This is a genomic window from Acinetobacter sp. AND/436 (assembly GCF_049546925.1).
Lineage (GTDB): Bacteria > Pseudomonadota > Gammaproteobacteria > Pseudomonadales > Moraxellaceae > Acinetobacter > Acinetobacter indicus.
This window is the reverse complement of the sequence record NZ_JBMXBO010000007.1, coordinates 57,672-148,614: the sequence shown is the minus strand read 5'-3', so window position 1 is coordinate 148,614 and position 90,943 is coordinate 57,672. Positions and strand designations below refer to the sequence as shown.

Sequence of the window (90,943 nt, the reverse complement as noted above, 5' to 3'; positions counted from 1 at the left end):
TCCTCATTCTTGTTGTGTCGACTGCGTATTCAGCAGGGCCGCCTGAATCTGAATTTGCTGTGGAATCAGCTTTTGCTGATAAAAGGCATCAGCTACATATTGCTGTTCTTTGGCCACGTCACTAGAGATGGCCTGTACGCCAAAGCCCATACGGGAAATTGAAGTTTTTAAGACCTCGACATCCAGGCCGGTCGGTTTTTGCAGCAGTTGAGCCGCTTCATCCTGATGCTGGGCCACCCATTGCGTGGTGCTGTTCAAGCTTTGCACCACGGTGTCTAGAACCTGCGGATGCTGTTCGGCAAACTGACGATCCGCCAGATAGAACTGATGGTTGCTGACCAGATTTTCGCCGGTGGCAATGACCCGTGCGCCAATCTGGTGTTCGGCTGCGGCAAAGAACGGATCCCAGATCACCCAGGCATCCACCGAACCACGTTCAAAGGCTGCGCGGGCATCGGATGGGGGTAAATACACCACTTGAATATCGTGCAGGCTAAGCTGGTTGGCTGCTAACAGCTTCAGCAGCAGATAATGCACATTGGAGCCTTTGTTCAGAGCAATGCGTTTGCCTTTTAGATCCTGCACTGACTGAATGGCCGAATCTTTAGGCACAATTAAGGCCTCAGCTAGCGGCGCTTTAGGCTGGTTGGCCACATAGACCAGTTTGGAATTGGCTGCCTGCGCAAAAATGGGCGGTGCTTCGCCGGCTTCACCAAAGGCCACACTGCCGACATTTAAACCTTCCAATAATTGCGGACCGGCTGGAAATTCTACCCATTTCACCTGTACACCCTGGGCTTTTAGGGCCTGCTCCAGTTCACCGCGCTCTTTGACAATCGGTAAAATGCCGTATTTCTGGAAGCCGATATTCAGGGTAATGTTGTCGGCGTCTTTGGGGCTGCTACAGGCAGTCATGAACATGGCACCCGCCACCACGGCAGATAAAATAGCACTTTGAGTTGAAAAAATACGGCGTAGGCTGCTCATGAAAATACCTGCTCTCGGAAATTAAAAAAATTCAAAAGTGGAGAATGAGAGCTACCTTAAAGATTTTTCTTTTTCGAAAAAAATAACAAATCAGGAATTTCTAATCAGGAAAAAAGATAAATAAAGATGTGCAAATCTTATACATAAATCTGATTTATAAAATGGATAATCTATTAAAAGTTAAAATATTAAGTAGTTGTATTTAAAATATTTTTATTAAATTGAAGGCGCAGGAATAAGCTTATACTAATTCCTGCTAATACCAGATGCAGCACAATTGGGCCAGCTGCAGATAAGCATATGCCAAATTGAGCTAAAGCCGGCCTTGAACAGACTAGGTGAGTGACTTTTTACAGACCAGTGAATTACGCTGGTAGTTGTATAAGGCTTGGCGGGCATTGGGTAAGTCATCGACACTGGCCGGCTCAAAGCCCTGTTCCAGAAACCAGTGCGCAGTACGGGTGGTCAGAATAAACAGCTGCTGAATACCAAGGCTACGGGCTTTATCTTCCAGATAATGCAGAATCTGGCTGCCACGATTGGATTTACGATAGGCCGGATGTACCGCCACGCAGGCAATTTCCGCCGAGCGCAGTTCATTGTCGCTGACCGGTAGCGGATACAGCGCCGCACAGGCCAGAATGGTGCCATCACGTTCAATCACCGCAAACTGTTCAATTTCATTTTCCAGCCGTTCCCGCGAACGGTAGACCAGCACACCTTCTTCTTCCAGCGGGCGCAGCAGGCTGATGAGACCGCCGACATCCTGAATATTGGCGGTGCGCACTTCTTCATAATGGGCATCGGTAATCATGGTACCGGCACCATCGCGGGTAAACAGCTCTTCCAGTAGTGCGCCATCAGAGGCATAGGAAATCAGATGCACCCGGTTCACGCCCTGAGTGGCAGCATCCTGTGCGCCGCGTAAATGCAGGGCCATTTCCGGCTGGCTGGCCTGATACAGACCAATATAATGACTGAGCTGGGATGGGCGGATTTCACGTTGCAGCTGACCCTGTTCATTCAGTAAACCCTGCTGTTTGCCCAAGAAAATCAGCTTGTCGGCTTGCAGGCGAATTGCGGTTTTGGTGGCGACTTCTTCAGCCAGTAAATTAAACACTTCGCCTGTTGTGGAATAGCCGGTCGGGCCGAGCACGACAATATTATGATTGTCCAGATGACGCTGAATGGCATCGGTATCGACACTGCGCACTTCGCCGGTCAGCTGGAAATCGACTCCATCGCGAATACCATAGGGTTTGGCGGTAATAAAATTACCCGAGACCACATCAATGCGGGCGCCGTACATCGGCGAGTTGGCCAGTCCCATCGACAGCAGGGCTTCAATCTGCAGGCGAATTGAACCGACCGCATTCATGACACAGCTTAACGATTCGCGGGTGGTAATGCGGCGCTGCTGATGAAACGGGGTGTCGATCTGGCTGGCCTGTAAATTCTGGTTAATCTGCGGGCGGGCACCATGCACCAGCACCAGCCGGATACCCAGTGAATGCAGCAGGGCAATATCGTGAATAATATGCTGGAAATTGTCATGCAGGACCGCTTCACCATCAAACATCAGCACAAAGGTTTTATTGCGATGGGCATTGATATAAGGCGCAGAATGTCGAAACCAGTGCACATATTGCAAAGTTGTGCTGTGTGATGTTTCGGTAGAATTCAGGTGCATGCCGGTCTCAATCAAGCAAAAGTCTTATAGCGGATTCTAATCAAAAAATACCGGGGCGTAAGCTGAAAAAATAAAAAAACACCTGAACGGGGTGGTTCAGGTGTAAAGAGGGAAGGGAAAATGAGACGAAACCCTTAGCCCATAATGCGAATAATCCGGTTGGTACGTTCGTTGATCATCACGTAATCGCCATTAATTTTGTACCACTGCTGATAACGGCCGGTGTTTGGTAAACGACGCGCTTCGCGGTCACTGACTTTATAACGGGACTGGTCATAGGCACGCGGTAAGGTCTGGCCCACACGCCAGTCACGGCTCGGATTTACGCGCACAACCGGACGTTTATGATCACGGTCCCAACGGCTGTCCTGATGTTTGTAGTGGGTTGCCGCACGACGGTCATGATCACGATGATCAGGCGCAGCCATGGCTGTAGTAGCCATAAACGCACTTAAAGACAGGGCAATGGTGGTTAATACTTTTTTCATGACGCTCACCTTTGAGTCAAACTGTATATCTCTGGAATACGTCCAAATTAACCAGAAAGTTGAGATAAAGGATGAGAGCAATTGAGATGAATTGTGAAAATCATGAAGAAAAAGCGGAGAGCCTGAAAGCCGGCTAGCATCTGCCCTACAGCGAAAATAGCAGCTTGAAGAATTGCTGATATAAAAAAGCCCAAACCGATGTTTGGGCAACCGAGGAGTGGGACTGAAACGGTTGGAGTGCAGCTTAGAAAGACAGGATTTTAAGAATACTGTGGGTATCGGCATTGACCAGAATATAGTCATTATTGACCTTATACCATTGCTGCTTACGGTCCGGTTTAGGCAGGTTATGCTCTTTATATTCGACCTTGTAGCCATTGCCACGATAATGCTGCGGCATCACATAACCGGTTTGCCATTTATGCTGCTGTAAACGCTGATAGCCCCGTTCTTCACGCTGGCGGCGTTTTTCATAAACCTCTTTCGATTCACGATATTCACGATGTTTTTTGCCCTGACCGTGCTGACGTGACTGTTCATAGCCGCGTCCCGGATTGTCAAATTGAGGTGCAGCCGCAGTGATCCCGCTGGCCAGCAACGCACTGAAAGAGATCGCCATAACTGTCACTATCTTTTTCATGTGAAAAAACCTCGTTTATCGTCTTTTATTTCACTGTGTCTTACTGTACGAAAAAAATGCAGAGAAACTGTGAAGAAAGATCGTTAATTCTTTATCGAAAGCAGAGATATTTTGGATATTATGCTGGAAAAGTAACAGATGATGAAAGACTTATCTGTTGTCACGTGAACTGGTTATACAACATTGGGCGCAAAAAGCCTAGCCCGTATTGCCGGGATTCTGCCCGCAGTCAGTTCCATTGCTGGCTTAAGTCCTGCAAGGAGTCGATGGCATGGGCCAGACATTCGGCCTGCTGGCCATCTTCAAGTACAGCCAATAAGCTGGCGGGCAGTTGTAAGTGTTCAATGGAACGGATAATGTCATTTTTACGTTGCTGGTCGGCCATGTGCTGCTCCTTTCATTGATTCATTGCGGTTGAGTAGCAGTATAGGCCGGATGTTTCAATTTGAAAAACCGAATAATTTTATAAAAATGATTTAAAAATGCGATTTATGGTCTGGTAGTGTATAAAATTTAGCAGCGCATAAAAAGGACCCGCAGGTCCTGGATTCAAGCATGTGCTTAGTAGGCATATTTCAGGTCGGTATAGTCGGTCAGTGACTTCTGGATATGCGCCTGAATAAATTCGCGTACATCTTCGGCGCTCATTGGCTGGCCCTGTTTGGTAATCACATGCTCGACCGGGGCTTGGCCATCGACCAGAATCCGGTAGACAAAGTTTTTATAGACGGCATAGTCCTCGGCCTGTTTATAAATACCGGTGATATAGCTGTAGTGATGTTCAAAGTTCAGATCGGTATGCGAAAAGATAAACTGGTCAAACAGTTTCAGGTTTTGCCCGGTCTCGAGTGCCTGTAGTTCATCGAGAATACTGGCTTCAAATTTCATGCCGTATTTTTCAGAAATGGCTTGACCATTAATCAATAAAGACACCATGCCATCTTCATGGGTCGTTACTGTGATATTGCTAAAGTCAGACATGGGCATCTCGGGATAATCAGAAACAGGGCTTTAGTATCGGCAAATTTTGCTGAAATTCAAGCCGACTTAAGCCCAAACCGGTATATTTACGCAAAGTGGGAGCAATTACAGCTTTATGGATGGGCATAAAAAAGGAAGCACAGGGCTTCCTTCATGGATACAGCAAGGGCATTAATCCTGCGCATCAATACTCTGGCCGTTCATGTGCAGACTGTCATCGCCCATTAAATATAAATAGGCTGGCATGATTGATTCCGGTGTCGGCAAGGTTTTCGGGTCTTCATCCGGATAGGCCTTGGCGCGCATGGCGGTGCGGGTCGCGCCCGGATTAATGCAGTTATAACGGATATTCGGATGTACATTTTCCTGGGCAAACAGTTTGCTGACCGCTTCAATGGCAATTTTAGACACCGAATAGGCGCCCCAACGCTCACGTACTTCACGACCGACGCCCGAACTGGCAAATACCACCGAAGCATGTGCCGATTTTTCCAGTAAAGGCAGCAGTTCCTGGGTCATAACAAAGGGTGCACGCAGGTTGACGGCCATCACATCATCCCAGACATCAGCCGGATAATGCACCAGTTCGGTCCGTTCACCCAGAATGCCGGCATTGTGCAAAATGCCATCCAGACGGCCAAACTGCTTGTCGAGCGTATCGACCAGCAATTCATAATCACGCGATGACGCACTGGACAGCTGGAGCGGAAGAATGGCTGGCTGCGGCGCGCCTAAACCTTCAATTTCATCATAGATGACTTCCAGTTTATTCAGGGTGCGACCATGCAGGACAACGGTTGCGCCGTGCAGTGCAAAGCTGATCGCGGCTGCACGTCCAATACCGTCGCCCGCACCTGTAATCAGGATCACGCGATCTTTGAGCAGATCAGGGCGAGGTTGATATTCTGAATATTTCATGATCGACCTCCGTTTTTTGCTGTAATTATGAAGTGATTGAATGTTGTTGTTGCTGTGACAGCATCTGGTGCAAGACCTGATGTAATTCTGTGACATTATTCACTATACAGTCTGCCTGCCAGGCTGTTAAGTCATCTTTGTGTTGTAAGGGTAAATAGCCATAAGCCGCCAGAATGGTGTACATGCTGGCATTGCGTCCGGCATCAATATCACGTGGATGATCGCCGACATAAATACACTGCTGCGGTTCCAGTCCCAGCTGTGCTGCGGCCAGATACATCGGTTCCGGATCGGGTTTGGTCTTGCTGACATCTTCCGGGCAGACCAGTACCGCACAGCGTTCGGTCAGGTTCAGGGCTTTTAACAGCGCTTCACTGAGCCAGCGTGGCTTGTTGGTGACAATACCCCAGGGAATTTGCTGCTGTTCCAGCTGCTCTAGCAGTGGATACATGCCTTCAAACAGGTCGGTTTCTACCGCAATATCGGCGCCGTAAAGGTCCAAAAAGCGCTGGCGATGGCCTAAAAAGACCGGGTCTTCCACTTCCAGCTCCGGATATACTAGCTTGACCATGGCGCGTGCGCCTTCAGAGACCTGGGTGCGAATCTGCTCGGCGGCGACAATGTCACAGCCTTTATCGCGGCACATGTCTTGAATAATACGGATAAAGTCGGCCGCGGTATCAATTAAGGTGCCGTCGAGGTCAAATAAAACCGCTTTCATTGGCCACCTTCATTCAGGGTATGCACCATATAGTTGACATCAACATTGGGCGCCAGCCAGTAGCGTTTGGTCAGTGGGTTATAGTGCAAACCGGTCATATCTTTCAGTTTCAGGCCGGCATTGCGAATATCGTGTGCCAGTTCGGACGGCTTGATAAATTTATGATAATCATGCGTGCCTTTGGCCAGCATACGCAGCACATATTCCGCGCCAATAATCGCAAATAAATAGGCTTTCGGATTACGGTTAATGGTCGAGAAGAACACATGGCCGCCCGGTTTGACCAGCTTCTGGCAGGCCTGAATAATTGAGGCTGGATCGGGTACATGCTCCAGCATTTCCATACAGGTCACCACATCGTACTGGCCAGCCTGTTCTTCTGCCAGTTGCTCGACCGGAATCTGGCGATATTGAATATTTTCGACGCCTTCCTGCTGGGCATGTAAACGTGCCACATTCAGCGGCGCCTCGCCCATATCAATCCCGAGTACATCGGCACCACGGCGCGCCATGCTTTCCGAAAGAATGCCGCCGCCACAACCGACATCCAGCACTTTTTTGCCAGCCAGTCCGCCTGAATGTTCATCAATCCAGTTTAAACGGAGCGGGTTAATTTGATGCAAAGGGCGGAACTCAGAATGCTGATCCCACCATATAGCTGCGAATGCTTCAAATTTGGCAATTTCTTGCGGATCAACATTCAGTTGCGACATTGGTGTCACCTCAATCAAGTTATTATGATTTCAAAAAGTCTATGCTGTTTAGTGTAGCGTTTATTCTGGAAAAAGCGATAAAAGCCGTAAAAAAGTTCACAGAAGCAAAACGAAAACGGCATAATTGATTTATAGTGTTCGCATAAGCTAATCATAACGATTTATGAGGACAATAAGTTCAATGAAAAAGTTTCTTTTGGGTAGCCTTGCAACCGCAATGTTTGCAATTTCAGGTGGCGCATGGGCGGCCAATTTTGTTGAAGGCCAAGACTATCGCGTACTGGCCAATCCGGGCAAAGTCGATGTGCCGGGTAAAATTGAAGTCCGTGAATTCTTCTGGTATGGCTGTGGCCACTGCTTTACCTTGGAGCCGCATATGCAAGCCTGGCTGCGTAAGCTGCCAAAAGATGTGAACTTCGTGCGTACTCCGGCTGCCATGAACCAGGTCTGGGAAATGAATGCGCGCGGCTATTATGTGTCGGAAGCACTGGGCGTCCGTAAACGTACCCACTTGCCGTTATTCCATGCCATTCATGACAAAGGCCAGCAGATTTTTGACCAGAAATCCCAGGCCAAATTCTTTGTCAAATACGGTATTCCTGAAGCCAAGTTCAACAGCATGTTTAACTCTTTTGCGATTACCTCTAAAGTGGCACAGGCCAATAAACTGGCGCGCCAATACCAGTTGACCGGTGTGCCGGCAGTGGTGGTCAATGGTAAATATGTGGTGTCGGGCGATAACGGCAAAGTGATTCAGGTGGTGAACTACCTGGTCGATAAAGAACGTAAAGCCAAATAAAAGCCCAACATGATGTTAAAAACCCGCTGTTTAAAGCGGGTTTTTTAGTGCTGCGGTTTCATGCATTGTGATGTTTGGTCGCTCCCAATGGCTGATACCACGAAACAGCAATTGCACCTGGATAATGGTCTGCTCGGTAAACTGTTGCTGCTGCTGGCTTAGGGCCTCACCTTCAAACTGGCGACTGAGGCCAATCCAGCTCATGGCCCAGTTAAAGGACAGGTTAATTAAAATATTGGCCAGTACTTTAAAATCTTCCGGGTGTTCAAAATGCTGTACGCTTTCGACCCGTTTCAGGTCGTTGGCAAAATCATCAATTAAAAACTCGATTTCCCGGGCAATGGCCTGACGTACCGTGGCCGAGCCGCCCCAACGTTCGGCAATTAGAAAAAGCCATTGCTGCGGATGCTGATCGACTGCCTGAAAAAACAGTTCAACGCTGGTGCGGGTTTTGGCATTGGGCAGATATAAATAGGCCTGACCCAGCTGATGCAGAATGCTTTTTAAATGCAGCGCCACCTGATCGACCAGTTCTGCACCGAGTTCATCCATATCCTGAAAATGCCGGTAGAACGCCGTTGGCACCAGCCCGACATGGCGGGAAATCTCCCTTAAGCTGATGCTGCTAAAAGAGCGCTCGGCAGTACTTAAGGTCAGGGCCGCATCTAAAATGGCCTGACGACTTTGCTGCTTACGTTCTTCCCGAATCGACATGTCACATCCCTGATACTGTTTAAAAATTCATCTCTGTGGCTATTATAGAGCAGAATCGGCCCGGGCAGCAGCCATGCTGTTGCATTGGCTGTGTAGGGCCCGCTTTTCTGTGGCGAGATTGTGTAAAAGCCGACCCGGGGACAAAACCTGTGCGCTTGCATCTGCTATACTGGCCGACAATTTATTTGAGTCAAAATAAGGACAACTTATGCGTATCGACCAACGTACCCTAGATCAATTGCGTGATGTCAAAATTACCCGTAATTACACACGTTATGCGGAAGGTTCTGTCTTGGTTGAATTTGGTCATACCAAAGTGCTGTGTACTGCCAGTATTGATAACTCGGTACCGCGCTTTTTAAAAGGCAAAGGCCAGGGCTGGGTAACTGCAGAATATGGCATGTTGCCACGTTCTACCCATACGCGTAGTGACCGTGAAGCGGCACGGGGTAAACAGAGCGGCCGGACCCAGGAAATCCAGCGCTTAATTGGCCGCAGTCTGCGTGCCATGGTCGATCTGAAAAAACTCGGTGAAAATACCATTACCATTGACTGTGATGTAATTCAGGCCGATGGCGGTACCCGTACTGCCGCAATTACCGGTGCAGCGGTGGCGCTGGTCGATGCCATGAATGTGCTGCTGGAAAGCAAAAAAATTAAACAGGACCCGTTAAAAGGTCTGGTCGCTGCTATTTCTGTCGGTATGTATCAGGACGAAGTATTGCTGGACCTGTGCTATGAAGAAGATTCAAACTGCCAGACTGACCTGAACGTGGTCATGACCCAAGCCGGTGAATTTATTGAAATTCAGGGCACTGCTGAAGATAAACCGTTTACCCGTCTGCAATGTAATGCCATGCTGGAAATGGCCGAGCAGGGCATTCAGGAACTGATCAAAAAGCAGCAACAGGCCTTAGGCTGGTAAACACTGCAAGATCAGAACAATATATTTATAAAACGCATCTCCGGATGCGTTTTTTTGTGATTGAAGCCAACGTAACCAGCGGCTGTGCGCAGATTCATCTTCATAACAAAAACCAACATGCTGAAACCGAGCTTCATGGCTTACTAAAACTCGCAGTGATTTTTTTAAAACAGCAAAAAAGAGGGATGTACCATGAAATACTTGATGATCTTACTGGCGATGGGCGCCTTTGGTTTAAGCGCGTGTGATACGGCCAATGACCGTGATGGTGATGGCACCATGCTGAATCAGGACCGTGATGGCGACGGCCGTGCAGATGATTAAAGTCTTGCGGCCATCGACTCACCCTAAATGAATAAAAAAGGTGCCTCATGAGGCACCTTTTTTCGTTATCGACAAATATCGAATTGCGATTAAGCATTAAAACGCATGGATAAATCGACCGCTTTGACATCTTTGGTCAGAGCGCCCATAGAAATATAATCGACACCAGTGCTGGCCACTTCACGCAGGTTGGCAATGGTGATATTGCCCGATGCTTCCAGTTTGCAGCGACCGGCCACATGCTTGACTGCATCAATCATCTGTTGCTGGCTAAAGTTATCCAGCATCACGATATCGGCCTGAGCGTCCAGAGCCTGATTCAGCTCATCCCAGGTTTCAACTTCTACTTCCACCGGTTTGCCCGGTGCAATTTGATGGGCTTTGGCAATGGCCTGGGCAATACCGCCAGCGGCCATAATATGGTTTTCTTTAATCAGGAAGGCATCAAACAGCCCCAGACGATGGTTTTGACCGCCGCCTACAGTGACCGCATATTTTTGTGCAATCCGCAGACCCGGCAAGGTTTTACGGGTATCCAGCAGTTTGGTGTGCAGGCCCTCGAGCTGTTTCACATATTCGGCGGTTTTGGTGGCCACGGCCGATAGGGTCTGGACAAAGTTAAGGGCAGGGCGCTCCACGGTCAATAAACTGCGCGCAGAACCGGCCAGCTTTAAAAAGGCTTCATTGGCCGCCACGCGATCACCATCCTGTTTCAGCCATTCAATCTGAACGCTTGGATCGTACTGCTGGATTAAGGCATTCACCCAAGGCTGACCGGCCAGCACCATGTCTTCACGGCTGATAATGGTGGCGGTGGCCTGTTCATCTTCCGGGGTAAGTAAAGCGGTAATATCTGCCTCGCCAATATCTTCCTGCAGGGCCTGCTGAATATTGATCTGGATAGATTGCTCCAATAAAGATTGTGGTATGCTCATTGCCTGTCCTTATCTCTTTACCCATGAAAATTGCGCGATATATTAGCACTGTTCGGCTGGCCCGATGCGCTTTTTCGCGGCTTTTTTGTCTGATTTGAGATTTTCAGCTGAAAGTTTTAGGATGGGCTAAATTTTTATACTGAAAAAAATATCAGGATCATTCTATGCAGCAGGCGGCTTCTTTTCAGGTCATCCAGGGACAGTTAAAAGGTGCGCGGCAGGTGCCTTCACCGAATTTTAACCAGCGTCCGCAGCAGACCGAAATTCAGCTGGTGGTGATTCACAATATCAGTTTGCCGCCATCACAGTTTGGCGGCGGTTATATCGAACAGTTTTTTCAAAACCGGCTGGACTGGTCGGCGCATCCTTACTTTCAGACCATTGAAGGGATGCAGGTCTCGGCGCATCTGCTGATTTTGCGTAGCGGCGAAGTGCTGCAATGTGTCAATTTCAATGACCGCGCCTGGCATGCCGGACGTTCCAGTTATCTGGCCAAGCCGGAATGTAATGATTATTCCATTGGTATTGAACTGGAAGGCAGTGATGATCTGCCCTTTGAAGCGATCCAGTATCAGGTACTGGCGGAAGTGGTGTCGGCCTTGCAGCAGGCCTATCCGAAAATCCAGCGTCATCTGGCTGGACATTCCGATATTGCCCCGGGGCGCAAGACCGATCCGGGACCTTATTTTGACTGGAGCCGGTTCCGGTCTTTACTGCGTGACTGCAACAGCAGGATAGAAGCAGCATCTTCATCAATTCATAACGAAACTTGTGCTTAGGTTTCTTTACAATAGCGGCTAAATTTTTATTTGGGTGGTTCCGATGGCGCTTTGGCGATCGACCTTTATTGTCAGTGCGATGACCATGCTGTCCCGGGTGTTGGGACTGGTGCGGGATATTGTGTTATTAAATGTGTTTGGTGCGGGAAAGGATTTCGATACCTTTGTGGTGGCCTTTCGTATCCCGAACTTTTTCAGGCGACTGTTTGCTGAAGGGGCATTTTCCCAGGCCTTTATTCCGGTTCTGACCGAATATAAAACCAGCCGCACCCATGCCGAAGTGCAGATTCTGATTAGCCGGGTGTTTGGCTGTCTGGCCTCGGTGATGAGCCTGCTGACACTGGCTGCTATGGTGGCGGCGCCGGCGGTGATGTACGTTTATGCGCCGGGCTTCCATAGTGATCCGGAAAAATTTGCGCTGGCCACGGACATGTTCCGCCTGACCATTCCCTATTTGCTGTTTATGTCGCTGACCGCTTTTGCCAGCAGCATCTTAAACAGTTATGGCTCCTTTACCACGCCGGCCTTTGCACCGGTGTTGCTGAATCTGGCCATGATTGCCGGAGCCCTGTGGCTAACGCCGTATATGGCCGAGCCGATTATGGCCTTGGGCTGGGCGGTGATTATTGCCGGAGCCTTGCAGCTGGCGATCCAGATTCCGGAATTGTGGCGTAAAAAGCTGCTGATTCCGCCAAAAATCGACTTCAAGCATGAAGGCGTTGAGCGCATCATGAAGCTGATGCTGCCGGCCCTGTTTGGGGTATCGGTGACCCAGATTAACCTGTTGCTGAACACCATCTGGGCGTCATTTATGCAGGATGGTTCGGTATCGTGGCTGTACAGTGCCGAACGGATGACCGAGTTGCCGCTGGGCCTGATTGGGGTGGCAATTGGTACGGTGATTTTACCATCCTTGTCGGCGCGCCATGCCGAGCAGAATCAGGAAAAATTCCGTGGCATGATGGACTGGGCGGCGAAAATTATTGTGCTGGCTGGTGTGCCTGCCAGTATTGCACTGTTTATGCTGTCGACCCCAATTATTCAGGCCCTGTTCCAGCGCGGCCAGTTCACCTGGGAAGATACCCAGATGACGGCCTTGGCCCTGCAATGTATGAGTGCCGGGGTCATTGCCTTTATGCTGATTAAAGTTTTTGCTCCGGGCTTTTATGCCCAGCAGGATACCCGCACCCCGGTTCGGGTCGGTTTAATGGCGGTGGCAGCCAATGCCATTTTAAACGTGGTGTTTATTGGGCTGTTTAAACTGATTGACTGGGAAGCCGAGCACATGGCGCTGGCACTGGCATCTTCAGGTTCCGCGCTGGTCAATGCCGGTATGCTGTATTTCTATTTGCATAAACGCGATATTTTCCGTTTTGGCGGGCACTGGAAAAAACTGCTGTTCCAGTTTGGCACGGCCAATGCGGTGATGGTGGCTGCCTTGTGGTACGCTTTGAGCTGGTATAACGGTGATGTATCGCAGTGGATGCGCGTGCTGGAAGTTTTGCTGCTGTGTGTGGTGGGTGTGGCAGCGTATGCTCTTGGTCTGCTGGCCACCGGTTTCAGACCGCGTCATTTAAAACCTTAATCCGGTAGAGCTGAACACGAAAGATGTTCAGCTCCTATGAAAAAACCCTTTGAGACTCAACAGCTCAAAGGGTTTTTTTTATAGGCTTTTATTGCACGATGCTGCTGCACGAGCAGCGCAAGCGTCTTTATTTATTGATCACTTCCAGCAGTTCGACATCAAAAATCAGGGTGCTGTTCGGTTCAATCGCATCGCCAGAACCAATCTGGCCATAGCCCAGATTCGCTGGAATAAAGAAGCGGTATTTGGCTCCTTCACGCATCAGTTGCAGCCCTTCGGTCCAGCCCTGAATGACTTGTGTGACCTGAAATTCAGCCGGTTGCTGACGCGCCATCGAGCTGTCAAATACGGTGCCATCAATCAGGCGGCCTTCATAATGCACGCGTACTTTGGAGCTGGCCTTCGGTTTTTTCCCGGAACCGGATTGCAAGACCAGATATTGCAGCCCCGATGAAGTGACTTTCACCCCATCCTTACGCGAGTTTTCTGCCAGAAAGGCCTTGCCAATCATGTCATTGGCTTCAGCGCGCTGTTTCAGCTCAATCAGCTGTTTGGCTTCGGCCTGCTTTTTGAACTGGGTCAGAATACGGGCCATGTCTTCATCGCTCAGGCTGGCTTGCTGGCCCAGTGAGGCGGCTTTTAAACCCGCCACAAAGGCATCCAGATCCATACCTTTTAAGGTGTCGACATTGCTGCGCCCCATTAAATAACCAAAGCTGTAGCCCACCTGCTGTTCAGTGGAGCTTTTGGTGGTCACCGGTTGAGCCAGTGTGGCCGCGCTACACAGGGCGAGGCCGAGCAGGGTGATCGTTTTTTTCATATTATGGGTCCCTAAACAACGAAGGAGAGCCAGGCTCTCCTTGTTTTTATTTTACTTCAATCAGCTCAACATCAAAGATCAGGGTGCTGTTTGGTGGAATCATGCCCGGCACGCCCTGTTCGCCATAACCCAGTTGTGACGGGATATACAGCGTGGCTTTCGAGCCTTCTTTCATCAGTTGCAGACCTTCGGTCCAGCCTGGAATCACCTGGTTTAACGGGAACTCGATTGGTTCACCACGCTCAACCGAGCTGTCAAATACTTTGCCATCGACCAGTTTACCGGTGTAGTGTACTTTTACCACAGAGCTGGCCGTTGGCTGTTTGCCATTGCCTTGCTGGGTAATTTTATATTGCAGACCTGACGCGGTGGTTTGTACCCCTGCCTGTTTGGCATTTTCAGTCAGGAAGGCATCGCTGGCCGTTTGTGCCTGCTGGGCCTGATCAGCCTGTTTTTGTTGCAGTTCCTGCTGGAACTGTTCATAGGCCTTTTGTAATTCTTCTTCAGTATAAGCTGGCTGCTGACGCGCATGACCTTCACGGACACCAGTCACAAAGCTGTTAATGTCCAGCTCTGGTGGAGTTTGATGGGCAACTTCATAGCCTAATGCATAGCTGATTTTTTCAACCGCAGACGCATTTGCAGATGCTTTTGAGGATACAGTGGCAGGGTGTTGAGTTGCATAATAAACAGGAACAAGTGCAGCACCGCCTAAAATTACAGCAACAGCAATGGGTAAGGCTTTACTCATAGGTTTTCTCAAATCATTTTATCGTGTCAAAGCTGCTTTCATGTTAGCAGACTTTTTGAATCAAACCGCTGACATCAATCATTCGGTTTGGCTAATTAATATATGCGCATCGTTAAGCATATGCCATAACAGACTGAATATCTAACACATTTTTTATACAATAGGGGCCAGCCGCAGAGGCGGCCCAATTTATTCGTGAGTAATTGTATCTATTATAGATTTGGCTTCAAAGCAGATTAAAAATCTGCTTTCAGCACCACCCGGTAACGCGCCCGGCCCGCATGTAAATGTTCAATTGCCTCGTTAATCTGCGACATCGGGAACACTTCAACCTGCGGCGCCAGCTGTTTGCGGGCGGCAAATTTCAGTAACTGGCGCAAGGTCGATGGTGAACCGGTCGATGAACCTGTCACCGCTTTGCCACCACCAATTAACGCACCAGCCGAGACCTGTAACGGCTCTAAGGTCAGGCCCAGCATATGCAGCGTACCATTTGGTGCCAGGGCAGACAGATATACCGGCCAGTCCAGGCTGACATTCACCGTACTTAAAATCAGGTCAAACTTGCCGCGCTGGGCTTTCAGGGCAGCGCTGTCACGGCTATTCACCACATGATCGGCGCCCATGGCTTTTAACTCTGCGGTTTTCTCCAGGTTGGAACTGAAGGCCGTAATTTCACAGCCCCAGGCTTTGAGCAGTTTAATGGCAATATGCCCAAGGCCGCCAATTCCAATCACCCCGACATGATGCACCGCCTGAATCTGGTGCTTAATGATCGGATCAAATACGGTAATACCGCCACAGAGCAGCGGGCCGGCACTTTCCGCATCCAGATCATCCGGTAAGGGAATGACCCATTGCCAGCCGGCGCGGACCTTATCGGCAAAACCGCCGGCATGTCCGACAATGGTGGCGACACTATCGCCGGTACATTGCACCTGCCGGCCGGACAGGCACGGATCACAGTGCTGGCAGCTTTCTGCCGTCCAGCCAATGCCAACGCGCTGGCCCACAGATAATCCTTTGGCTTCACTTCCTAACTGGACAATGGTACCAATAATTTCATGCCCGGCCACTACCGGATAGACCGAAGAACGCCAGTCATTGTTAATCACCGATAAATCGGAATGGCACAGGCCACAATATTCCACCTGAACTTCGACCTGATGCGGCAACAGTTCGCCAGCATCAAACTGATATGGCACCAGCGCTTCGCCGGGTTGCATGGCGGCATAGGCACGAATGGTAGTGTTGCTCATGATGAGTGCTCCTCGGCTAAAGGGGGAAGAGATTTAAAGGCGCAGTGATCTTCATGGTCGTTGACCATGCCGACGGCCTGCATAAAGGCATAACAGATGGTGGGGCCAACAAATTGAAAGCCCTGCTTTTTTAAAGCTTTAGACAGTGCCACACTGGCTGCAGTATAGGTCGGGGCGCTGCGATAATCGGGCACGGTATGCTGCTCGGGCTGATGATCGACAAATTGCCACAGCCAGTCGACCAGATTGATACCTTGCTGCTGCAGCTGGAGCCAGGCCTGAGCATTGGTGCGGATGGCTGCGAGTTTGGCCGGATGCCGGATTAATCCGCGATCCTGTAATTTGTCCTGCAAGGCCTGATCAGACAACGCGGCAATATCGGCAATGGAATATTGAAAAAAATGCTGACGGTAACATTCGCGTTTTTTGAGCACGGTAATCCAGGCCAGACCGGCCTGCTGGCCTTCCAGACATAGCATTTCAAACAGCTGCGCTTCATCGTGAAGCGGGCGGCCCCATTCCTGGTCGTGGTAGGCGATATAGAGCGGATCTTCGGAGCACCAGCCGCAGCGTGTTCGATCCATAGATGATGCTCCTGTACGGGTTTAAAGCTGGAAATGAACCCATTGATCCTGACGGTTATCCCAGTAAGACAATTCCGCCTGAGGCAGATCGGCAAAGGCAATCCAGACATCCTTGCCGGATTTATCGGCATAGCCGGTGCTGATCAGAAGTGCATCTTCAGTAATTTCCATGATCCAGCCCTGATGACTCTGGCCGTTCAACATAATTTTCTGTTGATTCCCGGATTCGGCAAATTCGACCAGTCGATTGATCAATGCTTCTGACATGTACACTTCCTAAAGCAAACTAACGTAAATAGGGATAGGGATTGACTGCACCGCGACCTTTGCCATTTAAATACAGGCCATAATGCAGATGCGGCGCGGTATGGCGGGCGTTGCCGCTATTGCCGACATAGCCAATGAGATCGCCTTTCTTGACATAATCTCCGACCTTCAGGCCACGTTTATGCCGGTCCAGATGGGCATAATAATGCCAGCTGCCGCCCGGTCCCAGAATCCATACCACTTTACCACCCAAATTGTTATTGCGTAAGTCGGCAATGAGGCCTTCGGTGGCGCTGTACACCTTGCTGCCGCGTGGCGCTAGAATATCAATGCCTTCATGCAGGCGACCGCGACTGCGTGACGCGCCCCAGGTATCTTGCAAGTGCTGACGTTTGACGCCCTGTACCGGCACTGGCAAGCGGGTTTTAAGTGGCATGTGCTGCAGTTTTTTGACCATGGCCGGCGGTAGGGGCGCCGCAGGTTTTTTCGGTGCCGAGGTACAGGCTGCTAGCAGAATCAGACTGAAGAAAACACAGCAGAGTGAAATCGAGCGAAGCACAGCATCTCCCTGATGATTATTATGTCGATGGTATTCGAATTCCAGTCTTTGACTATGTCATAAATCGGCGGCCGAGATCAATTTTTTCATGGCGGTCGGCAGTCCACGTGCAGTAGCCTGTGCCGGCGTCATCCATTCGGCGTCCAGCTCAATCGCCAGATGTTCCTGCTGGTCCGGCTCGACCGGAATTACACTGGCATCCAGCAGCCAGGTAAAGTGGGTAAAGCTGTGTGAAATCTGCAGCTGCTGTTGTCGCTGTTTCAGACCCAGACGCTGACAGAGCGCCTGAAACTGCGCTGGATCATCAATAATCGGCAGGCACCATAATCCGCCCCAGAGGCCGCTATTCGGCCGCTGCTGCCACAGCCACTGGCCATCACTGTGTAAGAGCAACACCTGGGCCTGTCTTACGGGTACGGCTTTTTTCGGTTTTTTAAATGGTAATTCGGCTTCTAGGCCCTGCTGGTGGGCCTTGCAGTGCTGCTGCATCGGGCAGTACAGACATAAGGGTTTTTTCGGGGTACAGATGGTGGCACCGAGGTCCATAATCGCCTGGGTGTAGTCATGATTGCGCTCGGTCGGACACAGCTGTTCTGCCAGCTGCCACAAGGCCCGTTCATGTACCGGTTTGGACAGATCATCTTCAATGGCAAAAAAGCGCGCCAGCACCCGTTTGACGTTGCCATCCATAATTACGCCGTATTGTCTGAGACCCAAAGACATCAGTGCGCCTGCGGTCGAGCGGCCAATGCCAGGCAGGGCCATCCATTGTTCCAGATTTTCTGGGAAATGTCCTTGCTGGGCCACTATGCCAGCTGCTTTATGCAGATTGCGTGCCCGCGCATAGTAACCGAGTCCGGCCCAGTATGGTGCCACTTCATCCCAAGAGGCACGGCCTAAGCTTTCTACATCGGGAAAACGCTGAATAAAACGCTCGAAATATTGCAGCACGGTTTTGACCTGGGTCTGCTGCAGCATGATTTCCGATACCCAGACTTTATACGGGTCATCGGCCACCTGCCAAGGCAGGTCATGGCGACCGTGTACATCAAACCAGGAAAGCAGGGCGTGGGAAAAAGAAAAGGCAGACATGAGAACCGGAACTGTTAAGCAGGCGCCTAGTATACCCAAATCTTGCCGATGCAGCAGGCAATAAAAAAGGTGATGCAATAGCATCACCTTCTGTTTTGGTCGCGGCAAGGCTTAGATGCTGCCGCTCATACCCCAGCGTTGGTCCAGCTTGAGGATTTGACCTTCATAGCGCGGAATAATGTGGATATGCAAATGCTGCGATGGGCTGCCAAACACATCGCCATCGTTAAAGCCGACATGAAAGCCCGCCGGTTGATGGCGCAGCTGTAATTCATTCCGCGCCAGTTCCAGCAGCGACATCAGGCTTTTACGTTCTTTGTCGGTAACATCAAAAAAAGAACTGACATGACGTAGAGGGATAATGACACAGTGGCCTTTAGACAATGCGTTCGGTTCGGGTAGAATCACGCCATAATCATTTTTGGCAATGACATCATATTCATCAAAGTTGCAATATGGGCAGTCTTGTTCGGTCATTCTTCTATCCTCTATTCAAATTCATTATATATGGCCTCATGCCAGAATCAGGCCAAACGGCGTTGTAATAATTGGTACATGGCATCCAGGCTTTGCTGTTCTGCTACCGGGCTATAGCCGAGGTCGACGCCATTGGCTTTGGCACGTTCATCGGCTAGCGGGTTACTAAAGCCGTGCTTGGCATCTTCAAATACAATCACTTCATGTTCTACCTGGGCAGCGTGCATTTCTTCACGGAAGCTGGCCACATCATCCAGCGTTACCATGCTGTCCAGTTCACCATGCAGCACCAGAATTTCTGCCTGTACCTTGCCTTCCTGCGCCGGTTCTCTGGCCGCCAGAATGGCATGGAAAGTCGCAACAGCTTGTAGGTTGGCGCCTGAACGGGCCAAATCCAGCACCACTTTGCCGCCATAACAGAAGCCAATGGCTGCCAGTTTAGCCTGATTTACTTCCGGTTGGGCAGCTAAAGTGTCCAAAGCCGCAGACGCACGAGTCACAATGGTATTCGGGTCTTCAAAGGTCTGGCTCATCCACGCATTGGCCTGGGCAGCCGTGGTGGTATTTTTCTTGTCGCCATACATATCAATGGCCAAGGCGGCATAACCGTGTTCTGCCAGTTCGCGGGTACGCTGTTCAATATATTCATTTCGGCCCCACCATTCCGGTGCCACAATCACACCCGCGACTGGTGCATCGGTTTCGGGTGCAGCAAAATAACCAACCAACTGGCTACCATCTGCCGCCGTATACTGAATTTCGCGAGTTTTGATTGCTAAAGTCATGCGTCCAATCCTTGTGTTTTTTGAAATAATTCGATTAAAACATAAAAATGAGACAGCGGTTTGAAAAACATTTCAATGGGCCTAAACAAATGTGAGAAAATATTTTTAAGTTATTTTTCAAAGAATAATCTGTCTGTATCTGCTGTCGGTCTAAACACAGGCATAAAAAAAGAAGGATTTGCATCCTTCTTTTTTGTGAGGGTCAGGATATAAGAAACTATACCTTGCCGCGGGACAGGAAGCCGACAATTGCCAGAATAACAGCAATAACCAGCAGAATGACCGCGAAATCTTTAGATAAACCAGCGACACCACCGAAACCGAGTAGACTGGCAATAAGTGCGATTACAGCGAAGATAATGGCCCAACGAAACATAATTTTTCTCCATGTGTTTTTATACTTCTTGATCAAGTATAGGGGCAAGTCGCTGATTTGATTGTTTTGCTTTTGTTTATTAAGTGTTCAACTATTTATTTAAGTCTATGATTCTATTGTATCTATGACATAGCACATGCTTTTGTAGAAGACTGTTATAATAGACCGGTTATTTTGTAGTGTTGTGCATCATGTCTGATCAGCTTCGTCCCCAATTCTGGAAAAACTATCCGTTAACAGCCTTAACCCAGGCAGAATGGGAAGCGCTGTGTGATGGCTGCGGTTTATGCTGCCTGGTCAAGCTGGAAGATGAAGACAGTCATGAAGTGGCTTATACCAAAGTGGCCTGCAAGCTGCTGGATTGTACGACCGCCCGCTGTTCGGACTATCCGAACCGGCAGCAACAGGTACCGGACTGTATCCAGTTAACGCCGGAAAAGCTGGACAGTATTCACTGGCTACCGCCAAGCTGTGCCTATCGCCGTTTAAAAGAAGGTAAAAACCTGCCGTCCTGGCATTATTTAAATACCGGTTCACGTCAGAGCGTGATTCGCGCCAAAAAATCGGCCGCTGGCCGCTGTATTTCTGAAACGGAAGTCAATGAAGAAGAAATTGAAGACTATATTGTGCGCTGGGTACGTTAAATTTTTAGGCCGTCTGTATCTTTAAGAGCAAAATTGGCGATTTAAACCTGATAAAAACAACTGCCGACACTCAGGCTGAGTTTCCCGCAGCAAGCGCTAAAAAATCGGCTATTGAAATACTTCATTTTGCCATAACATAGTACACTCAGCCGCAGCTTTGTACAGAAAACCTTCTATGTCAGACAGCCATATTCCACTTCCTGAACGTTTGCGCCCGCGCGATCTGTCGCAGATTATCGGTCAAGATCATCTTCTGGGGGAGCAGGCCCCGTTACGCCAAATGATTGATCAGGGCCATTTGCCCTCGATTATTTTCTGGGGGCCACCTGGCGTTGGAAAAACCACCATTGCCTTGTTGCTGGCGCAGGCGGTTGATCGTCCTTTTGTCAGTCTGTCTGCGCTCAATACCGGGGTTAAGGAATTACGTGAAGTGATTGCCGATGGCGGCGATTTACTAACGCCGGTGGTGTTTATTGACGAGATTCACCGCTTTAATAAATCCCAGCAGGATGCCTTATTAAATGCGGTTGAGAAGGGCAAAATTACCCTGATTGGTGCCACCACGGAAAACCCGTCTTTTGAGGTGAACAGTGCCTTGCTGTCGCGCTGCCAGGTCTATACCTTAAATGCACTGAGTGCCGAGGCCATCCAGCAGCTGCTGACCCAGGCCGTCCAGAATGATAGCTTCTTAAAAGAACGTTATATCCAGATTGAAGAGTTTGAAGCACTGGTGCAGTTTGCGGCGGGTGATGCACGTAAGGCGCTGAATTTACTCGAGCTGATTGCCGGCACCTTTGAGCCGGACACAGAAAACAGTATTAACAATGCCCTGGTCGTGAAAGTGGCGCAGCAGAATATTGCCCGTTACGACAAATCTGGCGAGCAGCATTATGATCTGGTCTCGGCCTTTATTAAGTCGATTCGCGGCAGTGACCCGGATGCGACTCTGTACTGGATGGCGCGCATGCTCAAGGGTGGAGAAGACCCGCTGTTTATTGCGCGGCGTATGCTAATTGCTGCCTCGGAAGATATTGGCAATTCCAACCCAAATGCCTTGTTGCTGGCCGGTGAATGTTTCCGCGCAGTGCAGGTGATTGGTATGCCGGAAGCGCGGATTATTCTGGGCCAATGTGCAGTCTATCTGGCCACCAGTGCCAAAAGTAACAGTACCTATCTGGCCATTAACAAGGCGCTGGACTTGGCGGAAAAAACCGCCAATTTGCCGGTACCGTTACATTTGCGTAATGCGCCGACCAAGCTGATGAAAGAGCAGGGCTACGGGGTGGATTATCTGTATCCGCACAATTATCCGGAGCATTTTGTATTGCAGGATTATTTGCCGCCAGAATTAAAAGGCACCAAGCTGTATGAATCGGCGCGCAATAAACGCGAAGTTGAAGCCGAGCGTTTACAGCAGCGGCGCTGGATGCAGCAGCAACAGTAGCAATAAAAAAAAGCCCAATTCAGAGGGATGAATTGGGCCAAACTGGATGTTAGATTGGGAGAGAACATCCGCGAGGATTAACGAAACTGATCGGCAGTCACTGTAAAATTTACCGTGTCTTGCCTATGTGCTTAAGCATAGGTCAAAACTAAAAATATGTAAAAACGATCATTTTTATAAGTTGAATTTGTTTTTTCGATTGAGAGTGAGAAAACTCAGCCAATAAAAAACCGGATCAGCTGATCCGGTTTTTTTATCGTTCATCTTGGAGATGATCAGATATTGTCGAGGTTGATGCCTAAACGTGCCGCAACTTCTTCATAGGCTTCAACCACGCCGCCTAAACCTTGACGGAAACGGTCTTTGTCGAGTTTTTTCTTGGTGTCTTTGTCCCATAGACGGCAGCCGTCTGGAGAGAATTCATCACCCAGCACGATACGGTCGTGGAACACACCAAATTCAAGTTTGAAATCGACCAGAATCATGTTGCCGGCATCAAACAGGGCTTTTAGTACATCGTTAACTTTGTAAGTCAGTTCTTTCATTTGTGCCAGCTGCTCAGCAGTCGCCCAACCCAGCGCAATCGCTTGAGATTCGTTGACCATTGGATCGCCTAAGGCATCATCTTTAAAGAACAGTTCAAATGTTGGCGGGGTCAGTTCCTTGCCTTCTTCGACACCGAGGCGACGGCACAGAGAACCAGCTGCATAGTTACGGATTACGCATTCAACCGGAATCATGCTCAGCTTTTTCACCAGCACTTCATTTGGGGTCAGCAGTTTTTCAAAATGCGTTTCGATACCGGCTTCAGCCAGTTTTTCCATAATAAAGGCGTTAAAACGGTTGTTCACCTTACCTTTACGATCTAGTTGTTCGATCTTTTCGCCATTGAACGCAGAGGCATCGTCACGAAAGACTAAAATCAGGTGGTCTTCACTATCTGTGGTATAAACAGATTTCGCTTTACCAGTATAGAGCAAGGTTTGTTTTAACATGAGGGAACCTTTTTCAGAAAAAAATGCCTAGTAATGTCTAGGCTGGCCAATTTTGGTAAATCTGGGCCAACAGGTCTGCAGCTTTTTCTTTGTCTGCAAAACTGTTGTCGGCGTTGAACACAGCCAGGTTGTTACTTGTACCGACAGAGGTGAGTCTTAAGACGTAGGTCTGTTGATCGACCGAGATGGTGACTTCGTAACGGTTTTTGCTCTGACCAATAATGCTATGGTTCAGGCTGCTGAGTGTGGCAAGCGTATACTGCCAAATTGTAGCAGAATTTCCATCTATTTTGAGCAGTGGATTTTGATTTCCATCTACAACCGGTTGTGGACGACCTGGCGCGGTGTTGTCCTGTACAGCAGCGGCCTGAGTCGGCTCTACGGCTGGAGGACGAGGAAGTGCGAAACGGTTGCCACGGCTGTTTTCCAGCTTCGGTGCATGTTCAATGGCCAGTGGGTCAACCGTTGGTGCAGGATACAATGGCGTTGCTGGTCGGGCCACAGCACCTTCAGGATATTGTAAGGGCGCAAGGGTGGTGGTGTCTTTATAATCCAGAGAGCCATTGCTGATGGCTAAAGAACTACAACCTGCCAAACTTACCACTGAAAGTGCAGTGATTAAACCAAAACGTAATTGCATAATATTGTGCTCTTATTAAATGACACCTGAAGCCTGTAAAGCTTCACGTAACGGTGCGCGATATTGTTCTGCAAGTGGCGTTAATGGCAGGCGGATGCCGGTACCAATTAAGCCCATTTCATGAAGTGCCCATTTCACCGGAATTGGGTTTGATTCACAAAATAGAATATTGTGTAAATTTGCAACTGTATTGTTACGTGCTTCAGCGCTGTCATTGTCGCCGGCAATGGCTGCGGCACAAACTTCGCTCATGACTTTTGGTGCCACATTGGCCGTAACCGAGATATTGCCTTTGGCACCAGCCAGCATTAACTGATAGGCAGTGGCATCATCACCTGAATAGACAGTCATGTCTTTACCCGCCAGACCGGCCAGTAATTCACGGCCACGTGGTACATCGCCAGTGGCATCTTTAATGCCCACAATTTGTGGAATGTCGGCCAGACGAATCACTGTTTCGTTGGACATGTCGACGCCAGTACGGCCCGGAACGTTATACAGGATTTGTGGCAGATCCACTGCTTCGGCAATAGTCTTATAATGCTGATATAACCCTTCCTGGGTTGGCTTGTTATAATATGGCGTGACGAGAAGTGCGGCATCGGCGCCGAGTTCTTTGGCTTCTCTGGTCAGTTCGATCGCTTCATGCGTTGAGTTTGCACCAGTACCAGCAATCACCGGGATACGTTTGTTGGCCACGCGAATGATTTCTTTAATCACACGTGTATGTTCAGCCATGCTTAATGTAGAGGCTTCACCTGTCGTGCCCACGGCCACAATACTGTTCGTGCCTTGTTCTATGTGCCACTCAACCAGCTTCTCGAGACCTTTCCAATCTACGCTGCCATCTTCTAACATTGGGGTGACGATTGCGACAATTGAGCCTTGAATGGTCTGTGCTTGCTGAGTCATTTTGAAAAAATATCCTATTTTTCCATCCACAAAAGTTCGTAGAAACAGAAAACGTGGATGGTTGCAGTATTTTGATTTGAGTCAGAATTCAATAAGTCATGATTGAATAATGCTTATGCAAATTATGACTGATTCAGTGTGTCAGAACAATATGCGTAAGTCAAAGCCAATATCAACTTTATCCGCTGCTCAAAACAGTCCGGTATAAGGCATAAGTTGGTGCTTTTACAGCAGTTCAGGTTCATCTTCGACTTTAGAATGAACTGGCGAGTAAGCATAGGTCTATAGAAGCTGTCCGGACAGCAATTTTGCCTGGAAAATGCAGTAAAAAGCCACGAAAACCAGGTAAAAGGGTCGGAATTAAGATAAAAAAACACTTAAACTAGACCTGAAAATTATTTGAACAGGCTTTTTTTAATGCCATTTCCTGCTTAAAACTTTACTGAATGATTTTTTTCAGATCTAAATGAAAATAATAATTTTGACTGTTTGTTTATTTGTAACCGTTGATATTTATATGGATTTTACTGTTTTTTTAAATTGATATGCCTCAATTAAGTCTTTCTAAAACTATATGTTTGCGTGTCTTAAAATAAGAAATGTCTATTAATTTTTTGCCAGACCAGCGCTTTATTCCACTTATTGATAGTTAATTCAAAGGACATCCTCATAGATGATGGCGGCCTTAACCTTTTATAAACACTGATTGAAACAAGGATTCTCCAATGGAAAGATCAGATAATCGACATGCGATTGTGACAGTAGCCATCTGTTTCTTGATTGCGGTCATTGAAGGCTTGGATATCCAGGCAGCAGGTATTGCCGCAGCTGGTATCCGTGAGCATTTTGGCCTCGATAGCTCGCAATTGGGGGTGTTTTTTAGTGCAGGGATTCTGGGCTTATTGCCTGGTGCACTGGTTGGTGGACGCGTGGCAGACCGTATTGGCCGTAAACAGGTGCTAATCTGGTCGACTGCCGTGTTTGCGGTCTTTACTTTATGTACCGTATGGGTCAACAGCTTTAACTCATTGCTGGCGGTACGTTTCCTGGCCGGTGCCGGTCTGGGTGCAGCCATGCCAATTCTGATTACGCTGGCCTCTGAAGCGGTATCACCACAAAACCGTGGCCGTGCCGTAGGTCTGATGTACTGTGGTATGCCAGTCGGTGCTGCGATTTTATCGTTAATTGCCAGTACCGATTTCGGTTCTAACTGGAAAAACATTTTCTACCTAGGCGGTTTATTACCTATTATCGTCATTCCTGTGATGATGTGGTTATTGCCAGAATCGAAGGAATATTTAAAAGCCAAAGATCAGGCTGCGAATACGACAGCAGAAGCTACGCCACAAGGTTCGTTTAAAGATCTGTTTAACTCGAACAACCTGCTACGTACCATGTTCATCTGGGTCAGCTATTTCTTCACCCTGATGGTAGTGTACATCATGCTGAGCTGGTTACCGTCGCTGTTCCAGGAACTGGGCTTCTCGCGTAAAGAAGGCGCAACTGCACAGTTCTACTTTATGGTCAGCGCGACGATTGGTACCGTTATTTTGGGTATGCTGACCGATCGCTGGAAAAAAGCCTATGTCATTCTGTTGATGTACGGCGGTATTCTGGCCGGTCTGCTGGCACTGAACGCTGCAGGTTCATTAACTCAAATGTATCTGGCCTCTGCGCTGGTGGGTGCATTCGTCATTGGCTGTCAGGGTGTACTGTATGCCTTCGGTGGTATTGTGTATCCAACTGAAGTGCGTGGTACCGGTATTGGTGTGGCGTCTGCCGTGGGCCGTGTCGGTGCGATGCTCGGGCCTGCGATTGCCGGTTCACTGTTAACGGCTGGCTTTGGTGCAGCAGGGGTGATCTCTGCCGCGATTCCATGTATCGTGATCTCTGCCATCTTTATGTTACTGCTGGTGCGTCGTATTCAAAACTAAACACGCATTGTAACGACCCCTTCAGACAGCCCGCATATGCGGGCTGTTTTGTTTTCACCGTACAGTCCAATGATTCCGCTGCAACAAAACCATCCATTTGGTATATGCTAGGACGCTGACAATAAGCGAAACATGGATAGGTGTTATGCAAGCGCAGACGGCATTGATCGTAGTAGATGTACAAAATGGATTTACACCGGGCGGTAATTTGGCCGTCGCTGATGCCGATCAGATTATTCCGATCATTAACCAGCTGGGGCAGGTCTTCGACAATATTGTCCTGACCCAGGACTGGCATCCGCAGAATCATATTTCTTTTGCCGACAATCATCCGGGCAAACAGCCGTATGAGGTGGTGACGCTGGAATATGGCGAGCAGGTGCTGTGGCCGGCACATTGCGTCCAGGGTACCGCCGATGCCGAACTGCATCCGGCGCTGGACTTGCCCCAGGCGCAGCTGATTATCCGCAAAGGGTTTCATGCGCAAATTGACAGCTATTCGGCCTTTATGGAAGCAGATCAGAAAACCACCACCGGCCTGGCCGGCTATTTAAAAGCGCGTGGCATCGACACGGTGTTTATTACCGGCATTGCCACCGATTTTTGCGTGGCCTGGACCGCCATAGATGCCTGCAAGCTGGGCTTTAATACCTTTGTCATTGCCGATGCCAGCAAAGGCATAGACCTGAAAGGTTCATTGCAACATGCCTGGCAGGAGATGCTAGCGCATGGGGTAAAACGGGTCTATAGCAAAGATGTGTTGGGCCTGTTACAGCCTGCTGCACAGCCAAGCCTGGCCTGATTGGCCCGAATCATTCATTCAGAACGTGCCGAGGTCTATGGTGTTAGGTTTTAGCCAGTTTGTACAGAAAACTTTTGCCCTGTGGGTGCTGCTGTTTGCCGTGATTGCCATGTATCAGCCAGAGGCTTTTGTCTGGTTAAAAGCCTATATCACCTGGATGCTTGGTATCATCATGTTTGGTATGGGCATGACCATGTCGCTGCAGGATTTTAAAGGCGTGCTGCAAAGCCCCAAAGCAGTCGCGATTGGCGTGGCCGCGCAGTTTATGGTGATGCCGCTGTTGGCCTATCTGTTATGTGCCTTATTCCGGTTACCGGCTGAAATTGCCATTGGGGTGATTCTGGTTGGCTGCTGTCCGGGTGGTACGGCTTCGAATGTGATTACCTATATGGCCAAAGGCAATACAGCCTTATCGGTGGCCTGTACTTCGGTGTCGACCTTGCTGGCGCCGCTGCTGACCCCAGCAATTTTCTTTGTGCTGGCCAGCCAGTGGATTAAAATTGATGCCTGGTCCATGCTGAGCTCGATTTTACAGGTGGTACTGTTCCCGATTGTACTGGGCCTGCTGCTGCGCGCGCTGTTTAAAACCCAGGTGGAGCGTTCCATTACCCTGATGCCGCTGGTTTCGGTGGTGGCGATTGTTGCCATTGTCGTGGCAATTATCGCCGGCAGCCGGGCACAGATTCTGGAAAGCGGCTTGCTGATTTTAGCGGTGGTGATGCTGCACAATGGCCTGGGCTATTTACTCGGTTTCTGGGCAGCGCGTTTATTTAAATTGCCCTATGCCGACAGTAAAGCGGTGTCGATTGAAGTCGGAATGCAGAATTCTGGCTTGGGCGTGGCCTTGGCGGCGGTGCATTTTGCCGCGTCTCCGGTGACCGCCGTACCGAGCGCCATCTTCAGTTTATGGCACAATATTTCTGGACCGGCACTGGCCACCTATTGGGCCAGCCGGCAGCGCCAATAAAGGACAGCTGTCATCCGGCTGTCATCAAGGCAAGGATGCCTTAGTATATTGAATATGCTGTCTTTTTACTTAGATAAAAAACAAAAAAATGATAAAAAACAGATTTTTATTTTGAACAAATTTGGGCTAATTTTCATCATTTGGTCATTTTTGTAACACAACTGTCATATTCAATTTCTAAGATGCCCTCACAGAGGCGGCACAAACAGACTGTTGTAAGACAGCATAGAGTGAGATATGAGCGATTTTCAGCATTCATCCATGACCTATTTCAATCGGGAACTGGCATTATTCGAGTTCCATCAACGGGTATTGGCCCAAGCGCTGGATGAGCGTCTGCCGCTGCTGGAACGCTTAAACTTTCTGATTATTTTTTCCCGAAATCTGGATGAGTTTTTTGAAATCCGCGTGGCGGGTTTAATGAAACAGCTGGATTTAAATGCCCTGACCCGCACTCCGGATGCAATTCCGACCGAACTGGTGCTGGCACAGTTATCTGAAGAAATTCATGCGGCGGTCGAGCTGCAATATCGCACCTTAAATCAGGACATTCTGCCGCAGTTGCAGCAGGCCGGGATTCGTTTTATTCAATATCCGCAAATTCAGGACAAGCATAAACCCTGGATTGCCCAGTATTTTGCCAAACAGGTCCAGCCGGTACTGACCCCAATCAGTCTGGACCCATCACATCCGTTTCCGCGACTGGTCAATAAAAGCCTGAACTTTATTGTCAGTCTGGAAGGTAAGGATGCCTTTGGCCGTGAAATTGAAATGGCGATTGTGCCAGCCCCACGTTCCTTGCCGCGCTTAATTGCCTTGCCGCCTGAAGTGGCCGGGGAAGGGGAGGAACAGATTTTCCTGACGGCAATTATCCAGCAGCATATCAATGACCTGTTCCCGGGCATGAAAGCCACCGGCTGCTATGCTTTTCGTGTGACCCGAAATGCCGACCTGATTCTGTCGGAAGATGTCGATGATCTGGCGGTGGCCTTAAAAGATGAGCTGTCATCACGCCGTTTCGGCCGTGCGGTGCGTCTGGAAATTGAAGATGACTGCCCGCAGAGTATTATTGACTACTTGCTAGATGAGTTTGATCTGGATCAGCAGCAGCTGTATCAGACCAGTGGCCCGATTAACCTGTCGCGTCTCACCACCAGTTTTGACCGTCCGGAACTGAAATATCCGATTTTTAGCCCGGTGATTCCGCCGGTGTTTCGCAAGCAGAAACCGATTTTTGAGGTGCTGAAGAAGCAGGACGTACTGCTGCATCATCCGTTTGATTCTTTTCAGCCGGTGATCAGCCTACTCAAAGAAGCGGCCAAAGATCCGCATGTGCTGGCAATTAAACAGACCCTGTATCGCAGTGGTCCGGACTCGGAAATTGTGCAGGTACTGGCTGAAGCGGCGCGTAATGGCAAGGAAGTCACTGCGGTCATTGAACTGCGTGCCCGCTTCGACGAAGAATCCAATATCATGGTTGCCAACGTGCTGCAGGAAGCCGGTGCGGTAGTGGTGTATGGCATTGTCGGCTATAAAACCCATGCCAAAATGATTCTGGTGGTACGCCGCGAGCAGGACCAGCTGGTGCGTTATGTGCACTTGGGCACCGGTAACTACCATGCCGGCAATGCGCGCATGTACACCGACTACGGCCTGATGACCACCCAGCCGGATATCTGTGAAGATGTGCACCGCATGTTCCAGGAACTGACCGGCATGGGCAAAATGGCCAAACTGAAAAACCTGTTGCATGCGCCGTTCACCCTGCACACTGAACTGCTGAAACTGATTGAACAGGAAATTGAATTTGCCCAGGCCGGCAAAGCCGCGCAGATCATGATTAAAGTCAATGCCCTGACCGAGCCACAACTGATTGCGGCGCTATACCGTGCCTCGCAGGCCGGGGTGCAGGTTGATCTGATTATCCGTTCGATTTGCTGCCTGATTCCCCAAGTGCCGGGCATGTCAGACAATATCCGGGTGCGTTCGATTGTCGGTCGTTTCCTGGAACATACCCGCGTCTATTATTTTGAACATGGCGGCGAGAAAAAACTGTTCTGTGCCAGCGCTGACTGGATGGGACGTAACCTGTTCTCACGGGTTGAAACCTGTTTCCCGATTCTGGACAGCAAGATCAAGAAATGTATTGTCGAAGATGGTTTACGCAGCTATTTAAATGACAACCAGAATGCCTGGGAATTGCAGTCCGATGGCCACTGGCAGAAAGTGCAGCCGGAACCGGAACAGCCCCTGCACAGTGCACAGGCCTATTTACTGCAAAAAAAGCTCCTCAAACTCTAAGCCTCTATCAAAAAATCCTGACACGGGTCAGGATTTTGATCAGACGACAGCGGCTGCTGCGTCTTAAGACGCTTTAGAGTGCTTGCCACGTAAAATTTCAGTTCTTAACTGCTGGGCCAGTTCGGCCGCTTCACTGTCCATGCCATTGACCATATAGGCATGCCGGGTCAGCACATTGGTCGGGTTTGGCATACTGACCAGTTCATAATGATCGGACAGGGTTTTCAGTAATTCATGCGGTAAATGCACCGCATTTTCCTTAGCTGATAGCTGGCTGACCAAGCGTTCTGCCGCCTGCACCGAAGACAGCTGCATGGCATCGACCGGGCTGGACAGTGCACTGCGGGTTTGCAGCACAAAGCGTTTTTCTTCACGGTAGCGTTTATACAGCACTTCAGACAGCAGCTGGAACACGGTGCCAATCATCGCCAGACACGGTGCCGCATTCGGTTTATCGGCCGACATGCTTAAGGTGGCGCCATCTTCATGGAATGGTTGTACCGTGGTGATATCCTGCTGGCTAAGTTTATAGTGCTGCACACACAGCTCGATGCTCTTGTTCAGGAAAATCTGGCATAGATTAAAATACGGCACCGAAACGGTTTTGTTGACCGTATCCATCAACTGTTTCGGATCATAGAACTGGATGTTTAACGAAATTGTATGCTGATCAATCGGGGCCGGTTTGTTTTCTTTCAGTTTTGGTGCGGCTTTGGCCTGTTGCTGCGCCTGTGCAATCGCCAATGCGGTATTGTGTTTTTCCTGCTCCAGTGCCTGGGTCAGATTCTGGATTTCGTGTTTCAGACGCGATTCATTGTTGATACGCGCCAGATATTCTGAACGGCTTGGACGGGCAATCGCACGATAGGCCAGCCACAGCAGGGCATGAATAAACAGCGAACTGAGAATCGCCATCCACTGGGTGCGCAGAATTTCGCCAATACTTGGTTTGACCAGGGTCACCTCAATGGTGCCGACTTTCTTTTCGTTTTGCAGCGCATCGCGCACAAAGACTTCACCCTGACGGGTTTTGGCCAGGCCACCGGTGGCCAGCACCTGATTGTTGGTATTCAGAATGCGAATTGAGGCAATACTCGGGTTGGTGGCATAACGATCGGCCAGAAGCGCCAGTGAAACGGTATTGGCCGGTTCCAGCTCGGACAGGCTGTCTGTGACCAGCTGGCTGGTGATCAGCTGGCCTTGACTGGCCCGATTTTCATTGAGCTGGTGAGTCGTTGCCAGTACCAGTAAAAAGGTATGCAAGGCAAAACTTATGGTCAGTAGGCTAGCAAATAGCCCTTGTCTAGGCGCATTCAACGTAAACTTCCAAAGTAATTCTACTTAATTTCGATTATGATTCTAACAATAGTTGTAGCTCAGACCCGAGTCAATTCATGCGAGAAATCATTCTTATATCATTTTTAGGACCTGACCAACCGAATCAGTTTACTCGATTAATGCAGGTTCTGTCCGCTCATTCCTTACAAATCTTAGATGTCGGTCAGGCGGTCATTCATAACCAGTTGACTTTAGGTATTGTCGTCTCATCAGATGACCAGACGGCTACCGCATTAGCCATGAAAGAGATCCTGATTTTAGCACATGATATTGGCTTAACTGTGCGCTTTAAACCGATCTCTGCAACAGAGTATGAACAATGGGTCAATGAAGGTGGCCGTACTCGTTACATCGTGACGGCTTTGGCGCCAGAACTCAATGCCTCTCATCTGCAGGCAGTAACACAAATTGTATCCAGCCAGGGTTTCAATATTGAGACCGTGACCCGTCTGTCTGGCCGTCCGGCAGCAGATGGTTCCAGCCAGGGGCCAAAACGTGCCTGTGTGCAGTTTGGTTTAAGCGGTCAGATGCTCGATGCCGCAGCCATGCGTGCCGCCTGTTTAAGCCTGTCCAACGCGCTAAGCGTCGATGTCGCGGTACAGGAAGACAATGCTTATCGCCGTAACCGTCGTTTGGTCTGCTTTGACATGGACTCAACCTTAATTGAGCAGGAAGTGATTGACGAACTGGCGATTGAAGCCGGTGTCGGTGCACAAGTGGCTGAAATTACCGAGCGTGCCATGCAGGGCGAGCTGGATTTCCAGCAAAGTTTCCGTGCCCGTGTGGCCTTGCTAAAAGGTCTGGATGCGTCGGTTCTGCCAAAAATCGCCGAGCGTTTAACCGTGACTGAAGGCGCCGAGCGTCTGATTTCGACCTTAAAAGCCCTGGGCTATCGCACTGCGATTCTATCGGGCGGATTCCAGTACTTTGCCGAATATCTGCAGGACAAGCTGGGGATTGATGAAGTACATGCCAATATTCTGGATGTCGAGCATGGCGTGGTAACCGGGGAAGTGAAAGGCCATATTGTGGATGGTGCGCGTAAAGCCCTGTTGCTGCGTGAACTGGCCGAGAAAATGGGTATTTCTCTGGAGCAGGCCATTGCGGTAGGTGATGGTGCCAATGACCTGCCAATGCTATCCATTGCCGGTCTGGGGGTTGCTTTCCGTGCCAAACCGCTGGTACGTGAAAATGCCAATCAGGCGATTTCCAGCGTTGGCTTGGATGGTGTTTTGTATCTATTAGGTGTCCATGATAAAGACCTGAACCGGGCTTAAGCACATCACAGGTTGAATCAAGCGCAGCATAAGGGCTGCGCTTTTTTTATGCAAAATCAGTGAACAAGGGCAAATGTTCATTTTTTGACTGAATCGAAATCTGCTTTAAAAACATCGAAAAAAATATTTTTCAGGACAGTTTTGCAGGTTGTTTTTTTGTAATGACACGCGAAAGAAGGAGTAGCCTTATCTTCAGAAATCTTTAAAATTAAAAAAGTGTAATGACAATATAATATTGCGACAATGTGTGTCGCGTGGTCAAAATTTAAGTCTTTTTTTATCCAGAAAACTACTCATAATGCTTCCATAGATTTGAAATTGGCCTTGCCATTCATTTACAAGTATTGAAGATGGCATGGGGACTCGACAAGATCCACATCCATTTTTGGACGGAGGTTTTTATGTTAACAGCGAATTTAGCAACTATAGTCGGCTTGAGCTTGGTAGCGGCTGCTTTGATTGCTGTTTTCTTTTCGCCTTATCGTCGTTGGTTAAGCTTCATGTTGGCCGGTATGGCATTCTGGGGTATTTTGGAAACGGTCCGTTTTAGCGTACAAACTGTTTTTGAACTGCCTGTGACCTACAGCTATCTGTCTGCATTAACCCTGGCGATGATTGTTGTGACATTGCTTTTGCTACGCGAAGACCGTCGTGCAGAGCGTGCATTGGCCAAAAGACGTTATATCGAACATACCCCAGTGTATGAAGATGACCAGCAGCAGTATTCCAGCCGTTAAGTCTATACAGATAAAACGTCCAAAAAATGTACAGTCATGTACATTTTTTTTTACTTTCGATAATGATTGTTATACAAAGCCTTGCTGAAAAATCAGCTGTTTATGGTAGGATGAAAAGCAATCTAACCCAACAATTACAATAGGCCCGGACGTCATGAAACTTTCCTCAATTCCTGTCGTGAAACTCCCTCTGGTTGATGTCAGCACGGATCCGCTTGATTTACTCGTGACAGGTTTGGCTTTGCGTATGAAGCAGCTTGCCCGTACCAGCCCTAAATTTATTGAGTTGGTTCATGAGCGTCAGTTCCGCATCCAAATTGGTACCGATACCGGTTTTGCCCGTCAGATTATTGTCAATAATGGCGACATTGATACCGTGTCGGGTGATGCTGAAAAAGCCGATTTTATTTTGCAGTTTGCCGATAGCGAGCAGGGCGTGAAAACCCTAATGAAAGGCGATCCGACTGCCTTTATGACCGGCATGCAAAATGGCACCATTAAAATGGAAGGTGATTTTGGTCTGCTGGTCTGGTTTAACCAGGTGGCGAAACTGGTACCACCAAAGCTGCCGAAACCGGTCAAAGAAAAAATTAAAATAGCGCGTCAGTTTATTAAACAGAAAACTGGCAAATCAATCTGATTGCTGCGTCGAAACGCCCAAGAAAAAGGTCTTCCAGTGGAAGACCTTTCTTTATGCACCCGGTAGAGACTTATTCAATTTCCAGCTGAAAGGTCACCGGCCCGTCATTGACCAGATGCACTTTCATATCGGCGGCAAAAATACCGGTTTCTACCTGTGCAAACTGGCTTTTGGCATAGTCCACCAGCTGATCATACAGTTCTTTGGCTTGCGCGGGGGGCATCGCCGGGCCAAAGTCAGGGCGTAAACCTTTCTGGGTCTGGGCCATCAGGGTAAACTGCGATACCAGTAAAATACCGCCGCCGGCCTGGCTGACATTCCAGCCCATCTTGCCCTGTTCATCATCAAAAAAGCGATATTTCAGGATTTTATCAATCAGCTTTTTGCCTTTGTCCAGATTATCGTCTTTGCCCAAACCTAAAAAAACCAGAATACCGTGCTGGATCTGGCCGGTGACTTCTCCCTCTACCACCACTTTGGCTTCAAGAACCCGTTGTAATAATGCGCGCATACGAATGAACTGTCTGACTGTGTTGATGGGGAGAGATTGTAGCAAATTGTGATCCAAAACAGAGAACGTCGGCTTTTTGTTGATTTAATCTCTTAAAACCAATATGGGATTGATGTTTTATCTAATAAAACGATTCTGGTTATAAAAATATTCCGTTTTCACAATTTTGTCATGATTGCTATTTTTTGCCTGCAGGAAAGGGAAAGCATAAACAAGAGGTGATGGAATGGTGAAACATTCATTATGGGTTGCGATGCTGGCAACCATGACATTGAGCACACAAGCAGCAGTACTCACCAAAGACAATGGCGCAGCCGTAGGCGATAACCAGAACTCGATCACTGCCGGTGAAAACGGTGCCGTGTTACTGCAAGATGTACAACTGGTGCAGAAACTGCAGCGTTTTGGGCGGGAGCGTATTCCTGAGCGGGTGGTACATGCCCGTGGCACGGGCGCTTATGGCGAATTTGTGGCGACCAAAGATTTATCTGACTTAACCGTGGCCTCACTGTTTAAAGCCGGTACCAAAACACCGGTGTTTCTGCGTTTTTCTACGGTCATTCATCCCAAAGGTTCGCCGGAAACCCTGCGTGATCCGCATGGTTTTGGTCTGAAATTTTATACGGAGCAAGGCAACTGGGATTTGGTCGGCAACAATCTGCCGGTGTTCTTTATTCGTGATGCGATGAAGTTTCCAGATTTCATTCACGCCATGAAGCCAAGTCCGGTGACCAATGTACAGGACCCGAACCGGATTTTTGACTTTTTACAAAGCCAGCCGTGGTCGGTAAATATGTTGACTTATGTCTATTCCAACCTGGGAACACCGCTGAGTTACCGGCATTTAGATGGTTTTGGGGTACATGCCTTCAAGCTGTATAACGCCAAAGGCGAATATAAATATGTGAAGTTTAACTTCCGTACCCAGCAGGGCGTAAAGGGCATGAATCTGGAGCAGACCCGTGACATGCAGGGCAAGGACTTTAACCACCTGACCAATGATCTGTATAACAATATTTATGCCGGCAACTATCCGAAATGGGATTTATATATTCAGGTCCTTGATCCGAAAGACCTGAACAATTTTGACTTTAACCCGCTGGATGCCACCAAAATCTGGCCAAACGAGTTAATTCCGGAAACCAAAGTCGGCACATTAACTTTAAACCGGATGCCGAAAAACTTCTTTAATGAAACCGAGCAGTCGGCCTTTGCACCGGGCAACCTGATTCCGGGAATTGAGCCCTCCGAAGACCGTTTGCTGCAAGGCCGTATTTTCTCCTATTCAGATACACAGCTGTACCGTTTAGGGGTCAATCATCAGCAGATTCCGGTCAATCGTCCGCGGGTGCAGGTCAATAACAATAATCAGGAAGGCTTTATGAACATCTCAGAGCGGGATTCTGAGGTGAATTATGAACCAAGCCTGAAACAGCCAAAACCGGCCGCAGCAGTGGCACGTGCGGTGGCCACGCCACTTGCAGGCACAGTGCTACAGCAGGCCATTCAGAAACAGCAGCCGTTTAAACAGGCCGGTGATTTATACCGTTCTTATTCTGCTGTAGAGAAAAAAGACCTGATCCGTAACCTGGCGGTAGATTTGGGCGCGGTAAAAGATGCTGAAACCAAGCACATCATGCTGTCTTATTTCTACAAGGCCGATGCCGATTACGGCACCCGCCTCACCGCGGCGGTCAAAGGCAATCTGGCCACAGTCAAAGCCAAGGCGGCCAAGTTGCAGGATTAAACTTTTTTCTAGCGCTGTTATAGAAGGAGCTGCACAGCGTTAGACCGTACTGGTGACGGGTGCGCTCGACGTCACCTCTTGAAAGTCCTGTAAAACTCGCATCCCTTTCCTGCACCCTGGGGGAGTTTTACAGGCACCTCTTTATTTTTGCCGATTCAGACAGGAGCAGCAAGATGCGTATTTTCACCATGCTCTGTGCCGGACTGTTCAGCCTGGGAGTAGGCACAGCACCGGCCTGGGCACAAGCAGATTCATCCTCGGCCACAAGCCAAACCGTAGCACCATCTGCCGCACAAGAGCTGATTGATCTGTTTTTTGCGGCCGCCCGCAGTGGCCAGCATGACGTGATTCAGGAATTTTTACAGCACGGTTTTCCGGTCGATGTCCGTAATCCGGCCGGTTTTACGCCATTAATGATGGCGACGTATTATGGTCATCAGCCGATTGTCAGCACCTTATTGACCTATGGCGCCGACCGCTGTGCACGTGATCAGAAAGGTCATACCGCGCTAATGGCAGCCATTGTAAAAGCCGAGTGGGGCATTGCCCGGCAGTTACGTCAGGTCGATTGTGATGCTCACGCGGCCCAGACCGGCCAGCTGACTGCCGAAGAATTTGCCCGGGTATTTGGTCAACAGCAGCAATTTCAGAAGCTGAGTGAGGACTAGCCGAGCGCCAGGTTCTTACCCAATGGTCGATACAAAAGGTTAAATATCGCTGTAAAAATTATGCTTTAATGCAAGGAGTACAGCAAAAACGAACTCTTATGGCACCAATCATCCACTCTTTGCTTGATACCGACTTGTACAAATTTACCATGCTACAGGTGGTCTTACATAAATTCCCGCAAACCCACAGTGTCTATCATTTCCGCTGCCGTAATCTGGAAGATACGGTCTATCCACTGGCGGATATTCTGGATGATTTAAATGCACAGCTGGATCATTTGTGCCGCCTGAAATTTAGCGAAGATGAACTGCAGTATTTGCGCAGTTTACGCTTTATCAAAAGCGACTTTGTCGATTATCTGGAACTGTTCCAGCTCAAGCGCCGTTTTATTCGTGCCGGCATCGACAGTGAAGGGCGTCTGGATATTGTGGTAGAAGGCCCGATGGTTCAGGCCATGATGTTCGAGATTTTTGTGCTGGCCATTGTCAATGAGCTGTATTTCAGCCGTATTCGCAGTGACGAGGTGCTGGCCGAAGGTGAACGCCGTCTACAGGCCAAAGTGGCCTTGGTGCAGCAATATGCCGCCGAGCAGAATCCGGAAGATCCGCCATTTCTGGTTTCGGATTTTGGTACACGCCGCCGTTACAGCTTTGCCTGGCAAAAGCATGTGGTGCAGCAGATTAATGCCGCCGCGCCGGGTGTATTCCGCGGCACCAGCAATGTGCTGCTGGCCAAACAGCTTGGCATTACTCCAATTGGCACCATGGCGCATGAATTTTTACAGGCCTTTCAGGCGCTGGATGTGCGTTTACGCGACTTCCAGAAAGCGGCACTGGAAACCTGGGTACAGGAATATCGGGGTGACTTGGGGATTGCCCTGACCGATGTGGTCGGGATGGATGCCTTTCTGCGTGATTTTGACCTGTATTTTGCCAAACTGTTTGATGGCCTGCGCCATGACAGTGGCGATCCGTATAGCTGGGGCGACAAAGCCTATGCCCATTATAAAAAGCTGAAAATTGACAGTAAAACCAAGATGCTGACCTTTAGTGATGGCCTGACCCTGGAAAAAGCCTGGGCGCTGCACAACTACTTTAAAGACCGCTTCCAGGTTAGTTTCGGGATTGGCACCAACCTGACCAATGATATGGGACAAACCCCGCTGAATATTGTGTTAAAGCTGGTGGAATGTAACCGTCAGTCAGTGGCCAAAATTTCCGACAGTCCGGGCAAAACCATGACCGACAACGACACCTTCCTCGCTTATTTGCGTCAGGTGTTTGATATTCAGGAATAAGCAAAAATACAGGCCAGGTCCAGTGCAAAGGCTGGACCTCGTCCTCTCCCTGGTGGCGGGTTGACCTCTATCCATGTTTCTGCGCAAGGAATGCAGAAATTCAGGATAATCCTAAAAATGACTTGTGCTAACATCAGGGACAAGGATAGTGATAAAACATACAACCACGATGAATGATGCCACGATCAATTTCGGTCTGTTGATTGAAGCCGAAGACCTGGTGCCCTATTTAGGCAGTGAAAAATTACGTATTGTCGATTTAAGCCGCAACTCGGTCTATGAACAGCTGCATATTCCACATGCGCTACATGTAAAGCCAAAACTATTGCTGCGTCAGGAAGAGTATGCTTCGGGTTTATTGCCGGAGCAGGACGGCCTGGAAGAACTGATCCGCTATTTAAATATTTCCCCTGAGCATCATGTGGTGGCCTATGACGATGAAGGCGGAGCCTGGGCCGGGCGTTTGCTGTGGAATTTACATTGTTTAGGTTTTGAAAACACTAGCCTGCTCAATGGCGGGATTCATGCCTGGCTGGCGGCCGGTCTGCCGACCTCGTCGGAGCTGCCGAGCTTTGCGCCGGTTGAGCATTTGGTGCCGGTACAGCTGAATGATCAGTATCAAATTCAATATGATGCGTTATTAGAGCAGGTACAAAGTGCTGAACTGCAACTCTGGGATTGCCGCACTGCAGAAGAATATAGCGGACAGCGACTGGCGGCGCGACGCGGCGGTCACATTCCGGGCGCCCGACATTTCGAGTGGAGTACTGCCCTTGACCGCGAAAATCATTTAAAATTGCATCCGCTAGAACGCACGCAGCAACGTCTGGAACAACTTGGCTTTGATTTAAGCCAACCGGTGGTGGTGTACTGCCAGTCTCATCATCGTTCCGGTCTGGCCTATATTCTGGGCCGTTTACTGGGTTGGCCAATCCGGGCGTATGCAGGTGCGTGGAGTGAATGGGGCAATCGCCTCGACAGTCCTATCATTACCGGAGAGTTGCCGTCTTGAGCCTCACATCTCGTTTAAAAAAACAATTATTTATTCAGGCCCAGCGCGTGGTACCCCAGCACCAGTTGTCTCGTGTGGTGGGTAAAATTGCTGCCAGTGAACACCCGATGGTGAAAAACGCAGTAATTCAGGCATTTAAAATGCAGTACGGAATTGATATGTCGATTGCCGAGCAAGGCAATGCCCTGAAATTCAAATCCTTTAATGAATTCTTTACCCGTGCCTTAAAAGATGGGGTGCGTGTGGTCGATGCCGATCCGAACAGCATTGTTTCTCCGGCTGATGGCGCGATTTCCCAGCTGGGTAAAATTGAAGATGGTGCAATTTTTCAGGCCAAAGGCCAGAACTTTACGGTTGAAAACCTGATTGCCGATCCACAGCTGGCCGAGCCGTTTAAAAATGGCCAGTTTGCCACTGTGTATTTATCACCGCGGGATTATCACCGGGTGCATATGCCATTTGCCGGTACCTTAACTGAAACTCTGTATGTACCGGGCGAGCTGTTTTCAGTGAACCAGACCACGGCAGAACATATTCCGGGACTGTTTGCCCGTAATGAACGCATGGTCTGCCTGTTTGATACCGAGATGGGCCGGATGGCGGTGGTGCTGGTGGGTGCCATGATTGTGGCCGGTATTGAAACGGTTGCCACCGGCAAGGTCAAACCATCGGGCCGTTTGGAGCTGAACCAGCATGACCTGTTCCTGGAAAAAGGCGCCGAATTAGGCCGTTTCTATCTCGGTTCTACCGCAGTGATTTTATTTGAACAGGATAAAATGCAGTGGGATGCGCAGTATCAGGCCAATTCTCTGGTGGAAATGGGCAAAGCCATGGGTCATCGCCTCTAAGCTGTTTGTATTGAAATGAAAAATGCCCGGATTAATCCGGGCATTTTTATGGGTATTCGGTTTAAAGGCTATACAGCCGTTCTTTGGGAAAGACGGCCTTAAAGGTTGAGCCGCTATTTTCTTTGGACTCGACTTCTAAATGGGCATTGTGCTGCATCAAGACATGCTTGACGATGGCCAGCCCTAAACCGGTACCGCCGGTCTGACGGCTACGCGCGCTATCTACCCGATAAAAACGTTCGGTTAGACGCGGCAGGTGTTTCGGATCAATGCCGATGCCGGTGTCCTGCACACTAAAATAGCCATGCTCGCCATCATCATGCCAGCCAATGGTAATGGTGCCGCCTTTCGGGGTGTATTTGATGGCGTTGGTAATTAAATTGCTAAAGGCACTGGCCAGTTCCATATCGGAGCCAATCAGGTCGCAATGACTGTCGATATCCAGATTCAGGGTATGGCCATAATCAATATTGTAGGCATGCGCATCATCAAACAGCTGGTTCATCAGACTTGGCATGTCAATAATCTGGTTTTTAGCAATGGTCTTTTCATTTTCCAGACGCGACAGCAGCAGCAGGTCATTGACCAGCGCATTCATACGCCGGGTTTGCGACTGCATCTGTTCAAAGGCACGTTTCCAGCGCGGATTCATGTCTTCCTGGTCGGTAAAGGTTTCAATATAGCCACTCAGTACGGTCAGCGGGGTGCGTAATTCGTGCGAGATATTGTCGACAAAGTCTTTGCGCATCTGTTCCAGATTGTGCATCCGGGTCATGTCATGTGCCACCAGCAGGCGGCTTTCGCCACCAAAGCGGGTCATTTTGACCTGCACATAGTGTTCATCCAGCACGGTCGATTTGATTTTCAAGCCATCTGGTGCCTGATCAATATGATGAAAATATTCAATAAATGCCGGTTGGCGCAAAATGGTTAAAATATTGCGACCACGGTCCAGTGGCTGAATGCCGAGCAGGCGCTCTGCTGCCGGGTTCCACCATTCAATCTGATGGTTATCATCAATCAGCACTACCGCTTCGGCCAGGGCCACCAAGGATGACTGGGCACGGTCAATCAGCCCGACCATTTCGGCCTGAACAATACGTTCCTGACGCTGCGAGCGGTAGACATTAAATAATAAAGCCCCCCAAATGCCATGCAAATTGGGGGGAACATCATAGGGACGGTTGGCAATCCAGTCATTGACCAGATAGAGGGAGCGCATTTGGGTGGCGAAAAACGCCAGAAAGCCAATAAAAATACAGATCCAGAACTGTTCGATCCCGAGACCAATAAAACCTGCAATTACTAAAAAAAAGATCAGTAAACGGAGATCTTGTTTGGCAAAAGTCCACAAACTGCTGTAACGGACATTCTTGTGGTCACGGGCCAGTTCGGGGACAGGGTATGGTTCATACATAAAAAGCGATTAACCTAAGGCGACATCCGCACGGGTTGAGAAACGGTATCCAGTGCCACGAACCGTTTGTACAAAGCGGTCTGCGCCAAATGGCTCCAGCACCTTGCGTAAACGACGAATATGCACATCAATGGTACGATCCTCAATATATACGTTGCCACCCCAGACCTGGTCAAGTAGTTGTGCACGGGTATAGGCACGTTCCGGATGCGTCATAAAGAAGGCCAAAAGACGATATTCGGTTGGACCCATGTCCAGAATGTTGTCGCCAAAGCTGACGCGCTGGCTGACCGGATCTAGAATCAGGCCGTTGGCATCAATGGTTTTTTCACCATTCAGGGCATTGGCACGGCGCAGTACGGCTTTGATGCGTGATACCAGCTCACGGGTAGAAAACGGTTTGGTCATGTAGTCGTCGGCACCGGCATCCAGACCCTGAACCTTGTGGTCTTCTTCACCGCGTGCAGTCAGCATGATCACCGGAATTTCCGCCAGGTTTTCATCACGTTTTAAACGACGACATAAATCAACACCGCTGACACCGCCAGGCATCATCCAGTCCAGCAAAATCAGTGCCGGGCGTTGATCGACGATCATCTGATGCGCCTGTTTGGCATCTTCGGCCTGTAAGCAATGAAAGCCGGCCATATCCAATGAGGTATGGATCATCTCTCGGATTGGAAGTTCATCATCGACAATTAAAATGTAGTCATCTTTCACAACGCAATACCCTATAAGTGAACGGTGAACCGTTTATATTTATGACAGGCTTATTACAAAGATTAATTATGACAGTATCATTGCAGAAAGGGCAGACAGCGCTATTTTCGCAATGTTTTGTGACAATTTTTTGTACAGAATGGGCTGAATCCGGAATTCATTTAAAAAAATTTAAATAAAAGATTCAAATATTTAATTTTTCTTGCAGTTTGATGACAGGGATTCAGGCTTTTTTGCTACTTTCTGGCTCCGCTTCGGAAAAATGTTCGAGCAGGGAAATGAACACCACGCTACAGGCGCTGAGCACTTCATCCATTGACTGCTTAAAGCCGCTCATGACCCAGCGGATGGCAATTTGGGTGACATAACCGTTCAGGCCGCTGGCAATTAATGACAGTTCGCGTTCTGAATGCTGCAGGTTTGGCATCATTAGCATGACAAAGGCCTGAATCATGCGGTCAAAGCGCGCCATGCTTTCCTGAATGGTGGCCTGGTTGTGCAGTTCCTGTACCAGCATGGCATCAATATAAATAATCCGAGCCATCTGCGGGTTGTCTTTGAGCGTAGTCAGCAGGGCAGTTAAACCGGCTTCAATCATTTTTTGCGGATTGGTCGAGGCCTGCATGATGGCCTGCATCACATTGTGTTGCAGTGCATCAATCAGCTGTAAAAAAATGGTCTGGAACAGGTCTTCACTTTTTTTGAAGGATTCGTAGAAATAGCGCTCGGTGAGTTTGGCCTCGGTACAAATATCTTTCACCGTGACCGCAAAAAAACCATGCGTGCCATAGGCGTGCAGGCCGGCTTCAATCAGTTTTTCCCGGCGTAGCTGTTTGCGCTCGCTCAGCGATAATCCTTTAAATTGGCGCTCTTTATTTTGGGTATTCTGCGCATTTGGGGGAGCGGGGTGTTGTGCTTCGGTCATAGTAAAAAGGCCAGTTCACATCCTATATTGCTATAGATTAACAAGATTTTGCGCTAAGTGCGAAGTTTGGCATTCAGATTTGAACGCAGCAGACAGAAATCTGCGGGCTTTTGCGTTGACAATGATTATTGTCAAAATTATATTTGAGTGGTGAAATTGAAGTGCGCTGCCGTGCCTGAGGGACGCAGCCAGACCATCCATAAAAAGGAAGCGGAATGAAAAATTTTAAAAATAAAGTCGCGGCGATTACCGGAGCAGGTTCAGGCATTGGCCAGCAGCTGGCCGTCTTATTGGCCCAGCAGGGCTGTCATTTGTCTTTAAGTGATGTCAATGAAGAAGGCCTGGCTAAAACCAAAGCCTTGCTGAGTGATTATAACGTGCGAGTGACCACGGCGCAGGTGGATGTGGCAGATCGGGCGGCTATGAAGCACTGGGCTGAACAGACCGTGCAGGATCATGGCTCAGTCAATATGATTTTTAACAATGCCGGGGTGGCCTTAGGATCGACCGTTGAAGGCGCCTCTTACGAAGACCTGGAGTGGATTGTCGGGATTAATTTCTGGGGCGTGGTGCATGGCACCAAAGAATTTTTGCCGTATATCAAACAGACTGGTGATGGCCATATTGTCAATATTTCCAGCCTGTTCGGGATTACTGCGCAGCCGACCCAATCGGCCTATAACGCGACCAAATTTGCGGTACGTGGTTATACCGAGTCGTTACGTCAGGAACTGGATATCCAGAACTGTGGCGTGAGTGCGCTGTGTGTGCATCCGGGCGGGATTCGGACCAATATTGCCAACGCCGCGAAAATGAATGACAGTCTGAGCAGTCTGGGCATGAATTCAGAAAAGTCGATACGCTCTTTTAATAAATTATTGCGTTATCCGGCAGAGCATGCGGCACGCGATATTCTGGATGCGGTTTTAAAAGATAAACGCCGTTTGTTGATTGGTAATGATGCCAAAGCCATTGATTTAATTCAGCGGATTGTCCCAAGTGGCTATCAGCGGGTGATGGCGGTGGCGACCCAGCTGGGCAAAGGCCGTAAATAAACTGTATTTTAAAGAAGCCTGCGTTAAGCGGGCTTTTTTGTGGCTGTTCAGCATATTTCATTTTTTATTTATCTGAAATTCAGAATAAAACTGTCAAGTTTTTGACAGATTTGAATAAGCCGTTTTGACATCATCAGCTCATCCCGAGTGGAAACCTTTAAAAACATCAAAAGAGAAATGAAGGAAATTTAATATGAGCTATGACTATCAACATATTCAGGTCAAACCGATTAATGGCCGTATTGGCGCTGAGATTCAGGGTATTCAATTATCTTCGCAATTAGCGCAAGCGGTGATTCAGGAAATTAATCAGGCGCTATCTCCTGCCCTCAAATCAACACCTCAATGGTCTTTTTCTTCCAGACAAACTGATAATACAGGCCTTGTAAAATACACAGACTGACAAAGGCCAGCGCATAGGCATACCAGATGCCTTGTAATCCCCACCACTGACTGAACAGATAAGCACACGGCACTTCAATCAGCAAAATTGCCAGCACATTAATAATCATTGGCACCGTGACAGTCCCGCTGGCGCGCATAATCGAAGCGAAAATGGCACTGGCCCCAAAGAACAAAATTGACCACAGCACAATAAACAGCAGCTGCTGGCCCAACTCGACCACCTGCGGGTCGGTAATAAACAGCGCCATTAAATATTTCGAGAATAAATAGGCCAGTACCACCAGCATCCCGGTAATCATCAGGTTCATGCCCAAAGCAGTACGGGTGACTTTGGCCAGTAAATCGGACTTGCCAGCCCCAATCGCCTGCGCACCAAAAATAGAGGCGGCAATGGCAATCGACAGCGCCGGGAACTGAATATAGTTCAGCACCTGATTCACCGCACCATAGGCCGCTGTGGCTTCAGCGCCATAACGGTTGACCAGCCCGACAATCACCAGCCCCGCCACCGACGTGGTCACCATCTGAATGCCGGTCGGAATACCCAAACGTAAAATAATCTTGCTCAAGATCGGTTGATGGCGAATATTTTTCAGCAATTGCCAATCCGGTCGTAGCGGATGGTTTTTCTTGTTCAGATACACCGCCAGAAAAATCAGCACCGCCAGATAACCAATAATGGTGGCGATAGCCGGGGCAATAATCCCCAGACGCGGAAAACCAAAATAGCCGGCAATCAGCACCGGGGTAATAAACAGCCCGATCAGGCTGGTCATGCCTAAGGCAATTAAGGGGGTAATACTGTCGCCCACGCCGCGTAAAATGGAGGTGTAAATAATATAGACAAACAGCAGCGGGCTACCGGCCAGCATCCATTGCACATAGGGCAACGACAGATGCATCACCTGCGGATCGGTACCGAGCGCCAGCAGAATGGATTTGGCGAAAATCACGCCTAAAATGGCAATGATGGTGCCGCCAATCAGGGTCATAAACAGGGTCGAGCCGACCACACAGCGTACTTTTTCAATATTCTGCGCACCCCAGGCCTGCCCGACCAGCACGGTTGAACCGGCTGACAGCCCGATCACAAAGGCCATCAAACAGAACAGAATCGGGAAGAATACCGCCACCGCTGCAATGGCATCGACACCCATCATCTGGCCAACAAAGACAGTGTTGATGGTGCCAGACAGGTTTTGCAGAATATTGGTGGCAATCAGCGGCAGCAGGAAAATCAGGAAGGTTTTCCAGAGCTTGTGTTGATTCACCAAAGGTTGATGCTGCGGCATGAGCAATCCTGTAACCGGTTTATGATCGTGTGCATGAATGGCTTTACCCTAGCATGAGCCTGTAGCAAAAAGCCTTAGCAATTGCGTAACTTAGCTGATCTTACGTACTCGTGTTAACAGGCCGAGAAAATTTCTGCGGCCCGATCCAGCGTTTCATCTTTTTTGGCAAAACAGACCCGAATCAGGCGTAAATCATCCGGCGGGGTCTGATAAAAAGCAGAAATCGGAATCGCCACAATCTTGTGCTGTTCGGCCAGATACTGGCACATCTGCAGATCGTTTAAATCCGGGCGGATGGCGCGATAGTCCAGATTCTGGAAATAGGTGCCTTGCGCGGGAATCCACTGAAAACGGGAGTGCTGGATACCGGCCTGAAAGCGGTCGCGTTTGGCCTGATAGAACGCGGCCAGTTCAGCAATATGTTCCGGATGCTGTTGCATAAATTGTGCCAGCGCGACTTGCACCGGGGTCACACCACAGAAATTGGCAAACTGATAAACCTGCCGGAACAACTGCATCAAAGCCGGTGAAGCCATGCAATAACCGGTTTTCCAGCCGGTGACATGAAAAGTTTTACCAAAAGAACCAATCACAAAACTGTGCTCGTGCAGGGCCGGAAAATCAAGCGCTGAATAATGCTGCTGGCCGTCATAGACCAGATGTTCATAGACCTCATCGGACAGTACGACAATATTGCGATCCTGAATCAGCTCAATCAGGGTCTGCCAGTCCGCGGCTGACCACAGCGTACCGCTCGGGTTATGCGGGGTATTGACGATGATCATGCGGGTACGATCATGAATGGCATCTTTGACCTGATTCCAGTCGACCTGAAAATGGGGCGGCTGCAAGGCCAGATGGATAGCTTTCCCGCCAGCCAGTTGCACGGTGGGAGCATAACTGTCATAGCTGGGATCAAAAATAATCACTTCATCCCCGGCCTGCACCACCGCCTGAATGGCACAGAAAATGGCAATGGTCGCGCCGGCGGTAATACTGATTTCGGTGTGAGGATCAAACGAACGGCCAGTCTGTTGCTGCTTTTGCACAGCCAGCTGTTCTCTGAGCAATAACAGTCCATCACCGGGTGGATACTGGTTCTGGCCCTCTAATGTCGCCTGACACAGGGCCTCCAGCAGGGCCGGTGGCGCTGGAAAATCGGGGAAACCCTGCGATAAATTTAAGGCATTGAGTTGTTGTGCCAAGTTAGACATGGTACTAAAAATACTCAGACCTTGAGCAGGCAGTTTCGCGTGAATATCGAGCATAGTGGGGTTCTGGTTGTGGCAGCAGCTTGTTTTACATCGTAGCGTTTTCAGGGGGGAATGCAAATGGGGGAATTGCTTATAAAAAATATGATTTTAATTTATACAAGTATTACAAAAACAATGCGTTTTGATAGAATGGAAAAATTATTTAATTAATTTTAGAGGTTTTTTGTGAAAAAAATTATTATCGGGGTGTTAACAGCTTCTACTCTTTTAATTTCAGCATGTAGTACTTCTCAACCAATGTGGAGAAAAGCAGGCATTACCCCACATGACACTAATAATACTTTAGCAAAATGTCGTTATGATGTAGGTTTGGCTAAAGTAGACCAAAATGACAAAGCAGAAATGGTAAGAGATTGTATGATGGCACAAGGTTTTAGATATACCTATTAATCTCTATAAAATTCAATTAAATAGGTTCATTAATGAAAAAGTTAATAGGTTTTGCAGCCATCGCTGTTTTTTGTACAAATTCTTTAGCAGAAATCCCTGTAAAAAATAATAGTATTCCTTTCAAGAAGCTTCCTATAGAAATCAAAGAAGCAGTCCAAAGTAATTATATTGAAGCATGTCAGAGCATAGTCGAAGATGAAGAAATGGCTATTAAGAAACCTAAAATCACTTTTGATAAAGGTTTTTTAGCAAATGTAGATTTCAATGGTGATGGCTTAAAAGACTATATTATCCGATCTTCAGAAGTTACCTGTGAAGGTGCATATTCAATGTTCACTGGTAATAGTGATGGCTTTATAGATATCTACTTTCAAAATGAAGCAGGTAAATATGATCATGTTCTTAACTATTGGTTAGGACGTGAAGGATTAGAGCTTAAAAAAATAAAAGATGACTATCGTTTTACTTCTGAATATAACGACAGTTATTTAGCATGGGATAAATCTATAAATAAGTTTATTTCATATTATGGCCCTGAAAAAAGAAAAGATATTTTAGATATAAATGATGAAGACTCTACCACTAGTCAAACTTCTACAGAAAAAGGTGAATTTTTAAAACAAGCATTTCAATAATTTATAAAAAATCATAAGACACTCATCTAGTAAATTTTTTCATTAAAATTAATGAATATTCACGAAGCTGAGTGTCTTTTGAGGGTGTAAATAATTTTTTGAATTTTCAGAACCCTATATCAGCAATAGTAGCATCAAATCAATTCGACCAGCGCCCGGATAATCCCCAGTGCCAGACCAATAAAGGCCCCCACCACCACGCCATTGACCCGGATCATATGCAGGTCGCCGCCGACCTCGTTTTCAATTTTGCCAATCATCTCGCGTGAATCCCATTCATGAATCCGCTCGCTAATAAAACGGATCACTTTTTCACTGTACTGGTCAGAGAGATTGACGGCGATGCCGCTCATTTTGTCATTCAGCAACTGGCGTACGGCGCCGTTACTGATAATGTTCTCACCGACCTGCTGAATGGCCACGCGCAGGTTTTCCGCAATACCGGAATCGGGTTTTTCCAGATCTGCCCGGATTGCATCACACAGAATCACCACTGCACCACTAATAAAATTCAGCACTTGCGGACTGTCCAGCAAGGCATTTTTGGTCTGGTTCATGCGTTGGCTGGCGGCACTGTCCTGATCGGCCAGCTGTTGCATCAGCTGATGCGCCATATCTTCCACTTTTTGTCGCCACGGATGATCGGGATCGGCCAGCATCGAATCGACCCGTTCCAGTAAAGAGTCGATGGTGCGCTGCTGTACATCAATACCAATCCAGCTGGCACCTCTGGCCAGACGCCACACGCCCAGTTCTTTAAACAGGGTGCGGGTCAGCTCGCGGGTTTCTTCCGGATGTTGCAGCATCCAGTCATGCGCCAGATCCAGCCCGCGTTGCAGCACATCCTGATGGAAATCATTTTCCAGCACTGCGCGCAGCATTTCACTGGCCAGATAATTAATGTCAGTATTTTTGACCCATTGCACGCTGTTGTTCTGGATAAAGCGGCCAATCTGTTCCTGCCCGACAAATTCAAAAATCTTCGGTACGGTCTGTTGAATTAGCTGGCTGACCTGCTGGTTGTTCTGTGGATTGGCCAGCCATTTACCCACGGCCAGCGATACATCGGTATTGTGCAGGCTGCGCTGTACAATTTGCGGTGACAGGAAATTTTCCTGAACAAAACGTCCCATCGATTCGGCAATACGGTCTTTGTTGCGCGGAATAATTTCAGTATGGTCCCGCAGAAACTTGGGAATGGGCAGCCGGCCAAAGGGATTACGAAACAGCACAGTAATCGCATACCAGTCAGCCAGCCCGCCGACCACGCCAGCTTCAGCCGACAGCATCAGAATATGAATCAGCCAGATATAGTCGGGCAGCAGTTTGGCCAGCACCATTAAACAGATCCAGGCCAGCACGGCCGTGATCAGGGCCATGGTGGCAAAACGCTTGCTGCGTTGCAGGTTTGGAGAAGTCGGTGCTGGCGCTGTCTGCATGCATGTTTCCCTAGTTTGAAGTGGCTACCGGTGGCTGTAACACCTGACCGCCTGGACTGAGCCCGTATTTTCCACCCAGTGACTGCAAGATCAGGCGAGCATCAAAGGCATCACTTGGGGCACTTTTTTGATCTTTATAACATTGAATCGTATAGGAAACCTGAATCGGGTCAACATTAATGACCTGCGGGTAGTCATAAAATGGGTCAGGCCAGAAAGCCGGATGGCGACGGTAATAGCCATACGGATAAAAGCTCGGTGCCGGATAGACCACAGCCTGACGCGGTGGCTGCTGGCTGCGGTTACTCGGATCATCCAGCACTTTAAAGAAGGTATGGCCCTGTTGCAGCGTGGTTTGCGCAGCTTTGACCAGGGTAATTTCTTCGGCGGTGCCAAAGCTCATGTTGGGGCGGGCCTGAAAACTGATGCGATAGGTCTGGCTGTTCAGTGGCGTCACCGAATATTGCCCCAACTGCTCAAAGGTCAGCGGTTTAGAGGATGTCGTGGCACAGCCTGTAAACAGCAAACTGCTGGCAAGGGCAAGACCGAGTAGGGAATATTTCATGTGAAAGCTCCTGTACACATCAACCAGCCAAGACAAGCTCGCCAGTTAGAAACTGCTATTGGGTTGGGTTAAAAACTCAAGTTCTTCTGCACTCGAAGGACGTCCCAACACCTGATTCCGATGTGGATAACGTCCAAAACGGTCAATAATCACTTTATGTTTCAGTTCATAGCCCAACACGGTGGGGTCATTCAAACTTTCAAACAACGTTAATGCGACTTCGTGAATACGTTTGGATTCACTGTGCATAAACGGCATATATAGAAAACGACGTTCGGTTGGGTTTAAGTCCTGATCCAATTTTAAGTGAATCATTTCTTGTGCCAACACCAAGGCCATTCCATCTTGGGCAAAGGTACGCGGGTCATTACGGTATAAATTACGTGATAATTGATCTAAAACAATGATTTCAGCCAAACGACCTGCGGGTGTTTCGCGCCATGTCCATAGTTCTCCTTGTGCCGCTTGTTGCAGTACATCGGTAAATTTTTCTGCAAGCACGGCATCAAACTCTGCGCTTTTGACAAACCAGTTCGGTTCCGCAGCAGGAGAAAACCAAAAATCTAAAAAATCCTGATAATTCATACGCTTTATTATTTACCTCTGTTCTTTTGATTATAAAATCACAAATTTCACATGTCTTATAGAGCAACTTTGTGATAAAAAATTGCCAAAAATAAAGTTGTGGGTTTGTTTGAAAACTATACAGGATGTAATGTGCCGGCACTAAATCGCGTTATACTGATATAAACCGATGATTTTCTTTAGTAGTTTTTTGCGATAAGCGAGATTGTAATGAGTCAACCCGAATCGACCTCTCAAGATACTTTAACGACTTGGGTGGATTCTTCGCTACTGCGCGGCATGTTGCGCGGTATTGAGCGTGAAAGCCTGCGTATGCAAAGCAATGGATTTCTCTCTCAGGCAGCCCATCCGAAGGGCTTGGGTTCGGCACTGACTCATCCGCATATCACCACCGATTATTCCGAAGCATTAATGGAGTTTATTACTCCGCCGCAGGACAGTATTCCGGGCGCACTGAATTATTTAAGCGATATTCATGCCGTGGTGCACCGTCAGCTGGAACATGAAGAAAAACTCTGGCCACTGTCAATGCCGTGTATGCTGGATGATGCCGAAGAACGCATTCCGCTGGCGCAATATGGCAGCTCCAATATTGGCCGTTTCAAGACCTTATACCGTCATGGTTTGGGGGTACGCTATGGACGCCGGATGCAGACCATTTCCGGGGTGCATTATAATCTGTCTTTCCCGGATGCCTTATTTGAAGCGCTGCAACAACAAGAAAGCGATGAGGCACTCAAAAATCTGAGCCTGCAGGATTATCGCAGCCATCGCTATTTCGGTTTAATCCGTAATTTTATTCGCCTGACCCCACTGGTGATGCTGGTGGTCGGTGCCAGTCCATCGGTGTGTCAGTGTTTTATGACCGGCCGTGAACATCATTTGCTGCCACTGGTACGCGGCACGCTGTTCCTGCCGTATGCTACCGCCTTGCGTATGGGCCGTTTTGGCTATCAGAATTCGGCGCAAAAACAGCTCGGGATTCACTATAACAACCTGAGTGGTTATTTAGAGGGTCTGCAAAAAGCCGTCAAAACCCCGTATCAGCCATTTAGCCGTTTGGGTCTGAATGATGCACAGGGTGAGCCGATTCAGATCAATGATCACGTGCTGCAAATTGAAAACGAATACTACAGTCTGGTGCGTCCAAAACAGGTGCCGCAGGCGGGTGAAACGCCATCTCAGGCGCTGGCCAATCGGGGTGTTGGCTATGTCGAATTACGCGCGGTCGATGTCAATCCGTATAGCCCGATCGGGATTGATGAACACACCGCCGGCTTCCTGGAAGTGCTGGCACTGTACTGTCTGCTGAAAGACAGTCCGGCGTTATTGGATGATGAACAGGACATTATTGAGCGCAATCAGGCCGAAGTCGTGAATCGTGGCCGTGCGCCAAATGCCACCATTTTGGCAGATGGCCAGTCCTATCCAATTGAAGACTGGAGCCGTAGTCATGTTCAGGCCATGCAGCCTTTGGCTGAACTGCTGGATCAGGCCTATGCCACAACGCTATATAGTCAGGGTCTGGCGACCATGCTCGGCCGGATTGATGAAGTCGATGCGACGCTATCTGCGCAGGTGATTGAAGATACCTTACATCAGGGCGGCACCTGGAATTTTGGCAGCCATATGGCGCAGCAACATGCTGACGTCTATCAGGCGCATGTATTAAGCCCGGAAACGCTGGCCTATTTTGAAGAAATGGCCCAGCAATCATTGCAACAACAACAGCAACTTGAGCAGGAACAGACCTTGAGTTTTGAGCAGTTTCTGACTCAGTACCGATAAAAACAGAAAGAGGATTGACCATGCAATGGAGTTATCGCTTCGTGAGTGGTGTTTTGTTGTGTGCCAGTGTGGTGGGGATGGTCTTCGCCCTGTATCTTGAGCATGTGCAAGGTCTGGCGCCGTGTCCATTATGTGTTTTCCAGCGTGTCGGCCTGATTGGCCTGGGAATCATTTCCCTGATCGCGCTGCTCCATAACCCGCTTTCGGGGGCGTTTAAACGACTGTATGCCTTTTTGGGCAGCTTAAGCATTTTATGGTCGGCCGGTGTTGCCGCACGGCATGTCTGGCTGCAAAACCTGCCGCCAGATCAGGTACCAAGCTGTGGTCCGGGGCTGGATTATCTGGTCGATGCTTTGCCAATGAAAGCGGTGCTGCAACAGGTGCTGTCTGGGTCTGGCGAATGTGCAGTGATTGACTGGACTTTTCTGGGCCAATCCTTGCCGGTCTGGTCGTTAGTGTTCTTTATTGTGCTAACGATTATTAGTATCTGGCAGTTAATCCGTACCTATCCCTATACTTCGGCCAAAACCAAGCCGGTGAAAAAGAAATAATATTGTCTCCAGATCAATAACAAACAGGAGGGCCATGGCCCTCCTGTTTTAATTTTAGCGCATAATATTTTAAGTCAGGGCAATGCCTTCAATACTCTCTAAATTGACAATATATTCACGCACCTGTTCATTGACCCGGTCATCATTTTCCGGATAAAACCATTTCACAATCTGCTCGGCGACGCTGGAATGGTACTGAATTTCCATATGATTCAGACCATAAAACACCGCCTTATGCGATTCCGGCAGTTTTAGCTGAAAACGCGGGTTCGGATGTTCACCCAGTGCACTTTTGACACTGACCAGATAATCGCCAATTACTTTGCGGGTGCGGTTGCGCTTGTTTTCATATTCAATGGTGCCGGCCACCAAAAAGGCATTAATATGGGACGGGAAGGGCGCTGGTTTACGGTTATCATCAATTTCACCAATTCGCGCTTCATTGTGTTCCCAGTCATCATCGCGCACGCTGCCATAACGTAAATCCAGAATACCGTTACTGCGGATATTCACCACATGCCCGACAATTTTCATAAACGGGAAACGCCCCAGTTTATCCTGTAAGTGAAAGCCGAAACGCTCCAGCGCTGCACCATGATGCGGCGAACCCAGACAGACCAGGTTATCGACCATATGAATCCACTCATGCAAATCCTGTTTGCCATAAAACAGGGCACTGCGCGACACCAGTCCGCCCATGCTATGTCCAATCAGGCTGATGCTGGTGATATTCGGATTGCGCTGAATCAGATCTTCCAGGGTATTGGCCAGACTGTGACCATTGGCGGAAATACGCCGTCCGGTATTGTAATTTAAATACAGCATGGTGTTGCGCTGGCGCTGTGCCAGCAGTTTTTCGCCAATACCACCATATTGCTGATGTGACCAGTCCAGATGGTTCATACACAGGCCATGCACAAACAGAATCACCTGTCCGGTCAGCTCGCCTTTTTGCACACTGCCGTAGTGGTCATAAATGGTCATTGGCAATGCCAGCGGATTTTGCTGATTCAGCAAATAATCACCCAGCACCCCATTTAAAATACCGACCAGCACATGCATATACGGTGTCAGCGGCTTGTCATGCAGGCGCGGAAAACGATCAATTACCTGACGCAGACTGGGCGCCAGCAGGTAGTTGCTATAGTTTTGCAAGGTATCAAAGGACAGGCTGTACAGCTTGCGAATGGGCGACATATTCTGGAATTTTCGGGAGTGCTGTTCACTCATGCCAAACAGGCTCAGCAAGACCTCACGCTGAATGGTCTGCACCAGCTCTTTGACCACCTGATGCACCGGCATACTTAACAGCTGCGCCAGACCTTCCAGTAAATCGGCCTGGCTGGGCGGTGTGGTGTCCCATTTACAATAAGTTTCATGCAATGGCGTTAAACTTGGCATGTGCTACTGCCCCCTAACAATAGTGTCGCGGCTACTTTCTTTTTCGTTGGCTTCACGGTATAAATTTCTAAGCTTAATTTTATATCATTCATCCCGAACAACTTTTACAATAGCGAGGATGACGCCCCAGTTTTAATTTTTTTGTCTAACAATTATTTGTGACATACAAATTAAAACATGAATGTGATCAAAGTCTCAAAAAAGTAAATACAACAATGAACATGGATAACATCCGATTAGCACAATGAATTTAATTTATTTGCATGGTTTCAGGAGCAATCCCTTTTCTGCCAAAGGCCAGCTGTTGCGGCAAGCGCTGGCACAGCGGAGTGACATTCAGGTGCATCTGCCCGATCTGAATGCGCCGCCATGCGAGGTGATGCAGCACTTATCTGCACTGATTGAGCAGCTGGATCAGGTGGCGCTGGTCGGCAGCAGTCTGGGCGGCTTCTATGCGACACAACTGGTCGCACGCTATGCGGTTCCGGCTGTGCTGATTAATCCGGCTATGCGACCATGGCAGTTGTTTCAGGAACTGTTTGGCGATGCGCAGATTCCGCTGAAAGTGCATGAACACTGGACGCTGGAGCGGCTACATTTACAGCAACTGGAACAGATGGCAGTGCCTTTTGTTGAAAAGGCAGACAAAATTTTAGTGTTATTGCAGCAAGGCGATGAAGTTTTGGATTATCGTGACGCACAGCGTTATTATAGCCAGGCCCAGCATAGCTCTCTGATCATGACCGAAACCCGCGGCAATCATGGGATGGACAACTTTGCGCTAAAAATACCTATGCTGCTGCAGTTTTTATCGGATTCCCTAAAATAAGGAAACAGTACAACGTGTCTCAATATACGGCTCAATCTCTTGAAGTTTTATCTGGTCTCGACCCGGTCCGTCGCCGTCCGGGTATGTATACCGACACCTCGCGTCCGAACCATTTGGCGCAGGAAGTGATTGATAATGCTGTCGATGAGGCACTGGCTGGACATGCCACCAAAGTTAGCGTGACCGTGTATAAAGATGGCTCGCTGGCAGTAGAAGACAATGGCCGCGGGATGCCGGTGGATATTCACCCGGAATATGGCCAGAGCGGGATTGAGATTATTCTGACCAAGCTGCATGCCGGCGGCAAGTTCAGTACCGATAACTATCAGTTTTCCGGTGGTCTGCACGGGGTCGGAATTTCTGTGGTAAATGCCTTGTCGACCCGGGTAGAAGTGGATGTACAGCGTCAGGGCAATCTCTACAAAATGGCTTTTGAGCAGGGCGAGGCCACTGGACCACTAGAAGTGCTGGAAGGCAAAGCACCAAAACGTGCGTCAGGCACGCTGGTGCGTTTCTGGCCGGAAGCTAAATATTTCGATTCGCCTAAATTTGCCTTAAAAGCCTTAAAACATAATTTAAAAGCCAAAGCGGTTTTGGCGGCTGGCCTGCAAATCAATTATATCGACCAGATTAATGATGAAAAAATCACCTGGCAGTTTGAAAATGGCCTGGTCGATTATTTAATGGATGAACTGGAAGACCGCGAGATTATTCCGGCGCCGGCCTTTGTCTCTTCGGGCAATGCAGAACGCGCCAGCGCAGAGTTTGCGATTTGCTGGAATGTTGAAGGCGGTGAAAGCATTCAGGAATCTTACGTCAACCTGATTCCGACCGCGCAGGGCGGTACCCATGTCAATGGTTTGCGTTCCGGTATCACCGATGCCATGCGCGAGTTCTGTGAGCTGCGTAACCTGTTGCCGCGTAACTTGAAACTCTCGGCCGAAGATGTCTGGGATGGAGTGAACTATATCCTGTCGCTAAAATTCCAGGAGCCACAATTCTCCGGTCAGACCAAAGAGCGTCTGTCGAGCCGTGAAGCGTCCGGAATTGTGCAGAATATTGCCAAAGATGCCTTTGCCTTATGGTTACACCAGAATTCAGATGTGGCGCTGCAACTGGCAGAAATGGCCATCTCCAAAGCCGGTCGCCGTTTAAAAGCAGCCAAAAAAGTCGAGCGTAAAAAGATTGTGTCGGGTCCGGCGCTGCCAGGCAAGCTGGCCGACTGTGTCGGTCTGACCCGTGAAGAATCGGAACTGTTTATTGTCGAAGGGGATTCTGCGGGCGGTTCGGCCAAGCAGGCACGTGACAAGAATTTCCAGGCCATCATGCCGATTCGCGGTAAAATTTTAAATACCTGGGAAGTCTCTTCCGATGAGGTGCTGGGCTCTCAGGAAGTGCATGATATTGCCATTGCGATTGGGGTTGATCCGGGTTCAGATGACTTGTCTGAACTGCGTTATGGCAAAATCTGTATTCTGGCCGATGCCGACTCCGATGGTCTGCATATTGCCACCTTGCTCTGTGCGCTTTTTGTCAAACATTTCCCGGCTTTGGTAGAAGAAGGGCATTTATTTGTGGCCATGCCGCCATTATTCCGGATTGATGACAATAAAGATGTACATTACGCACTGGATGAAGATGAGCTCAACGGCATTTTAAATAAATGCAAAAGCAAAAATCCGCAAATCACCCGCTTTAAAGGCTTGGGTGAAATGAACGCCAGCCAGCTGCGTGAAACCACCATGGACCCGGATACACGCCGTCTGGTGCAACTGGATCTGGATGATATTCATGTCACTGCCGGTTTGCTGGATAAACTGCTGGCCAAAAAACGCTCCGCAGACCGGAAGCAGTGGCTAGAGCAAAAAGGCAATCTGGCTGATCTGGTGGTTTAAAACCTTAAAACTTTCATCATTTTAGAAAACCTGCCCGTCTTGGTGCAGGTTTTTTTATATCGCTGATTTTTTCTCCAAAATGAGGCAATCCGGCTGGATAGGGTTGCACTTTTTTTGTTCACTTTTGCGCCTCCTTAGCCTTCAATATCTCTAAAAACTCTAGAGCGCACTCTGCTTGGGTGTATGTGGTGCTGATCAGTGCAGCGTAGCTGAAGGGCTATGCTTCATTTTTTATATTAATATAAGTAACTAATTTTTATGATTTAAATCTTACTTGTCCCGTCTAGATCTGCCTGTCATTTTTGCGTTTGGCATAGAAATTGAATTATCCGCTGCAGTCATAGAACAACAGGCACCGTGTTCAGGTGCTGCATAAGTGTGGAGAAATTCATGAAGTTCCAGCGCAATCTGTTTTCAAAAAGTATGTTAGTGGCCAGCATGGCCGGGGTTGTGGTACTCAGCGGCTGCTCAAAATCGACCGAAAGTAGCGACAGTGCCAGCACAGCCCAGCCAGCGGCCAGCACCGGTGAAACCATTAAAGTCGGCATCCTGCATTCCTTGTCCGGCACCATGGCCATTTCAGAAACCTCGCTGAAAGATACCGCGCTAATGGCAATCAATGAAATTAATGCCAATGGCGGGGTGCTGGGCAAAAAGCTGGAACCTGTGGTGGTTGATCCGGCCTCTGACTGGCCACTGTTTGCAGAGCAGGCGCGCCAGCTGATTACTCAGGATAAGGTTGCGGTCATTTTTGGTGCGTGGACTTCAGTATCACGTAAATCGGTACTGCCGGTGGTGGAAGAGCTGAATGGTCTGCTGTTCTATCCGGTGCAATATGAGGGTCAGGAACAGTCGAAAAATATTTTCTATACCGGCGCAGCACCTAACCAGCAGGCGATTCCGGCAGTGGAATATCTGATGAGTGAAGAGGGCGGTCAGGCCGAACGTTTTGTGCTGCTAGGAACGGATTATGTCTATCCACGGACCACCAACCAGATTCTGCGTGCTTTCCTGAAATCAAAAGGCATTGCTGATGCGGACATTATGGAAGAGTACACCCCGTTTGGGCACAGTAACTATCAGACCATTGTCAGCAATATTAAAAAATTCTCGGCCGGGAAAAAGACTGCGGTCATTTCCACCATCAATGGCGATTCCAATGTGCCGTTCTACCGTGAACTGGGCAATCAGGGCATCAAAGCTTCTGATATTCCGGTGATGGCGTTCTCGGTGGGTGAAGAAGAATTACGCGGTATTGATACCAAGCCACTGGTCGGCCACTTGGCATCGTGGAACTACTTTATGTCGGTAAAAAATCCGGTCAATACCGAGTTCACCAACAAAATGAAGCAGTACGCAGTCGATTATAAACTGCCAAATGCCAACAAGCTGGTGACCAATGACCCGATGGAAGCGACTTATGTCGGCATCAATATGTGGAAGCAGGCGGTAGAAAAAGCCGGCACTACCGAGGTGGATCAAGTCCGTGCAGCCATGGCTGGTCAGGAATTTAAAGCACCCTCTGGTTATACCTTAAAAATGGATACGTTAAACCATCACTTGCATAAGCCGGTCATGATCGGGCAAATCCGTGCCGATGGCCAGTTTGATATTGTCTATAAAACCCCGCAAACCCTGCAGGCAGAACCTTGGAGTCCTTATCTTCCGAAGTAAGTTTGACATCACGCCTGCTGCTTCGGCAGCAGGTTTTTTTTGATTTCTCTGCCTTCTTATAAAAAAGAGGACACACAATAGGGGGATATAAAATGAATATTCGCGTGAATATCGCCGCTATTTTTCTGATTTTTGCCCAAGTTTTATCGATACAGCTGGCTCAGGCCGAACAGCCGCAAACACAGACAGCCGTTGCTGTGACACAGGCCGATGCCATCCAGCAATTTGTGCAAGGTGATTTCGCCAGCCGCCGTGCCTTACTGAACCAGTGGCCCGGCAGCCTCGAACAGCTGGATCAGCTTGCACAATATGTTGAACAGCAGCAGCTCTATAGCGGCGCCAATGGTCAAACCTATATTCTGGAATCGGATGAGCGTTTACTGCATTATCCGGCACTGGAGCCGGTTAGCGACTGGCCAAGTGATCTGGCGCAGGTCACGCTGGTGAATACCTTGCAGAAAGCGCTGACCTTTGCGCTGGCGCATTCAAAAATGCAGTCAGAAGATGCGGCTGAGCGCCTTGAAGCTGTCGATATTTATGAAAGCAATCTGTCTGAATTACAGCTGGCGCAGATCAATCGCCTGTATTTACAGGAACGGAATAATAAGGTGAAGGCGCGTCTGGCCCAGCTCAAAGCACGGCTGGATTATCAGCAGCCAGATGTGCTGGTGAAAATTCAGGCCGCCCAGGTACTGGCCGATTCCAACCGTCCCGATGTACTGGCCATGGTGGAGCAGGAGCTGCAACAGCCGAATCTGAATCTGGAACTGAAAGCCGTGTTGCTGGAGGCCAAAAGCGCCATTCAGACCCGCTTACAGGCCAGTGAATGGGCCGGCCATCTATTTTCCGGGCTCAGTACCGCCAGTATTTTGCTGCTGGCGGCGTTAGGACTGGCCATCACCTATGGTCTGCTCGGAGTCATCAATATGGCGCATGGCGAGCTGATCATGATTGGCGCTTATACCACCTATGTGGTGCAAAGCCTGTTTAAAAGCCATTTTGGCAGTTATCTGGACTGGTACCTGATCGTGGCGATTCCGGCAGCCTTTCTGGTCAGCGCTTTAATTGGCATGCTGATTGAACGCACGGTAATTCGTCCGCTCTATGGCCGTCAGCTGGAAACTCTGTTGGCCACCTTTGGGGTGAGTCTGATTTTAATGCAATTGGTGCGGATGATCTTTGGCGCACAAAACGTGGAGGTGTCCAATATTGCCTGGCTGTCTGGCGGCATTTCCATTAGCCCAAGCCTGATGCTGCCGTATAACCGTATCGCAATTATTGTCTTTACCATCGCCGTGCTGTTGTTACTGGTCTATTTACTCAATAAAACCCGTTTTGGTCTGTTTGTGCGGGCTGTAACCCAAAACCGTCAGATGGCACGTGCCGTCGGAATTCGTTCCAGCCGCATCGACATGATGGCTTTTGGTCTGGGTTCTGGTCTGGCTGGACTAGCCGGTTGTGCCTTGGCGCAGGTCGGAAATGTCGGCCCGGATTTGGGGCAGAACTACATTATTGATGCCTTCCTGGTGGTGGTAGTTGGCGGGGTTGGTCAGGTCTGGGGTGCGGTACTGGCAGCACTGGGTCTGGGTATTAGCGGGACTGCGCTGGAAATTGGCATGGGTGCAGTACTGGCCAAAATTATTCTTCTGGTTCTTGTGATTTTGTTTATTCAAAAACGCCCACAAGGTCTGTTTGCCATCAAAGGCCGTTTTGTGGAGTAAGCGCATGAAGATCACACATTTACTTTCCGATAAACCCTATAGTGGAGCAGCCATTGCTGCCTGTTTTGCAGTTTTACTGCTGTTGCCGTGGCTGCATCTGTTGCCGAGTGATTCGGCACTGCATCTGTCGGCTTATTGGGTCACCCTGATTGGCAAAATCATGTGTCTGGCACTGGTGGCTTTGGCCTTGGATCTGGTCTGGGGCTATGCCGGTATTTTAAGTTTGGGTCATGGCCTGTACTTTGCTCTGGGCGGTTATGCGTTTGGCATGTACCTGATGCGCCAATCCGCGGGTGATGGGCTGCCAGACTTTATGCGTTTCTTAAGCTGGACCGAGTTGCCGTGGTTCTGGGTTGGTACGGAACATTTCCTCTGGTCGCTTGCACTTGTTGTTTTAGTGCCGGGCATCATTGCCTTTGTGTTTGGCTTCTTTGCTTTTCGCTCCAAAATCAAGGGCGTGTATTTCTCGATTATCACCCAGGCCATGACCTTTGCTGCCGCACTGCTGTTTTTCCGTAATGAAACCGGTTTCGGCGGCAACAATGGTTTTACCGGCTTTAAAACTATTTTGGGCATGGATATTACCTCGGCGCCGATGCGGGCCAGCCTGTGTTTTATCACCGCGCTGGTGCTGCTGCTGTGCTTTATCGGGCTGCGTCATCTGATGAATCAGCCTTATGGCCGTGTGCTGGGTGCGATTCGTGACAGTGAAAACCGTCTGCAATATCTGGGCTATCGCACGCTGTGGTACAAGCTGTCGGCCTGGGTACTGTCTGCGGTGATCGCGGGTATTGCCGGGGCGCTGTATGTGCCACAGGCCGGCATCATCAACCCGAGTGAAATGAACCCGGTCAACTCAATTGAAATGGCGGTCTGGGTCGCAGCGGGTGGTCGTGGCACCTTAATTGGGCCTTTGCTCGGCGCGGGTGTGATTAACGCGGCCAAAACCTATTTCACCGCTGCTTCCCCAGAGGCGTGGTTACTGATTTTAGGGGCGCTGTTTATTGTGGTGACCATCTTCCTGCCGAAAGGGATTATTGGTCTGTTTGACCGTTTTAAAAAGGAGCGGAGCGAATGAGTGAACTGTTGCAAGCTCATGGCGGCCATGCTGCTGAAGGTTATGGCCGTCCCAAGGAACAGGGCGCAGATTTTAGCCACGGTATTGCGCTGTATTTGGAAAAAGTCAGCGTGTGGTTTGATGCCTTTCGTGCCTTAAATGACTTGTCTTTGTATATCGAAGAAGGGGAATTACGTTGCATCATTGGACCCAATGGTGCCGGTAAAACCACGTTAATGGATGTGATTACCGGTAAAACCCGTCCCACCGAAGGCAGTGCCTTTTTTGGCCAGACCTATGATTTAGCCAAGATGAGCACCGAACAGATTGCCGAGGCCGGAATTGGACGCAAGTTCCAGAAACCCACGGTATTTGAAAATTTTACCGTGATGGAAAACCTGCTGCTGGCCGCGCCGAAAGATAAACGGGTGAAAAAAAGCCTGTTTAGCAAGCTCGATCCCGATGCCCAACAGGCGCTGGAAGAATCGCTGGCGCAAATCCGTTTGCAGGAATTTGTACATAAACCAGCCGGATTGCTGTCGCATGGTCAGAAGCAGTGGCTGGAAATTGGCATGCTGTTGATGCAGCGCCCCAAGCTGATTTTGCTGGATGAACCGGTGGCAGGCATGACCGATGCCGAAACCGAACGTACCGCGGAGCTGTGTCTGGAACTGAAGAAAAATCATACCTTGATTGTGGTTGAGCATGACATGAGCTTTATTGACACCATCAGTGAAAAAGTCACGGTGCTGGCACAGGGTGCCATTCTGGCAGAGGGTACATTGGCCGAAGTTCAGGCCAATGAAGATGTGATTGAAAAATATTTGGGACGTTAAGGAGACCGCGATGCTAGAAGTCAAAGACGTCAATCAGTTTTATGGGGGCAGTCATATCCTGCGCGATGTATCGTTTCAGGCTCCGGTCGGCGTATGTTCAGTGGTGCTGGGGCGTAACGGCGTGGGCAAAACCACGTTACTGAAATGTTTGATGGGCATTTTGCCGATTAAGTCCGGGCAGATTCTGCTGGATGGCAAAGATATTTCCAGGCTTAGTCCGGAGCAGCGCGTGCGTGAAGGTTTGGCCTATGTGCCACAAGGCCGCGATATTTTTTCAACCTTAACGGTCGAGGAAAATATCCTGATTGGGATGGCGAAATTTAAAGGCGCGAAAACCCGGAAAGTGCCGGAACATCTGTACGAGATTTTTCCGGTTCTGGATGAAATGAAGCAGCGCCGCGGCGGAGATTTATCCGGTGGTCAGCAGCAGCAATTGGCAATTGCCCGCGCGCTGGCTTCTGAACCGAAGGTATTAATTCTGGATGAGCCAACCGAGGGTATTCAGCCGTCGATTATTAAAGATATTGGCCGGGTGATTCGTAAACTGGCTGATGGTGGAGAAATGGCAATTGTGCTGGTCGAGCAGTTCTATGATTTTGCCGAAGAGCTGGCCGATGGCTATACCGTGATGGCCCGTGGCCGGGTGATTGCACAAGGTGCTGGTAGGGAAATGCCGGAGAAAGGGATTCGGGAGTTGGTGGCGATTTAATTTCCCTCTCTCAAGGGGAGGTTGGAGGGATTTAACAAGTCAAAGCCTCCCTGAGCAAGAGATCAGCACGGCTTGATCTTGCAGCGCAAGAAGGGAGGTTTGGAGGCTTTAATTTCACCTCTCCCTGTCTCCGAAAAGGAGAGGGAAATTGTCATTCAATTTCCGTATTTTCATTCCATAAAAAATACCCACCATACTGACTGGATCTGAACTCACCCCCACTACTTTTACCCTGTTCAGTTAAAAAGTGTTTGCCATTTTCGTTTAAGGTCAGGAAGCCTTTTGTGGTTAATTTCTCCAGTATATCTGCGGTTTTCAGCTTATGTTTTGCAGCCAGTTTGGAAGTGGTGAGTTTGGTCAGTGTCGAGCTTTCTTCGCCACGCTCTGCTTCGGCCACCACAGCATCTGCTTTCACTTCATCGAGGCTAATGCGGACTTCATCACTAATCCGAATAATGCGCTGCGCTTCTTCATAGGCATCTTTAAATACTTCATCATCTTCGTATTTGCGAACCAGAATTCCCATTTCATTGTTATTAATCTGGCTGAATTCATATAAATTCAGGCTGGAAATAATACATTCCGATTCATTCAGATAGCATTTTGCATGCAGGTTCTTGCAGAAGCTTAAGCGGACATAATCCAGTTTTTGCAACCATTTGATTTCCTCTGGATGCAGATCGCTTTTGCCATACACAATACGGATGTCAATTTTGAGCCGATCTTTATCTTCGAGTAATTCTTTAATCCGGTCATTAAGTCGTAAATAGGGGCTAATCAGAATTAAACGCTCTTTGGCATTCTTAATCAGTTCTTCTAGAAAAAAGTTGGTTGCACTGGTGTTTAAAAACTTGGCCATAAAAATCCCCGTGTCATTCTTATTGATGGCTTAGATCATAGTCTAAGTATAGGTAAAATTTAAACAAAAAAAGAGCACTGAAATCAGTGCTCTTTTAGATGGATGCTGAGCGTTTAGCTAAAGAACCAGTACACGAACAGCGCAATAATGAAGGTACACAGGATGTTTAACACCATCCCCACACTCATCATTTCACGCTGTCTGATATGACCGGACCCAAACACAATTGCATTTGGCGGTGTTGCTACAGGCAACATAAAGGCACACGATGCACCAATACCAATAATAATCACCAGAATTTCTTTTGGCATACCCATCTGGTCGGCAATGGCGGCAAAGACCGGTACCAACAGTGCAGCAGAAGCGGTGTTACTGGTAAATTCAGTCAGGAAAATAATGAAAATGGTCACCACAAAAATAATCACCAGCGGTGATGCCGTACCAAATACATCTGCAACGGTTTGACCCAGTACCAGCGATGCACCTGAATCTTTTAACATCGCACTTAAGGTTAAACCACCACCAAACAGCAGTAACACCCCCCAGTCGGTGTTTTCAGAAACCTGTTTCCAAGTGGCTGTACCTAAAATCACCACCAGACAGGCGGCGACCAGTGCAGTCCAGGTATCCGGAGATGAAATACCAAAGTTCTCGCTGAGTTTTTTGCCAAAAATCCAGGCAATTGCGGTACAGATAAACAGAATCATGGTCGCGATACGGGTCCGGTTCCATGGAATCACTTCAGTTTCAAAATGAATTTTCTGGTTCAGTTTCGGACGCAACACCAGATATAAACTGATTAACATGGCTGGCAGTAAAATCAGCATCATCGGCAAACCGATTTTCATCCAGTCGGCGAAGTCATAGTCCAGTGCTTTGGCAGCAATCGCATTCGGTGGTGAACCGACCAGCGTTCCCAGGCCGCCAATACTGGCCGAATAGGCAATCCCGAGAAGAATAAAGACGAAGGTAGAGCGCTCTTTGGTTGAATCTAGGTGCGACAGCAGACCCAAAGCCAGCGGGAGCATCATCGCTGCGGTGGCGGTATTGGAAATCCACATCGACAGTGCAGCTGTGACGGCAAAAATGGCCAGCACTGAAATCCCCAAATGCCCGCCAGACATGGAAATAATCCACATCGCAATTTTACGGTCCAGTTTCTGGATATGTAGGGCAGTGGCCAAGGCAAAACCACCAAAGAACAGGAAAATGACCGGGTCAGCAAAAGTCCGCAGCGCCTGCGTGGTGGTCATCGGTACCAGTTCTTTGCTGGCATTTTCAATCGGCATGCCAAGCGCTACGGCCAGCACCGGCACCAGCAGCGCGGTAATGGTGATATGCACCGCTTCAGTCAGCCATAAAATCCCGATAAACAGCAGCAGGCTCAGGCCTTTATTGGCATAATCATCATAGGGCAAAATATGGTAAAAGCCCCAAGAAAGCAGGGCGGCAATGACAATAATAATCCAGCCTTTGACAATGCCTTTCGGCGCGGCCTCGACCGGTGGTTTTAACGTATCTGTATTCATATACGATCCTTTTATAGATTTATAGGAATTAGAGTAATCGGCCTATTATTTAATATTTTTCAAGCAGGGAGGCAAAGTATAAATTGATTATTTTGCAGCTAAGTGAAGATTAAACCACAAAAAAATGCGGGTTCTGACTGAGGAGTTGCACAGCTTGCCACAGGGCTGAGCCGCCGAGCACGGCCAGTAAGCTGAGAATCAGCCAGCGAAATTTCTGCTGGGAAATATGGGCACGTAACTGGCCGCCCGCCCAGACCCCGAGCAGCGACACCACGGTTAATAAGCCCAGTAAGGACCATTGTTCAGATTTAAATTGCAGCATCACCGGGTAAAGCAGCAGCAGCTGAATCAGTTTACTGACCGCAAAATTCAAGTTGCTGATCAGCACAATTTCGGTTTTGCTGTGTTCGGTACTCAGCAGGTACATCATCAGAAAGGGTGCCATGGCATTGGTGGCTCCGCCGATCACACCGGCCAGCAGACCAAACAGCAGCATGTTTTTCAGACTGGCCTGAATGCGCAGGGGCTGGCTGCGAAACTGATCCAGCACATACCATAAAATAAACAGCCCCATCAGCAGTTTGAGATAGCCATCATTTAGATGTAGCAGTAACTGCACACCGAATACACTTCCGATCAGACTGCTGATAATCAGGCCCCAATATTGACCGGAATAATAGCGCAGCGCCTGAGGAAAGCTGCGTTCGGGGTCGCTATTGAGTAAAAACAGATTCAGGATCAGGCAGGGTAATAGTACAAAGGCTACCGTGGTCGACAGCGGGTACAAGGTGGAGATGGCCGCGGTACTGACCATAGGAAAGCCGAAGCCGCTGATCCCGTGTAACAGGGCAGCAATGACACAAAAGATCAGAACCATCAGGTCGGCTTTAGACATGCGTATTTCAACGGACTGGCAGAGTACTGACTAAAACATGCACATACTGGGCTTGTAAAGGGCAAGCTGGCTTATTTTTTATACCAAATGGAGAATTAAATCTGGGTAGAAACAATCTGGATGGGTGAGTTGAATTCATACACATCGCAGTTGGGACCAGAGCCAATCCGGTCAATCACGGCAAAATCGCTAGGTGCCTCCAGCGTTAGCAGGGGATGATGCCAGGTTCCGGCGCGGTAATTCACGCCTTGTGAACCATCGCTAATAAATGCTTGAAGCTGGCTGATGTCCGGCTCATCTGTATTTAAACCCGGTGCCACCACCACCAAAAACGCTTGCCCCTGCATCGGAATAAAAGCCTGCGAGCCTTGAGGATGGCGCTCCAGCATTGCTACCTGAAACGGTATTTGGGTACTCTGGATATTGCGGAAAATACTAATGCCTGCTTGTGCTTCACCAAGAATTTCCGTCATGGCCAGCGCATGATAACGCTCGGTTTGGGCATGGTTAATATGAAAATAGTCATGTCCCTGACAGCTAATCACTTCACCAAAAGGGGCAAAATTGTCCAGGGTCAATGCTTGAATCTGAATGGTATTTTTCATGTTGTTTGAGAGTTCCAGGGCGGGTATTTTTATGGTCATCATCAACTGGTAGAGATGGAGGTCGCTGTCAGCCTGTGGAGTGGGCCAACAGCGACGCTGGTGCGTTAGTCTACCAGTGTGCCCCAGAGGCGAATCCGGCTGATACCGCCGTCGGGAATCATATTGACCCGGATATGCGAGATTTTATCGTGCTTTAAAATCTGCTCGATAAAGGAATGCACATGGTCCATCTGCATGGGCTGCGCCTCCAGTAAAAATGGCCAGAACATGCTTTGTGGAATCAGTTGCGGATCGGTGGCATCTTCAATATAGACGGCCTGAATCGACACTTCTGCCGGGTAGTTGCCCTTGAAATGGGCGGTGTCGATATCAATTTTTTCAATCTGGCCGGCCTGTCCCAAAGCCAGAATACACCAGTCAAAGCCGGGCGTGCGGCGGCGTTTGGTTTCCCAGCCATCGCCCATATTGATGCTACGACCCGGATTAATCAGGTTCCGTGGATGGCCAAAGTGAGCATCGCTATAGGCAACTACCCGGCCGCCATTTTCAAGCGCCAGTAAATCCAGCGTACCCTGATGATCTGTGGTCTGAATTTTCACCTCGCCATATACGCGAAAACGTGCCACACCGCCATCGGGGAAAATATTCAGACGCACATGGGTATAGACCGCATCAGAGCTGACTTCAAATAGATGATGCTGGCTGGGTCCCAAAATACTGTTGGCTAAAAGTGGCTGCCATTCGGCCTGCTCCAGATTGCCTTGTGGCGCATAGCAGGCTTCGACACTGGCTGAAGCGGGATAGTTACCGCTAAAAAAGGTGGTATCAATATCCAGCGCCTGAATTTTGCCAGCCACACCTAACTGGACAATGGCCCAGTCATAACCGGCATGGCGCTTGCGGCGGGTTTCCCAGCCGTCCATCCATTTGCCATGATCATCAAATTTATCTTCCACAAATACTGGTGCTGCAAATTGCAGCATACGCTGCGCATCGGCAAAAAAATCATCTGAACATTCAATAACTTTTGCACCAATACGGGTATCTGCCAGGTTGGTTAGTGTTTGAAGCTGGGGCGGTAGGTCAAATGTTGGTGCAATTAAAGTGGCCATAATTCTCTTCCATTTATTGTTCATTCACAGCAGGCACGGCCGTGCATCGAAATCAGGCAGTGGCGCCAGATTTGGCTTGTACAGCAGGCCTATTGCTACGGGTAGAAGCACAGCCTGTGCCAACTTCTGGCCATGCGACCCAGGCTAAGCATGAAATGGCACGTTTTTCGCTTCAGCTGTTCAGTTTTGACAGGCAAGCCTTGGGAGGAAAAATGAAAATTACAATTATTGGTGCAGGTATTGGCGGATTAACCACAGGGATTGCACTAAAAAAGTTTGGCCATGAAGTGCGTATTTATGAACAGGCTGAGCAGATTCTTCCGGTGGGCGCGGCCATTTCCCTGTGGTCCAATGGGGTGAAGTGCCTGAATTACCTCGGACTGACCGAGCAGGTGGCCGAGCTAGGCGGGCAGATGGATCATCTGGCCTATGTCGATGGCCTGAGCGGTGATGTGATGACCCAGTTCAGCCTGACGCCGTTAATTGAAGAAGTCGGGCAGCGTCCGTATCCGGTGTCGCGCGCGGAACTGCAAAATATGCTGATGGATGCATTTGGTCGCGAGCACATCTATTTAGGCAAGAAAATGGTGGCGTTACAGGAAGATGGCTCGCAGGTGACGGTCAGCTTTGCCGATGGCACACAGCTACAAACCGAACTGCTGGTCGGGGCCGATGGTACCCACTCTTTAACCCGCGCCTATGTACTGGATGAAACTGTCGCACGCCGTTATGCCGGCTATGTCAACTGGAATGGGCTGGTGGAGGTATCTGAACAGCTGGCCCCGGCCAATCAGTGGACCACCTTTGTCGGGGAAGGCAAGCGCGCTTCCCTGATGCCAGTGGCCGATCAGCGTTTTTATTTCTTCTTTGATGTGCCGCTAGCGGCCGGACTGGAGAATGACCGCAGCCAGTATAAAACACTGTTAAAACAGTATTTTCAGGGCTGGTGTCCGCAGGTGCAGCAGCTGATTGACTCAATTGACGAACAGCGCACCAATCGTGTGGAAATTCATGATATTGAACCGTTTGCCAATTTTTATAAAGGCCGGGTGGTGCTGGTGGGAGATGCCGCACATAGCACCACGCCAGATATTGGACAGGGCGGCTGTCAGGCCATGGAAGATGCCATTTATTTGGCACGTGCCTTACAAATTAATACCTTGGGTGTGCAGGATGCCTTAAGCCGCTACCAGAATAAACGTAATGAGCGCGCCAATGAGCTGGTGCTGCGCGCGCGTAAACGCTGTGATGTTACGCATATGAAAGACCAGCAGGTGACGGAAGCCTGGTATGCCGAACTGCGCCAAGAGCAGGGGCCACATATCATGAAAGGCATTATCAGCAATATAGTCGGTAATCCGCTGGATTAAACTTTCTGTGCAGGATGCTTTTCAAGAAATACAGGTCAATCGACTGGTGTTGATGCTGTCTGCTCTGGTGCTGGATCCAGAATGAGTTGCATTAGTACCAGATCACGCCATTGACCAAATTTTTTTCCAACTTGGGGCATATAGCCGCAATGCTGAAAACCTAATTGCTGATGCAAGGCCATTGAACCGCTATTGTCATGGTCAATGGCGGCCACCATCACATGAACCTGATGCGCCTGCGCATGTTGAATTAAGGCTTGCATCAACTGTTTGCCCAAACCCTGCCGGCTGAATTGACGGTCAATAAACACCGAATGTTCGACTGTATGTTTAAAACCGCTGATGCTGCGGAAGGTAGAATAATCGGCATAGCCGGCAATTTGTCCGGTGTCCAGATGTTCGGCCACCAGCAGGGGAAAATTCTGTTTTTGTAATTGCTGGAACCAATGCTGGAAATGTGCCAGATCAAAGGGCTGTTCATTCCAGGTGTTTACATGCTGTAGCACTTCCGGGTTATAAATCGCCTGAATGGCAGCAAGATCGTGTTCGGTGGCAGGACGAAGATGAAAGCGCATAAGCAGTACATCAGGGTAGGAATAAGCGCATTATCATGCCGCTGCGGACATAAAAAAAAGCAAGACCGGAGTCCTGCTTTTTTATGTCATGTAAATGACTTAGAAGTGGTATTTCACCAGTGCGCTGACATCATTCTGGTCTTTACCTTTCCGGCCATATTTGTTGTTCCATACTGAGTGTTCAACCCCCACGTATAAACGTGTTTCTGGAGAAATGTGTTTACCCACATTCCATTTGTACTGAGAAGTCCAGTTTAATTCGCTGGCATGCTGAGTACCTTCAGCAGTTGACCAGTCCAGGAAGGCATCAACCAGGAAGTCTTCATTGCCCAGTTTAAATGGTACAGCATAGGTGATGGTCATTTGATAATCATCATCTGTCGTATCATTATCAGCACGATAGAAGTTGATGTTCGCATATTGGGTATATGGAATATCTAAAGCAAAGCCAACGCCATATAAGAAGTTGTTGAACTCAGGGTTGCCACCGTGCCCTGCGTTGTGCTCCCAAGTTGTTGCGACTAACACATCTTTCACTGGACCAAATGCCAGATTTTGACCAGTCACTTCGCCTAGGCTTAAACGTGGTGCCAATTCAAAGTAAGTTAAATCGTCATTGTTGCCATCCCATTGCTGGTCAACAAAGAAGAATACATCTGCATATTTCAGTTTAGCTGCGTATTCAGCAGTTAAGGTGGTACGGTCTTCAGTGCCTAACTCGTAGTTTTCACCATAAAGACCAGTCAAGCTAAAGTCTTGCCATACAATAGGACTCGCCTGAGTGAAGGCAGCAGCGGTTGAGAATGCACAAAGTGCAGCAAGTTGCGTAAGTTTCATAACGGTGTCTTCGTCTTCCCCAAAAAGCGTGTCAAGGATACAGGTTATTAAGCAAAAATAAAGCCAAATTTAACTTTTTATTGGCAATTTTCCGACCAAATTTAGCTGCCGCGATAGGTCGAATAGGCAAAAGGACTGATCAATAACGGGATGTGATAATGCTGTGTCGCCTCCTTAATCTGGAAGTAAATCACCACTTTAGGAAAGAAGCTGTCTAGGCCTTTTTGCTCAAAATAGGTCGCAGTATAAAACTCCAGACTATATGAGCCTTCCGGACAGTCGGCCAAAGCAAAATCGGTGGCCGTAACCCGGCCATCGGCATTGGTTTCGGCTTCAGCCAGTAGCTGTTGCTGCTGGTTAAACAGCCGGATTTTCACGCTGGCAGCCGGTTGTCCCAAATGGGTATCTAAAATATGGGTACTGATCATGGCTGAAGCTCCTGGCTTAAACGCAGTAAGGCAATGTCTGAGAGTTGCTGCTGCACAATGCGCTGTTCAGTGTCGGCATCATTCAGCAGACGATACTGCAGGGCTTGCAGAATATCTTCACTGCTCAAGCCAAAGGCTTTAATCAGGAAAATAAATCCGAATTTTTTTTCATAGGCCAGATTAGCTTGTAAAAGTGCCTGCTGGGTGTCGCTATTGAGCTGGACGGCAGCCTGTTCCCGGGCTGAAAATACCTGCTCCTGTGCCGTAAGCTCTTGTTGTGCCTGTTTCTCACCAATTCGAGGATGGTTTGCGAGTGCGGCCTGAATCTCAGGCCAGCTCCAGTGGCTGGCCAGCTGCCGTGAAAACTCTAAAAGTTGCTCGATACTCTCAAAAGGACGCTGTTGGACAATGGCAGTTGCCCATGCCGGAATGTGTACACATTGCTGCAAGAATTGGTGAATCTCAGCTTCAGGGGCCTGATTAAATTGATCCAGTTGCACAGTAAGGGTCTCATCATTACATTTAATTTTGTTGCTAAAAGTGCAATATCAGTGCCAAATTTCGGTGAAAAGACAATTTTTCACTGAGACGGCTAAAGCTGCACAAGTCCAGTACGAGTTTTTCTTTATTTGACGGGTTCTGGTGCATGATGGCGATACCAATGCGCAGCAATATCACCGCGGCGGCAAATCCAGACCTGTGGATGCGACTGAATATAGTCCAAAAAGCGTTGCAGGGCTTTAAAGCGTCCCGGGCGCCCCAAAAGACGGCAGTGAATACCAATCGAGAGCATTTTAGGTGCAGTTTCTCCTTCGGCATAAAGCACATCAAAAGCATCTTTCAGGTATTGATAAAACTGCTCGCCGCTATTAAAGCCGGCTGCAGCGGCAAATTTCATATCATTGCTGTCGAGGGTGTAGGGAATAATTAAATGCGGCCGTGACTGGCCCTGGGCATTGGTCAGCGTCTGCCAGAACGGTAAATCATCGCCATAATAATCACAGTCATACTGAATTTGTGGAAATTCGGCCAGTAACTGGCGGGTATTGGGACTGTCGCGGCCGGTATACCAGCCAATGGGTGCATGACCAAACAGGGTTTCCAAGACACTGATCGCCTGATCCATATGCTGGCGTTCAGTGGCCATGTCCATGCTCTGATAATGCAGCCAGCGTTGCCCATGCGACACCACATCATAGTCGGCCTGCTGAATGGCCTCGACCACATACGGATTTCGTGCCAGCGCCATACCGACCCCAAAAATGGTCATCGGTAACTGACGTCGCTGAAATTCCTGATGAATACGCCAGAAACCGGCCCGCGAGCCATATTCGTACATCGAATCCATCGACATATGTCTGGCTGGAAAACTGGCCGCACCGACAATTTCAGATAAAAACTGCTCGGAACCGGCATCGCCATGTTCAATATGATTTTCGCCACCTTCCTCATAATTCAATACAAATTGCACCGCAATTCGTGCCTGATTCGGCCACTGCGGATGTGGCGGCTGGCCATGATAGCCAATTAAATCACGTGAATAAGGGGCAGAGCGGATTGAGTCAATCAGTGCCTGGCCACGCAAGTAAGCAGTTGTCACAACAGGTTATCCTTTTGCTAATTTTTATCAAATATTGCTTGCATATTTTTGAGTTAGGCCCGATATTCAAAGTATAAGGACACGGTTCTGCAGACTCAAACTCAAAAGTGTTCATCGTTCAATGTGGAGGGTAGCGTCCAAATTAGGTTGAAGATGTTCAATATGCTGGGAAACAGCAAGCGACAAACGTGCCAAGATAAAATAGTTTTGCACAAAAAAGATTCAGAAAACGAAAGAAAGAGAGGATGAGATTATGAATATTGAAATCCGTACAGATAAGAACATCCAAGGTAGCGAACGATTAATTAGTTACGTACGTGCAGAGCTAAGTGATGAATTTAAACGCCATAGTGAGCGTATTACCCATTTTTCCGTACATTTAAGTGATGAAAACGGGGACAAAGGCGGAGATGATGACATCAAATGTATGATTGAAGCGCGCCCGGCCGGCTTGAAGCCTGTGGTGGTCAATCATCGTGGTCATAATGTCGATACCGCAATTCATGGCGCCATTGACCGTTTAAAACGTAGTCTGGAGCATGTCTTTGAGAAAAAAGAACATCCGCGTGGTGGACAGCCGGGTCGAGTTGACCTAGATACCGATGTCGACGAATAAGACAGGTATTGGCTGAAAAGCAGAAAAGCCCCAGTATCGGGGCTTTTTTTATAGCAAATTCATGCGACAAGATTACATTTCGCTTAAACAATTTTCACTGAATTGGGCATAATAGAACGAAATTGATTTGATTGAAGAGAGCTCTCTGCATGTTAACGGCACAACAACAACGCTTGGTGCAAGCCATAGAAGAACTAGATCAGGCCCAAGTGCAACAACTTCTGGCCGCGGGGCTTGATCCGAATTTTATTGATCCTGAAAAAGGCCCGGTAATTTCAGTCTGGTCTGATGGCCTGTTTCAGTGGTGGGAAGCCATTTGCGAGGCCTATGAGGCGGGCCAGCCGCACAATGAAGCACAAAAACAGCAGGATTTGGCCGTCCATATGGAAATTCTGGACGCGTTAATTCAGGCCAAGGTCAATTTGCATTTGTGGGATGCGGAAGAAGTCTATGGCCCGTTATGGGACGCCGCCAGTGCCGCCTGTGCACCTGCGGTAAAGCGCCTGCTTGAAGAAAACGTCGATCCAAACCGTAAAGATGAAGATGGCCTGACCATTTTGTCATCCATCAGTGATTTATTCTTTGATTGCGACTTTGATGAAATTAACTGGGCTGAAGCCTTGCCTGAAGAACAGCAAACCTTAGAACTGCTCCGTGCCCATGGCGCGAAAATGACCAAAGAATTGGCTTAAAATTGAGATAAATACTATGTCAGCATTGAAATTATTGGGTGTGATGGTGGCGACTGCAGTCAGCAGTCAGGTCTTTGCCGCCGAGTTTGCATTTGACCGTCCGGGTGTGGGCATGAGCACCGGAATTACGCCGGTCGGCCAGTTGGCCTGGGAGCAGGCGCTGGCCAATGCGCACTATCAGAAAACCAAAGATGACAATGGTCTGACGCAGGAAATCACTCAGGTGCACGCCGATACCTTGTTGCGTACCGGTCTGGCAGACAATCTAGAATTACAGCTGGGCTGGCAGGGTCCGGGCTGGAGCCGGGTAAAAAGTGCTGGCCAGTCGGTTGAAGAAGATGGTCTGGGGGATGTCAGCATTGGTCTGAAACATGCCATTGATTTAGATGATGAAAAACTGTCGATGGCGGTGCTGGCCGAAGCGCAGATTGCCACCGGGAATGACGGTTTTAGTGCCGAAGAGGATATTTACAGCCTTAGCTCGGCAGTGGCCTATGCCTATAATGATTTACTGACCACCTCAATTAGCATGCGTTATGAGTGGCAGGACAGCAATTGGGCTTTGCAGGCAGTGCCGGGGATTCAATATCAGCTCAGTGATAAATGGGCCGGGTTCTCCGAGTTTATTTACCACAAAGCAGAAAGCCAGAAGGTGGAATATGCCTTGGGTTCAGGCCTGATTTATGCCTTAAATGCGCGTACCCAGCTGGATGCCAGTGTCGGTGTTGATTTAAATGGCGCTGATAAAAGTTATCATGCCGGTTTAGGTGTGGCCTTCCTGTTCTAAGTGCGCTCTGGTTATGGCGCTGTAGAAAGCGGGGGAGTAGAGTCTCTCGCTGACTGCTAGAGAGCTGCAACTTATTCTGCTTACGGTCTGTTCACAGGCCGTTTTTATATCTGGTTTAGCAGCAGAATTGCTACAGATCTCGACACAGGCGCTGGCAGATCACGCTATCATGATGGTGATGATCACAGCGGATAAGCGCGAGGCCTGTCCGCCCATTAAACTTTAGCTTTTAAGTCGCTTTGTATAGGCTTTGGCGCCATATCCCTTGATCTCATCAGGTGGCACTGCCCAGCGATCGTGAATATTAAAAACAACAACAGGAGGATGAGTCATGATGGAACTGTACATTGCCAACAAGAATTACTCCAGCTGGTCCATGCGGCCGTGGCTGGTCCTTACTGCTTTTGAACTGCCGTTTCGTGAAGTGCTGTTACCTTTTCCTAAAGAACGCGGCACGGGCCATTTTAAACAGGATGTACTGGCAATTAACCCGAATGGCAAGGTACCGGTCTTGGTACATGATGGGCTAATGGTCTGGGATTCACTGGCGATTTGTGAATATTTGGCCGAACAGTTTCCGGAGCGCCAGCTATGGCCGGCTGGTCGGGCACAGCGGGCTCGGGCACGCGCTTTGGCTGCTGAAATGCATAGCGGTTTTCAGGCACTGCGTAACCATTGCGGCATGAATATTCGCGCTGATCTGGCAGAAGTCGGACAGACGTTATGGGCTGAGCAACCTGATTTACGTGACGATGTAGCCCGTGTCTGTCAGATCTGGTCTGAGCGTCCGGACCCAGGCGGTTTTCTCTGTGGTGATTTCTCGATTGCTGATGCCTTTTATGCACCGGTGGTCTGGCGTTTGAAAAGCTATGCGCTGCCCGTGAATGAAGACAGCCAGTATTATATGCAGACCATGCTGCAACATCCGGCAATGCAGGCCTGGGAACAGGCCGCGAAACAGGAACAAGACTGGGTCAATTATCTGGAGCCTTATCAGTCTGAACCATCCTCTAGCTAAGTCTTAAGAGGCTGCTGGTTCCAGCGGCTGATACAGCACCACCTGATTACGGCCATAGGCTTTGGCCTGATACAGGGCCTGATCGGCCTGACTGAGCAGCTTTTCATAAGGGGTATTGTGGTGCGATAAGGCAATCCCGAAGCTGGCGGTAAAATGGATGGGCTGGTTATGTTCATCATACAGTTCAATCTGGGTGATGGCCTGCCGGCAGCGCTCGGCCACCTGTTTGGCCTGGTGCGCAGTGGCCTGTTTCAGGACCAGAATAAATTCTTCGCCACCAAAACGGCCCAGCACATCCTGCTCGCGGATATGGCCGGCCAGCACATGACAGACTTGGACCAAGGCTTCATCGCCTTTATGATGGCCATGCTCATCATTAATCTGCTTAAAATGATCCAGATCGACCAGAATCACTGCATAACTGGGTGCCTGTTTGTGGTTCAGTTGTTCCAGACACTGGTTGATACTGCGCCGGTTAAAGGTATTGGTGAGCGGATCGACCTGACTTAAATGTGCAATCAGCGCCTCCCGATAGCGCCACTGACTCAGCAGAATTTCAAACAGCACCAGGCAGGTCAGCAGAATCGGCACAATAAAAAACAGCATCGACAGCACCCAGAAGCCATTTTTATAAGGAAAGTCGGTTAATAAAAATAAAGGTGCATAGGTTAACTGGCCGAAAAAGCTTAAATAACCGCAGCTGACCAGATACAGTGTGGCCGGAATTAAGGCCGAATAGACAATTCTGCGTTCAAACAGCACCAGACCGACCGTGGGTAGACTGATATAGGTCACCATAGTGGCCGGACTCAGCACCCCGACCAGATAGCCATCGCGGCACAGACTGACCACAAAGGTGGCCACCGCAATATAGGGCATATAGCGCCGGGTCCAGTCCTGTTTGCGAAAGTAGTGGCAGATGCCAATCATGCCAATAAACACGAACAGGCCGAATAAATTAATGACCAGCTGCTGTTTTAACAAGGCCAGATTGACCCAGCGCCACAGTTCCGGGGTGAGTAATACCACACTTTTCCAGATGGCCCAGATCACGTGCATCAGGCTGCCCAGAAACAGCATCAGAATACATTTGTTTAACGTGCTCCAGTTCATCACCACTTCTTTTTCGAGTAAATAACGGGTGACTTTGTATTTAAATGTGGACACAGCACTGTGCGCAATGCGACTTTTCATGCGTGAATCACGACCCCAAAAATGAGCGTCTAAAGTCTCATTTTTATTATTTTATTAAACCTAACATATCATGATTTTAGAGAATTGGTAATGGCTATTTTTTGTACTTTTCGGGAAAATATCGTTGCATGGGTGCAACAGTGTGTGTTGTTTAAATCACTTATTTCTATTTTAAACTGCAGTAAAATGGCGCTATTGAAAAAATCACAGTTTAGGATTCTCTCCCATGAAAATTTTGCATATCGACTCGAGTATTTTAGGCGACGCTTCTGTATCACGTCAGTTGTCTAAAGCTATTGTGAACCAGCTACAGGCGAAAAATACAGCGGCCCAAGTTGACTATCTGGATCTGGCTGAACAGACCATTCCGCATTTAACCGCTGAAATTTTAATGGGACAAAATGCCGAGCAAAGCGCTTTAGGCGAACAGATTCTGCAACAATATCTAGATGCTGATGTCGTGGTGGTGGGCGCAGCCATGTATAACTTCGGTCTGCCATCGACTTTAAAAGCCTGGATTGACCGGATTAGCGTGGCAGGTCGTACCTTTAAATACACCGAAAATGGCCCGGTCGGTCTGGCAGGTGACAAGAAAGTGTATATCGCCAGCAGCCGCGGTGGTGTCTATGGCGAACAAAGCCCGGTTGATTTCCAGGAAGCATTCCTGAAAACCGTGTTTAACTTTACCGGTGTCAGTGATATTGAAGTAGTACGTGCTGAAGGGGTTAGCATGAGCGATATTAAAGATCAGGCGATTACTACGGCATTAGACCAGATTGCCAAAATCTAAGCTTTACGGCGCTGCATTAATCACAAAAAAGGTCAGTTTCTACTGACCTTTTTTTATGGCGTTTTAATCTTGGTCCTGCTGATGGGCAAATTCGGCTAAATCGGCCAGCGCCATTTTGGCTTCATCAAACCACGGTGAGAACATAATAAAGTTATGCCACATACCGGTATACAGTTTAAAACTGACCTTCACGCCCGCCTGTTCGGCCTTGTCACGAAAACGCTGCGCATCATCCAGCAGCAGTTCTTTAGAACCCACCTGCACCAAGGTTGGTGGTAAATCGGTTAAATCATCAAATAGCGGCGAAACACGCGGATCACCACGATCGACCGACGGTGGCACATAGTATTGAATCCCGGTTTCCAGAGTTTCAATCGACAATAAGGCATCGTGTTTGCGGTTATAACGAATTGATTCACTGGTCAGGGTTAAATCCAAAAATGGTGAAAGTAGCATGAGGCCGCTGACTTGCGGTAACTGTTCATCACGGATTTTTAAGGCTAAGGCCAGCGCCAGATTGGCGCCGCAGGAATCTCCTGCCAGCAAAATATCTTTGGCCTGTACGCCCTGATCCAGCAGGGTCTGATAGACATCAAAAATTGCTTCTAAGGCTTCCGGGAATGGATTTTCAGGCGCCAGCGGATAATCGATATGAATCACCTGCATCTGGGTGCGGGCGGCCAGTTCAGTCAGAAATGGGCGATGGGTATTTAAAGACCCTAAATAAAAGGCGCCACCGTGAATATAGAAAATCAGCTGGGTGGCTTCATCTTGTGGCTTGATTTCTTCGGCTTTCAGGCCAGCCAGACGTAAAGCGCGGACTTCGACAGTTTTATTGGTCGGAAACAGCCGGCACATCTGTTCGAGGGCGAAACGCAGCGGATTATGCGGTAAATTATATTGGCTTGGCAGGCGGATGGTGGTTTTTAAAAAGCCTTCTGTGAAAATTTGTTTCAATAACGGGTTGATCTTCATTGTTCTTCCATCTTGTTCTTGATTTTGGCCTGTGCTTGCGTATTTACCAACACAATTTACAAGGTTACACTAAATGGTCACATTCAAAAATTGCAAATTTGTAGTGACTTTTTAATACTAAGGCTGTCTAACACTAGACTAGGGAATCAAAAAAAATGAAAAAAATTGCACTGGCATTAGGATTAATGGGTTTAACAGCTTTGGCGAATGCTGCTGATCCGCTAAATGGTACTGTCTGGAAAACAATTGATGACAAAACCAAGCAAGCAAAAGCAACCGTCAAATTTACCGAGCAGAAAAATGGCACGTTAACTGCAACAATTCAGTCCATTTTAACGCCGGGTGAAGAAAATGCCTGTACAAAATGTGAAGGACCTTACAAAAACAAATCCTTGAAAGGTTTAACCATTGTACGTGGTTTAAAGAATTCGGGTGGTACCAACTATGACAGCGGTTCAATTCTGGATCCGCAATCAGGTAAAACCTACAAGTTAAAAGGTCAACTGGCTGATGGCGGGCAGAAATTACAATTGCGTGGCTATATTGGCGTAGCAGCGCTGGGTCGTAACCAGACCTGGGTTCGTGTGAAATAAGCCAGCTAATAGAAACGGATTAAACCAGAAAGCCTGATGCAGATGCATCAGGCTTTTTGATTTTTAACGGATAAGTAAAAGGTAGATAAAAAGAATTTATCCGTTTAAGGCGCGATAGGCGGTTTCATCAAAACCAACAATAAAGCCGTCTGCGGTGGCCAGCACAGGACGTTTGATCAGGCTGTTGTGAGTGCGTAAGGCTTCAATTAAATCTGCTTCGCTGGACAGGGCTTGTGCCTGTTCCGCTTCCGACAGCTTGCGCCAGGTGGTGCCTTTTTTATTCAGAATTTTGTCCTGACCTTCAGCATCCAGCCAGTGTTTTAGCGTTTCTGCATCAATACCCTGTTTTTTATAATCATGAAATTCATAAGCCAGGCCCAGTTCATTGAGCAGATCAAAGGCTTTTTTCATGGAGTTGCAGTTTTTAATACCATAAATTTTAAGCATAAAGCGGATTCCAGCAAGAAACACAATGCTCAAGAGATTAACCAAAAAATTGGTTTTGCACTATAGCGGGTATAAATATTGAGTTCATGGTTCTGAAATTAAACCGTCATTAAAATGCAACGCTACCGCGCCATAATAGTGGCAGAAAAACAAGACAGCATTTGATAAGAATTATTCGTGCTAAGAAAAAAACGAAAAGCAAATAGCCAATATAAAAAATAAAAGCCCAGATGTAGAAAACCCGCATTTAATCATCCTGATTATGCGGGTCTCACTACAACGTCCGATGTCACATCCTTGAAACAAAGACCATCATGGCTTTGTTTATTTGCATCCTACGGCTTCCTGTCCCTTTGCTGTCATCCTGACACTGTCCCTTTGCCGTGCTGCAATAATGCGCCGATTTAAAAAGCAGATAAAGGTCTGAATGACGACAAAATATGTCGGAAATAAACCTCTATTGAGTGAACAATTGTTCACTCAATAGGAAGGTTTTTAGTTGAGTTTATAATCAATAATCACCGGGGCATGATCGCTATACCATTCGTCTTTATAGACCCAGGCATTGACGGTACGTGCTTTCCAGTCCGGTGAACAGGCATGATAGTCAATCCGCCAGCCAACGTTCTTGGCACGGGCTTGACCACGGTTCGACCACCAGGAATACAGTTCGGCTTCTTTGCGCACTTCACGGAAGGTGTCGACATAGCCCAGATCATCATAGATATGATCGAGCCAGGCACGTTCATGCGGTAAACAGCCGGAAGATTTCTGGTTGCCTGACCAGTTTTTAATATCAATACGTTTATGCACGATATTGTAGTCGCCGCAGACAATGATCGATTTATTTTCATCGCGCCATTGTTTCAGGATTTTTGTATATTCTTCGAGGAAGTGGTCTTTACGGGCTTGTGCTTCTTCACCCGATGAACCCGATGGCAGATACAGTGAGCAGATATGCACCGGATAACCCAGCCCTAAATCAAATTCTGCCGTGACAAAACGGCCTTGGGAGTCGGCCAGTTCAAAGCCTAAACCATCCTGAATAGACACAAATGGCAGGCGGCTGTAAATGGCGGTGCCGGCATAGCCCGGACGTTCAGCTGCGAACAGATGGGTATACCAGCCTTCCGGTTTGAATTTATCAGTCCACTGCGCATGGGTCAGACGGCTTTCCTGAATGCAGATGACATCAGCCTCTGATTTTTCCATCCACTCCAGCAGGCCTTTACTGACCGAAGAACGCAGGCCATTGACGTTAATTGAAACCACACGAAGAATTTTTTGATCACTCGGATAGCTACTCTTTGGTATCATGCGCAGGTCTTACCTCAATTTATGAATTTTGGAGCACCTCATGTCAACGCAAGCGACATTTAACCCTCAAGCTTTTATCGAACTCGCATTATCACGTGGTGTGCTTAAATTTGGTGAGTTTACTTTAAAATCGGGTCGCGTGAGTCCTTATTTTTTTAATGCCGGTTTATTAAATGATGGCGAAGCCTTGTCATTACTGGCTTCAGGCTATGCAGCCAAGTTAACAGAATGCGAAAATGTTGATGTGATTTTTGGCCCAGCCTATAAAGGTATTCCATTTGTGGCGGCAACGGCGGTGGCTTTATCGCAAAATCATGGCGTGAGTGTGCCTTGGGGTTTTAACCGCAAAGAAGCCAAAGATCATGGTGAAGGTGGTGTATTGGTCGGTGCGTCGGTTGAAGGTAAAAAAGTCTGGATTATTGATGATGTGATTACCGCAGGTACAGCAATTCGTGAAGTGGTGACCATTTTAAAAAATGCGGGTGCCACAATTGCCGGTGTACTGGTCGCGCTAGATCGTCAGGAAAAAGGGCAGGGTGATTTGTCTGCGATTCAAGAAGTTCAAAAAGAGCTAGAAATTCCGGTACATGCCTTAATTACGATGAAAGATTTAATGAATTATCTGGATGCCAAAGGTGAAAAAGAGGCTTTGGCGAAGATGGAAGCCTATCGTGTGAAGTATGGGATCTAATAATTAATACAACGTATTGATTTTTAATAAAGCTCTATCCATGATAGGGCTTTATTTTTATAAAAAACAAAAATGAATCTAGATTGGAATTTAATGATCGCAAGTTTTTCAGCTATTGCTGCAAGTGCAGCATCGATAGCGACTTTTTTGGGTTGGAAAGAAAATAGGGAACTTAGAAAAGTTCAAACCGAACCATTGATAGACATTAAGTTAGAACCTGTTGAGTACAGAATCCATTTTTTACGTTTAAAAATTACAAATGTAGGAAAAGGAGGAGCTCATAACGTAAAAATAAAATTATTTCCTGAACCTTCACTCGATGCTTCTTTTTTAGTTACTGCTCAAAAAGCTATTAAAGTTTTTATGCAAAGAGATTTTATGATTAAGGGAGTCAATTATTTAGCGCCGAATGATTCTAAATATACGGACTATCTAAGTTTTACTGGTTTAAATCCTAAAGAGTTAGATAGTGAATACTTCTTTAATCTTATTTTTAATGCTGAGATCAGATATGAGGATTTAAAGGGAAAGAAATATAAGAATACATATAAAATTGATACTTCAGAACTAAAAATTTATAAATTAGGAGAGAGTTTTGAAGAAGCTCTTCCCAAAGCATTAGCAGGAATTCAAAAGTCTTTAGAAAGTATGAGTAAAAATATTAATAGGCAAACTGCATTTTTAGATAAAAAATCAAAAGCAGAAGAAACTCATTGGAATGAATAGGAGCTAAAACAAAAGTTGAATTATATGAGCTATGTAAAACGTCGCAATAAAGAGTTAGATATCGATCAGGATGCATATCTTTTTAAAAAAATAGAACGTAGATTGTCTATTCATGAAGTAAGAAGGAAAAATAAATAACAAAATCATCCTTCCTCACACTTCTTACACTCCAGCATCACCCCTAATTTTTCTTTGCGTCCTTGCTCCGTCATCACCCAGGGCCGGTTCTGCCACGGTGGATTATGCCGCACATGCTGGCCATGACCACAGGCCAGCTCTGCGACCCAATGATTTTCTTCATCTAAATGATATCCCACAATTGGCTGTTGCATGGGCAGCTTCCTGAAATCAGCAAATATAGCGCTGCAAAGCTTTACTCAAATTCAGAAAAACAGGCAGCGAATCTCCGTTATACTCCACATCATAGCAATTTTAAAAGAGCAGTCATTATGCGCGTACTTGTGGTGATGGACCCGATTGAAACGGTGAACCTGAAAAAAGATTCCACCATGGCCATGCTGTGGGCCGCGGCACGTCGGGGTCATGAACTCGGTTATGCACTACAACAAGATTTATATATTGATCAGGGCAAGGCTTTCGGTCTAATCAGCCCGTTAAAAGTCTTTGAAGATTACAACCATTATTATGAGCTGGGCGAAAAACAAAAAGAATCCATCGCAGCCTATGATGTGGTGCTGATGCGTAAAGACCCGCCATTTGATATGAACTTTGTCTATAGCACCTATATTCTGGAACAGGCAGAGCGCGAAGGAGCGTGGATTATTAACAAGCCGCAAAGCCTGCGTGACTGTAATGAAAAACTGTTTGCGACCCAGTTCCCGGAGCTGCAGGTGCCGACTTTGGTGACCTCTCAGCAAAGCCTGATTCGTGAATTTATTCAGCAACATGGCGATGTGATTGTGAAACCGCTCGATGGGATGGGCGGCATGGGCATTTTCCGTCTGTATCAGAATGGTGTGAATATTGGCTCTACCATTGAAATTCTGACCAATAACGGCACCCAGCCAATTATGGCGCAGCGTTATATCCCGGAAATTGTAGAAGGGGATAAACGCATTTTAATGGTCAATGGCGAGCCAATTCCGTATTGTCTGGCACGTATTCCGCAAAACGGCGAAGTGCGTGGCAACCTGGCCGCTGGTGGTCTGGGTGAAGCACGTCCATTGACCGACAATGACAAGGCAATTGCTGCCAAAGTCGGGCCATTTTTACGTGAAAAAGGTCTGGTATTTGTCGGTCTGGATGTGATTGGTAACTATGTCACTGAAATTAACGTGACCAGTCCAACCTGTATCCGTGAAATTGATGCCCAGTTCGGCACCTCAATTGCCGATACCCTGTTTGATGTACTGGAAGCCGGTCGTTAATCTATCTTTCAAAAGAGTCACCTTGGGTGGCTCTTTTTGTATTCTTAAGCGAGATTTGAGCTTGAAAAACTGCGTTGATCAAGAAAATTATAGCGATTTTGTAAATCAAAACCAGTCGACATAATTCAGTGAAAAATGCAGGAAACTTAACAATTTCGGTGAATTAATAATAAAACTAGTTTAAACTTTCAAAACTGTTGAAAAAAACAATGAGCCGCTTGGTGAAAAAAAGTAAATAAACTTTCAAGCTCATACGATTGTGATTACAATTGAGCGCTTATAAAGAACTTTCATTAGCCATATTTGGATTGAAGAATTAGACCGTGACTGATGCAGCGCAAACCAAGCCTAAACATGTGATGATGATGGCCGCAGGCACTGGTGGCCATGTGTTCCCAGCCCTAGCCGTGGCAAAAGAACTCCAGCAGCAGGGAATCCATGTGTCCTGGTTAGCAACGCCTACAGGCATGGAAAACCGTTTATTACAAAACCAGAATATTCCGATTTATCAGATTGATATTCAAGGCGTGCGCGGTAACGGGCTGGCACGCAAACTGATGGCGCCTTTTAAAATTCTAAAAGCCACCTTAAGCGCCATGCAGTTAATGAAAAAACACAAAGTAGAGGCTGTCGCCGGCTTTGGTGGCTATGTGGCTGGACCGGGTGGTCTGGCCGCACGTCTGCTTGGTATTCCGGTCATTATTCATGAGCAGAATGCAATTGCCGGCTTTACCAATACCCAGCTGTCGCGTATTGCCAACACTGTTTGTCAGGCGTTCCCGGATACGTTTCCGGCCAGCACTAAAATTGTCACCACTGGCAACCCGGTGCGTAAAGAAATTAGCGCGACTCTAACCCCATCCTGGCGTTATCAGGAACGTGAAAAAGCAGGTTTGCCGCTGCGTATTTTAATTGTTGGCGGCTCTTTGGGCGCGCAGGCACTGAATGAACGTGTCCCTGAAGCCTTAAAACAGCTGAATGTACCTTTAAATGTGTATCATCAGTGTGGGCAAAATCATGCAGACAGCACCCGAGCGCGTTATGCCAACAAGCCGGACAGCTTAACGGTTGAAGTGCAACCCTTTATTGAAGATATGGCACAGGCCTATAGCGATGCCGATCTGATTATCTGCCGGGCCGGCGCACTGACGGTTACGGAAATTGCAACCGCGGGTGTGGCTGCGGTATTTGTGCCCTTGCCAAGCGCTGTGGATGACCATCAGACGGCCAATGCACAATTCCTGGCCAAGACGGGCGCGGCAAAAATCTGTCCGCAAGCCAGCATGACCCCGGACAGCTTAAAAGAACTGTTAATGCCGTTGATGAACCGCCAACTGCTCTCTGAAATGGCCAGCAAGGCGCGTCAACAGGCACAACCTAATGCAACCCAACATGTGGTTGCTTTAATTCAAGATTTGTAAACCGAGTAAACTATGTCTCCATCTATCCCTGCTGATCAAGTAAAAGAACTGATTAAAGTGCCTGAAATGCGTCGTATCAAACATATCCACTTTGTCGGGATTGGCGGCGCCGGGATGTGTGGCATTGCCGAGGTATTAAAAAACCAGGGCTATGATGTTTCCGGTTCAGATATTAAAGCCTCAAAAACTACAGCCCAGCTGGAAGAAAATGGCATTCGGGTGTTTATTGGTCATAGCGCAGATAATATTCAGGGTGCCAATGTACTGGTAGTCTCTACTGCAATTGATCCGGAAAACCCGGAAGTTAAAGCCGCTATTGAGAGCCGTATTCCGGTGGTGCGCCGTGCTGAAATGCTGGGTGAGCTGATGCGTTATCGTCACGGGATTGCCGTGGCCGGAACACATGGTAAAACCACCACCACCAGCCTGGTTACCTGTATGCTGGCAGAAGAAAATCTGGACCCGACTTACGTGATAGGCGGTTTGCTGAACCGTACCGGGGTTAATGCTGCACTGGGTGCGAGCCGTTATATTGTGGCTGAAGCCGATGAATCAGATGCATCTTTCCTGCATCTGGAGCCAATGGCAGCGATTGTCACCAATATTGATGCCGACCACATGGATACTTATGGCGGCAGCTTTGACAAGCTAAAAGATACCTTTATTGAATTCCTGCACAAACTGCCATTCTATGGTTTGGCAGTGGTTTGTGGTGATGATGCCAACATCCGTGAAATTATGCCGCGCATTGCCCGTCCGGTGCTAACCTACGGCTTTAATGAAGACAATGATATTCGCGCAGTCGATGTTGATCAGGACGGTATGCGTACCCACTTTACCGTATTGCGTAAAGACCGCGAGCCACTGCGTGTTACCGTGAATCAACCAGGTCTGCACAATGTACTGAATGCCTTGGCCGCCATTGGTGTGGCGACCGATGAAGGTGTTTCTGATGGTGCGATTTGCCGTGCACTGGAAGGCTTTAGTGGTGTAGGTCGCCGTTTCCAGGTGCAAGGTGAATTTGAACTGGACGGTGGCAGCATCAAACTGGTCGATGACTATGGTCACCATCCTAAAGAAGTGGAAGCCACCATTAAAGCAGCGCGTCAGAGCCATCCGGACCGCCGTCTGGTGATGTTGTTCCAGCCGCACCGTTTTAGCCGTACCCGTGACTGTTTTGATGACTTTGTTGAAGTGTTATCGCAGGTCGATCAACTGCTGTTGCTGGAAGTGTATCCTGCCGGTGAAAAAGCCATTGTGGGTGCCGACAGTCGCAGTCTGGCACGCAGTATCCGTCTGCGTGGTCAGGTTGAACCGATCCTGATTGATCCGGTTGAAGGCAATCTGGAAACACTGGTACAAAAAGTGTTACAACCGAATGATTTATTATTGACCCAAGGTGCGGGTAATGTAGGAGCAATCTCCATCGAGCTTGCTCAAAATAAATTGTATTTAAAATAATCACCCAAAGTGATATTTGAATTTGGTCGCTCAGTGTAAAGTTTAAGGATATAAACGTGTCAAATGCTTCAAAGTTCGGCAAAGTTGCCGTGTTATTTGGTGGAAAATCTGCCGAGCGTGGGGTGTCTCTGGATAGTGGACAGGCAGTGCTCGATGCGCTGCTGCGCGAAGGCGTTCAGGCAGAAGCGTTTGACCCGAAAGATCGTAGTGTGACCGAACTGGTCAACTATGATCGTGCCTTTATTGTCCTGCACGGCCGCGGCGGTGAAGATGGCCAGATTCAGGGTGTACTGGAATGGCTGAATGTGCCGTATACCGGTACTGGCGTACAGGGTTCAGCCATTGGCATGGACAAGGTCAAAACCAAACAGGTCTGGCAAGGTTCCGAGCTGCCAACAGCGCCGTATCGTATTGTCACCAAAGATTCAAACCCGGCTGATATTGTCGCTGCATTGGGTTTACCACTGATTATCAAGCCGGTACATGAAGGTTCCAGTATTGGCATGAGCAAAGTCGAACGTATTGAAGACTTTGCTGAAGCGATTGCCAAAGCCACCGAGCATGATGCAGTGGTAATGGCTGAAAAATGGATTACCGGTCGCGAGTTCACGATTGTCTTACTGAACGGTCAGGCCTTGCCGGTGATTCGTCTGGAACCGCCTAAAGATGTGGCGTTCTATGACTATGAAGCCAAATACAACCGTAATGATGTGCAATACGGCATTCCATGTGGCTTAACCGAGTCGGAAGAGCAGCAGTTACAGGTCTTGGCCCTGCGTGCGTTCCAGGCGGTAGGTGCCAGCGGCTGGGGCCGTATTGATGCAATGCAGGATGAACAAGGCAATTTCTGGCTGCTTGAAGTCAACACTGTACCGGGCATGACCAGTCACTCACTGGTGCCAAAAGCCGCGCAGGCGGTGGGCTACAGTTTTGATGCCTTGTGCGTGGCAATTCTTGAACAAACCTTAACGGATGCGACCCACTAAGCCATGGCTCAACTTCCTGCTTCCATGCGCCGTAAACGCGCAGCGATTACCTCGATTCACGATAAGCCACCGACGCGTAAAGAAAAGCTGACGAACCTGGGTGGATGGGTATTGCTGTGCGTGGCGATTGTGGTATTGGCAGCAGGAATCTATGGTCTATATAAAGTCATGACCGATGCACGCGTGGCTGAACTGGACGTGGTCGGTACCCGTTCCAATGCCGAACTGCGCCAGGTCATGACCCATGTTTCGCCAGTGGTCACAGATAACTATTTTACTTCCGATCTGGAACAGATTCGTGATACCGCACTGGAACTGTCCTGGGTCGATCGGGTGGTGGTGTCACGCGCCTGGCCGAATGCCATCCGTTTACGGGTCATGCCACGCCATGCGATTGCGCGCTGGGGCACCGGACGTTTACTCAGTGACAGCGGTGATGTGTTTTCGGAAGTGACACCCAAGAATAATCAGCATCTGCCGTTATTACATGGCCCGATGCATCAGTCCAAAATGATGATGCGTCGCTATAATGAAATTAACCAGTTATTTTTACCGGTGAATCTGCGTTTAAAAGAGTTATATCTCACCGACCGGATGACCTGGTTTATGCAGTTTGATTCTGGCCTGCGGGTGATTGTGGATCAGGATCAGACCATGAGTAAATTGCAGCGTCTGAGTCATCTGGCGCAAAGTGACTTCAAGCCGGTATGGTCCAGGATTTCTGCAATTGACCTACGTTACCGCAATGGTCTGGCGATCCAGTGGAAAAACTCGGTGGCACCAAAAATTGCCAATGGTCATTTTGTTGTAACGATTGATGACACAAGCATTGCGAATGCAATAGCAGCAAAGCCATAATACTTGGCTTTAAAAATAGAGGCATTAAGCCATTAATTAAACAAACATGTGATGGTAGTAAATAAATGAGTGAAGCTGTTCCCTCGGTTGTTGCGATTGACATTGGGACACACAAAGTTTCAGTTTTGATTGGTAAGGTACACGCGCCAGACAATATCCAAGTGATTGGTATGGCTACCGCTCGTAACCGAGGCATGAATAAAGGAAAAATTGTAAGTCTCGATAAAGTCATTACAGCCATTAAAAATGCCGTTCAAGAAGCAGAAGATATGGCGGAATGCCGGGTGCATTCAGCCTGGATTTCTATTCCAAGTGCAGAATTAAAAAGTTTTTATGCTGCGGGGCGTACCCCGATTGAAAATAGTGACCACACAATTACAACAAGTGAAGTGGTTCGTGCCTTAGATCTGGCCAAAGCCAGCCATTTAACTTCAGATCATTATCTGGTCAGCGCGGTGCCGTTGGGCTTTGATCTGGATGATTCCGGTGAATGGGTACAAAACCCGATCCGTATGTCGGCGCATAGCATGACCGGTCATTATCAGCTGATGATGCTGCCGATTAGCACCATGCAGAATCTGGACCGTGCCCTAAAAGGGGCCAATATTGGCGTGGAAAAAATGGTGGTGTCGCATCTGGCCACCGCTGAAGCCAGTTTACTCAAAGATGAAAAAGAATATGGCGTGTGCCTGGTTGATATTGGCGCCGGTACCACCAATATTGCAGTCTATCTGGACGGTCGTCTGGCGTTGTCACAAACCCTGCAGCGTGGCGGTGAGCATGTGACCCGTGATATCGCGGCGGTATTGCAGACCACCACCGAAGAAGCCGAGCGGATTAAACTGCTTTACGGTTGCGTCGATTTAAAAGTGGTCAAACCTGATCACATGATTCAGATTCAGGGCATTGATGGTCCGCAAACCATCAGCCGGATTGAACTGTCGGAAATTATTATTGCGCGTTATGAAGAAATTTTTGCGCAAATCCGTCAGGAACTGGAAAACAGTGGCGCCATTCATGGCTTATATCATGGTGTGGTGCTGGCTGGTGATGCCTGTCAGATTGAAGGCATGGTCAGTCTGGTACGCCGCACCCTGGGTGTGTCTGCGCATTTGGGCAATCCGCC

General features: G+C 48.3%; 96 protein-coding genes (1 of these 96 running past the window's edge). 46 read left to right on the top strand and 50 right to left on the bottom strand.

Features of this window, described 5'->3' with window-relative positions:
* Positions 1-3: 3 nt before the first annotated feature.
* From ACPEPR_RS07755 to ubiG, 9 genes are all read right to left on the bottom strand, one after another.
* Positions 4-987, bottom strand: a complete 984-nt coding sequence (locus ACPEPR_RS07755; RefSeq protein WP_005180991.1) for a sulfonate ABC transporter substrate-binding protein — start codon at positions 985-987, stop codon at positions 4-6.
* 334 nt (positions 988-1,321) lie between these two features.
* A complete protein-coding gene (gene argA / locus ACPEPR_RS07750; protein WP_104498700.1) occupies positions 1,322-2,677 on the bottom strand; it encodes an amino-acid N-acetyltransferase in 1,356 nt (451 codons plus the stop codon).
* Between the two features lie 134 nt (positions 2,678-2,811).
* The gene (locus ACPEPR_RS07745) at positions 2,812-3,165 is read right to left on the bottom strand and encodes an RcnB family protein (protein ID WP_005180985.1); all 354 of its coding nucleotides are present in this window, start codon (positions 3,163-3,165) and stop codon (positions 2,812-2,814) included.
* Positions 3,166-3,409: 244 nt separating this feature from the next.
* Positions 3,410-3,805, bottom strand: a complete 396-nt coding sequence (locus ACPEPR_RS07740) for an RcnB family protein (RefSeq protein WP_005180983.1) — start codon at positions 3,803-3,805, stop codon at positions 3,410-3,412.
* A gap of 229 nt (positions 3,806-4,034) precedes the next feature.
* Positions 4,035-4,190, bottom strand: coding sequence for a hypothetical protein (locus tag ACPEPR_RS07735; protein ID WP_005180980.1), 156 nt, complete (start codon positions 4,188-4,190; stop codon positions 4,035-4,037).
* 176 nt (positions 4,191-4,366) lie between these two features.
* Positions 4,367-4,786 (bottom strand): hypothetical protein, encoded by a 420-nt coding sequence (locus ACPEPR_RS07730; protein ID WP_005180979.1) that lies wholly within the window; start codon positions 4,784-4,786, stop codon positions 4,367-4,369.
* 171 nt (positions 4,787-4,957) lie between these two features.
* Complete coding sequence (locus tag ACPEPR_RS07725) at positions 4,958-5,704, bottom strand: YciK family oxidoreductase (protein WP_005180975.1); 747 nt, start codon at positions 5,702-5,704, stop codon at positions 4,958-4,960.
* Between the two features lie 25 nt (positions 5,705-5,729).
* The gene (locus ACPEPR_RS07720; protein ID WP_075167943.1) at positions 5,730-6,425 is read right to left on the bottom strand and encodes an HAD family hydrolase; all 696 of its coding nucleotides are present in this window, start codon (positions 6,423-6,425) and stop codon (positions 5,730-5,732) included.
* On the bottom strand, positions 6,422-7,138 hold the full coding sequence (ubiG, locus tag ACPEPR_RS07715; protein WP_016658684.1) for a bifunctional 2-polyprenyl-6-hydroxyphenol methylase/3-demethylubiquinol 3-O-methyltransferase UbiG: 717 nt from the start codon (positions 7,136-7,138) through the stop codon (positions 6,422-6,424). The genes ACPEPR_RS07720 and ubiG overlap by 4 nt, the downstream gene beginning before the upstream one ends.
* A 181-nt stretch (positions 7,139-7,319) precedes the next feature.
* Between ubiG and ACPEPR_RS07710 the strand changes: the two genes are divergently transcribed.
* The gene (locus ACPEPR_RS07710; protein ID WP_016658685.1) at positions 7,320-7,937 is read left to right on the top strand and encodes a thiol:disulfide interchange protein DsbA/DsbL; all 618 of its coding nucleotides are present in this window, start codon (positions 7,320-7,322) and stop codon (positions 7,935-7,937) included.
* Positions 7,938-7,967: 30 nt separating this feature from the next.
* Here the strand turns inward: ACPEPR_RS07710 and ACPEPR_RS07705 are convergent, their stop codons facing one another.
* Entirely contained in the window at positions 7,968-8,651 is a 684-nt protein-coding gene (locus ACPEPR_RS07705) for a TetR family transcriptional regulator (RefSeq protein ID WP_423562240.1), read from the bottom strand.
* A gap of 208 nt (positions 8,652-8,859) precedes the next feature.
* On the opposite strand from ACPEPR_RS07705, the gene rph reads away from it, so the two are divergent.
* Together rph and ACPEPR_RS07695 are read left to right on the top strand one after the other, a co-directional pair.
* A complete protein-coding gene (rph, locus tag ACPEPR_RS07700) occupies positions 8,860-9,576 on the top strand; it encodes a ribonuclease PH (protein WP_005180961.1) in 717 nt (238 codons plus the stop codon).
* A gap of 192 nt (positions 9,577-9,768) precedes the next feature.
* Positions 9,769-9,900 carry a hypothetical protein gene (locus tag ACPEPR_RS07695; protein WP_005180959.1) on the top strand — a complete coding sequence of 44 codons (132 nt, stop codon included), beginning with the start codon at positions 9,769-9,771 and terminating at the stop codon, positions 9,898-9,900.
* 89 nt (positions 9,901-9,989) lie between these two features.
* On the opposite strand, the gene nadC is transcribed toward ACPEPR_RS07695, so the two are convergent.
* Positions 9,990-10,835, bottom strand: a complete 846-nt coding sequence (gene nadC, locus ACPEPR_RS07690; RefSeq protein ID WP_104489818.1) for a carboxylating nicotinate-nucleotide diphosphorylase — start codon at positions 10,833-10,835, stop codon at positions 9,990-9,992.
* A gap of 164 nt (positions 10,836-10,999) precedes the next feature.
* On the opposite strand from nadC, the gene ampD reads away from it, so the two are divergent.
* Positions 11,000-11,614: a 1,6-anhydro-N-acetylmuramyl-L-alanine amidase AmpD gene (gene ampD / locus ACPEPR_RS07685; protein WP_016658689.1), complete on the top strand. Its 615-nt coding sequence runs from the start codon at positions 11,000-11,002 to the stop codon at positions 11,612-11,614.
* Positions 11,615-11,657: 43 nt separating this feature from the next.
* Positions 11,658-13,199 (top strand): murein biosynthesis integral membrane protein MurJ, encoded by a 1,542-nt coding sequence (gene murJ, locus ACPEPR_RS07680; RefSeq protein ID WP_016658690.1) that lies wholly within the window; start codon positions 11,658-11,660, stop codon positions 13,197-13,199.
* 127 nt (positions 13,200-13,326) lie between these two features.
* Here murJ and ACPEPR_RS07675 read toward each other — a convergent pair whose 3' ends face one another.
* The 10 genes from ACPEPR_RS07675 to ACPEPR_RS07630 all read right to left on the bottom strand — a co-directional run bounded on the left by ACPEPR_RS07675 (position 13,327) and on the right by ACPEPR_RS07630 (position 20,169).
* Positions 13,327-14,019 carry an FKBP-type peptidyl-prolyl cis-trans isomerase gene (locus ACPEPR_RS07675; protein ID WP_104472308.1) on the bottom strand — a complete coding sequence of 231 codons (693 nt, stop codon included), beginning with the start codon at positions 14,017-14,019 and terminating at the stop codon, positions 13,327-13,329.
* Positions 14,020-14,065: 46 nt separating this feature from the next.
* Positions 14,066-14,770: an FKBP-type peptidyl-prolyl cis-trans isomerase gene (locus ACPEPR_RS07670; protein ID WP_005180950.1), complete on the bottom strand. Its 705-nt coding sequence runs from the start codon at positions 14,768-14,770 to the stop codon at positions 14,066-14,068.
* A gap of 236 nt (positions 14,771-15,006) precedes the next feature.
* Positions 15,007-16,029 (bottom strand): NADPH-dependent aldehyde reductase Ahr, encoded by a 1,023-nt coding sequence (ahr, locus tag ACPEPR_RS07665; protein ID WP_005180948.1) that lies wholly within the window; start codon positions 16,027-16,029, stop codon positions 15,007-15,009.
* Entirely contained in the window at positions 16,026-16,613 is a 588-nt protein-coding gene (locus ACPEPR_RS07660) for a DNA-3-methyladenine glycosylase I (RefSeq protein WP_016658692.1), read from the bottom strand. The genes ahr and ACPEPR_RS07660 overlap by 4 nt, the downstream gene beginning before the upstream one ends.
* Positions 16,614-16,634: 21 nt before the next feature.
* Positions 16,635-16,880 (bottom strand): hypothetical protein, encoded by a 246-nt coding sequence (locus ACPEPR_RS07655; protein ID WP_005180946.1) that lies wholly within the window; start codon positions 16,878-16,880, stop codon positions 16,635-16,637.
* A 19-nt stretch (positions 16,881-16,899) separates the two neighbouring features.
* Positions 16,900-17,439, bottom strand: a complete 540-nt coding sequence (locus tag ACPEPR_RS07650; protein WP_005180945.1) for a M23 family metallopeptidase — start codon at positions 17,437-17,439, stop codon at positions 16,900-16,902.
* Positions 17,440-17,496: 57 nt separating this feature from the next.
* On the bottom strand, positions 17,497-18,531 hold the full coding sequence (gene mutY / locus ACPEPR_RS07645; RefSeq protein WP_163140782.1) for an A/G-specific adenine glycosylase: 1,035 nt from the start codon (positions 18,529-18,531) through the stop codon (positions 17,497-17,499).
* 111 nt (positions 18,532-18,642) lie between these two features.
* Positions 18,643-19,008 carry an HIT family protein gene (locus tag ACPEPR_RS07640; RefSeq protein ID WP_005180943.1) on the bottom strand — a complete coding sequence of 122 codons (366 nt, stop codon included), beginning with the start codon at positions 19,006-19,008 and terminating at the stop codon, positions 18,643-18,645.
* 47 nt (positions 19,009-19,055) lie between these two features.
* The gene (locus ACPEPR_RS07635) at positions 19,056-19,793 is read right to left on the bottom strand and encodes a dienelactone hydrolase family protein (protein ID WP_423562238.1); all 738 of its coding nucleotides are present in this window, start codon (positions 19,791-19,793) and stop codon (positions 19,056-19,058) included.
* A gap of 217 nt (positions 19,794-20,010) precedes the next feature.
* Entirely contained in the window at positions 20,011-20,169 is a 159-nt protein-coding gene (locus tag ACPEPR_RS07630; protein ID WP_005006601.1) for a DUF1328 domain-containing protein, read from the bottom strand.
* A 191-nt stretch (positions 20,170-20,360) separates the two neighbouring features.
* Between ACPEPR_RS07630 and ACPEPR_RS07625 the strand changes: the two genes are divergently transcribed.
* The gene (locus tag ACPEPR_RS07625) at positions 20,361-20,813 is read left to right on the top strand and encodes a YcgN family cysteine cluster protein (protein ID WP_016658695.1); all 453 of its coding nucleotides are present in this window, start codon (positions 20,361-20,363) and stop codon (positions 20,811-20,813) included.
* A 175-nt stretch (positions 20,814-20,988) separates the two neighbouring features.
* The gene (locus ACPEPR_RS07620) at positions 20,989-22,257 is read left to right on the top strand and encodes a replication-associated recombination protein A (protein ID WP_016658696.1); all 1,269 of its coding nucleotides are present in this window, start codon (positions 20,989-20,991) and stop codon (positions 22,255-22,257) included.
* Between the two features lie 275 nt (positions 22,258-22,532).
* Here the strand turns inward: ACPEPR_RS07620 and purC are convergent, their stop codons facing one another.
* Genes purC through dapA form a run of 3 tightly spaced genes read right to left on the bottom strand, consistent with a single transcriptional unit; the run spans position 22,533 to position 24,804 of the window.
* Positions 22,533-23,252: a phosphoribosylaminoimidazolesuccinocarboxamide synthase gene (gene purC / locus ACPEPR_RS07615; RefSeq protein ID WP_005180935.1), complete on the bottom strand. Its 720-nt coding sequence runs from the start codon at positions 23,250-23,252 to the stop codon at positions 22,533-22,535.
* 37 nt (positions 23,253-23,289) lie between these two features.
* Complete coding sequence (locus tag ACPEPR_RS07610; RefSeq protein WP_423562237.1) at positions 23,290-23,892, bottom strand: lipoprotein-34 precursor (NlpB); 603 nt, start codon at positions 23,890-23,892, stop codon at positions 23,290-23,292.
* A 15-nt stretch (positions 23,893-23,907) separates the two neighbouring features.
* Entirely contained in the window at positions 23,908-24,804 is an 897-nt protein-coding gene (gene dapA, locus ACPEPR_RS07605) for a 4-hydroxy-tetrahydrodipicolinate synthase (RefSeq protein ID WP_005180931.1), read from the bottom strand.
* A gap of 725 nt (positions 24,805-25,529) precedes the next feature.
* Between dapA and mhpT the strand changes: the two genes are divergently transcribed.
* The 4 genes from mhpT (at position 25,530) to ppk1 (ending at position 30,808) form a co-directional block, all read left to right on the top strand.
* A complete protein-coding gene (mhpT, locus tag ACPEPR_RS07600; RefSeq protein ID WP_005180930.1) occupies positions 25,530-26,738 on the top strand; it encodes a 3-(3-hydroxy-phenyl)propionate transporter MhpT in 1,209 nt (402 codons plus the stop codon).
* A 145-nt stretch (positions 26,739-26,883) separates the two neighbouring features.
* A complete protein-coding gene (gene pncA / locus ACPEPR_RS07595; RefSeq protein ID WP_168414822.1) occupies positions 26,884-27,540 on the top strand; it encodes a bifunctional nicotinamidase/pyrazinamidase in 657 nt (218 codons plus the stop codon).
* 37 nt (positions 27,541-27,577) lie between these two features.
* Positions 27,578-28,507, top strand: coding sequence for a bile acid:sodium symporter family protein (locus ACPEPR_RS07590; protein ID WP_423562236.1), 930 nt, complete (start codon positions 27,578-27,580; stop codon positions 28,505-28,507).
* Between the two features lie 237 nt (positions 28,508-28,744).
* On the top strand, positions 28,745-30,808 hold the full coding sequence (ppk1, locus tag ACPEPR_RS07585; protein WP_075175034.1) for a polyphosphate kinase 1: 2,064 nt from the start codon (positions 28,745-28,747) through the stop codon (positions 30,806-30,808).
* A gap of 63 nt (positions 30,809-30,871) precedes the next feature.
* On the opposite strand, the gene ACPEPR_RS07580 is transcribed toward ppk1, so the two are convergent.
* Positions 30,872-32,125 carry a hypothetical protein gene (locus ACPEPR_RS07580; protein ID WP_423562235.1) on the bottom strand — a complete coding sequence of 418 codons (1,254 nt, stop codon included), beginning with the start codon at positions 32,123-32,125 and terminating at the stop codon, positions 30,872-30,874.
* Between the two features lie 77 nt (positions 32,126-32,202).
* Here ACPEPR_RS07580 and serB point away from each other — a divergent pair, with 77 nt between their 5' ends.
* The 3 genes from serB to ACPEPR_RS07565 all read left to right on the top strand — a co-directional run bounded on the left by serB (position 32,203) and on the right by ACPEPR_RS07565 (position 34,800).
* Positions 32,203-33,423, top strand: a complete 1,221-nt coding sequence (gene serB / locus ACPEPR_RS07575) for a phosphoserine phosphatase SerB (RefSeq protein WP_005180917.1) — start codon at positions 32,203-32,205, stop codon at positions 33,421-33,423.
* A gap of 401 nt (positions 33,424-33,824) precedes the next feature.
* On the top strand, positions 33,825-34,160 hold the full coding sequence (aciT, locus tag ACPEPR_RS07570; protein WP_005180916.1) for a ciprofloxacin tolerance protein AciT: 336 nt from the start codon (positions 33,825-33,827) through the stop codon (positions 34,158-34,160).
* Positions 34,161-34,314: 154 nt separating this feature from the next.
* Positions 34,315-34,800, top strand: a complete 486-nt coding sequence (locus tag ACPEPR_RS07565; RefSeq protein ID WP_075175036.1) for an SCP-2 sterol transfer family protein — start codon at positions 34,315-34,317, stop codon at positions 34,798-34,800.
* A gap of 70 nt (positions 34,801-34,870) precedes the next feature.
* Here ACPEPR_RS07565 and dtd read toward each other — a convergent pair whose 3' ends face one another.
* The gene (gene dtd / locus ACPEPR_RS07560) at positions 34,871-35,311 is read right to left on the bottom strand and encodes a D-aminoacyl-tRNA deacylase (protein WP_035363358.1); all 441 of its coding nucleotides are present in this window, start codon (positions 35,309-35,311) and stop codon (positions 34,871-34,873) included.
* A 226-nt stretch (positions 35,312-35,537) separates the two neighbouring features.
* Here dtd and ACPEPR_RS07555 point away from each other — a divergent pair, with 226 nt between their 5' ends.
* From ACPEPR_RS07555 to asd, 5 genes are all read left to right on the top strand, one after another.
* Positions 35,538-37,058 (top strand): catalase, encoded by a 1,521-nt coding sequence (locus tag ACPEPR_RS07555; protein ID WP_016658702.1) that lies wholly within the window; start codon positions 35,538-35,540, stop codon positions 37,056-37,058.
* Positions 37,059-37,231: 173 nt separating this feature from the next.
* A complete protein-coding gene (locus tag ACPEPR_RS07550) occupies positions 37,232-37,726 on the top strand; it encodes an ankyrin repeat domain-containing protein (RefSeq protein WP_168395912.1) in 495 nt (164 codons plus the stop codon).
* A gap of 98 nt (positions 37,727-37,824) precedes the next feature.
* Positions 37,825-39,024 (top strand): nicotinate phosphoribosyltransferase, encoded by a 1,200-nt coding sequence (gene pncB / locus ACPEPR_RS07545; protein WP_087662325.1) that lies wholly within the window; start codon positions 37,825-37,827, stop codon positions 39,022-39,024.
* A 169-nt stretch (positions 39,025-39,193) separates the two neighbouring features.
* Entirely contained in the window at positions 39,194-40,036 is an 843-nt protein-coding gene (locus tag ACPEPR_RS07540; protein WP_075175038.1) for a sulfurtransferase, read from the top strand.
* Positions 40,033-40,884, top strand: a complete 852-nt coding sequence (gene asd, locus ACPEPR_RS07535; RefSeq protein WP_005180897.1) for an archaetidylserine decarboxylase — start codon at positions 40,033-40,035, stop codon at positions 40,882-40,884. Before ACPEPR_RS07540 ends, asd begins: the two co-directional genes overlap by 4 nt.
* Before the next feature lie 61 nt (positions 40,885-40,945).
* Here the strand turns inward: asd and phoR are convergent, their stop codons facing one another.
* The 3 genes from phoR to ACPEPR_RS07520 form a co-directional block, all read right to left on the bottom strand.
* A complete protein-coding gene (gene phoR, locus ACPEPR_RS07530) occupies positions 40,946-42,301 on the bottom strand; it encodes a phosphate regulon sensor histidine kinase PhoR (protein ID WP_016658705.1) in 1,356 nt (451 codons plus the stop codon).
* A gap of 9 nt (positions 42,302-42,310) precedes the next feature.
* A complete protein-coding gene (gene phoB, locus ACPEPR_RS07525) occupies positions 42,311-43,021 on the bottom strand; it encodes a phosphate regulon transcriptional regulator PhoB (protein ID WP_005180894.1) in 711 nt (236 codons plus the stop codon).
* Positions 43,022-43,244: 223 nt separating this feature from the next.
* Positions 43,245-43,946 carry a TetR/AcrR family transcriptional regulator gene (locus ACPEPR_RS07520; protein ID WP_005180893.1) on the bottom strand — a complete coding sequence of 234 codons (702 nt, stop codon included), beginning with the start codon at positions 43,944-43,946 and terminating at the stop codon, positions 43,245-43,247.
* Positions 43,947-44,161: 215 nt separating this feature from the next.
* On the opposite strand from ACPEPR_RS07520, the gene ACPEPR_RS07515 reads away from it, so the two are divergent.
* Positions 44,162-45,001: an SDR family NAD(P)-dependent oxidoreductase gene (locus tag ACPEPR_RS07515; protein WP_016658706.1), complete on the top strand. Its 840-nt coding sequence runs from the start codon at positions 44,162-44,164 to the stop codon at positions 44,999-45,001.
* Between the two features lie 329 nt (positions 45,002-45,330).
* On the opposite strand, the gene ACPEPR_RS07510 is transcribed toward ACPEPR_RS07515, so the two are convergent.
* Both ACPEPR_RS07510 and ACPEPR_RS07505 read right to left on the bottom strand, forming a co-directional pair.
* The gene (locus tag ACPEPR_RS07510; RefSeq protein ID WP_005180888.1) at positions 45,331-46,698 is read right to left on the bottom strand and encodes an MATE family efflux transporter; all 1,368 of its coding nucleotides are present in this window, start codon (positions 46,696-46,698) and stop codon (positions 45,331-45,333) included.
* A 113-nt stretch (positions 46,699-46,811) separates the two neighbouring features.
* Positions 46,812-47,966, bottom strand: coding sequence for a methionine aminotransferase (locus tag ACPEPR_RS07505; protein WP_423562234.1), 1,155 nt, complete (start codon positions 47,964-47,966; stop codon positions 46,812-46,814).
* Positions 47,967-48,137: 171 nt separating this feature from the next.
* Between ACPEPR_RS07505 and ACPEPR_RS07500 the strand changes: the two genes are divergently transcribed.
* Together ACPEPR_RS07500 and ACPEPR_RS07495 are read left to right on the top strand one after the other, a co-directional pair.
* Positions 48,138-48,362, top strand: a complete 225-nt coding sequence (locus ACPEPR_RS07500) for a hypothetical protein (protein ID WP_180036856.1) — start codon at positions 48,138-48,140, stop codon at positions 48,360-48,362.
* Between the two features lie 32 nt (positions 48,363-48,394).
* Positions 48,395-48,997, top strand: a complete 603-nt coding sequence (locus tag ACPEPR_RS07495) for a hypothetical protein (protein ID WP_286417045.1) — start codon at positions 48,395-48,397, stop codon at positions 48,995-48,997.
* 134 nt (positions 48,998-49,131) lie between these two features.
* Here the strand turns inward: ACPEPR_RS07495 and ACPEPR_RS07490 are convergent, their stop codons facing one another.
* The 3 genes from ACPEPR_RS07490 to ACPEPR_RS07480 are packed head-to-tail and all read right to left on the bottom strand — an operon-like array spanning position 49,132 to position 51,586.
* Positions 49,132-50,436, bottom strand: a complete 1,305-nt coding sequence (locus ACPEPR_RS07490; RefSeq protein ID WP_423562233.1) for a DUF445 domain-containing protein — start codon at positions 50,434-50,436, stop codon at positions 49,132-49,134.
* A 10-nt stretch (positions 50,437-50,446) separates the two neighbouring features.
* Positions 50,447-51,001, bottom strand: coding sequence for a CC0125/CC1285 family lipoprotein (locus ACPEPR_RS07485; RefSeq protein WP_168391191.1), 555 nt, complete (start codon positions 50,999-51,001; stop codon positions 50,447-50,449).
* Between the two features lie 45 nt (positions 51,002-51,046).
* The gene (locus tag ACPEPR_RS07480) at positions 51,047-51,586 is read right to left on the bottom strand and encodes a DUF924 family protein (protein WP_423562231.1); all 540 of its coding nucleotides are present in this window, start codon (positions 51,584-51,586) and stop codon (positions 51,047-51,049) included.
* A 210-nt stretch (positions 51,587-51,796) separates the two neighbouring features.
* Here ACPEPR_RS07480 and gshA point away from each other — a divergent pair, with 210 nt between their 5' ends.
* Positions 51,797-53,374: a glutamate--cysteine ligase gene (gene gshA / locus ACPEPR_RS07475; protein ID WP_168414827.1), complete on the top strand. Its 1,578-nt coding sequence runs from the start codon at positions 51,797-51,799 to the stop codon at positions 53,372-53,374.
* A gap of 20 nt (positions 53,375-53,394) precedes the next feature.
* On the top strand, positions 53,395-53,925 hold the full coding sequence (locus tag ACPEPR_RS07470; RefSeq protein ID WP_423562230.1) for a disulfide bond formation protein B: 531 nt from the start codon (positions 53,395-53,397) through the stop codon (positions 53,923-53,925).
* A 69-nt stretch (positions 53,926-53,994) separates the two neighbouring features.
* On the opposite strand, the gene ACPEPR_RS07465 is transcribed toward ACPEPR_RS07470, so the two are convergent.
* On the bottom strand, positions 53,995-55,326 hold the full coding sequence (locus tag ACPEPR_RS07465) for a hypothetical protein (RefSeq protein WP_075168204.1): 1,332 nt from the start codon (positions 55,324-55,326) through the stop codon (positions 53,995-53,997).
* A gap of 244 nt (positions 55,327-55,570) precedes the next feature.
* Between ACPEPR_RS07465 and ACPEPR_RS07460 the strand changes: the two genes are divergently transcribed.
* From ACPEPR_RS07460 to urtE, 7 genes are all read left to right on the top strand, one after another.
* On the top strand, positions 55,571-56,155 hold the full coding sequence (locus ACPEPR_RS07460; RefSeq protein ID WP_104490445.1) for a YqiA/YcfP family alpha/beta fold hydrolase: 585 nt from the start codon (positions 55,571-55,573) through the stop codon (positions 56,153-56,155).
* 14 nt (positions 56,156-56,169) lie between these two features.
* Complete coding sequence (gene parE, locus ACPEPR_RS07455; RefSeq protein ID WP_127801094.1) at positions 56,170-58,050, top strand: DNA topoisomerase IV subunit B; 1,881 nt, start codon at positions 56,170-56,172, stop codon at positions 58,048-58,050.
* A 390-nt stretch (positions 58,051-58,440) separates the two neighbouring features.
* Positions 58,441-59,724 carry an urea ABC transporter substrate-binding protein gene (gene urtA, locus ACPEPR_RS07450; protein WP_180061629.1) on the top strand — a complete coding sequence of 428 codons (1,284 nt, stop codon included), beginning with the start codon at positions 58,441-58,443 and terminating at the stop codon, positions 59,722-59,724.
* A gap of 92 nt (positions 59,725-59,816) precedes the next feature.
* Complete coding sequence (urtB, locus tag ACPEPR_RS07445) at positions 59,817-61,445, top strand: urea ABC transporter permease subunit UrtB (RefSeq protein ID WP_168400039.1); 1,629 nt, start codon at positions 59,817-59,819, stop codon at positions 61,443-61,445.
* A gap of 4 nt (positions 61,446-61,449) precedes the next feature.
* Positions 61,450-62,523, top strand: a complete 1,074-nt coding sequence (gene urtC, locus ACPEPR_RS07440; protein ID WP_152342582.1) for an urea ABC transporter permease subunit UrtC — start codon at positions 61,450-61,452, stop codon at positions 62,521-62,523.
* Complete coding sequence (gene urtD / locus ACPEPR_RS07435) at positions 62,520-63,338, top strand: urea ABC transporter ATP-binding protein UrtD (RefSeq protein ID WP_423562229.1); 819 nt, start codon at positions 62,520-62,522, stop codon at positions 63,336-63,338. The genes urtC and urtD overlap by 4 nt, the downstream gene beginning before the upstream one ends.
* A 10-nt stretch (positions 63,339-63,348) precedes the next feature.
* On the top strand, positions 63,349-64,047 hold the full coding sequence (urtE, locus tag ACPEPR_RS07430; protein WP_423562228.1) for an urea ABC transporter ATP-binding subunit UrtE: 699 nt from the start codon (positions 63,349-63,351) through the stop codon (positions 64,045-64,047).
* A gap of 151 nt (positions 64,048-64,198) precedes the next feature.
* Here the strand turns inward: urtE and ACPEPR_RS07425 are convergent, their stop codons facing one another.
* From ACPEPR_RS07425 to alc, 5 genes are all read right to left on the bottom strand, one after another.
* Positions 64,199-64,906, bottom strand: coding sequence for a phospholipase D family protein (locus tag ACPEPR_RS07425; RefSeq protein ID WP_005180864.1), 708 nt, complete (start codon positions 64,904-64,906; stop codon positions 64,199-64,201).
* A 113-nt stretch (positions 64,907-65,019) separates the two neighbouring features.
* On the bottom strand, positions 65,020-66,435 hold the full coding sequence (locus ACPEPR_RS07420) for an SLC13 family permease (protein WP_168384477.1): 1,416 nt from the start codon (positions 66,433-66,435) through the stop codon (positions 65,020-65,022).
* Positions 66,436-66,544: 109 nt separating this feature from the next.
* A complete protein-coding gene (locus tag ACPEPR_RS07415; protein WP_127801090.1) occupies positions 66,545-67,330 on the bottom strand; it encodes a sulfite exporter TauE/SafE family protein in 786 nt (261 codons plus the stop codon).
* A gap of 95 nt (positions 67,331-67,425) precedes the next feature.
* Entirely contained in the window at positions 67,426-67,935 is a 510-nt protein-coding gene (locus ACPEPR_RS07410) for an ureidoglycolate lyase (protein WP_104491764.1), read from the bottom strand.
* Positions 67,936-68,039: 104 nt separating this feature from the next.
* Positions 68,040-69,047 (bottom strand): allantoicase, encoded by a 1,008-nt coding sequence (gene alc, locus ACPEPR_RS07405; protein ID WP_423562227.1) that lies wholly within the window; start codon positions 69,045-69,047, stop codon positions 68,040-68,042.
* A gap of 212 nt (positions 69,048-69,259) precedes the next feature.
* On the opposite strand from alc, the gene hpxO reads away from it, so the two are divergent.
* Entirely contained in the window at positions 69,260-70,417 is a 1,158-nt protein-coding gene (gene hpxO / locus ACPEPR_RS07400; RefSeq protein ID WP_317306685.1) for an FAD-dependent urate hydroxylase HpxO, read from the top strand.
* Positions 70,418-70,452: 35 nt separating this feature from the next.
* On the opposite strand, the gene ACPEPR_RS07395 is transcribed toward hpxO, so the two are convergent.
* From ACPEPR_RS07395 to puuE, 5 genes are all read right to left on the bottom strand, one after another.
* The gene (locus ACPEPR_RS07395) at positions 70,453-70,992 is read right to left on the bottom strand and encodes a GNAT family N-acetyltransferase (protein ID WP_180006659.1); all 540 of its coding nucleotides are present in this window, start codon (positions 70,990-70,992) and stop codon (positions 70,453-70,455) included.
* A 99-nt stretch (positions 70,993-71,091) separates the two neighbouring features.
* Positions 71,092-71,829, bottom strand: a complete 738-nt coding sequence (locus ACPEPR_RS07390) for an outer membrane protein OmpK (RefSeq protein ID WP_423562226.1) — start codon at positions 71,827-71,829, stop codon at positions 71,092-71,094.
* Positions 71,830-71,930: 101 nt separating this feature from the next.
* Positions 71,931-72,257, bottom strand: coding sequence for a hydroxyisourate hydrolase (uraH, locus tag ACPEPR_RS07385; protein ID WP_242911845.1), 327 nt, complete (start codon positions 72,255-72,257; stop codon positions 71,931-71,933).
* Positions 72,254-72,757 (bottom strand): 2-oxo-4-hydroxy-4-carboxy-5-ureidoimidazoline decarboxylase, encoded by a 504-nt coding sequence (gene uraD, locus ACPEPR_RS07380; RefSeq protein WP_423562225.1) that lies wholly within the window; start codon positions 72,755-72,757, stop codon positions 72,254-72,256. The genes uraH and uraD overlap by 4 nt, the downstream gene beginning before the upstream one ends.
* Before the next feature lie 125 nt (positions 72,758-72,882).
* The gene (gene puuE, locus ACPEPR_RS07375) at positions 72,883-73,857 is read right to left on the bottom strand and encodes an allantoinase PuuE (protein WP_075168216.1); all 975 of its coding nucleotides are present in this window, start codon (positions 73,855-73,857) and stop codon (positions 72,883-72,885) included.
* Between the two features lie 253 nt (positions 73,858-74,110).
* Between puuE and ACPEPR_RS07370 the strand changes: the two genes are divergently transcribed.
* The 4 genes from ACPEPR_RS07370 to ACPEPR_RS07355 all read left to right on the top strand — a co-directional run bounded on the left by ACPEPR_RS07370 (position 74,111) and on the right by ACPEPR_RS07355 (position 76,970).
* Entirely contained in the window at positions 74,111-74,473 is a 363-nt protein-coding gene (locus ACPEPR_RS07370; RefSeq protein WP_005180845.1) for an HPF/RaiA family ribosome-associated protein, read from the top strand.
* Between the two features lie 149 nt (positions 74,474-74,622).
* Positions 74,623-75,165, top strand: a complete 543-nt coding sequence (locus tag ACPEPR_RS07365; protein WP_005180844.1) for a hypothetical protein — start codon at positions 74,623-74,625, stop codon at positions 75,163-75,165.
* Between the two features lie 16 nt (positions 75,166-75,181).
* Positions 75,182-75,952 (top strand): transporter, encoded by a 771-nt coding sequence (locus ACPEPR_RS07360; protein WP_171431555.1) that lies wholly within the window; start codon positions 75,182-75,184, stop codon positions 75,950-75,952.
* Between the two features lie 331 nt (positions 75,953-76,283).
* On the top strand, positions 76,284-76,970 hold the full coding sequence (locus ACPEPR_RS07355; RefSeq protein ID WP_005180842.1) for a glutathione S-transferase family protein: 687 nt from the start codon (positions 76,284-76,286) through the stop codon (positions 76,968-76,970).
* Positions 76,971-76,973: 3 nt separating this feature from the next.
* Here ACPEPR_RS07355 and ACPEPR_RS07350 read toward each other — a convergent pair whose 3' ends face one another.
* On the bottom strand, positions 76,974-78,164 hold the full coding sequence (locus ACPEPR_RS07350) for a GGDEF domain-containing protein (RefSeq protein ID WP_423562224.1): 1,191 nt from the start codon (positions 78,162-78,164) through the stop codon (positions 76,974-76,976).
* Positions 78,165-78,390: 226 nt separating this feature from the next.
* Between ACPEPR_RS07350 and ACPEPR_RS07345 the strand changes: the two genes are divergently transcribed.
* Complete coding sequence (locus ACPEPR_RS07345; protein WP_005180838.1) at positions 78,391-78,954, top strand: FMN-dependent NADH-azoreductase; 564 nt, start codon at positions 78,391-78,393, stop codon at positions 78,952-78,954.
* A 63-nt stretch (positions 78,955-79,017) separates the two neighbouring features.
* Here the strand turns inward: ACPEPR_RS07345 and ACPEPR_RS07340 are convergent, their stop codons facing one another.
* Positions 79,018-79,929, bottom strand: a complete 912-nt coding sequence (locus ACPEPR_RS07340) for an alpha/beta hydrolase (RefSeq protein ID WP_104513183.1) — start codon at positions 79,927-79,929, stop codon at positions 79,018-79,020.
* A 155-nt stretch (positions 79,930-80,084) separates the two neighbouring features.
* On the opposite strand from ACPEPR_RS07340, the gene ACPEPR_RS07335 reads away from it, so the two are divergent.
* On the top strand, positions 80,085-80,522 hold the full coding sequence (locus tag ACPEPR_RS07335; protein WP_005180835.1) for a DUF2147 domain-containing protein: 438 nt from the start codon (positions 80,085-80,087) through the stop codon (positions 80,520-80,522).
* A 96-nt stretch (positions 80,523-80,618) separates the two neighbouring features.
* Here the strand turns inward: ACPEPR_RS07335 and ACPEPR_RS07330 are convergent, their stop codons facing one another.
* Positions 80,619-80,969, bottom strand: a complete 351-nt coding sequence (locus tag ACPEPR_RS07330) for a Spx/MgsR family RNA polymerase-binding regulatory protein (RefSeq protein ID WP_016658732.1) — start codon at positions 80,967-80,969, stop codon at positions 80,619-80,621.
* 495 nt (positions 80,970-81,464) lie between these two features.
* Positions 81,465-82,286 (bottom strand): exodeoxyribonuclease III, encoded by an 822-nt coding sequence (locus tag ACPEPR_RS07325; RefSeq protein WP_075167278.1) that lies wholly within the window; start codon positions 82,284-82,286, stop codon positions 81,465-81,467.
* 40 nt (positions 82,287-82,326) lie between these two features.
* On the opposite strand from ACPEPR_RS07325, the gene pyrE reads away from it, so the two are divergent.
* Both pyrE and ACPEPR_RS07315 read left to right on the top strand, forming a co-directional pair.
* The gene (gene pyrE, locus ACPEPR_RS07320) at positions 82,327-82,977 is read left to right on the top strand and encodes an orotate phosphoribosyltransferase (protein WP_075175540.1); all 651 of its coding nucleotides are present in this window, start codon (positions 82,327-82,329) and stop codon (positions 82,975-82,977) included.
* A gap of 93 nt (positions 82,978-83,070) precedes the next feature.
* On the top strand, positions 83,071-83,703 hold the full coding sequence (locus ACPEPR_RS07315) for a hypothetical protein (RefSeq protein WP_125523559.1): 633 nt from the start codon (positions 83,071-83,073) through the stop codon (positions 83,701-83,703).
* Between the two features lie 143 nt (positions 83,704-83,846).
* Here ACPEPR_RS07315 and ACPEPR_RS07310 read toward each other — a convergent pair whose 3' ends face one another.
* Complete coding sequence (locus ACPEPR_RS07310) at positions 83,847-84,035, bottom strand: DUF3565 domain-containing protein (protein WP_016658735.1); 189 nt, start codon at positions 84,033-84,035, stop codon at positions 83,847-83,849.
* A gap of 117 nt (positions 84,036-84,152) precedes the next feature.
* On the opposite strand from ACPEPR_RS07310, the gene gshB reads away from it, so the two are divergent.
* From gshB to ftsA, 6 genes are all read left to right on the top strand, one after another.
* The gene (gshB, locus tag ACPEPR_RS07305; RefSeq protein WP_104513186.1) at positions 84,153-85,091 is read left to right on the top strand and encodes a glutathione synthase; all 939 of its coding nucleotides are present in this window, start codon (positions 84,153-84,155) and stop codon (positions 85,089-85,091) included.
* Between the two features lie 323 nt (positions 85,092-85,414).
* Positions 85,415-86,512: an undecaprenyldiphospho-muramoylpentapeptide beta-N-acetylglucosaminyltransferase gene (murG, locus tag ACPEPR_RS07300; RefSeq protein WP_075167283.1), complete on the top strand. Its 1,098-nt coding sequence runs from the start codon at positions 85,415-85,417 to the stop codon at positions 86,510-86,512.
* A gap of 12 nt (positions 86,513-86,524) precedes the next feature.
* The gene (gene murC, locus ACPEPR_RS07295; protein ID WP_016658738.1) at positions 86,525-87,973 is read left to right on the top strand and encodes a UDP-N-acetylmuramate--L-alanine ligase; all 1,449 of its coding nucleotides are present in this window, start codon (positions 86,525-86,527) and stop codon (positions 87,971-87,973) included.
* Between the two features lie 56 nt (positions 87,974-88,029).
* Complete coding sequence (locus tag ACPEPR_RS07290) at positions 88,030-88,959, top strand: D-alanine--D-alanine ligase (RefSeq protein ID WP_016658739.1); 930 nt, start codon at positions 88,030-88,032, stop codon at positions 88,957-88,959.
* A gap of 3 nt (positions 88,960-88,962) precedes the next feature.
* A complete protein-coding gene (locus ACPEPR_RS07285) occupies positions 88,963-89,817 on the top strand; it encodes a cell division protein FtsQ/DivIB (RefSeq protein ID WP_005180814.1) in 855 nt (284 codons plus the stop codon).
* A 65-nt stretch (positions 89,818-89,882) separates the two neighbouring features.
* Positions 89,883-90,943 carry the 5' portion of a cell division protein FtsA gene (gene ftsA / locus ACPEPR_RS07280; protein WP_005180811.1) on the top strand. Its footprint extends 202 nt past the window's final position, so 1,061 of the gene's 1,263 nt are visible here — the first part of the coding sequence; the start codon lies at positions 89,883-89,885; the stop codon falls past the right edge of the window.

Bases quoted from the DNA above. Each gene is read 5' to 3' on its own strand.
- ACPEPR_RS07755 (WP_005180991.1), bottom strand. From the start codon at position 987: ATGAGCAGCCTACGCCGTATTTTTTCAACTCAAAGTGCTATTTTATCT.
- argA (WP_104498700.1), bottom strand. From the start codon at position 2,677: ATGCACCTGAATTCTACCGAAACATCACACAGCACAACTTTGCAATAT.
- ACPEPR_RS07745 (WP_005180985.1), bottom strand. From the start codon at position 3,165: ATGAAAAAAGTATTAACCACCATTGCCCTGTCTTTAAGTGCGTTTATG.
- ACPEPR_RS07740 (WP_005180983.1), bottom strand. From the start codon at position 3,805: ATGAAAAAGATAGTGACAGTTATGGCGATCTCTTTCAGTGCGTTGCTG.
- ACPEPR_RS07735 (WP_005180980.1), bottom strand. From the start codon at position 4,190: ATGGCCGACCAGCAACGTAAAAATGACATTATCCGTTCCATTGAACAC.
- ACPEPR_RS07730 (WP_005180979.1), bottom strand. From the start codon at position 4,786: ATGTCTGACTTTAGCAATATCACAGTAACGACCCATGAAGATGGCATG.
- ACPEPR_RS07725 (WP_005180975.1), bottom strand. From the start codon at position 5,704: ATGAAATATTCAGAATATCAACCTCGCCCTGATCTGCTCAAAGATCGC.
- ACPEPR_RS07720 (WP_075167943.1), bottom strand. From the start codon at position 6,425: ATGAAAGCGGTTTTATTTGACCTCGACGGCACCTTAATTGATACCGCG.
- ubiG (WP_016658684.1), bottom strand. From the start codon at position 7,138: ATGTCGCAACTGAATGTTGATCCGCAAGAAATTGCCAAATTTGAAGCA.
- ACPEPR_RS07710 (WP_016658685.1), top strand. From the start codon at position 7,320: ATGAAAAAGTTTCTTTTGGGTAGCCTTGCAACCGCAATGTTTGCAATT.
- ACPEPR_RS07705 (WP_423562240.1), bottom strand. From the start codon at position 8,651: ATGTCGATTCGGGAAGAACGTAAGCAGCAAAGTCGTCAGGCCATTTTA.
- rph (WP_005180961.1), top strand. From the start codon at position 8,860: ATGCGTATCGACCAACGTACCCTAGATCAATTGCGTGATGTCAAAATT.
- ACPEPR_RS07695 (WP_005180959.1), top strand. From the start codon at position 9,769: ATGAAATACTTGATGATCTTACTGGCGATGGGCGCCTTTGGTTTAAGC.
- nadC (WP_104489818.1), bottom strand. From the start codon at position 10,835: ATGAGCATACCACAATCTTTATTGGAGCAATCTATCCAGATCAATATT.
- ampD (WP_016658689.1), top strand. From the start codon at position 11,000: ATGCAGCAGGCGGCTTCTTTTCAGGTCATCCAGGGACAGTTAAAAGGT.
- murJ (WP_016658690.1), top strand. From the start codon at position 11,658: ATGGCGCTTTGGCGATCGACCTTTATTGTCAGTGCGATGACCATGCTG.
- ACPEPR_RS07675 (WP_104472308.1), bottom strand. From the start codon at position 14,019: ATGAAAAAAACGATCACCCTGCTCGGCCTCGCCCTGTGTAGCGCGGCC.
- ACPEPR_RS07670 (WP_005180950.1), bottom strand. From the start codon at position 14,770: ATGAGTAAAGCCTTACCCATTGCTGTTGCTGTAATTTTAGGCGGTGCT.
- ahr (WP_005180948.1), bottom strand. From the start codon at position 16,029: ATGAGCAACACTACCATTCGTGCCTATGCCGCCATGCAACCCGGCGAA.
- ACPEPR_RS07660 (WP_016658692.1), bottom strand. From the start codon at position 16,613: ATGGATCGAACACGCTGCGGCTGGTGCTCCGAAGATCCGCTCTATATC.
- ACPEPR_RS07655 (WP_005180946.1), bottom strand. From the start codon at position 16,880: ATGTCAGAAGCATTGATCAATCGACTGGTCGAATTTGCCGAATCCGGG.
- mutY (WP_163140782.1), bottom strand. From the start codon at position 18,531: ATGTCTGCCTTTTCTTTTTCCCACGCCCTGCTTTCCTGGTTTGATGTA.
- ACPEPR_RS07640 (WP_005180943.1), bottom strand. From the start codon at position 19,008: ATGACCGAACAAGACTGCCCATATTGCAACTTTGATGAATATGATGTC.
- ACPEPR_RS07635 (WP_423562238.1), bottom strand. From the start codon at position 19,793: ATGACTTTAGCAATCAAAACTCGCGAAATTCAGTATACGGCGGCAGAT.
- ACPEPR_RS07630 (WP_005006601.1), bottom strand. From the start codon at position 20,169: ATGTTTCGTTGGGCCATTATCTTCGCTGTAATCGCACTTATTGCCAGT.
- ACPEPR_RS07625 (WP_016658695.1), top strand. From the start codon at position 20,361: ATGTCTGATCAGCTTCGTCCCCAATTCTGGAAAAACTATCCGTTAACA.
- ACPEPR_RS07620 (WP_016658696.1), top strand. From the start codon at position 20,989: ATGTCAGACAGCCATATTCCACTTCCTGAACGTTTGCGCCCGCGCGAT.
- purC (WP_005180935.1), bottom strand. From the start codon at position 23,252: ATGTTAAAACAAACCTTGCTCTATACTGGTAAAGCGAAATCTGTTTAT.
- ACPEPR_RS07610 (WP_423562237.1), bottom strand. From the start codon at position 23,892: ATGCAATTACGTTTTGGTTTAATCACTGCACTTTCAGTGGTAAGTTTG.
- dapA (WP_005180931.1), bottom strand. From the start codon at position 24,804: ATGACTCAGCAAGCACAGACCATTCAAGGCTCAATTGTCGCAATCGTC.
- mhpT (WP_005180930.1), top strand. From the start codon at position 25,530: ATGGAAAGATCAGATAATCGACATGCGATTGTGACAGTAGCCATCTGT.
- pncA (WP_168414822.1), top strand. From the start codon at position 26,884: ATGCAAGCGCAGACGGCATTGATCGTAGTAGATGTACAAAATGGATTT.
- ACPEPR_RS07590 (WP_423562236.1), top strand. From the start codon at position 27,578: ATGGTGTTAGGTTTTAGCCAGTTTGTACAGAAAACTTTTGCCCTGTGG.
- ppk1 (WP_075175034.1), top strand. From the start codon at position 28,745: ATGAGCGATTTTCAGCATTCATCCATGACCTATTTCAATCGGGAACTG.
- serB (WP_005180917.1), top strand. From the start codon at position 32,203: ATGCGAGAAATCATTCTTATATCATTTTTAGGACCTGACCAACCGAAT.
- aciT (WP_005180916.1), top strand. From the start codon at position 33,825: ATGTTAACAGCGAATTTAGCAACTATAGTCGGCTTGAGCTTGGTAGCG.
- ACPEPR_RS07565 (WP_075175036.1), top strand. From the start codon at position 34,315: ATGAAACTTTCCTCAATTCCTGTCGTGAAACTCCCTCTGGTTGATGTC.
- dtd (WP_035363358.1), bottom strand. From the start codon at position 35,311: ATGCGCGCATTATTACAACGGGTTCTTGAAGCCAAAGTGGTGGTAGAG.
- ACPEPR_RS07555 (WP_016658702.1), top strand. From the start codon at position 35,538: ATGGTGAAACATTCATTATGGGTTGCGATGCTGGCAACCATGACATTG.
- ACPEPR_RS07550 (WP_168395912.1), top strand. From the start codon at position 37,232: ATGCGTATTTTCACCATGCTCTGTGCCGGACTGTTCAGCCTGGGAGTA.
- pncB (WP_087662325.1), top strand. From the start codon at position 37,825: ATGGCACCAATCATCCACTCTTTGCTTGATACCGACTTGTACAAATTT.
- ACPEPR_RS07540 (WP_075175038.1), top strand. From the start codon at position 39,194: ATGAATGATGCCACGATCAATTTCGGTCTGTTGATTGAAGCCGAAGAC.
- phoR (WP_016658705.1), bottom strand. From the start codon at position 42,301: ATGTATGAACCATACCCTGTCCCCGAACTGGCCCGTGACCACAAGAAT.
- ACPEPR_RS07520 (WP_005180893.1), bottom strand. From the start codon at position 43,946: ATGACCGAAGCACAACACCCCGCTCCCCCAAATGCGCAGAATACCCAA.
- ACPEPR_RS07515 (WP_016658706.1), top strand. From the start codon at position 44,162: ATGAAAAATTTTAAAAATAAAGTCGCGGCGATTACCGGAGCAGGTTCA.
- ACPEPR_RS07510 (WP_005180888.1), bottom strand. From the start codon at position 46,698: ATGCCGCAGCATCAACCTTTGGTGAATCAACACAAGCTCTGGAAAACC.
- ACPEPR_RS07505 (WP_423562234.1), bottom strand. From the start codon at position 47,966: ATGCTCGATATTCACGCGAAACTGCCTGCTCAAGGTCTGAGTATTTTT.
- ACPEPR_RS07495 (WP_286417045.1), top strand. From the start codon at position 48,395: ATGAAAAAGTTAATAGGTTTTGCAGCCATCGCTGTTTTTTGTACAAAT.
- ACPEPR_RS07490 (WP_423562233.1), bottom strand. From the start codon at position 50,436: ATGCAGACAGCGCCAGCACCGACTTCTCCAAACCTGCAACGCAGCAAG.
- ACPEPR_RS07485 (WP_168391191.1), bottom strand. From the start codon at position 51,001: ATGAAATATTCCCTACTCGGTCTTGCCCTTGCCAGCAGTTTGCTGTTT.
- ACPEPR_RS07480 (WP_423562231.1), bottom strand. From the start codon at position 51,586: ATGAATTATCAGGATTTTTTAGATTTTTGGTTTTCTCCTGCTGCGGAA.
- gshA (WP_168414827.1), top strand. From the start codon at position 51,797: ATGAGTCAACCCGAATCGACCTCTCAAGATACTTTAACGACTTGGGTG.
- ACPEPR_RS07470 (WP_423562230.1), top strand. From the start codon at position 53,395: ATGCAATGGAGTTATCGCTTCGTGAGTGGTGTTTTGTTGTGTGCCAGT.
- ACPEPR_RS07465 (WP_075168204.1), bottom strand. From the start codon at position 55,326: ATGCCAAGTTTAACGCCATTGCATGAAACTTATTGTAAATGGGACACC.
- ACPEPR_RS07460 (WP_104490445.1), top strand. From the start codon at position 55,571: ATGAATTTAATTTATTTGCATGGTTTCAGGAGCAATCCCTTTTCTGCC.
- urtA (WP_180061629.1), top strand. From the start codon at position 58,441: ATGAAGTTCCAGCGCAATCTGTTTTCAAAAAGTATGTTAGTGGCCAGC.
- urtB (WP_168400039.1), top strand. From the start codon at position 59,817: ATGAATATTCGCGTGAATATCGCCGCTATTTTTCTGATTTTTGCCCAA.
- urtC (WP_152342582.1), top strand. From the start codon at position 61,450: ATGAAGATCACACATTTACTTTCCGATAAACCCTATAGTGGAGCAGCC.
- urtD (WP_423562229.1), top strand. From the start codon at position 62,520: ATGAGTGAACTGTTGCAAGCTCATGGCGGCCATGCTGCTGAAGGTTAT.
- urtE (WP_423562228.1), top strand. From the start codon at position 63,349: ATGCTAGAAGTCAAAGACGTCAATCAGTTTTATGGGGGCAGTCATATC.
- ACPEPR_RS07425 (WP_005180864.1), bottom strand. From the start codon at position 64,906: ATGGCCAAGTTTTTAAACACCAGTGCAACCAACTTTTTTCTAGAAGAA.
- ACPEPR_RS07420 (WP_168384477.1), bottom strand. From the start codon at position 66,435: ATGAATACAGATACGTTAAAACCACCGGTCGAGGCCGCGCCGAAAGGC.
- ACPEPR_RS07415 (WP_127801090.1), bottom strand. From the start codon at position 67,330: ATGTCTAAAGCCGACCTGATGGTTCTGATCTTTTGTGTCATTGCTGCC.
- ACPEPR_RS07410 (WP_104491764.1), bottom strand. From the start codon at position 67,935: ATGAAAAATACCATTCAGATTCAAGCATTGACCCTGGACAATTTTGCC.
- alc (WP_423562227.1), bottom strand. From the start codon at position 69,047: ATGGCCACTTTAATTGCACCAACATTTGACCTACCGCCCCAGCTTCAA.
- hpxO (WP_317306685.1), top strand. From the start codon at position 69,260: ATGAAAATTACAATTATTGGTGCAGGTATTGGCGGATTAACCACAGGG.
- ACPEPR_RS07395 (WP_180006659.1), bottom strand. From the start codon at position 70,992: ATGCGCTTTCATCTTCGTCCTGCCACCGAACACGATCTTGCTGCCATT.
- ACPEPR_RS07390 (WP_423562226.1), bottom strand. From the start codon at position 71,829: ATGAAACTTACGCAACTTGCTGCACTTTGTGCATTCTCAACCGCTGCT.
- uraH (WP_242911845.1), bottom strand. From the start codon at position 72,257: ATGATCAGTACCCATATTTTAGATACCCATTTGGGACAACCGGCTGCC.
- ACPEPR_RS07370 (WP_005180845.1), top strand. From the start codon at position 74,111: ATGAATATTGAAATCCGTACAGATAAGAACATCCAAGGTAGCGAACGA.
- ACPEPR_RS07365 (WP_005180844.1), top strand. From the start codon at position 74,623: ATGTTAACGGCACAACAACAACGCTTGGTGCAAGCCATAGAAGAACTA.
- ACPEPR_RS07360 (WP_171431555.1), top strand. From the start codon at position 75,182: ATGTCAGCATTGAAATTATTGGGTGTGATGGTGGCGACTGCAGTCAGC.
- ACPEPR_RS07355 (WP_005180842.1), top strand. From the start codon at position 76,284: ATGATGGAACTGTACATTGCCAACAAGAATTACTCCAGCTGGTCCATG.
- ACPEPR_RS07350 (WP_423562224.1), bottom strand. From the start codon at position 78,164: ATGAAAAGTCGCATTGCGCACAGTGCTGTGTCCACATTTAAATACAAA.
- ACPEPR_RS07345 (WP_005180838.1), top strand. From the start codon at position 78,391: ATGAAAATTTTGCATATCGACTCGAGTATTTTAGGCGACGCTTCTGTA.
- ACPEPR_RS07340 (WP_104513183.1), bottom strand. From the start codon at position 79,929: ATGAAGATCAACCCGTTATTGAAACAAATTTTCACAGAAGGCTTTTTA.
- ACPEPR_RS07335 (WP_005180835.1), top strand. From the start codon at position 80,085: ATGAAAAAAATTGCACTGGCATTAGGATTAATGGGTTTAACAGCTTTG.
- ACPEPR_RS07330 (WP_016658732.1), bottom strand. From the start codon at position 80,969: ATGCTTAAAATTTATGGTATTAAAAACTGCAACTCCATGAAAAAAGCC.
- ACPEPR_RS07325 (WP_075167278.1), bottom strand. From the start codon at position 82,286: ATGATACCAAAGAGTAGCTATCCGAGTGATCAAAAAATTCTTCGTGTG.
- pyrE (WP_075175540.1), top strand. From the start codon at position 82,327: ATGTCAACGCAAGCGACATTTAACCCTCAAGCTTTTATCGAACTCGCA.
- ACPEPR_RS07315 (WP_125523559.1), top strand. From the start codon at position 83,071: ATGATCGCAAGTTTTTCAGCTATTGCTGCAAGTGCAGCATCGATAGCG.
- ACPEPR_RS07310 (WP_016658735.1), bottom strand. From the start codon at position 84,035: ATGCAACAGCCAATTGTGGGATATCATTTAGATGAAGAAAATCATTGG.
- gshB (WP_104513186.1), top strand. From the start codon at position 84,153: ATGCGCGTACTTGTGGTGATGGACCCGATTGAAACGGTGAACCTGAAA.
- murC (WP_016658738.1), top strand. From the start codon at position 86,525: ATGTCTCCATCTATCCCTGCTGATCAAGTAAAAGAACTGATTAAAGTG.
- ACPEPR_RS07285 (WP_005180814.1), top strand. From the start codon at position 88,963: ATGGCTCAACTTCCTGCTTCCATGCGCCGTAAACGCGCAGCGATTACC.